General features: G+C 59.9%; 99 protein-coding genes and 1 tRNA gene (1 of these 100 only partly in view). 34 read left to right on the top strand and 66 right to left on the bottom strand.

All coding sequences use genetic code 11. The features are described from left to right. Positions 1-1,095 carry the 5' end (the start) of a TonB-dependent receptor gene (locus ACM6IN_RS06625; RefSeq protein WP_414894984.1) on the bottom strand. Its footprint begins 1,131 nt before the window's first position, so only the first 1,095 of its 2,226 coding nucleotides appear in the window; the start codon lies at positions 1,093-1,095; its stop codon lies beyond the left edge, outside the window. Between the two features lie 205 nt (positions 1,096-1,300). Here ACM6IN_RS06625 and ACM6IN_RS06620 point away from each other — a divergent pair, with 205 nt between their 5' ends. Both ACM6IN_RS06620 and ACM6IN_RS06615 read left to right on the top strand, forming a co-directional pair. After that, a complete protein-coding gene (locus ACM6IN_RS06620; RefSeq protein ID WP_123375637.1) occupies positions 1,301-2,338 on the top strand; it encodes a LacI family DNA-binding transcriptional regulator in 1,038 nt (345 codons plus the stop codon). Between the two features lie 190 nt (positions 2,339-2,528). Next, on the top strand, positions 2,529-2,789 hold the full coding sequence (locus ACM6IN_RS06615; protein ID WP_007949845.1) for a hypothetical protein: 261 nt from the start codon (positions 2,529-2,531) through the stop codon (positions 2,787-2,789). Positions 2,790-2,813: 24 nt separating this feature from the next. Here ACM6IN_RS06615 and betT read toward each other — a convergent pair whose 3' ends face one another. Together betT and epsC are read right to left on the bottom strand one after the other, a co-directional pair. Next, entirely contained in the window at positions 2,814-4,775 is a 1,962-nt protein-coding gene (betT, locus tag ACM6IN_RS06610; RefSeq protein WP_191630877.1) for a choline transporter BetT, read from the bottom strand. A 465-nt stretch (positions 4,776-5,240) separates the two neighbouring features. After that, positions 5,241-6,167, bottom strand: a complete 927-nt coding sequence (epsC, locus tag ACM6IN_RS06605) for a serine O-acetyltransferase EpsC (RefSeq protein WP_007918747.1) — start codon at positions 6,165-6,167, stop codon at positions 5,241-5,243. Between the two features lie 190 nt (positions 6,168-6,357). On the opposite strand from epsC, the gene ACM6IN_RS06600 reads away from it, so the two are divergent. From ACM6IN_RS06600 to ACM6IN_RS06545, 12 genes are all read left to right on the top strand, one after another. Next, the gene (locus tag ACM6IN_RS06600) at positions 6,358-7,350 is read left to right on the top strand and encodes a D-cysteine desulfhydrase (protein ID WP_007918745.1); all 993 of its coding nucleotides are present in this window, start codon (positions 6,358-6,360) and stop codon (positions 7,348-7,350) included. A gap of 316 nt (positions 7,351-7,666) precedes the next feature. Further along, positions 7,667-8,467 (top strand): cystine ABC transporter substrate-binding protein, encoded by an 801-nt coding sequence (gene tcyJ, locus ACM6IN_RS06595; RefSeq protein WP_095113927.1) that lies wholly within the window; start codon positions 7,667-7,669, stop codon positions 8,465-8,467. Then, positions 8,467-9,132, top strand: a complete 666-nt coding sequence (gene tcyL, locus ACM6IN_RS06590) for a cystine ABC transporter permease (RefSeq protein ID WP_007918741.1) — start codon at positions 8,467-8,469, stop codon at positions 9,130-9,132. The genes tcyJ and tcyL overlap by 1 nt, the downstream gene beginning before the upstream one ends. Positions 9,133-9,134: 2 nt before the next feature. Beyond that, a complete protein-coding gene (gene tcyN / locus ACM6IN_RS06585; protein WP_007918739.1) occupies positions 9,135-9,884 on the top strand; it encodes an L-cystine ABC transporter ATP-binding protein TcyN in 750 nt (249 codons plus the stop codon). Positions 9,885-10,349: 465 nt separating this feature from the next. Next, positions 10,350-11,114, top strand: coding sequence for a hypothetical protein (locus ACM6IN_RS06580; RefSeq protein ID WP_007918737.1), 765 nt, complete (start codon positions 10,350-10,352; stop codon positions 11,112-11,114). A 268-nt stretch (positions 11,115-11,382) separates the two neighbouring features. Further along, positions 11,383-12,624 carry an SfnB family sulfur acquisition oxidoreductase gene (locus ACM6IN_RS06575; RefSeq protein ID WP_414915629.1) on the top strand — a complete coding sequence of 414 codons (1,242 nt, stop codon included), beginning with the start codon at positions 11,383-11,385 and terminating at the stop codon, positions 12,622-12,624. A 25-nt stretch (positions 12,625-12,649) separates the two neighbouring features. Continuing rightward, the gene (locus ACM6IN_RS06570; RefSeq protein ID WP_095113925.1) at positions 12,650-13,843 is read left to right on the top strand and encodes an SfnB family sulfur acquisition oxidoreductase; all 1,194 of its coding nucleotides are present in this window, start codon (positions 12,650-12,652) and stop codon (positions 13,841-13,843) included. Then, a complete protein-coding gene (locus ACM6IN_RS06565) occupies positions 13,843-15,201 on the top strand; it encodes an LLM class flavin-dependent oxidoreductase (protein WP_414915628.1) in 1,359 nt (452 codons plus the stop codon). Before ACM6IN_RS06570 ends, ACM6IN_RS06565 begins: the two co-directional genes overlap by 1 nt. A gap of 119 nt (positions 15,202-15,320) precedes the next feature. Further along, on the top strand, positions 15,321-16,130 hold the full coding sequence (locus tag ACM6IN_RS06560) for a MetQ/NlpA family ABC transporter substrate-binding protein (RefSeq protein WP_110720697.1): 810 nt from the start codon (positions 15,321-15,323) through the stop codon (positions 16,128-16,130). A gap of 2 nt (positions 16,131-16,132) precedes the next feature. Next, positions 16,133-17,254, top strand: coding sequence for a methionine ABC transporter ATP-binding protein (locus ACM6IN_RS06555; RefSeq protein WP_414915627.1), 1,122 nt, complete (start codon positions 16,133-16,135; stop codon positions 17,252-17,254). Beyond that, complete coding sequence (locus ACM6IN_RS06550) at positions 17,244-17,888, top strand: methionine ABC transporter permease (RefSeq protein ID WP_034151854.1); 645 nt, start codon at positions 17,244-17,246, stop codon at positions 17,886-17,888. The genes ACM6IN_RS06555 and ACM6IN_RS06550 overlap by 11 nt, the downstream gene beginning before the upstream one ends. Positions 17,889-18,058: 170 nt before the next feature. After that, positions 18,059-18,685 carry a class I SAM-dependent methyltransferase gene (locus ACM6IN_RS06545; RefSeq protein ID WP_095113921.1) on the top strand — a complete coding sequence of 209 codons (627 nt, stop codon included), beginning with the start codon at positions 18,059-18,061 and terminating at the stop codon, positions 18,683-18,685. A gap of 1 nt (position 18,686) precedes the next feature. Here ACM6IN_RS06545 and ACM6IN_RS06540 read toward each other — a convergent pair whose 3' ends face one another. From ACM6IN_RS06540 to ACM6IN_RS06525, 4 genes are all read right to left on the bottom strand, one after another. After that, positions 18,687-20,939: a glycoside hydrolase gene (locus ACM6IN_RS06540; RefSeq protein ID WP_414915626.1), complete on the bottom strand. Its 2,253-nt coding sequence runs from the start codon at positions 20,937-20,939 to the stop codon at positions 18,687-18,689. A gap of 90 nt (positions 20,940-21,029) precedes the next feature. After that, on the bottom strand, positions 21,030-24,095 hold the full coding sequence (locus tag ACM6IN_RS06535; protein WP_007918721.1) for an efflux RND transporter permease subunit: 3,066 nt from the start codon (positions 24,093-24,095) through the stop codon (positions 21,030-21,032). Further along, entirely contained in the window at positions 24,092-25,156 is a 1,065-nt protein-coding gene (locus ACM6IN_RS06530) for an efflux RND transporter periplasmic adaptor subunit (protein WP_095113919.1), read from the bottom strand. Before ACM6IN_RS06530 ends, ACM6IN_RS06535 begins: the two co-directional genes overlap by 4 nt. Beyond that, positions 25,153-26,256 carry an efflux RND transporter periplasmic adaptor subunit gene (locus tag ACM6IN_RS06525; protein WP_007918719.1) on the bottom strand — a complete coding sequence of 368 codons (1,104 nt, stop codon included), beginning with the start codon at positions 26,254-26,256 and terminating at the stop codon, positions 25,153-25,155. Before ACM6IN_RS06525 ends, ACM6IN_RS06530 begins: the two co-directional genes overlap by 4 nt. Before the next feature lie 200 nt (positions 26,257-26,456). On the opposite strand from ACM6IN_RS06525, the gene ACM6IN_RS06520 reads away from it, so the two are divergent. Then, entirely contained in the window at positions 26,457-27,653 is a 1,197-nt protein-coding gene (locus ACM6IN_RS06520; RefSeq protein WP_007918718.1) for an AAA family ATPase, read from the top strand. Positions 27,654-27,978: 325 nt separating this feature from the next. Here ACM6IN_RS06520 and ACM6IN_RS06515 read toward each other — a convergent pair whose 3' ends face one another. The 13 genes from ACM6IN_RS06515 to ACM6IN_RS06455 all read right to left on the bottom strand — a co-directional run bounded on the left by ACM6IN_RS06515 (position 27,979) and on the right by ACM6IN_RS06455 (position 41,108). Next, complete coding sequence (locus ACM6IN_RS06515) at positions 27,979-28,851, bottom strand: transporter substrate-binding domain-containing protein (protein ID WP_007918717.1); 873 nt, start codon at positions 28,849-28,851, stop codon at positions 27,979-27,981. Next, positions 28,848-29,630, bottom strand: coding sequence for an amino acid ABC transporter ATP-binding protein (locus ACM6IN_RS06510; protein ID WP_095113916.1), 783 nt, complete (start codon positions 29,628-29,630; stop codon positions 28,848-28,850). Before ACM6IN_RS06510 ends, ACM6IN_RS06515 begins: the two co-directional genes overlap by 4 nt. Next, on the bottom strand, positions 29,627-30,286 hold the full coding sequence (locus ACM6IN_RS06505) for an amino acid ABC transporter permease (protein ID WP_007918714.1): 660 nt from the start codon (positions 30,284-30,286) through the stop codon (positions 29,627-29,629). Before ACM6IN_RS06505 ends, ACM6IN_RS06510 begins: the two co-directional genes overlap by 4 nt. Beyond that, complete coding sequence (locus ACM6IN_RS06500) at positions 30,267-30,932, bottom strand: amino acid ABC transporter permease (protein WP_095113915.1); 666 nt, start codon at positions 30,930-30,932, stop codon at positions 30,267-30,269. The genes ACM6IN_RS06505 and ACM6IN_RS06500 overlap by 20 nt, the downstream gene beginning before the upstream one ends. A 666-nt stretch (positions 30,933-31,598) precedes the next feature. After that, a complete protein-coding gene (locus ACM6IN_RS06495) occupies positions 31,599-32,396 on the bottom strand; it encodes a MetQ/NlpA family ABC transporter substrate-binding protein (RefSeq protein ID WP_007918708.1) in 798 nt (265 codons plus the stop codon). A gap of 166 nt (positions 32,397-32,562) precedes the next feature. After that, positions 32,563-33,495 carry a sigma 54-interacting transcriptional regulator gene (locus ACM6IN_RS06490; RefSeq protein ID WP_007950263.1) on the bottom strand — a complete coding sequence of 311 codons (933 nt, stop codon included), beginning with the start codon at positions 33,493-33,495 and terminating at the stop codon, positions 32,563-32,565. A 53-nt stretch (positions 33,496-33,548) separates the two neighbouring features. After that, a complete protein-coding gene (locus tag ACM6IN_RS06485) occupies positions 33,549-34,130 on the bottom strand; it encodes an alpha/beta hydrolase (RefSeq protein WP_414915625.1) in 582 nt (193 codons plus the stop codon). Between the two features lie 367 nt (positions 34,131-34,497). After that, entirely contained in the window at positions 34,498-34,899 is a 402-nt protein-coding gene (locus ACM6IN_RS06480) for an ExbD/TolR family protein (RefSeq protein WP_003220570.1), read from the bottom strand. A 1-nt stretch (position 34,900) separates the two neighbouring features. Beyond that, positions 34,901-35,626, bottom strand: a complete 726-nt coding sequence (locus tag ACM6IN_RS06475; protein ID WP_414915624.1) for a MotA/TolQ/ExbB proton channel family protein — start codon at positions 35,624-35,626, stop codon at positions 34,901-34,903. 44 nt (positions 35,627-35,670) lie between these two features. Then, positions 35,671-36,480: an energy transducer TonB gene (locus ACM6IN_RS06470; protein WP_414915623.1), complete on the bottom strand. Its 810-nt coding sequence runs from the start codon at positions 36,478-36,480 to the stop codon at positions 35,671-35,673. A gap of 383 nt (positions 36,481-36,863) precedes the next feature. Beyond that, positions 36,864-37,190 (bottom strand): hypothetical protein, encoded by a 327-nt coding sequence (locus ACM6IN_RS06465; RefSeq protein ID WP_007919145.1) that lies wholly within the window; start codon positions 37,188-37,190, stop codon positions 36,864-36,866. Positions 37,191-37,380: 190 nt separating this feature from the next. Continuing rightward, entirely contained in the window at positions 37,381-38,724 is a 1,344-nt protein-coding gene (locus ACM6IN_RS06460; RefSeq protein ID WP_414915622.1) for an aryl-sulfate sulfotransferase, read from the bottom strand. Positions 38,725-38,747: 23 nt separating this feature from the next. After that, complete coding sequence (locus ACM6IN_RS06455; RefSeq protein ID WP_414915621.1) at positions 38,748-41,108, bottom strand: TonB-dependent receptor; 2,361 nt, start codon at positions 41,106-41,108, stop codon at positions 38,748-38,750. A 165-nt stretch (positions 41,109-41,273) separates the two neighbouring features. Here ACM6IN_RS06455 and ACM6IN_RS06450 point away from each other — a divergent pair, with 165 nt between their 5' ends. Next, positions 41,274-42,218 (top strand): LysR family transcriptional regulator, encoded by a 945-nt coding sequence (locus ACM6IN_RS06450; RefSeq protein ID WP_007919139.1) that lies wholly within the window; start codon positions 41,274-41,276, stop codon positions 42,216-42,218. A gap of 190 nt (positions 42,219-42,408) precedes the next feature. Beyond that, entirely contained in the window at positions 42,409-44,025 is a 1,617-nt protein-coding gene (locus ACM6IN_RS06445; RefSeq protein ID WP_414915620.1) for an alkaline phosphatase family protein, read from the top strand. A gap of 174 nt (positions 44,026-44,199) precedes the next feature. Here ACM6IN_RS06445 and ACM6IN_RS06440 read toward each other — a convergent pair whose 3' ends face one another. After that, a complete protein-coding gene (locus ACM6IN_RS06440) occupies positions 44,200-45,108 on the bottom strand; it encodes a TauD/TfdA dioxygenase family protein (RefSeq protein ID WP_095113908.1) in 909 nt (302 codons plus the stop codon). 181 nt (positions 45,109-45,289) lie between these two features. Here ACM6IN_RS06440 and ACM6IN_RS06435 point away from each other — a divergent pair, with 181 nt between their 5' ends. After that, positions 45,290-46,210, top strand: coding sequence for a LysR family transcriptional regulator (locus ACM6IN_RS06435; protein WP_007917649.1), 921 nt, complete (start codon positions 45,290-45,292; stop codon positions 46,208-46,210). Positions 46,211-46,252: 42 nt separating this feature from the next. Here ACM6IN_RS06435 and ACM6IN_RS06430 read toward each other — a convergent pair whose 3' ends face one another. Next, positions 46,253-47,266 (bottom strand): ABC transporter substrate-binding protein, encoded by a 1,014-nt coding sequence (locus ACM6IN_RS06430; protein WP_095113907.1) that lies wholly within the window; start codon positions 47,264-47,266, stop codon positions 46,253-46,255. Between the two features lie 390 nt (positions 47,267-47,656). On the opposite strand from ACM6IN_RS06430, the gene ACM6IN_RS06425 reads away from it, so the two are divergent. The 3 genes from ACM6IN_RS06425 to ACM6IN_RS06415 are packed head-to-tail and all read left to right on the top strand — an operon-like array spanning position 47,657 to position 51,692. Then, a complete protein-coding gene (locus ACM6IN_RS06425) occupies positions 47,657-49,255 on the top strand; it encodes an ABC transporter permease (RefSeq protein WP_414915619.1) in 1,599 nt (532 codons plus the stop codon). After that, positions 49,252-50,067, top strand: coding sequence for an ABC transporter ATP-binding protein (locus ACM6IN_RS06420; protein ID WP_007917657.1), 816 nt, complete (start codon positions 49,252-49,254; stop codon positions 50,065-50,067). Before ACM6IN_RS06425 ends, ACM6IN_RS06420 begins: the two co-directional genes overlap by 4 nt. A gap of 14 nt (positions 50,068-50,081) precedes the next feature. Next, positions 50,082-51,692 (top strand): arylsulfatase, encoded by a 1,611-nt coding sequence (locus ACM6IN_RS06415; RefSeq protein ID WP_414915618.1) that lies wholly within the window; start codon positions 50,082-50,084, stop codon positions 51,690-51,692. A gap of 214 nt (positions 51,693-51,906) precedes the next feature. Here the strand turns inward: ACM6IN_RS06415 and ACM6IN_RS06410 are convergent, their stop codons facing one another. Further along, positions 51,907-52,977: a fatty acid desaturase gene (locus tag ACM6IN_RS06410; protein WP_414915617.1), complete on the bottom strand. Its 1,071-nt coding sequence runs from the start codon at positions 52,975-52,977 to the stop codon at positions 51,907-51,909. Between the two features lie 100 nt (positions 52,978-53,077). On the opposite strand from ACM6IN_RS06410, the gene ACM6IN_RS06405 reads away from it, so the two are divergent. After that, on the top strand, positions 53,078-54,082 hold the full coding sequence (locus ACM6IN_RS06405; RefSeq protein ID WP_414915616.1) for an AraC family transcriptional regulator: 1,005 nt from the start codon (positions 53,078-53,080) through the stop codon (positions 54,080-54,082). A 3-nt stretch (positions 54,083-54,085) separates the two neighbouring features. Here the strand turns inward: ACM6IN_RS06405 and ACM6IN_RS06400 are convergent, their stop codons facing one another. The 4 genes from ACM6IN_RS06400 to ACM6IN_RS06385 form a co-directional block, all read right to left on the bottom strand. Further along, positions 54,086-55,309, bottom strand: a complete 1,224-nt coding sequence (locus tag ACM6IN_RS06400; protein ID WP_414915615.1) for a type II toxin-antitoxin system HipA family toxin — start codon at positions 55,307-55,309, stop codon at positions 54,086-54,088. Continuing rightward, positions 55,302-55,550 (bottom strand): helix-turn-helix domain-containing protein, encoded by a 249-nt coding sequence (locus tag ACM6IN_RS06395; RefSeq protein WP_007917667.1) that lies wholly within the window; start codon positions 55,548-55,550, stop codon positions 55,302-55,304. Before ACM6IN_RS06395 ends, ACM6IN_RS06400 begins: the two co-directional genes overlap by 8 nt. Before the next feature lie 110 nt (positions 55,551-55,660). Further along, on the bottom strand, positions 55,661-57,049 hold the full coding sequence (locus ACM6IN_RS06390) for a heavy metal sensor histidine kinase (RefSeq protein WP_414915614.1): 1,389 nt from the start codon (positions 57,047-57,049) through the stop codon (positions 55,661-55,663). Beyond that, positions 57,039-57,719 (bottom strand): heavy metal response regulator transcription factor, encoded by a 681-nt coding sequence (locus tag ACM6IN_RS06385; protein WP_007917671.1) that lies wholly within the window; start codon positions 57,717-57,719, stop codon positions 57,039-57,041. Before ACM6IN_RS06385 ends, ACM6IN_RS06390 begins: the two co-directional genes overlap by 11 nt. 136 nt (positions 57,720-57,855) lie before the next feature. On the opposite strand from ACM6IN_RS06385, the gene ACM6IN_RS06380 reads away from it, so the two are divergent. After that, positions 57,856-58,341, top strand: a complete 486-nt coding sequence (locus ACM6IN_RS06380; RefSeq protein WP_414915613.1) for a GlcG/HbpS family heme-binding protein — start codon at positions 57,856-57,858, stop codon at positions 58,339-58,341. Positions 58,342-58,353: 12 nt separating this feature from the next. Further along, positions 58,354-58,764, top strand: a complete 411-nt coding sequence (gene uraH, locus ACM6IN_RS06375) for a hydroxyisourate hydrolase (RefSeq protein ID WP_414915612.1) — start codon at positions 58,354-58,356, stop codon at positions 58,762-58,764. Between the two features lie 256 nt (positions 58,765-59,020). Here the strand turns inward: uraH and ACM6IN_RS06370 are convergent, their stop codons facing one another. Next, entirely contained in the window at positions 59,021-59,698 is a 678-nt protein-coding gene (locus tag ACM6IN_RS06370; RefSeq protein ID WP_095113899.1) for a Crp/Fnr family transcriptional regulator, read from the bottom strand. Between the two features lie 84 nt (positions 59,699-59,782). On the opposite strand from ACM6IN_RS06370, the gene ACM6IN_RS06365 reads away from it, so the two are divergent. After that, the gene (locus ACM6IN_RS06365) at positions 59,783-60,310 is read left to right on the top strand and encodes a DUF962 domain-containing protein (RefSeq protein WP_414915611.1); all 528 of its coding nucleotides are present in this window, start codon (positions 59,783-59,785) and stop codon (positions 60,308-60,310) included. Between the two features lie 114 nt (positions 60,311-60,424). Here the strand turns inward: ACM6IN_RS06365 and ACM6IN_RS06360 are convergent, their stop codons facing one another. From ACM6IN_RS06360 to dibA, 6 genes are all read right to left on the bottom strand, one after another. After that, entirely contained in the window at positions 60,425-61,414 is a 990-nt protein-coding gene (locus tag ACM6IN_RS06360; protein ID WP_007917678.1) for a sulfate/molybdate ABC transporter ATP-binding protein, read from the bottom strand. A 3-nt stretch (positions 61,415-61,417) separates the two neighbouring features. Then, positions 61,418-62,290 (bottom strand): sulfate ABC transporter permease subunit CysW, encoded by an 873-nt coding sequence (gene cysW / locus ACM6IN_RS06355; protein ID WP_007917679.1) that lies wholly within the window; start codon positions 62,288-62,290, stop codon positions 61,418-61,420. A 12-nt stretch (positions 62,291-62,302) separates the two neighbouring features. Continuing rightward, entirely contained in the window at positions 62,303-63,121 is an 819-nt protein-coding gene (cysT, locus tag ACM6IN_RS06350) for a sulfate ABC transporter permease subunit CysT (RefSeq protein WP_007917680.1), read from the bottom strand. A 70-nt stretch (positions 63,122-63,191) separates the two neighbouring features. Further along, positions 63,192-64,205 (bottom strand): sulfate ABC transporter substrate-binding protein, encoded by a 1,014-nt coding sequence (locus ACM6IN_RS06345; protein ID WP_123375661.1) that lies wholly within the window; start codon positions 64,203-64,205, stop codon positions 63,192-63,194. Positions 64,206-64,352: 147 nt separating this feature from the next. Next, positions 64,353-64,535 carry a sulfur starvation response protein OscA gene (gene oscA / locus ACM6IN_RS06340; RefSeq protein WP_007917682.1) on the bottom strand — a complete coding sequence of 61 codons (183 nt, stop codon included), beginning with the start codon at positions 64,533-64,535 and terminating at the stop codon, positions 64,353-64,355. A gap of 252 nt (positions 64,536-64,787) precedes the next feature. Then, on the bottom strand, positions 64,788-66,707 hold the full coding sequence (gene dibA, locus ACM6IN_RS06335; RefSeq protein WP_007917683.1) for a phosphodiesterase DibA: 1,920 nt from the start codon (positions 66,705-66,707) through the stop codon (positions 64,788-64,790). Between the two features lie 146 nt (positions 66,708-66,853). Here dibA and desA point away from each other — a divergent pair, with 146 nt between their 5' ends. Together desA and ACM6IN_RS06325 are read left to right on the top strand one after the other, a co-directional pair. Beyond that, complete coding sequence (gene desA, locus ACM6IN_RS06330; RefSeq protein WP_007917684.1) at positions 66,854-68,038, top strand: delta-9 fatty acid desaturase DesA; 1,185 nt, start codon at positions 66,854-66,856, stop codon at positions 68,036-68,038. Between the two features lie 142 nt (positions 68,039-68,180). After that, the gene (locus ACM6IN_RS06325; RefSeq protein ID WP_007917685.1) at positions 68,181-69,170 is read left to right on the top strand and encodes a GGDEF domain-containing protein; all 990 of its coding nucleotides are present in this window, start codon (positions 68,181-68,183) and stop codon (positions 69,168-69,170) included. Positions 69,171-69,220: 50 nt separating this feature from the next. Here the strand turns inward: ACM6IN_RS06325 and ACM6IN_RS06320 are convergent, their stop codons facing one another. From ACM6IN_RS06320 to gabD, 3 genes are all read right to left on the bottom strand, one after another. After that, positions 69,221-70,432, bottom strand: a complete 1,212-nt coding sequence (locus tag ACM6IN_RS06320) for a response regulator (protein WP_007917686.1) — start codon at positions 70,430-70,432, stop codon at positions 69,221-69,223. A 140-nt stretch (positions 70,433-70,572) separates the two neighbouring features. Next, positions 70,573-71,850 (bottom strand): 4-aminobutyrate--2-oxoglutarate transaminase, encoded by a 1,278-nt coding sequence (gene gabT / locus ACM6IN_RS06315; protein WP_007917687.1) that lies wholly within the window; start codon positions 71,848-71,850, stop codon positions 70,573-70,575. Between the two features lie 185 nt (positions 71,851-72,035). Then, positions 72,036-73,478, bottom strand: a complete 1,443-nt coding sequence (gene gabD / locus ACM6IN_RS06310; RefSeq protein ID WP_007917688.1) for an NADP-dependent succinate-semialdehyde dehydrogenase — start codon at positions 73,476-73,478, stop codon at positions 72,036-72,038. A gap of 442 nt (positions 73,479-73,920) precedes the next feature. Here gabD and ACM6IN_RS06305 point away from each other — a divergent pair. Further along, positions 73,921-73,997: transfer RNA gene (locus ACM6IN_RS06305), tRNA-Arg, on the top strand. Between the two features lie 77 nt (positions 73,998-74,074). On the opposite strand, the gene ACM6IN_RS06300 is transcribed toward ACM6IN_RS06305, so the two are convergent. The 5 genes from ACM6IN_RS06300 to ACM6IN_RS06280 all read right to left on the bottom strand — a co-directional run bounded on the left by ACM6IN_RS06300 (position 74,075) and on the right by ACM6IN_RS06280 (position 77,897). Next, a complete protein-coding gene (locus ACM6IN_RS06300; protein WP_414894967.1) occupies positions 74,075-74,344 on the bottom strand; it encodes a hypothetical protein in 270 nt (89 codons plus the stop codon). Positions 74,345-74,364: 20 nt separating this feature from the next. Continuing rightward, positions 74,365-74,961, bottom strand: coding sequence for a hypothetical protein (locus tag ACM6IN_RS06295; protein WP_414915610.1), 597 nt, complete (start codon positions 74,959-74,961; stop codon positions 74,365-74,367). Beyond that, positions 74,958-75,539, bottom strand: coding sequence for an RNA polymerase sigma factor (locus ACM6IN_RS06290; protein WP_176472362.1), 582 nt, complete (start codon positions 75,537-75,539; stop codon positions 74,958-74,960). The genes ACM6IN_RS06295 and ACM6IN_RS06290 overlap by 4 nt, the downstream gene beginning before the upstream one ends. Before the next feature lie 30 nt (positions 75,540-75,569). After that, a complete protein-coding gene (locus ACM6IN_RS06285) occupies positions 75,570-77,249 on the bottom strand; it encodes a vWA domain-containing protein (protein ID WP_414894965.1) in 1,680 nt (559 codons plus the stop codon). An 87-nt stretch (positions 77,250-77,336) separates the two neighbouring features. Next, positions 77,337-77,897 (bottom strand): YbhB/YbcL family Raf kinase inhibitor-like protein, encoded by a 561-nt coding sequence (locus tag ACM6IN_RS06280; protein WP_007917693.1) that lies wholly within the window; start codon positions 77,895-77,897, stop codon positions 77,337-77,339. A 139-nt stretch (positions 77,898-78,036) separates the two neighbouring features. Between ACM6IN_RS06280 and ACM6IN_RS06275 the strand changes: the two genes are divergently transcribed. Next, positions 78,037-79,560, top strand: coding sequence for an FAD-dependent oxidoreductase (locus ACM6IN_RS06275; RefSeq protein ID WP_414915609.1), 1,524 nt, complete (start codon positions 78,037-78,039; stop codon positions 79,558-79,560). Positions 79,561-79,670: 110 nt separating this feature from the next. On the opposite strand, the gene pgaD is transcribed toward ACM6IN_RS06275, so the two are convergent. The 11 genes from pgaD to ACM6IN_RS06220 all read right to left on the bottom strand — a co-directional run bounded on the left by pgaD (position 79,671) and on the right by ACM6IN_RS06220 (position 93,810). Further along, positions 79,671-80,201, bottom strand: a complete 531-nt coding sequence (gene pgaD / locus ACM6IN_RS06270; protein WP_007917695.1) for a poly-beta-1,6-N-acetyl-D-glucosamine biosynthesis protein PgaD — start codon at positions 80,199-80,201, stop codon at positions 79,671-79,673. Continuing rightward, positions 80,198-81,553, bottom strand: a complete 1,356-nt coding sequence (gene pgaC / locus ACM6IN_RS06265; protein ID WP_007917696.1) for a poly-beta-1,6-N-acetyl-D-glucosamine synthase — start codon at positions 81,551-81,553, stop codon at positions 80,198-80,200. Before pgaC ends, pgaD begins: the two co-directional genes overlap by 4 nt. 1 nt (position 81,554) lies before the next feature. Then, entirely contained in the window at positions 81,555-83,552 is a 1,998-nt protein-coding gene (gene pgaB / locus ACM6IN_RS06260; RefSeq protein WP_414915608.1) for a poly-beta-1,6-N-acetyl-D-glucosamine N-deacetylase PgaB, read from the bottom strand. Between the two features lie 12 nt (positions 83,553-83,564). After that, positions 83,565-86,045 carry a poly-beta-1,6 N-acetyl-D-glucosamine export porin PgaA gene (gene pgaA / locus ACM6IN_RS06255; protein WP_414915607.1) on the bottom strand — a complete coding sequence of 827 codons (2,481 nt, stop codon included), beginning with the start codon at positions 86,043-86,045 and terminating at the stop codon, positions 83,565-83,567. Between the two features lie 249 nt (positions 86,046-86,294). Further along, entirely contained in the window at positions 86,295-87,800 is a 1,506-nt protein-coding gene (locus ACM6IN_RS06250) for a YdgA family protein (protein WP_007917699.1), read from the bottom strand. 248 nt (positions 87,801-88,048) lie between these two features. After that, complete coding sequence (locus ACM6IN_RS06245; protein WP_095113887.1) at positions 88,049-88,684, bottom strand: NADH:ubiquinone oxidoreductase subunit N; 636 nt, start codon at positions 88,682-88,684, stop codon at positions 88,049-88,051. Between the two features lie 93 nt (positions 88,685-88,777). Then, the gene (locus tag ACM6IN_RS06240; RefSeq protein WP_414894961.1) at positions 88,778-90,220 is read right to left on the bottom strand and encodes an efflux transporter outer membrane subunit; all 1,443 of its coding nucleotides are present in this window, start codon (positions 90,218-90,220) and stop codon (positions 88,778-88,780) included. Beyond that, positions 90,217-91,119: an efflux RND transporter periplasmic adaptor subunit gene (locus tag ACM6IN_RS06235; RefSeq protein ID WP_414915606.1), complete on the bottom strand. Its 903-nt coding sequence runs from the start codon at positions 91,117-91,119 to the stop codon at positions 90,217-90,219. Before ACM6IN_RS06235 ends, ACM6IN_RS06240 begins: the two co-directional genes overlap by 4 nt. Beyond that, the gene (locus ACM6IN_RS06230) at positions 91,116-91,325 is read right to left on the bottom strand and encodes a DUF1656 domain-containing protein (protein WP_414915605.1); all 210 of its coding nucleotides are present in this window, start codon (positions 91,323-91,325) and stop codon (positions 91,116-91,118) included. The genes ACM6IN_RS06235 and ACM6IN_RS06230 overlap by 4 nt, the downstream gene beginning before the upstream one ends. After that, positions 91,322-93,385, bottom strand: a complete 2,064-nt coding sequence (locus ACM6IN_RS06225; RefSeq protein ID WP_007917704.1) for an FUSC family protein — start codon at positions 93,383-93,385, stop codon at positions 91,322-91,324. The genes ACM6IN_RS06230 and ACM6IN_RS06225 overlap by 4 nt, the downstream gene beginning before the upstream one ends. Continuing rightward, the gene (locus ACM6IN_RS06220) at positions 93,382-93,810 is read right to left on the bottom strand and encodes a MarR family winged helix-turn-helix transcriptional regulator (protein ID WP_042704904.1); all 429 of its coding nucleotides are present in this window, start codon (positions 93,808-93,810) and stop codon (positions 93,382-93,384) included. Before ACM6IN_RS06220 ends, ACM6IN_RS06225 begins: the two co-directional genes overlap by 4 nt. Positions 93,811-94,011: 201 nt before the next feature. Between ACM6IN_RS06220 and ACM6IN_RS06215 the strand changes: the two genes are divergently transcribed. Together ACM6IN_RS06215 and ACM6IN_RS06210 are read left to right on the top strand one after the other, a co-directional pair. Then, positions 94,012-94,290, top strand: coding sequence for a CopG family ribbon-helix-helix protein (locus tag ACM6IN_RS06215; RefSeq protein ID WP_007917706.1), 279 nt, complete (start codon positions 94,012-94,014; stop codon positions 94,288-94,290). Continuing rightward, positions 94,287-94,568 carry a type II toxin-antitoxin system RelE/ParE family toxin gene (locus tag ACM6IN_RS06210; protein WP_007917707.1) on the top strand — a complete coding sequence of 94 codons (282 nt, stop codon included), beginning with the start codon at positions 94,287-94,289 and terminating at the stop codon, positions 94,566-94,568. Before ACM6IN_RS06215 ends, ACM6IN_RS06210 begins: the two co-directional genes overlap by 4 nt. Before the next feature lie 3 nt (positions 94,569-94,571). On the opposite strand, the gene ACM6IN_RS06205 is transcribed toward ACM6IN_RS06210, so the two are convergent. Together ACM6IN_RS06205 and ACM6IN_RS06200 are read right to left on the bottom strand one after the other, a co-directional pair. Continuing rightward, positions 94,572-94,817 carry a DUF2789 domain-containing protein gene (locus ACM6IN_RS06205; protein WP_007917708.1) on the bottom strand — a complete coding sequence of 82 codons (246 nt, stop codon included), beginning with the start codon at positions 94,815-94,817 and terminating at the stop codon, positions 94,572-94,574. A 128-nt stretch (positions 94,818-94,945) separates the two neighbouring features. After that, on the bottom strand, positions 94,946-95,407 hold the full coding sequence (locus ACM6IN_RS06200) for an aminoacyl-tRNA deacylase (RefSeq protein WP_007917709.1): 462 nt from the start codon (positions 95,405-95,407) through the stop codon (positions 94,946-94,948). Between the two features lie 174 nt (positions 95,408-95,581). On the opposite strand from ACM6IN_RS06200, the gene ACM6IN_RS06195 reads away from it, so the two are divergent. Beyond that, a complete protein-coding gene (locus tag ACM6IN_RS06195) occupies positions 95,582-96,112 on the top strand; it encodes an NfeD family protein (RefSeq protein ID WP_185051950.1) in 531 nt (176 codons plus the stop codon). Positions 96,113-96,114: 2 nt separating this feature from the next. Further along, positions 96,115-96,873, top strand: a complete 759-nt coding sequence (locus ACM6IN_RS06190; RefSeq protein ID WP_007917711.1) for a slipin family protein — start codon at positions 96,115-96,117, stop codon at positions 96,871-96,873. A 5-nt stretch (positions 96,874-96,878) separates the two neighbouring features. Here ACM6IN_RS06190 and ACM6IN_RS06185 read toward each other — a convergent pair whose 3' ends face one another. From ACM6IN_RS06185 to ACM6IN_RS06135, 11 genes are all read right to left on the bottom strand, one after another. After that, the gene (locus ACM6IN_RS06185; protein ID WP_123375673.1) at positions 96,879-98,459 is read right to left on the bottom strand and encodes a glycosyltransferase family 39 protein; all 1,581 of its coding nucleotides are present in this window, start codon (positions 98,457-98,459) and stop codon (positions 96,879-96,881) included. Positions 98,460-98,514: 55 nt separating this feature from the next. Continuing rightward, on the bottom strand, positions 98,515-100,149 hold the full coding sequence (locus ACM6IN_RS06180; protein WP_259740583.1) for an efflux transporter outer membrane subunit: 1,635 nt from the start codon (positions 100,147-100,149) through the stop codon (positions 98,515-98,517). Next, positions 100,146-101,216 carry an HlyD family secretion protein gene (locus ACM6IN_RS06175; RefSeq protein ID WP_414915604.1) on the bottom strand — a complete coding sequence of 357 codons (1,071 nt, stop codon included), beginning with the start codon at positions 101,214-101,216 and terminating at the stop codon, positions 100,146-100,148. The genes ACM6IN_RS06180 and ACM6IN_RS06175 overlap by 4 nt, the downstream gene beginning before the upstream one ends. Before the next feature lie 26 nt (positions 101,217-101,242). Further along, a complete protein-coding gene (locus tag ACM6IN_RS06170) occupies positions 101,243-102,781 on the bottom strand; it encodes an MFS transporter (RefSeq protein ID WP_414915603.1) in 1,539 nt (512 codons plus the stop codon). 191 nt (positions 102,782-102,972) lie between these two features. Further along, a complete protein-coding gene (locus tag ACM6IN_RS06165) occupies positions 102,973-103,890 on the bottom strand; it encodes a LysR family transcriptional regulator (RefSeq protein ID WP_414915602.1) in 918 nt (305 codons plus the stop codon). Positions 103,891-104,092: 202 nt separating this feature from the next. Beyond that, complete coding sequence (locus ACM6IN_RS06160; RefSeq protein ID WP_123375676.1) at positions 104,093-104,959, bottom strand: ABC transporter permease; 867 nt, start codon at positions 104,957-104,959, stop codon at positions 104,093-104,095. A gap of 20 nt (positions 104,960-104,979) precedes the next feature. After that, positions 104,980-105,840: an ABC transporter ATP-binding protein gene (locus ACM6IN_RS06155; RefSeq protein ID WP_414915601.1), complete on the bottom strand. Its 861-nt coding sequence runs from the start codon at positions 105,838-105,840 to the stop codon at positions 104,980-104,982. A gap of 22 nt (positions 105,841-105,862) precedes the next feature. After that, a complete protein-coding gene (locus tag ACM6IN_RS06150; RefSeq protein WP_007918313.1) occupies positions 105,863-106,759 on the bottom strand; it encodes a TauD/TfdA dioxygenase family protein in 897 nt (298 codons plus the stop codon). 360 nt (positions 106,760-107,119) lie between these two features. Next, complete coding sequence (locus ACM6IN_RS06145; protein WP_007918311.1) at positions 107,120-108,487, bottom strand: HlyD family type I secretion periplasmic adaptor subunit; 1,368 nt, start codon at positions 108,485-108,487, stop codon at positions 107,120-107,122. Beyond that, positions 108,477-110,633 (bottom strand): type I secretion system permease/ATPase, encoded by a 2,157-nt coding sequence (locus ACM6IN_RS06140; protein WP_095113879.1) that lies wholly within the window; start codon positions 110,631-110,633, stop codon positions 108,477-108,479. Before ACM6IN_RS06140 ends, ACM6IN_RS06145 begins: the two co-directional genes overlap by 11 nt. 34 nt (positions 110,634-110,667) lie before the next feature. Further along, positions 110,668-112,017, bottom strand: coding sequence for a TolC family outer membrane protein (locus ACM6IN_RS06135; protein WP_007918308.1), 1,350 nt, complete (start codon positions 112,015-112,017; stop codon positions 110,668-110,670). Positions 112,018-112,374: 357 nt separating this feature from the next. On the opposite strand from ACM6IN_RS06135, the gene ACM6IN_RS06130 reads away from it, so the two are divergent. Next, positions 112,375-115,002, top strand: a 2,628-nt coding sequence (locus tag ACM6IN_RS06130; RefSeq protein ID WP_414915600.1) for a retention module-containing protein, incomplete at its 3' end; no start/stop codon positions are given.

Raw genomic sequence — 115,002 nt, 5'->3', positions numbered from 1 at the left:
GTATTGATCGAAGGCCAGATCGCCCTTGTCCGCGGTGCCGGGGAACGCGGCTGTCACGGTACCGAGACGGTCACCATCCTGATACTGGGTGTTGTCCCAGCCGCGCCATGCGGTGATCGACGTCAGTGTGTAATCGCCCAGTTGCCAGTCGAGTTGGCCGGACAGGCCTTTGTTGATGTCCTCAACGTGTGAGCGGGTGTCGGTGTTGATGTCACGGTTGTGGCTGCTCGCATTGACCGGGCTCAGCGCATTGGCGAAGGCCGGGGTCAGCGACTTGCTGACAACGCCATTGGGACCGTCGTCGTGGGACTGCATGTAATCGGCGATCAAGGTGAAGGTGACGTCGTCATTCGGGGTGAATTCGAGTTTTCCGCGCACGCCACGATGGTTGTAGCCGTTGACCTCTTGACCGTTGTGTTGGTTGTCGACGTTGCCGTCGTAGGTGCCGAACAGCGTGCTGATCGAGCCTTTCAGCGTGTCCGGTATCAGGCTGCCGCCAATGCCGAAACGGGTGCGGCTTTCGTTGCCGCTGTAATACGACTGATCGATGTAACCGTGGGTCTCGGCGGTGGGTGCCTTGCTGGTGATGTTGAGTACACCGGCCGAAGCGTTTTTGCCAAACAGCGTGCCTTGCGGACCACGCAATACTTCGACGCGTTCCAGATCCAGCAGATCGAGCGTGGACTGCCCCGGCCGCGCATACACCACGCCATCGATCACCGTCGCCACGGTCGGCTCGACGCCCGGCGAGGTGGAAATCGTGCCGACGCCGCGCACGAACAACGAGGTGTCCTTGTTCGACGCGCCGGTACGGAAATTCAGCGACGGCACTTGCTGGACGATACTGGCCACGCCGTTGCGGTTGTCGCGCTCAAGCTGTTCGCCATCGATGACGGACACTGCGACCGGCACTTTTTGCAGCGACTCTTCGCGGCGCGTGGCGGTGACGGTCACAGATTTGAGAGTCGGCTCCTGATCACTGCTCTCGGCAGCGAATGCGTTAGGCAACGGCAGCGCCGCCAACCCCGTGAATAACCAGCCGGCAGCGCGAATCGACTGCGCCAGTGTGTGTGTCGCCCCAGGAATGTTGTGCATGTTTGCCCGCTCGAAATTGGCCCTTAACCGCTGCCGTTCTGCGACGACAGCGCCTGAATCGGTGTCTTGGGCATTCGCTCGAGCGAGTAGCAGACAGCGCGCTTTGTTAGCGCTACCATCAACAGTATTGGCAAGCAGCACATAGAGCGTCCAATACTGAAAAATTACTTTTATATGCGATTTGGTTTTTAAGAAGGATCGAGCCTTGAGCGAAGAAAAACCCCGCAAACGCCGTGGCGCCGGACGCGTGACCTTGAATGCTGTGGCACGTGAGGCTGGGGTTTCGGCGATTACCGTGTCGCGCTATTTCAATCAGCCCGAACAGGTTTCGCCCGAGCGCCGCGAGCGGATTGCGACGGTGGTGGCGGAGTTGGGTTACGTGCCGAATCTGGTGGCCGGTGGGCTGGCCTCGGCGCGGGGGAAAATTGTCGGGATGGTGATCCCGAACATCTCCGGGCCGATCTTCGCCAATACCATTCAAGGCTTCAGCGACACGCTCAGCCGTCACGGTTATCAACTGTTGCTGGCGTCGAGTTACTTCAGCACTGAGCAGGAAGAAAATGCGGTGCGCGCGTTTCTCGGCTGGTCGCCGGCGGCGCTGGTGCTGACCAGTCACTTTCACAGTGCCGGCACAGAAAAGATGATCGCCGAAGCGGATATTCCGGTGATTGAAACCTGGGATTACCAGCCGGATCGTGAGCCGATGCAGATCGGCTTTTCGCATTTTGAAGTGGGCGTGACGGCCGCCAGATATCTACTCGGAAAAGGCTACCAACGTATCGCCTTCGTGCAGAACAGCGCTGCGGGCGACTTCAGCGCACTGGAGCGCCGCGACGGTTACGCGGCGACCTTGCGCGAATCCGGCCTGGATCCTTGGGTCTTCGCCCCTGACGCTGATCGCGCACCATTCGAGGCCGGCAAACAGGCGATGGACGCCCTGATGAGCGCCTCACCGCGCCCCGACGCGATCATCTTCGCCAACGACAACCTCGCCGCCGGCGGCCTGCTCGCCGGGCAACGCGCGGGTTTGAAAATCCCAGAAGACTGTGCCGTTCTCGGCTTCGGCGACTACCCGTTCGCCGAGATGCTGCTGCCCAGCCTGAGCACCATCAAACCACCGGCGCTGGAAATCGGCGTACTGGCCGCAACACGCGTGCTGGAAAGCCTTGGCGTGTTGCCGAGCGACGAGGTGCAGCGGCTGAATCTGTTGCAGTGCCAAGTGATCGAACGGGAAAGCATCTGAGGAATATGGCAGAGGCTGGATTGGCTATGCTCTTAAAGAACACCGAGGTGGCCCTTTCGCGAGCAGGCTCGCTCCCACAGGGATTTCCTGTGTACATGAAATTTATGTCCAGCCGAGTTTCATTGTGGGAGCGAGCCTGCTCGCGAAGGGGCTCTTCCCGGCACTGCACCTCCATCAGGCAGAACGCCCCATGCACACCGCCATCATCATTTTCTTCGGCCTGGTCCTGCTCGCCCTGATGCTCTACATCGGCGAGCGCATCGGCTTCAGCCGCCAGACCATGGCCTACGGCTTCGCCGCCCTGTGGCTGGCATTGACGGTGATTAATGGCGCGGTGGGAGTGGTGCATGCCGGCCAGTCCGTGGGTTCGGAAATAGCGATTGGCAGTGCGGTATTCGGCGTGCCGATGGCGGCAATGGTGTTGTTCATGGTGCTGAGCGCCGAGTCCTGAACGGACCCGACGCTCAGGCGTCGATCAACGTACCAAGTGCAGGAACTGCATGTGGCGTTCGTACTGGTCGAGGATGTCGTTGATGATCTGCTCTTTGGTGTAACCGACCAGATCGTAGTCCTGACTGCCCTCGCTCAAATGCACTTCGGCGCGGTAGTAGCGACGATTGTTGAGCTGCTTCGAGCCCATCCCGCCACGCGCGAACGACGGCGTGAAGTAGCCGCGCATCTGCACCTGATAGATGAACGGATGCGCATCACCATGGCCGATTTCCAGGCTGACGCTGTCATTCGCCGGATCCGGCTGGGTGACCACGTTGAGGCCTTTCTCGACGAACACCGCCGTCACTTCTTCAATCGCCGGACGCACCGTGGTGTCCATGAAGCGGTACACCTCGTCCCGCGACGGGAAGTGCACAGCCTGACTCAAGCGCTGGCGCCAGCCGCCCGTGCCGCGCCGCGAACCGGAGACCGGTGCCAGCGAATGCAACTGCGCGATCTGCTTCTGCGACTCCAGATAGAACGCCTTGTGCAGGCCCCACATCATCAGCAACAGAATCAGCGAGAACGGCAACGACGTCAGCACCACCGCCGATTTCAACGCATCGATGCTGCCGGAGAACAGCAGCGCACTGGTGATCAGCGCGGTCATCGCGCCCCAGAACACCCGCAGCCATTTCGGCCCGTCTTCGTCCGGGGTGCCGCCCTTGGCCGACAGCGTCGAGAGCACCACGGTGCCGGAGTCGGCAGAGGTGACGAAGAATACGAAGCTGATAAACACCGTCACGGCGATGACGGTTTTGCTCCATGGATACGTTTCCAGCAGCAAGTAAATACTCATCGACGGGTTGTCGAGGGCCGACATGCCCAGCGCGCTCATGCCGTGATTGAGCACCTGATCGATTGCGCTGTTGCCGAAAATCGACATCCACGCGAGGGTGAAACCGAGCGGAATCAACAACACACCGAAAACGAATTCGCGGATGGTGCGGCCACGGGAAATCCGTGCGATGAACAGGCCCACAAATGGCGACCATGCAATCCACCAGGCCCAGTAGAACACTGTCCAGCCACCGAGCCAGTCGCTCGGTTTGTCGTAGGCGTAGAGGTCGAAACTCTTCATCGGCAAGGCGCCGAGGTAGTCGCCCAAGTTCTGGATCAGGGTGTTGAGCAGGTGCTGGGTGGGACCGGCGAACAACACGAACAGCAGCAGCGCACAGGCCAGCAGCATGTTGATGTCGGACATCACCCGCACGCCTTTATCGACGCCGGAGACGGCCACGATGATCGCCGCGCCCATCATCAGCGTGATCAGGCCGACCTGAATCCACTGGGTGTGCGCGATACCGAACAGGTAGTCGAGACCGGAGTTGAGGTGCAGTACCCCAAAACCCATGTCGGCACCCAGACCGAACACCGTGGCGATGATGCCGAAGCCATCCACCGCGTAACCGATCGGGCCGTTGATGCGTTTGCCGATCAGCGGATACAGCGCCGACCGCAGGGCCAGCGGCAGGTTGTGGCGGTAAGCGAAATAGGCCAGCGCCATGCCGACGAAGGCAAACACGCCCCAGCCATGCAGGCCCCAGTGCAGAAACAGAATCTGCATGGCCTGACGCGCCGCATCCGCGGTGCCCGCCTCGCCTTGCGGCGGCTGCAGCATGTGGGTCAGCGGTTCAGAGACGCAGAAGAAGAACAGCGTGATGCTGATCCCGGCGGCGAACAGCATGCCGGCCCAGGACAGGTAACTGAATTCGGGCTCGTCGTGGTCGGCACCGAGTTTTATCTTGCCGTAGCCGGATAAGGCGGTGACCACCACGAAGACCAGATACAGGGTCATCGCGAGCATGTAATACCAGCCGACCGTATTGGCCGCCCAGTTTTGCGCTTCCAGCAGCCAGGCGCCGGCCTGCTCAGGCATGGCGATAACAACGAGACCAAACAGCAGAATGACCGTCGCGGCGAAGTAGAACACCGGCGGATTCATGCGCACCAGACCGCTGGCGGGGGTAGACGATGCACTCATGAAACGTGCACCTCGAGGGGTTGAAACGTGGCTGAAATGATCGGACTCAGCAAAGGCAAGCCTCCTGTTGTGAGCGGGCAGCGAACCACCGGTTTAACTTGAATGAACGTTCAAGTTAAACATGGATGGGGTGGTAAGGACTAATCGTACGGCTAGGCGGTAGTTTTCCTACGCTAGCTCAAGGATGGGTATGACGTGGGTTTGAGGGTATTCGTTCAATAGCCCCTCACCCTAGCCCTCTCCCGGAGGGAGAGGGGACTGATTGGGGGATATTGGGGAGATACGCCGACATGATCCTGCTGTACCGAATCTATCATCGACTCGGTGTTTCAGGTCGATGTATGACGCAAGACACCTCGGTCGGCGCCCTCTCCCTCCGGGAGAGGGCTGGGCGGGCGGCGTTCCGATGAGGGTTTGCTTTGCCCCCTACTTCTGCGTCCCGTCATCATGCTGCAAATTCGCCTGGGTCAAATTGCACCCCGCCGGCACACTGCGCGTCAGCCAGACATTGCCGCCAATGGTCGACCCCTTGCCAATGGTGATCCGCCCGAGAATCGTCGCCCCGGCATAAATCACCACATCATCTTCAACGATCGGATGACGCGGATGACCTTTCTGCAACTGCCCGTCTTCATCCGCCGGGAAGCGTTTGGCGCCCAACGTCACGGCCTGATAAATCCGCACGCGCTCACCAATGATCGCGGTCTCGCCGATCACCACACCCGTGCCGTGATCGATAAAGAAACTACGGCCGATCTGCGCGCCCGGATGGATATCGATACCGGTCGCCGAATGGGCGATTTCCGCGCTGATCCGCGCCAGCAGCGGCAGCCCGGCACGATACAAATGATGAGCGAGGCGATGGTGAATCACCGCCAGAATCCCCGGATAGCACAGCAGCACTTCATCAACACTGCGCGCTGCCGGATCACCGTGATAGGCCGCCAACACATCGCTGTCGAGCAGCGCGCGCAGGCCCGGTAAAGCCAAGGCAAAATCCTGCACGATCTGAATGGCGCGGGCCTCGACTTCAGTATCGGCCTGCGCGCTGTGGCGGGCAACGTAACGCAGCTCCAGACGGGTCTGCGCCAGCAGCGCATTCAACGCCACATCAAGGGTGTGGCCGACGTAAAAGTCTTCGCTTTCTTCACGCAGATCCACTGGCCCCAGACGCATCGGGAACAACGCCCCACACAGTGCTTCGAGAATCTCCGCCATCGCCGCCCGCGACGGCAACTCGCGACCACCCTGCTCGCCGGACGCCCGGCCGTTCTGTGCCCGCCACTGATCCCGCGCGCTGCGCAGTTGACTGACGATGGTCTGCAATTGCCAATGGCTGGAACGCTCGCTCACGGTAAAGACTCCTCACGGGCGGCCGGACTGTCTGGCCGCGTCAACGGCGACTACTTTACGGCATGGTCGCGAGAGCGAATTAAGAACCGATAGTGCTGGCCTCAGTTCATTTGGCTATAAGCGATTCACGGTTGCCCCTGCAAAAGCCCGTGCCTATAGTCCTTTCATCTTTCTCCTCCAGTACGGACTCATGATCAAACAACAGCTGGACCGCTTTAACCGTCTCGACCTGCTCGGCCACCCGACGCCGCTGGAAAAACTCGAACGCCTGTCCGCCTGGCTCGGCCGCGAGGTGTACATCAAGCGTGATGACCTGACGCCGCTGGCCATGGGCGGCAACAAGCTGCGCAAGCTCGAATACCTCGCTGCCGACGCTCTCGCGCAAGGCGCCGATACGCTGATCACCGCCGGCGCGCTGCAATCGAACCACGTTCGCCAGACCGCCGCACTCGCCGCCAAATTGGGCCTAGGTTGCGTGGCGCTGCTGGAAAATCCGCTGGGCACTGACGACAGCAACTACACCGGCAACGGCAATCGCCTGCTGCTGGATCTGTTCGACACCAAGGTCGAACTGGTCGACAACCTCGACAACGCCGACGACCAACTGGCCGCCCTCGCCGCACGTCTGCGCAGCAACGGCAAGAAGCCATATCTGGTGCCAATCGGCGGCTCCAATGCCCTCGGCGCGCTCGGTTACGTGCGTGCCGGTCTGGAACTGGCCGAGCAGATCAAGGACACCGGTCTGGATTTCGCTGCGGTGGTACTCGCCTCGGGCAGTGCCGGAACGCACAGCGGTCTGGCCTTGGCGTTGAGCGAAGTATTGCCCCGATTGCCGGTGATTGGTGTGACCGTTTCGCGCACTGAAGAAGACCAGCGGCCGAAGGTTCAGGGCCTTGCCGAACGTACGGCGGACCTGCTCGGCGTCGAGCTGCCGGCCAGTTTCAAGGTTGAGCTGTGGGACGAATATTTCGGCCCGCGTTATGGCGAGCCGAATGCCGGGACGTTGGCGGCGGTGAAGTTGCTGGCGAGTCAGGAAGCGCTGTTGCTCGATCCGGTGTACACCGGCAAGGCAATGGCGGGCTTGCTCGATGGCATCGGACGTCAGCGTTTTGATGAAGGCCCGATCATTTTCTTGCACACCGGCGGCGCGCCGGCGTTGTTCGCCTACAAGGATTTCCTCTGAGAGATCGCTGATTGTTCCCACGCTCTGCGTGGGAATGCAGCCCGGGACGCTCCGCGTCCCTTTGAGCGCTGGAACGCGGAGCGTCCCTAGAGGCATTACCACGCAGAGCGTGGGAAAGATCTTAATATTCAAATTAGATCTAACAGATTAAATATTAAGTATTTTCAAGTCTAAAGCAGACATCTTATAGTCTCGCCGCAGGCGAATTTCGCGCAAGACGCATAAGCTGCTTTAGGGCACGATAACGCAGGCGCACGAATCACAAATTCGCCAACTTTCCTTAAGCGTCTTCCATAAGAAAACACAGGGGCTTGTCATGAATTTTTCCGCACTACGTCGCAATCTGCTGGTGGGTTCGCTAGGCCTGGCGCTGAGCGCCGGTCTGATCGGCCAGGCAGTGGCCGGTGAGCAGCTGCAACAGATCAAGGACAAAGGCGTTATCAACGTCGGCCTGGAAGGCACTTACCCTCCGTTCAGTTTCGTCGATGCCGACGGCAAGCTGTCCGGTTTCGAAGTCGAGTTGTCCGAAGCGCTGGCGCAAAAACTCGGCGTCAAAGCCAAGATTCAGCCGACCAAGTGGGACGGCATCCTCGCGGCGCTGGAATCCAAGCGTCTGGACGTCGTGGTCAACCAGGTGACCATCTCCGACGAGCGCAAAAAGAAGTATGACTTCTCCGAGCCGTACACCGTTTCCGGTATTCAGGCGCTGGTGCTGAAGAGCAAAGAGTCCGCTCTGAACATCAAGACCGCCGCTGACCTGTCCGGCAAAAAAGTCGGTGTGGGCCTGGGCACCAACTACGAACAGTGGGTCCGCGCCAACGTGCCGGGCGCTGACGTACGCACCTACGACGATGATCCGACCAAGTTCGCCGACCTGAACAATGGCCGCACCGACGCCATCCTGATCGACCGTCTGGCCGCACTGGAATACGCCAAGAAAGCGCCGAAAACCGTCGCTGCCGGCGAAGCCTTCTCCCGCCAGGAAGCCGGTGTTGCCCTGCGTAAAGGCGAGCCTGAACTACTGGCCGCCGTGAACAAGGCCCTCGACGAACTGCGTGCCGACGGCACCCTTGCGAAGCTGTCCACGAAGTACTTCAACGCTGACGTCACTAAATAATGGAAGAAGCTTTCCAACTCGCACTGGACTCCGCGCCCTTTCTGCTCAAGGGCGCGTATTACACGGTAGTCCTCAGCCTCGGCGGGATGTTCTTCGGCTTGCTGCTGGGCTTCGGCCTGGCATTGATGCGCCTGTCGCGCTTCAAATCGGTCAGTTGGCTGGCGCGCATCTACGTGTCGTTCTTTCGCGGCACGCCGTTGCTGGTGCAGCTGTTCGTGATCTATTACGGCTTGCCGCAATTGGGTCTCGAACTGGATCCGCTGCCAGCGGCGCTGATCGGCTTCTCGCTGAACATGGCCGCTTACGCCTGTGAAATTCTGCGCGCCGCGATCGGCTCGATCGAACGTGGCCAGTGGGAAGCCGCCGCGAGCATCGGCATGACCCGCGCGCAAACCCTGCGCCGGGCCATCCTCCCGCAGGCGATGCGCACGGCGTTGCCGCCGCTGGGCAACAGCTTCATTTCGCTGGTCAAGGACACGGCACTGGCCGCCACCATTCAGGTGCCGGAGCTGTTCCGTCAGGCGCAATTGATTACCGCCCGGACTTTTGAAGTCTTCACCATGTATCTTGCCGCCGCGCTGATCTACTGGATTCTGGCCACAGTGCTTTCGCACTTTCAGAACAAGTTGGAAGAGCGGGTCAATCGGCACGACCAGGAGTCCTGACGATGATTGTCGTGGAAAAACTGACCAAGCAATTCAAGGGTCAGGTCGTGCTCAACGGCATCGACCTCGAGGTCAAGGAAGGCGAAGTCGTCGCGATCATCGGCCCCAGCGGTTCGGGGAAAACGACGTTTCTGCGTTGCCTGAATTTTCTTGAACAACCCACCAGCGGCCGGATCAAGGTCGGCGATATCGAGATCGATACCAGCCGCCCGCTGAACCAGCAGCAAAGCCTAGTGCGCAACCTGCGCCAGCACGTGGGCTTCGTGTTCCAGAACTTCAACCTGTTCCCCCATCGCACCGCTTTGGAAAACGTCATCGAAGGCCCGATCGTGGTCAAGAAGATGCCACGCGATGCCGCCATTGTCCTGGGCAAAAAGCTCATGGCCAAGGTGGGTCTCGCCGGCAAGGAAGATGCTTATCCTCGTCGTCTCTCCGGCGGTCAGCAACAGCGCGTGGCGATTGCCCGGGCGCTGGCGATGGAGCCGGAAGTGATCCTGTTCGACGAACCGACTTCAGCGCTCGACCCGGAACTGGTCGGCGAAGTGCTGGCGACCATCCGCGGCCTTGCGGAAGAGAAACGCACCATGGTGATCGTCACCCACGAAATGGGTTTTGCTCGCGATGTGGCCAACCGTGTGGTGTTTTTCGACAAAGGCGTGATCGTTGAACAAGGCGAAGCCAAAGCATTGTTCGCCAACCCGAAAGAAGAACGCACTAAACAGTTTCTCAGCAAGTTTCTGAATCACGCCTGAGTACTTTTTATCGCTGCATCGGAAACTTCCACGGATGGAAGTTACCTTCAACAAACACCAGCTTTATCCCTTCAGACAAAACATATTCGATGCGCTACATATATATGTTCTGCAACAGATAATGCCCGCCTGCTACCCGCTCCACCCGGCATGACAGCGCTCGAATAAATCCAAGCAAAAAACGCAAAAAAACCGTTAGTTCCGTGGCTCATTTCGTCTTGGCGCTTAGGCATCAGGCCTCAACAGCGTAGGAAGATTCTGATTAATTCGTAATTCACGAATTAACTAACATCGTCTATTGACACCCCATCCCGCAGACTCTTATCTAGTCGCCAACCGGAACCACTTAGTTCAACCAACCCGTATTCAACTTGAATAAAAGTTCAAAGCTTTATTGCCAGTTTATTCACGCCTTTTGTTCTTCCAGAAACGGACTTCGCTGCAAGGCTTCAAGGAGAGAAATCGATGACCCGAACTTCGCATACCCCCGAACTGGCAGCGCCGACCGTAGCGCCAGCGCAAAAAACCGGCATCAATCTGGCCGCCGCCGCCCATCTGGTGGTCGAGGTGTCACCCTATCCCGACATGGATAGCGGAGACCTGATCGAGCTGTTCTGGAACAAATGCTATGTCGCCTCCAGGGTGCTGACAGCGGATGACGTCGGCACGGCAATCAGCCTTCGGGTGCCGGAAAGCTTCATCGCCAACGGCACGACGCGCATTCACTACCGGGTGATGCAGGTCGGTCAGGGGCCGGCGTTATCGGCGGCGACGCGCGTGCAGGTCAAACTGGACTGCCCCGGCGGGCAACCTTCAGCGCTGAGCGGAGACGAAAACCAGCAACTGGCCCCCGTGACCATCCCCGACACCATTCGCCGTCAGGGGGTGAATCCAAACCAGATCAAACGCGGCGTACCGCTGACCATCGAGCCCTACCTGAACATGGCCGAAGATGACGCCATTACCTTACGCTGGGGCGATGTACGCATGGACCTGGCACCGATCACCGCCGCGGATATCGGGCTGCCCATTCAAGTCTGGGTGCCTCCCTCGGTGATTGTCGAAGCGGGCGAAGATCTGCGGCTGGACGTGACGTACTGCATTCTCGATCGGGTCGGCAACAACTCGCGCTGGGCGCCGCCAAGAACGTTGAAGATCGGTTGTGCAAACCCTTATCTGAAAGTGCCCCTCAGGCCAAAACTCATGGCTGCCGAATCGCGTAAAGATTGATCCTCTTCAGCGGATAAGGGGCCCCGGCCCCCTTACCCGAAAATTCTTAACCAACCTGACCATCACCCCTTCTATACATATTCCTAAAAGTTAGTTTATTTAATTTTTATACACGCTTAGGGTATATGAACCGGACCACCGGACATTCTTTCGTTCGCCGCACTTTTGCGGCGTTTTTCATGAGATGTGAGGTAGGTAGTATGGTCCGGAACACAATCACCCCAGTGCAGATCGCCAGGGCATTGCGTGCAGCCAAGGAGCGGCACTGATGTCCAGTCTGGCAGATGCAAACGTCCAGTCGGATCTGGACATCGCCCCACTGTTGTTGTCCGCGCAGGTCTTGCGCAACGACGCCCAAGCCATCAAGGCTGCCCATGAACTGGCGCAAGTCGCCCGCGTGCAGGCCGCCAAACGCGACCGCCAGCGCAAGTTGCCGTGGTCGGAAATCGAACAGTTCACCCGCAGCGGATTAGGCAGCATCGCCATCCCGCGCGAATACGGTGGCCCGCAGGTTTCCTTCGTCACTTTGGCCGAAGTGTTCGCGATCATCTCCGCCGCCGACCCGGCGTTGGGGCAGATTCCGCAGAACCAGTTCGGCATTATCAATCTGGTACTCGGCAGCGCGACCGAGGAGCAGAAGAAACAGCTGTTCCAGAGCGTTCTGGAAGGCTGGCGCATCGGCAATGCCGGCCCGGAACGCGGCACCAAAAACACCCTGGAGCTGAAAGCGCGAATCACCGCCGACGGTGATGATTACGTGATCAACGGCCAGAAGTTTTATTCCACCGGTGCGCTGTTTGCGCATTGGGTGGCGGTCAAGGCGCTCAACGATGACGGCAAGCAAGTGCTGGCCTTTGTCCGTCGCGGCACGCCGGGTTTGCGCATCGTTGATGACTGGTCGGGTTTCGGTCAGCGCACCACCGCCAGCGGCACGATTCTGCTGAACAACGTGCGTGTCGAATCGAGCCTGGTGGTCGACAACTGGAAGATCAACGAAACCCCTAACACCCAAGGCGCGGTGTCGCAGTTGATTCAAGCCGCGATCGACGCCGGCATCGCCCGTGGCGCCATTGATGACGCTATCGAGTTCGTCAAAACCCGCGCACGGCCGTGGATCGACGCCAAGGTTGATCGCGCCAGCGATGACCTCTATGTGATCGCTGACATCGGCAAACTGAAAATCGAACTGCACGCCGCCGAAGCGCTGCTGCGCAAGGCCGGCAAAGTGCTTGATCAAGTGCACGCCGCGCCGCTCACTGCCGAGTCTGCCGCCCGCGCTTCGATCGCCGTGGCCGAAGCAAAAGTGCTGACCACCGAGATTTCCTTGCTCGCCAGCGAAAAGCTGTTCGAACTGGCCGGCAGCCGCGCGACCCTCGCCGAATTCAACCTCGACCGTCACTGGCGCAACGCCCGCGTGCACACGCTGCACGACCCGGTGCGCTGGAAATATCACGCGGTCGGCGCCTATCGCCTCAACGGCACTTTACCGGCTCGCCATTCCTGGATCTGAGACGACCAGACATCTGGAGAAAAACATGACGCTATCCCATCACGTCGCGGTCATCACCAGCGATGAGCAAGCGCTGATCGTCGCCAGCGATCTGGCCGAAGATTTCAAACGCGACAGCGCCCTGCGCGACCGTGAACGTCGCTTGCCACTGCCGGAACTCGATGTATTTTCCCGCTCCGGTCTATGGGGCATCAGCGTGCCCAGGGAATACGGCGGCGCTGGCGTGTCCAACGTAACTTTGGCCAAAGTCATTGCCCTGATCGCCCAGGCCGACGGCTCGCTCGGGCAGATTCCGCAGAACCATTTCTACGCACTGGAAGTGCTGCGCGTAAACGGCAGCCACGCACAAAAACAACGGCTGTACGCCGAGGTTCTCGCCGGCCAACGCTTCGGCAATGCCTTGGCAGAACTGGGCACCAAAACCGCCCACGACCGCGTCACCAGCCTCAAGCGCGCCGGTGACGGCTATCGCATCAACGGTCGCAAGTTCTATGCGACAGGCGCGATTTACGCACAGCGTATTCCTACTTCTGTGGTGGATGAAAACGGCGTGCAGCAACTGGCCTTCGTCCCGCGTGACAGCAAGGGCCTGACGGTGATCGACGACTGGAGCGGCTTTGGCCAGCGCACCACTGGCAGCGGTTCTGTGGTGTTCGAAGATGTATTCGTTGCCGCCGAAGACGTGCTGCCGTTTCAAAGTGCCTTCGAACGCCCGACCACTGTCGGCCCGTTAGCGCAGATCCTTCACGCCGCCATCGACACCGGCATCGCGCGCGCCGCTTATGAAGACGCGCTGCATTTTGTGCGCAGCAAAACCCGGCCATGGATCGATTCCGGCAACGACAAAGCCACCGAAGATCCACTGACACTGAAGAGCTTCGGCCATTTGAGCATTCGCTTGCACGCCACCGAAGCCTTGCTCGAACGTGCCGGCGAATTCCTTGACGCCGCGCAAGCCGAGACCAACGCAGAAACCGTCGCCGCCGCTTCGATTGCCGTCGCCGAAGCACGGGCGATCAGCACTGAAATCTCTTTGGCCGCCGGCAGCACGCTGTTCGAACTGGCCGGCAGCCAGGCGACCCTGATCGAACATGGCCTCGACCGTCACTGGCGCAACGCCCGCGTGCACACCTTGCACGACCCGGTGCGCTGGAAATATCACGCGGTGGGCAACTACTACCTGAATGACGAAAACCCTCCGTTGCGAGGGACGATCTGATGAGCGCGGCGAAAAAGAAGATCCTGCTGAATGCGTTCAACATGAACTGCATTGGCCACATCAACCATGGCCTGTGGACGCATCCGCGCGACACCTCGACGCGCTACAACACCCTCGAATACTGGACGGAACTGGCGCAATTGCTGGAGCGCGGGCTGTTCGACGGACTGTTCATCGCCGACATCGTCGGTGTGTACGACGTCTATCAGAACTCGGTCGACGTGACGCTGAAAGAGTCGATCCAGTTGCCGGTCAACGATCCGTTGTTACTGGTTTCAGCGATGGCTGCCGTGACCAGAAATCTTGGTTTCGGTCTGACCGCGAATCTCACTTATGAGCCGCCGTATCTGTTCGCCCGACGCATGTCGACGCTCGATCATTTGAGCCGTGGTCGTGTTGGCTGGAACATCGTCACCGGTTATCTCGACAGCGCCGCCAAAGCCATGGGCCTCAGCGAACAGGTGGAACACGACCGTCGCTACGATCAGGCCGACGAGTATCTGGAGGTGCTCTACAAACTCTGGGAAGGCAGCTGGGAAAACGGCGCAGTGCTCAACGACCGCGAGCAGCGGATCTACGCCAACCCGGAAAAAGTGCACAAGGTCGAGCACAAAGGCGAGTTCTATCAGGTCGAGGGTTATCACCTCTGCGAGCCTTCGCCACAGCGTACGCCAGTGCTGTTTCAAGCAGGCAGTTCCGAACGCGGTTTGCTCTTCGCCGGACGCCATGCCGAGTGCGTGTTCATCAGCGGTCAGAACAAACCGTCGACCAAAGTTCAGGTCGACAAGGTCCGCGCCAGCGCCGTTGAAGCGGGCCGCAATCCCGAGGACATCAAGGTGTTCATGGGCCTCAACGTGATCGTTGGCGCGACCGAAGAGGCGGCATGGGCCAAACACGCCGAATACCTGAGTTACGCCAGCGCCGAGGCCGGCGTGGCGCATTTTTCCGCGTCGACCGGCATCGATTTTTCTCAGTACGAGATTGACGAACCGATCCAGTACGTGAAGAGCAACGCGATTCAGTCGGCCACCAAAAACCTGCAGAACAACGACTGGACCCGGCGCAAATTGCTCGATCAGCACGCCCTCGGTGGCCGCTACATCACCGTCGTCGGCTCGCCTGAGCAAGTCGCGGATGAGCTGGAATCGTGGATCGCCGAGACTGGCCTCGATGGTTTCAACCTGACGCGGATTGTTACGCCGGAGAGCTATGTCGACTTTATTGAGCTGGTGATTCCGGAGTTGCAGCGGCGCGGGTCGTACAAGACCGCGTACGACAGTGGCAGCTTGCGCGAGAAGCTGTTTCACGGTGCGGCGCAGCTACCTGAGCAACATACGGGTTCCGCATTTCGCCGCTAAAAGCTTCGCGAGCAGGCTCGCTCCCACATTTGGAATGCATTTCCCCTGTGGGAGCGAGCCTGCTCGCGAAGAGGCACGACCAGACACCAAACATTTATGCACTGACTGGAAAAACCATCATGACCCAGAAAATCCTGTCCCACCCAGTCAAAGCACTGGCCCTGGCCCTCGGCCTGTTCAGCTCGGCCATCTTCGCCGCCGACGCCCCGTTGAAAATAGGCACCACCGCCGCCTTCGCCATCCCGCTGGAAGCCGCCGTCGAAGAAGCCTCCAAACAAGGCCTGAAAGTCGAACTGGTGGAGTTCACCGACTGGATCGCGCCGAACGTCAGCCTCGCCGCCGGCGACATCGACGTGAACTACTTCCAGCACATCCCGTTCCTCGAAAACGCCAAAGCCGCGTCGGGTTTTGATCTGGTGCCGTTCGCGCCAGGGATCATCAACAACGTCGGTCTCTATTCGAAAAAATACAAAAGCTTCGATGAGCTGCCAGAAGGCGCCAGCGTCGCCATCGCCAACGATCCGATCAATAGCGGCCGTGGTTTGCAGCTGCTGGCCAAGGCCGGTTTGATCACCCTGAAACCGGGCGTTGGCTACAAGGCCACCGAAGACGATATCGTCGCCAACCCGAAGAAAATCAAAATCCTCCAGGTTGAAGCCGTGCAATTGGTACGCGCCTACGACGACGCCGATCTGGTTCAGGGTTACCCCGCCTACATCCGTTTGGCGAAGACCTTCGATGCAGGTTCGGCACTGCTGTTCGACGGCCTCGACCACAAGGAGTACGTGATCCAGTTCGTCATCCAGCCGAAGAGCAAAACCGATCCGCGCCTGATCAAATTCGTCGACATTTACCAGCACTCGCCGGTTGTTCGCGCCGCACTGGATAAGGCTCACGGCAAGCTGTATCAAGCCGGTTGGGAAAGCTGAGCATGACGGCCGCGATCCAACGGCGACTGGAGTTTCCAGAGCCCCACAATGCTGAAAAAACCGAACTGCACCCCGAGTTGAATCGCGCCCACGTACGCTTCATCGGCCTGGGTAAAACCTACAACGGCCGGCAAGGCCCGGTCGCCGCGTTGCAGGGCATCGATCTGGCAATTCAGCGCGGTGAAGTGTTCGGCATCATCGGCCGCAGCGGCGCCGGCAAGTCGTCGCTGATTCGCACGATCAATCGTCTGGAACAACCGACCTCAGGACGGGTGTTGATCGATCAGGTCGATATTGGCGGGTTCGATGAAGACCGTCTGGTTGCTCTGCGCCGGCGCATCGGCATGATCTTTCAGCACTTCAATCTGATGTCAGCCAAGACCGTTTGGCAGAACGTTGAATTGCCGCTGAAAGTCGCGGGGGTGCCGAAAGAACAACGCGAGAAAAAGGTCCGCGAACTGCTCGAACTGGTTGGCCTGCAGGAAAAGCACAAAGCCTATCCGGCGCAACTTTCCGGTGGGCAGAAACAGCGTGTCGGCATCGCCCGCGCGCTGGTGCATGACCCGGATATTCTGCTCTGCGACGAAGCCACTTCGGCGCTCGATCCAGAGACCACCCAGTCGATCCTCGGCCTGCTTCGCGAAATCAATAAACGCCTGGGCCTGACCATCGTTCTGATCACTCACGAGATGGCAGTGATCCGCGAAATCTGCGACCGCGTTGTCGTGCTTGAGCACGGGCGGGTTGTCGAGCAAGGCCCGGTCTGGGAAGTGTTCGGTAATCCGCAGCACGAAGTCAGCCAAACCTTGCTGGCGCCGCTGCAACACGCGTTACCGGAAGAATTGCAAAGTTGCTTGCACACGCTGCCGCCCTCCTCCAACGCCGCTGTGGTGCTGCGCCTGCAATTCACCGGCAGTGCCAGCGACGAGCCGGATCTGGGCGCACTGTTCGCCGCGCTCGGCGGGCGGGTGAAATTGCTTCAGGGCGGCGTCGAACGGATTCAGGGTCACGCGCTGGGGCAACTGTTGTTGGCTGTCAGCGACTCAGCGTTCAGCGCCGAACAATTGCGCGAGCGCGCCGCACCGTGGGCGCAACGCGTGGAGGTATTGGGTTATGTGGTTTGATCGCTTGCTGCAGGGCTTTATCGATACGTTTCTGATGGTCGGCGTATCTTCGCTGATCGCGCTGCTGGTGGGGATTCCCATGGCGGTGATTCTGGTCACCAGCGACAAGGGCGGGATCTACGAAGCGCCGGTGTTGAACCGTGCCTTGGGCGCGTTCGTGAATCTGTTCCGCTCGATCCCGTTTCTGATTCTGATGGTCGCGCTGATTCCATTTACCCGGTTGATTGTCGGTACCACCTACGGTGTCTGGGCTGCCGTCGTGCCGCTGACGATTGCCGCCACGCCGTTCTTTGCACGGATTGCTGAAGTGAGTTTGCGCGAGGTTGATCATGGTTTGATCGAGGCTGCGCAGGCGATGGGCTGCCGGCGTTGGCATATCGTCTGGCATGTGCTGTTGCCGGAGGCGCTGCCAGGGATTGTCGGCGGTTTCACCATTACGCTGGTGACGATGATCAACTCGTCGGCCATGGCCGGGGCGATTGGCGCGGGTGGGTTGGGGGATATCGCCTATCGCTATGGGTATCAGCGCTTTGACAGCCAGATCATGCTGACGGTGATTGTGTTGCTGGTGGCGTTGGTGGCGGTGATCCAGTTGGGTGGGGACCGGTTGGCGCGGGGGTTGAACAAGCGCTGAGCTCATCCGGAATCATGCCGCGCCTCTGAAACCGCTTTCGCGAGCAGGCTCGCTCCCACATTTGGAATGCGTTCCCCTGTGGGAGCGAGCCTGCTCGCGAATGGCTGCGCAGCAGCCCCGAACTCGATGGCGTATATTCGGCAAATCCCAATTGCCCGCGTATCCCCACCATGAAGCAGACCCCCAACGATCTCGAACAGATCACCACCACCACCCTCGGCCACTACAACTCGGTGGCTGAAGACTTCCGTGAAGGCACCCGCGACCACGATGTCAGCCAGAACATCGATGCGCTGCTGCGGCATATTCAAGGTGTGGCGCCGTTCACGGTTCTGGATTTCGGCTGCGGGCCGGGGCGGGATTTGCAGACGTTTACGCGTATGGGGCACATCGCCGTGGGTCTCGACGGTTCCCAAGAGTTTGCGCGAATGGCCCGTGAGGACAGTGGTTGCGAGGTGCTGCAACAGGACTTTCTGAAACTCGATCTGCCGGCTGAACGCTTCGACGGAATCTTCGCCAATGCGGTGCTGTTTCATGTGCCATTGCAGGAATTGCCACGGGTTTTGCAACAGCTGCGCGATACCTTGAAACCGGGCGGTGTGCTGTTCAGCTCTAACCCGCGCGGGGATAACCGCGAGGGCTGGAACGGGCCGCGCTATGGCTCGTATCACGATCTGGAGGCATGGCGCGGGCTGCTTGCCCGCGCCGGATTCGTCGAACTTGAACACTACTTCCGTCCCGCAGGCCTGCCGCGCGAACAGCAGCCGTGGTTGGCCAGCGTCTGGCGCAAAGTCTGAGTCAGGGAGTTGCCTGCACCCGGTAGTGGCTGACGGTACCTTCCGGCAGCAGCAGCGTGATGCTCTCGCCGGGCAGGGTCCGGCCGTCCACTTCACGCGGGGCTGGATCGAAGTTGGCCAGCAGCCGAGTGCCGTCTTCAAATGAAGTCTGCTGCACCTGCCGATCCCCGCTCAGCCATTGAAAACCGGTCAACGCCTGCGTCGCTAGGCGCTCATGCAGCGGACGGAAAAATGCATCCTGACGAGCCATCAGCGGCAGTCGCTGCGCCAGCGTTGCCGCACTCAGGTGGTACAGCGGCGGCACGTTGTACAGCAATTGCGTCAGTTCGTTTTCCACCCTTGCGTTGCCTGGTTTAAGGCTGTCGAACAACCAGTGATGGGTGGTGATGAGCGAACCGTGGAACACCGCTTGATAAAGCGGCAAACGGCTGGCCGGGTCAAAGTGTATGCGCCGCAACCGTTCCTTTATTGGCACGGATTTGAAGAACAGGGCCGGTTGCTCCGGCGGAAACCACTTGCCGACAAAATATTCGGAATCCGGGTTTTTACTCATGTCGGCATCGCCCCAACCGATCACCGGTGTCTGCATGCCATGAGCGAACAGTACGCCTTGGGCCGTCGTTGCATTGCCGTCTTCTGAGCCGCTGGGCAATTGCAGCACTTCATTGATCCAGCGCGACGCCGCGACATTGCCTTCGGCGTTCTGTGCCTGTGTCATTGGGGCGTCCGCACGGTAGCTGTCGAACACCATGCCTGTGGCGTAGGCGTCGAGAAACCAGCTGTTGAAACCAGCGGCGACGCTGACCGCTTTGACCCGTTGCTCCAACAAAGGGCGCACGCAACGCGGGTCGGTGTAATGACCCGACTGCTGAAAGCCGCTTTTCATCGTGCGATCTTCCAGCAAGATGGCGCACTCACGGTAAGCCGTGTCACCCAGATGTGCGGTGGTCCAGTCTGGATTCTCATCCCGCCTCAGCGCGGTCTCGTAAGAGTCATACGGTGCAAGCAGATACCCCGCCTGCACGCCCGCGCGAACCGCCTCGGGATGCCAGAGGCCGCCCTCCCAGCCCTCGCCAAGCCCCAACCACAGGCGCGGCAGCCCAGCGTTCTGCAATCGCTCAATCGTATCCAGCGACAAAGTGCTGCCCCATTGCTCGGAATTGGCTGTCACGGCACCCGCGAACTCGCGGGCCAGTTGCCCGCGCAAGGCAACATAACCGTTGGCCAGTGCTTGCATGTCCGGCACCGCGCGGGCTTGCCAGGTTTTGCGCGCCTGAGTGTTCAGCGCGTGATTGAGGCTGCGCAGCAGCACGTCTTGCTGATAACGATCGAGCACCGTTTCGGTGGCCAGCAACTGCAAGCCTTCGCGATCCATGCCTTCGCGCAATGCGCCGGCAAGGCGGCTCGGGCCGCGCAACTTGCCAAGCAACGCCGGCCAGTTACGCACATCCTTTTGCCCCAGCAGATCGTTACCCCACACGTAGACATGACTGGCGCCCAACAGCTTTCGCGACGCCGGTGTTTTCTCAAGCTTGCTGCTCAGGCTTTCGTAACGGCCGGTGTCGATCAGCCATTGCCGGTAGCGTTTGGCGCCGGCCAGCGGGTCGGCGTCACCCAAAAACAGGCTGAACGTCAGCGGTGTCGACGGCTTGAGTGAGGTGAATTGGTGGCGCACCGACAAAGCCAGCGAATCGCCTTCAGCGTTGAACTGCAGTTGTTTGTTAAAGGGATTGGTCAGCAACCAGCTGAGGCTGAATCCCTCATGCTCGACACCCCAGATCGGCAGACTCATGTCCTGAGTGGCATTGAGCACCCCTTGACGCACCAGAAACGCCTGCCACACCGGATCGCCGCGCGGCACATAATGCCCCTCGGCCAACGGCCAGATCAGGGCCTTGCCCATGGCATTGCCGGGCTGGCGCAAGAACTCAAGTTCAGCCGGGGCGCGTGCGGTGATCGAGAACGTCAGGTCGCGTTGATCGAGATCAACGCTGAGTGACCAGGCGCCATCGTTCCATTGCCAGTCGACGCGATTGTCGCGTTGCACCAGGTTGCTGACCCTGTGCGCGGCGACACCCGTCGATGCCTGTACAGTCGCGCCGTTGGCCGGGGTGACTCGCACGGCGAGGGTTGCGGGGTCGAGTTGTACGCGCCACAGCGGGTTCACCAAAAGGATGTCGGCCAGCGATGAGGGCGACAGGCACAGGCCGGCCAATAACAGCAGTTGGCGCAGCCAGCAAGTGACAGTCGACATCAGGCGTCCCTCCTCCAAATGGAGGAAGGACGGTAACGCAAGGCATCACAGTTGTAAGTCAGACCTTTCCCAAAGGTGTAACAAACGCACTCAGCGGGTCGATGACGAAGCGTCCTTCTTCGGCTCGCGAATCTTGTACCAGGCCACATACAGCGCCGGCAGGAACAGCAGCGTCAGCAACGTCGCCACCACAATCCCGCCGATCATCGCGTACGCCATCGGTCCCCAGAACACTTCCCGGGCAATCGGGATCATGCCCATGCTCGCCGCTGCCGCGGTCAACAGGATCGGCCGACGCCGATGCTCAGTCGCCTCCACCACCGCATCCCACGGTGCATAGCCCTTCTTCTCGAACTCATCGATCTGCGTCACCAGAATCACCGAGTTACGGATGATGATGCCGATCAGCGCGAGAATCCCCAGAATCGCCACAAAGCCCATCGGCGTACCGGTCGGCACCAGCGCCAGCACCACGCCGATCAGCCCCAGCGGCGCGACACTCGCCACCAGGAACATCTTCTGCACGCTGTGCAACTGGATCATCAGAAAGGTCGCCATCAAAAACAGCATCAACGGCAAGACCTTGGCAATCGGCCCCTGCGCCTTGCCGCTTTCCTCGACCGTACCGCCGGTGGCGACCTTGTAGCCGACCGGCAATTTGTCAGCGAAGGCATCAATCGACGGCTTGAGGATTTTCACCAGATCGGTCGGCTGGATCTCGTCGCGCACCGAAGCCTTGATGGTGATGGTCGGCAAACGGTCGCGACGCCACACCAGCGGCTGTTCCAGCTCATAGCGCACAGTGGCGAACGCCAGTAACGGAATCGATGTGCCGTTGGGTGTAACGATCTGCAGATTCTGCAGGGTTTCCGGCGTACCGCGCTCCGAATTCACCGCCCGGCCGACCACATTGATCAGATAGATGTCGTCGTTGACCTGGGTCAAAGGCGCGCCGCTGACGATGCTGTTCATCAGGTTCGCCACGTCTTCGGAGGACAACCCCAGCTGCCGCGCCTTGTCCTGCGCGATGTCGATGCGCAGGACTTTGCCCGGCTCGTTCCAGTCGTAAATGATCTCGCCGATGTGCGGGTTCTTGTCCAGCTCGGTGGCGAGGTCGATGGCGTGTTTGCGCACTTGATCGATGTCCTTGCCGCTGACCCGGTACTGGATCGGACGCCCCACCGGCGGGCCCATTTCCAGCGCCTGGACGTAACTGCCGATGCCGACGAAGTCTTTGTGCAAGCGCTCGCGCAGACGCTGACTGAGTGCCTCACGGGCCTCGAAGTCTTTGCTGACGATCACCAGTTGCGCGTAGTACGGGTTTTGCAATTGCTGGTCGAGCGGCAGATAGAAACGGATCGCGCCCTGACCGATGTAAGTACTCCAGCGCACGATGTCCGGATCCCCCTTGAGCGTCGCTTCGAGCTTGTCGACAGCCTTGCGGGTTTCGTCGATCGAGGCGTTTTGCGGCAGGTTGAGGTCGACGAGAATTTCCGGGCGGTCCGACGCCGGGAAAAACTGGTTCTGCACAAAGCGCATGCAAAAAATCGACAGAACAAACAGCAGTACGGTGATCCCGATCGCCCACCAGCGATTGCGCATCGCCCACAACAGGCCGCCATTGAACGCACGCCCGACGCGGCCAGGCTCGGCTTCATGGGGTTTCACGTTGGCGCTGAGAATGTGCACGCCGATCACCGGAGCGAAGAACACCGCGACAATCCACGACACAATCATGGCCACGGCAATCACCGCAAACAGCGTGTAGGTGTACTCACCGGCGGAACTGGCGTTGAGGCCGATGGGCACGAAACCGGCGACGGTCACCAGTGTACCGGTGAGCATCGGGAACGCCGTCGAGGTGTAGGCGAACGTCGCGGCCTGCTCCTTGGTCTCGCCCATTTCCAAGCGCGTGACCATCATCTCCACGGTGATCATCGCGTCGTCGACGAGCAGGCCGAGAGCGATGATCAGTGCGCCGAGAGAAATCCGCTGCATGGTGATGCCACTGTATTCCATGAACACAAACACCATCGCCAGCACCAGCGGGATCGAGCATGCCACCACCAGGCCGGCGCGCACGCCGAGGCTGATGAAGCTGACCACCAGCACGATGATCACCGCCTCGAACAGGGCACTGGTAAAGCCACCGACCGCTTCTTCCACCACCACCGCCTGATCGGACACGGTGTGCACACCCACGCCAACCGGCAAGTCTGCGGTCAGTTCATCGATGCGCTGGTGCAACGCCTTGCCAAACTCCTGAACGTTGCCGCCCTTCTGCATGGCAATCGCCAGACCGATGGCCGGTTTGCCGTCGAAGCGGAATTCCGGGGTAGCCGGATCGGTGTAACCGCGAGTGATGTCGGCGATGTCAGCCAGGCGATAGAAACGGTCGTTGAGTTTGAGATTGACCTCGGCCAGATCCTTTTCCGAGGCGAACTGCCCCGAAGTGCGCACGGAAATCCGCTCAGGGCCGGCCTCGATCACACCGGCCGGGGTCACGGCGTTCTGCGATTGCAGGCTCTGCACGACCTGACGCTGATCGATACCCAACGCCGCGAGTTTGCGGGTAGAGAAGTTCAGATAAATCACTTCGTCCTGCTGGCCGATCATTTCGATCTTGCCCAGCCCCGGTACATTGCGGATCTCGGCCCGCGCCTGTTCCACGTAATCGCGTAACTGGCGCATGGTCAGGCCATCGGCGGTGAAGGCGTAGACCGAGCCGAACACATCACCGAACTCGTCGTTGAACCCGGGCCCTTGAATACCTTTGGGGAACTGCCCGCGAATGTCGTCGATCTTCTTGCGCACCTGGTACCAGATTTCCGGGATGTCCTTGGCGCTGGTGGTGTCGCGCAGGTACACGTACACCGTCGATTCGCCGGGGCGCGTGTAACTTTTCACGTAGTCGAGGGAGTCGAGTTCTTCGAGTTTTTTCTCGATGCGATCGGTGACCTGCGCAAGGGTTTCCTCTTGGGTCGCGCCCGGCCATTTGGTCTGGATCACCATGGTCTTGATGGTGAACGACGGGTCTTCTTCGCGGCCCAGATTGAAGTACGAGAACACGCCCATCAGCAATGCGACGAACATCAGGTACCAGACGAATGACTGATGCTTGAGGGCCCATTCGGAGAGGTTGAAAGAGCCTTTCATTGACTGTCCTCGTCAAGTTTTACCGATTGTCCGGGTTTGAGGCTGTTGACGCCCGCGCTGACCACGCGCTCGCCATTCTTCACGCCGCCCGCGAGCACTACGCTGCTGTCGGTGCGACTGATCACGCTGACGTCGCGAGGGCTGACGGTTTTGCTCTGGGTGTCGATGACCCAGATCCGTGGTTTGCCGTCGACCTCCTGCAAAGCAGTAGCCGGCAATTCGATGCGCGGTTTGATCGCCGAACTGAGGGTCACGCTGATCGCCGTGCCGAGGCGGAAACCGTCCGGTGTCTCAGCCAGCGTCAGGCGTGCGCGACGAGTACGCGTGGCGCTTTGCGCCTGCGGTTCGATCTCGCGAAGGGTTGCCGTGGTGTTGATGCTCGGGTCGAGTTGCCCGGCCACCAGAAACACCACGTCGGAGGGAATCTGATCGACCAGGGTGTCCGGCAGATCGATCACCGCTTCCTTGATGTCCGGTTGCGCCAGGGTTACGACCTGCTGGCCCGCCGTCACCACTTGCCCGGCTTCAGCGTTCCACGCGGTGACCACGGCTTTATGGTCGGAACGCAGTTCGGTGTAGCCGAGCTGGTCCTTGCTTTGATTGACCGCCGCCCGTGCCTGGTCCAGCGAGGCCTGGGTGGTTTTCAAGTCCGTGGTGGCAATGTCCAGTTGTGCCTGCGCCCCGACGCCACGATCGAACAGCGCCTGCTGACGGCGGGCATTGGCCTGGGCATTGATCAGTTGCGCCTGAACCTTGGCCAGGTCGCCCTGGGCCGAACGCAATTGGTTCTGCTGATCAGACGGATCGAGGGTGGCGAGCAGCGTGCCCTTTTGCACTTCGGTTCCGACATCGACGTTGCGGCTGGCGATGCGGCCACCGACGCGGAAACCGGTGTTGCTTTCATAACGCGCCTGGATGCTGCCGGCGAAACGCCCGAGGCTTTCCTCGCTCAGCGCTTGAACCTTGACCGATAACACCGGACGTACCGGCTCCGGAGGTGGCTCGCTTTTCGAGCAGGCCGCCAGCAACACCCCCACGGATAACAGCCCCAGACGCTTCATGGCTGTGCTCCCGGTTGCAGATCCTTGTAGGTGTTTTCAGCGATTTCGACTTTCATGCCGGGATGCAACAACTGCCCACCGGCGACGATGACTTTTTCCCCGCCCTTGAGGCCTTCGCTGATGATGACCTTGCCGATCAGGTAGCGGCCGACGGTCACGTTGTGCAACTGCGCTTCACCTTTATCGTCGACCATCCACACCGCCGGATCACTGATGTTTTTGGTCAGCGCCGACCATGGCAATTCGACTGCCGACTTGCCGCTGCCCTTGGCCGTGGCGCTGACCACCGAGCCCAGCTGCATCCCTTGTGGCAAGCTGTCGAGGCTGACTTTGACTTGCACCGTGCCGGACTGCGCCGACACCGCCGGGGTGATTTCACGCACCGTACCGGTGGTTTTGATGGCAGGGTTATCGAGCAGGCTGACGACGATCGAGGGATCCGCAGGACGCTCGGCCAGCAGCGATTCGTAGACGTTGAACACCGCGTCACGGTCGCCGTCGCGGGCCAGCGAAAAAATCGGCGCAGTGGCCTGCACGACCTGGCCGACTTCGGCCTGACGCTCGGTGATCACCCCCGGTGCATCAGCGATCAGTGCGGTGTAGCTCAACTGGTCCTTCGCATTAGCCAATTGCGCCTGCGCCGCACTCAAGGCGCTCTGGCTGCTGCGCAGCGCCGCTTGGGCGGAATCGTATTCGCTCTGGCTGGTGTAGCCCTTGGGCAGGAGTTTTTGCTGGCGTACGAACGCCGCGGCACTCTGTTTCACCCGGGCTTGTTCGGCGACTACCTGAGCCTGGGCGGAGTCGACGTTGGTCTGCAAATCCTTGGGATCGAGTTTGGCCAGCACCTGTTTGGCGGTGACCCGGTCGCCGACGTCGACCATGCGCTGGATGATCTTGCCGCCGACGCGGAACGACAATTCAGTCTGCACGCGCGCCTGCACGTCACCGGTCAATGTCACCGAAGCCGCGTAATCCGTGGGTTTGACCTCTTGTACAAAGACCCGTGGCAGGTATTCCTCAGGGGCTTTTTTCTCGCCGCATGCGGTCACCAAGGTGAACAGACTCAGCATGACCGCTGTTTTCAAACCGGGACTCGCCATGCAGACTCCTTCCTGTGTACGAACGTGCAAGTGACGATACGACTGTGAGCTTAGAACAGGGTTCAACGTTCGCCCGTTCGTCCCCCATATTTCCTCTAGGAGCTGCCGGAGGCTGCGATCTTTTGATCTTTTAAAAACAACATCAAAAGATCGCAGCCTCCGGCAGCTCCTACAATAGGCGCCTGAAGAGAAGGAATTCCATGCTCAATACTCTCGCGGTGGCCAATTACCGTTCGATCAACAAACTGGTGATCCCGCTCGGCCGCCTGAACCTGATCACCGGCCCCAACGGCAGCGGCAAGTCCAACCTCTATCGGGCCTTGCGCTTGCTGGCGGAAACCGCTCAGGGCGGGGTGGTCAATGCGCTGGCCCGTGAGGGTGGACTGGAGTCGACCTTCTGGGCCGGGCCGGAAACCATCAGCCGGCGTATGCGCAACGGCGAAGTGCCCATTCAGTCGACGGTGCGTCAGGCTGTGAAGCGACTGCGCTTGGGGTTCGCCGGGGAAGATTTCAGTTATTCGATCAGCCTCGGCCTGCCCGACTCCAACGGGCACTTCATGTTGCCCGAACATTCACGGCCGATACCCTCGCGCTTCAGCCTTGACCCGCAGATCAAGCGCGAGTGCATCTGGGCCGGCGCGCTTTACCGTCCCGCCAGCCTGCTGGTGGATCGTGACGGGCCGATGATCCGCGCACGCGCCGAGCGCCAATGGGATGTACTGGCGCAACACACGCCGAACTTCGACAGCCTCTTCGATCAGGTCGGCAGCCTGCGCAGCTCGCCGGAAGTGTTTCAGATGCGTGAGTTCATTCGTCGCTGGCGCTTTTACGATCACTTTCGCAGCGATGCCGATGCACCGGTGCGCCAGCCGCAATTGGGCACACGCACGCCGGTGCTGCATCACGATGGGCGGGATCTGGCGGCGGCGTTGCAGACCATCATCGAGATTGGTGATGGCGACGCCATGCGTGCGGCGATTACCGATGCGTTTCCTGGCGCACGGCTGCATATCGAAGCGCAGGCCGGCGGACGGTTTGCCATCGAGTTTTATCAGGAAGGCTTGTTGCGGCCGTTATCGGCGGCGGAACTGTCGGACGGGACGTTGCGCTATCTGCTGCTGGTCGCCGCGCTGCTGACGCCGAGACCGCCGACGCTGATGGTATTGAACGAACCGGAAACCAGTTTGCACCCGGATCTGTTGCCAGCGCTGGCGCGGCTGATCATTCGCGCGTCGGAGCAGTGTCAGGTGTGGGTGGTGTCGCATGCGCGGCGGTTGATTTCGGCGTTGCAGGAAGACCCGGAGTGCAATTGCATCGTGCTGGAGAAAACCCTGGGGCAGACCGGGATTGTCGGGCAGCGAGTGCTGGATGAGCCGGCGTGGCATTGGCCGGATTGAGTGATTCAGGCAAAAGCCCCTCACCCTAACCCTCTCCCAGAGGGAGAGGGGACTGACCGGAGTTGTTCTTTCTAGTTACGCCGACATGTAAGTCTCGAGTTGAACGCAGGTTTTTGAAAAGCCCAGAGATCGGCTCCCTCTCTACAGGGAGAGGGGCCTGACCGCGGATGTTCGGGAATTACGCCGACCTGAAAATGCTGTTGTGAATCCATAATCGACTCGGCTTTTCAGGTCGATGTCTAATGCAGGACACCTCGGTCGGCTCCCTCTCCCTCGGGAGAGGGCTGGGGTAAGGGGCAGGCCTCACCACAGACTCAGCGGGCAATCACCCCTGCCACTTGCCACCCTCGACAATCACGCTCTCAGGCTTGGTGTCATCGCTCAGCTCTTTACGCACATATTGGTCGTACAGCTTGAGCAGATACTTCTCCTCACCCAGCTTGCTCAGCTCAGTATTCACCCAGTCACGCAACTCGATATTGCCCTTCTTCACCGCCGGCGCAATCGGCGCTTCTGCACCCAATTTGTCATCCAGCACACGATAACCCGGGTTCTGCTTGGCCCAGCTGAACAACACCAGATTGTCCTGTGCATAAGCATCGCCTCGACCATTGGCCAGGGCCTGCAGCGACTCGGAGTTTTTCTCGAACTTCAGCAGTTTCCAGTCCGGGTGATTCTTGGTCAGCCAGATATCGGCAGTGGTGCCGGTGGTGACGATGGTGGTGCGGGACGCCAGGTCATCAAGGTTTTTCACCGAGCTGCTCTGCGGCACCAGCGCCTGCACCGCAACCTTGAGGTTCGGGTTGGTGAATTCCACCGCTTCCTTGCGCTCCGGGGTTACGGTCATGTTGGCGAGAATCAGGTCGACCTTGTCGCTTTGCAGGAACGGGATACGGCTTGCCGGTTCGACGGCAACGAACTCGACCTTGTTTTCATCACCGAGCAGATCCTTGGCGAAACGGCGGCCAATGTCGGTATCGAAGCCGACGTAGCGCCCGGCCTCATCGACAAAACCGAATGGCGGCTTGTCGGTAAAGACGCCAACGATCAGTTTGTCGCGAGCCTTGATCTTGTCCAGGTAACCGGCCGGCGCGGAGCTTTCGCTGGCAACCTTCGGCTTTGGCGGTTCTTCGGTTTTGCTGCAACCGGCAAGTAAGGCGAGGCTCAGTAGGGGCAGTAAAAAAGCGGCAGTTTTCATAACAGTTCCAGTTCCTTTGTCGGATTCGTTTTTGGCAGTGTTGCCACGAAGGAGAACTTCTCCAGAAACTGCTGCGCGCGTGCGGTTTGCGGGTTCGTAAAGAAAATCTCGGGCGGGTTCTGTTCAAGGATGCGCCCGGCATCCATGAACACGATGCGGTCGGCCACCGCGCGGGCGAAGGCCATTTCATGGGTGACGATCAACAGGGTCATGCCTTCGCGGGCCAGGCCCTGAATGACCTGCAAAACTTCCTTGACCATTTCCGGGTCGAGGGCAGCGGTGACTTCGTCGAAGAGCATTACGCGCGGGTTCATGCACAGCGAACGGACAATGGCGATGCGTTGCTGCTGGCCGCCGGAGAGCTGACGCGGGAAAGCATCGCGCTTGTCCGCCAGGCCCACGCGTTCGAGCAGCGCTTCGGCTTGCTGCTGCGCCTCGCGGCGCTGGCGCTTCTGCACCTTGAGCGGGCCGAGCAGCAGATTGTCGAGCACGCTCATGTGCGGGAACAGGTGATAACTCTGGAACACCATGCCGATCTGCTGACGGATCTCGCGCCAGTCAGTGGACTTGCCCAGCAACTCGCGGCCGACAAATTTCAGGCTGCCGCTGTGAGCCTCTTCCAGACCGTTGAGGCAACGCAGCAAGGTGCTTTTGCCGCAGCCGCTGGGGCCGAGAATGACGATCACTTCGCCGCTCTGCACCTGCAGATCAATGCCGTTAAGCACCTGCTGCTCGCCATAGAATTTGTTGAAGCCGTGAAACTCGATCAATGCGCTCATGCTTGCGTCCAGCGCCGCTCCAGCACGCGCGAGGCGGCTGACAGCGGGTAGCAGATGAAAAAGAAAAACAGGAACAACGCGCCGTAGATCAGCACCGATTCGTAAGTGCGCTCGATGATCTGCTGGCCGACCTTGATCACGTCAACCACACCGATCAACACCGCCAGCGAGCTGGTCTTGATGATCCGCGTGTAGACGTTGATGGTCGGCGGCGTCATGCGCTTCAGTGCTTGCGGCAGCAGCACATAGCCATAAAGTTGCGCGGCGTTCAGACCTATCGACAGCCCCGCTTCACGCTGCCCGCGTGGCAACGAATGCAGCGCTCCGCGCGCCACTTCACCCACCTCGCTGGCGCCCCACAGCGACAGCACCAGCACCGCGCACCAAAAGCTGGGAATGCTCAGGCCGAAGAAAATCGGCAGACCGAAGAACAACAGATACAACCAGACCAGCACCGGAATCGCCCGGAACAGCTCCAGATAGACCCGCAAAATCGCGTTCAGCCATGTCACGTTGAGCGTGCGCAACACGCCGTAGAGCACGCCACCGACGGTGCTGATGGCGATGCTCAGAAACGAGATCGACAAGGTTTGTCCGGCGCCCTTGGCCAATTGCGGCAACGACACCCAGAGCAACTCAAGACCCGAACTGGCCATGCTGGAGCCTCCTTTCCAGACGGCTGAGCAACAGCGACAGCGGCAAGAACAGCAGCACGCAGATCAGCGTCAGCACGGCGAGCATTTCGTAGGTTTTGTAATAGAGCGCGATGTAGCTCTTGGTGGTGTAGAGGATTTCCGGCACCGCCACCGCCGAGACCACGGTGGTTTCCTTGAGCAGGAAAATGAAATTGGCGAACAGCGACGGCAGGCTGAGAATCCCCGCTTGCGGCAGGATCACGTAGCGCAGCAATTGGCCGTGGGACAGGCCGATCGAGCGCCCTGATTCCAGTTGCGCCTGCGGCACCGCATCGACGCCGGCACGCAATACTTCGGTGAGATAGGCGCCACCGAGGAAGGTCATGGTGATGATCGCGGCGGTGAAACCGGAAACCTGGACCCCCACTGCCGGCAAGGCGAAGTAGACGAAAAACAACTGGATCAACAGCGGCGTGTTGCGCGCCAGCTCCACATACAGGCCGACCAGTTTTTGTAGGTATGGCGTGCGGAACACCAGAATCGTCGCGTTGAGCAGCGCCACCAACAGCGAGGTGCCGATGGCGATGAATCCGACCTGCAGCGTCACGCCCACGGCTTTGAGAAACGCCGGCAGGGTGCTGAGGATAAATGCGTAATCAAAAGTCATGAAACGTCCTGGACGCCGCTCGGTAAGCGACGGTGGTGCACTCCATGGACAGCGGGTGGCTGTCCGGCAGACACCGACTTTATAGATATAAAAACAAGAATTTAAATACCGTTAAAGCATATTGATATCACCCAAAAAACTATCTTGTGGGTTTGCCGGGAAGGAATAAGAAGGCTATTTTTCTTTGCGCTGTAGGACGGATCTTTTTTTCACGAAAGCCCTCCAAGGACGAACAGCTTTTGGCCAGACTCACCCGGCCAAACTCATAACAAGGAAGAGAACATGGACGTAAAAGTGCCGCAGCGACTGGATCCGCAGGAGATTGTGAAATTGTTGGTGGCGTTGAGGCGGGCGTTGAAGGCTCAGGTTGCCTGAGAATCAAGAGCACCCTCACCCCAGCCCTCTCCCCGAGGGAGAGGGGGCTGACCGAGGTGTCTGGCGTCATACATCGACCTGAAAGACCGAGTCGATTATGGATTCGGCAGAGATCTTTCACGTCGGCGTATTGCGTCAATATCCCCCATTCAGTCCCCTCTACCTCTGGGCGGTCCGACGTTTCGGGAGGGTTAGGGTGAGGGCCGCTTTCCGCACGCACACAAAAACGCCGATGACCATCGCTGGCCATCGGCGTTTTCACACCTTGAAGGGGGTGGTTCCAGCGTCAGATCAGAACGCCGGCAGTACCGCGCCGTTGTACTTCTTCTCGATGAACGCTTTGACTTCCGGGCTGGTCAGGGCTTTGGCCAGTTTCTGGATCGCGTCGCTGTTCTTGTTGTCCTCACGGGCCACCAGGAAGTTCACGTATGGCGAGTCAGCGCCTTCAATCACCAGCGCATCTTTCTGCGGGTTCAGCTTGGCTTCGAGGGCGTAGTTGGTGTTGATCATGTCCAGATCAACTTCCTTCAGAACGCGTGGCAGCAGGGCCGATTCCAGTTCCTTGAACTTGAAATTGTGCGGGTTCTTGGCGATGTCTTTCGGCGTTGCCAGCGCGTTTTTCGGGTCTTTCAATTCGATCAGGCCAGCCTTCTGCAGCAGGATCAGTGCGCGGCCGCTGTTGCTGCCTTCGTTCGGGATGGCGATGGTCGCGCCATCCGGCAGTTCAGCCAGGGTCTTGTACTTGCTCGAGTAACCACCGAACGGTTCAACGTGCACGCCCTGCACAGTCACCAGGTACTTGGACTTGTCGTCCTTGTATTTACCCTGGTTGAAGCTGTTCAGATACGGCAGGGTCTGGAAGTAGTTGGCGTCCAGACGCTTCTCGCCAACCTGTACGTTCGGCTGAACGTAGTCGGTGAACACTTTGATTTCCAGATCCACGCCTTCTTTGGCCAGGGTCGGTTTGATCAGTTCAAGGATTTCAGCGTGCGGCACCGGGGTCGCCGCAACCACCAGTTTCTCGCCGGCATTGGCCAGGGAAGCAGTCAGAGCAGCCGCCAATGCGGTAAACAACAGAACCTTTTTCATGCAGTGTCCTTATCGAAAATCACGGTCGTCATCGACGACGGCATTAATACGTGTGCCAGTGAAGTGATATCGCTGGCGTGGGTCGGACAATACCGGGATTTTTTATTCCCGGACAATAACGTTTATTCAGCTTCATATTCCATTTTGTTCATGTTGAACGAAACGGTTACAAACCCTCACTCAAACGAATCAGCAAATCTTTCAAGGCCTTACGCTCATCGACGCTACCGCCGATGTTGATTTGTGCAACCAGCCGTTCGATCTGAAGCTGCGGCCCAGACACCTCGGGCAGATTCAGGTGCTCCGGCAGAATTTCGTCGCCGGTGCTCACCAGCAAGGCAAAGTGAATGACGTTTTCCAGCTCGCGGGTGTTGCCCGGCCAACTGTGTTGTTCGAGCACATGCTGCGCCGCTTCGCTGATCAATGGCACCGGCAAGTCCAGACGCTGGCTATAGATGCCAAGGAAATACTCGGCCAGCGAAAGAATGTCGCCGATGCGCGCGCGCAAGGCGGGCAACTCCAGTTGCCCTTCGCTCAAATAGTGATAAAGGCGCTCATGAAATTTTCCGGCGTCCACCGCTTGCGCCAGATCGATGCTGGTCGCCGCGACCAGGCGCACATCCACCGGGCTCGGCTGATGCGCTCCGACACGGGTGACTTCGTGGTTTTCCAGCGCTGCCAGTAGTTTGATCTGGATCGGCAGCGGCAAGTCGCCGATTTCATCCAGGTACAAGGTGCCGCCATTGGCCGAACCGAACCAGCCCGCGCGACTGCTCGCCGAACCGCTGTAGGTGCCGGCGGCATAGCCAAACAGTTCTGCATCGGCGTAGGTCGGGCTGATGGCGCCGCAATTGACAGAGACGAACAGACCACTACGATCGCTGGCGCGATGGATGTGCCGGGCGAGCAGTTCCTTGCCGGTACCGGTCTCGCCACGTATCAACACCGAGACCGATCGTGGCGCCAATTGCTCAAGCTCTTCACGCAACTGACGCGAGCGCGGATCGACAAACACCAGCGCTTTGGCGCGAATGCTCAGGGGGCTTTTTTCTGCATCGGGAAAGGTCAGCAACGGCTGACCGAACGTTTCGAAACTCATGGCGGACTCCCGCCCAAAACCGCCGGGAGACGGGGGCGTTGAAAGAAATAAAATCAGGCGCGGCGGCGGGCCTGGTGTTCCAAGCGGTTTTGCAGGCGATAGAGATAGGCAAAACCCTGCTCCCAACGCTGATGCCCGGACTTGACGTTGATGTGTCCGGCGCCAGCAAGAATCCCCGCTTCGGCGCCCCAGTTGCGCGCCAGTTCAAGCGCTCGCGGTGCACTGACGGCAGCATCGTTATCGGAGCTGACCACCTGGCTCGGGAACGGCAGCAGATCCGTCGGAATCGGTGCGAAGTTGCGCAGCGCCGGCGCGCAGGCCGGACGCTCGACGTCCGCTGGCGCGACCAGCAAGGCACCGCGTACCTGACGCAGGTATTGCAGCGGCGCCGTGGCTGCCCAATGGGCAACGGTGATGCAGCCGAGGCTGTGGGCGATAAGAATGACCGGCGTGCTGTCGGCTGCAATCGCCTCGGCCAGTGCCGCCACCCAGTCTTCACGACGCGGCGTCAGCCAATCGGCCTGCTCGACCCGCGCGCTGTTCGGCAGGCTGTTTTGCCAGTGGCTTTGCCAATGATCTTCTGGCGATCCTTGCCAGCCCGGCACAATCAGGTAGCGGATTGATTCGTTGCGCATGGGGAGCTCTCCTGCGTCGTGTCTGTTCCTGGACGAGTATAGGGAGGGGATTTATATTCGTTAAGGAATAAGAAGCTATTTATTAAGATCTGAATTGAATATGCGATTTGTGCATGGCTTGAAATCTTTTCCCCCTCACCCCAGCCCTCTCCCTCATGGGGGCGAGGGGGAAAGGGAGCCGATCTATGCGGTTTTCAGATTTGGAGTTCGACTGGATATTTCAGGTCGGTGTAACTCGTAAGAACAACGCGATCAGTCCCCTCTCCCTCTGGGAGAGGGCTAGGGTGAGGGCTTTGCTTCTAATGCCAGAAATAAAAAAAGGGCCGCACCCTGCCAAGGAGACGGCCCCGGAAAAACGTAAAATCTGTCACCGCGCAGTAATCACCGACAACTTGGTAATCCCCGCCCGTTCAATCGAAGCCATCGCCCGCGCCACTTCGCCGTAGTTCACCCCGTCATCGGCCTGCAATTGCACGCGCACTTCCGGGTCCTTGGCCTTGGCCGACTTGAGGTTGAATTCCAGCAAGTCCGGCTGAATCTCGTCCTTGTTGATAAACAGCTTGCCGGCGCCATCGATGCTCACCACCAGCGGGTCCTTCTGCTCGACCGGCGCCACCGCTTCGGTCTTCGGCAGGTTGATCGGGATCGCGTTGGTCAGCAGCGGCGCGGTGACGATAAACACCACCAGCAGCACCAGCATCACGTCCACCAGCGGCGTCACGTTGATCTCGCTGAGCACCTCATCACTGTCTTGCGTGGAGAAGGCCATATCAGGACGCCTCCTTCACTTTTGCTGCGTTGCCGCTTGCTGCGACCTTGTGCGCAGTCGGGTGGATCAATACGCGGAACGCACTCTTCTGCGCCAGGCTGTAGAAGTCGTGGGCGAAGTCATCCAGATCCGCCGCCGTCAGTTTCAACCGACGCAAAAAGTAGTTGTAAACCAGCACCGCTGGCACCGCGACGGCGATCCCCACACCCGTGGCGACCAGTGCCGCACCGATCGGCCCGGCCACCGTTTCCAGGCTCGCCGAACCGGCCGCGCTGATGCCTTTCAACGCTTCCATGATTCCCCACACCGTGCCGAACAAACCAACGAACGGCGAGGTGCTGCCAATACTTGCGACCACCGCCAGACCGGTTTCCAGAGAACGGCGTTCGCGGACGATCTGCTGGCGCAAGGCGCGCTCAAGGCGATCCTGATGGTTGATCGCCTGGCTCAAATCATTGGCCTGTGGCGCCTCGCCCACCTGAATCGCCGCGTAACCGGCCTGCGCCACCCGCGCCGCAGCGCCGGGTTGGGTTTCGCTCAATTCAGCGGCGGAATCGAGACTGGACGCCGCCCAGAAGCGTTTATGAAAACGCCGGTCCTGCGCCTTCAGACGCCCGAATTGCCAAGCCTTGAGCAATGCCAGGCCCCAAGTGGCGACGGAAAAAACCACCAGCAGCCAGATCACCGCGCTTTCGATGGATTCCAGTGGAGATGCCAGTAACGTCATGATGTATTCCTCGTGTAAACGTTTCGCGCGAATTTGGTTTCGGTTTAATGAATCTTGAAATCGATGGGCACGCTGACCCAGCCGTCCTGGGCGACATCACCCTGCTTGGCCGGGACGAAACTCCAACGCTTCACGGCGTTCAGCGCCGCGTCGTCGAGCTGCTGCCGGCCGCTGCTTTTGGCTATCTGGATCTCACCCGGCTTGCCGCTGGCCAGCACATGCACACGCAGCAACACCGTGCCTTCCCAGCCGCGACGCTGAGCCAGCGACGGGTATTCCGGCGCCGGGTTTTTCAGGTACGCGGCATTCGCTGAGGCCGGGGTTACCGGTGCCGGCGCGGGGGGAGCAGGTGGCGCTGGCGCGGCAACCGGGGCAGCCGGTTGTGGCGGCGTCGGTGGTTGCTCCACGGCTTTCGGTGCTGGTTTGGGTGCCTGTTTAACCACCGGTTTGGGTTTCGGAACCGGTTTGGGCGGCGGCGGTTTTACCGCCAGTTCGTCTTCCACTGGCGGTGGTGGCTCAACCACAGGCGCGGGCGGCGGTGGCTCGACAACCGGTGGCGCTGGCGGCGCCGGGCGCGAGAATTCGATGGTCATCGGCGGAATTTCCGGCGGCACAATCGGCAGCACCGGCGTCGGCTTCTGGCTGATCCAGTAGATCACCGCGCCATGCACCACCAACGCGAGCACGCCAAGCAGAAAAGTTTCGCGCCGACTCAGAATGCCCTTGGGCGCACGTTGCAAACGCAACTGCCCCAGCGGCACACGATGCGGCCGGCCGAGATCGACCAACTCGCCACCCGGCGTCTGACGCCACAGCAATTCCTCTGCGCTGGCGGCGGTCTGGACATTGCCCATTGATTCACTCCCTGCGGTCTTTTTGCGTTCTCTACAAAAACTGCCGATCGACCGTTTGTTGAATCCCCCACGGTGGATCGATGGGTGAATCATTGGGCTTGTCGCTTATCTCCGAAAGTAATCTTTAACGTTATGCATAGGTCCTTATGGAATATAAGAATTGATCAATTCCGCCAAAGCCACGTGCCACGCGGGCTGCAGCGATGGGTGAAAAAACGCATGCTTTTCAGGCATTGAAAGTATTCATTCAACGCATCAAATTCGCCTGAGCCGGTTTTGCAGGACAACTAATACCAAGTAGATAGTTGATTATTATTTTTTCCCGGAACAACAAAAAAGGCCGGCACACTTTCGTGCGGCGGCCTTTATCGATTGCGCGTGGGTTATTGTTTGACGAATTCCCCTGCAAGGGTCACTACTTCACCGTCAAAGTTAGTACGGGAACCGGCCGCGCGCACTTTTGCGTAATTGTGATCAGGAGAAAACAATGACCATGCTTGAAATCCGCTATTACCATTCAGACCGACAAACGTGATGGTGGTAGGTTGTCCGGTGCTGTTCTGGAAATGGTAATGCCCGTAGCTGACGTCATAGTTAACGCCGCCCTGGCTGAACGTGCCGCTGAATGTACCGTTGGCGTCGTTGCCATCGGTAATCGTCAGTTTGGCGCCAGCGTTGGCGTTTACATAAGTGCCATTAATGCTCGACATGATTCGAATTCCTTTATCGTTGGGATAAGTGTCTTCCGATGAGAGCAAGTTTCCTCCTGGAAACTCACGACAGTCAGGATGGTTGGACATTCAACTATTGTCCACGCGAGTGACTAACGAAATTGCAATAAGCAGCCTTCAACTCGCTCATAACTTATCGCCGTTCGTTCGAGCACTAATTCCAATTCAACTAACGACTGGTATTGGCTTGCTGCACGTTGACAACCGGTAAATTAACCGCCGTCTCCGAGCGTGGCGTACCCGCTGGCACCCAGTCATAACTCACAGGTAACGCCCGATAGACCCAGTTGCTGATCGCATCGCTGCCCGGCGCTTTGCCCAGATACGGGCTGACGTATTCCCAGACGTTCTCACCGTTGGCCGTCACCTGGAAAAACCGCCCGTTCATGCCCTCGTCGATCAACGTGTTGCCATTGGGCAAGCGCCGAGCACTGCTGATAAACGAACTGTAGAACGCCCACCCCGGTTGCTTCGAATTGGCTGCGCTGTATTGCCAGACGATCTGGTTTTTCACCGGGTCGATTTCCAACACCCGCGAACCGGAAATCAGCCCAAGAGTGACATTGGGATAACCCGCCGAACCCTGGTTGTCGAACACCAGCAAGTTACCGGCACCAGGCAATCCCGCCGGGATTATGTGTGCATCATGCTGACCGACAAACTGATCCACAGGACGCGGCAGTTTCTGCGCGGTTTTCGGGTTGATCAGCGGCAAATTCGGTCCGAGACGCCAGACCACTTTGCCGCTGCTTTTATCAATGATCGCGATGAAGTTGGCATTGCGTGAGTCGATCAACAGGTTATCCGGATTGAAGCGCTTGTCACCGGCATCGAACCACTTGTTCGGCCCCACCAGACTGAGGTTGTTGATGTGCAGGTAATCCGGATTTTCACTGGCACGCACCAGCTTCAACTGCTCGGCGGTGAAGCCGAATTCATTGAGATGCTCCGAGGCCAGCCACTGCCATTTCACCGCGCCTTCGGGGCTGACTTCATAGATCGCATCGTCGATCACCTCGGGCACTTTGAAGCCTTTGACCTTGTGCACCTTGTTCGCCAGCACCACGGTGTTGCCGTTGCTCAAACGACGCTGATCATGGTGCTGCTGAGCCGCGCCACCGGGCGCCTTGTCGCCCCACTGCCAAACGACATTGCCATTCCAGTCCAGCTCGCCGACGCTCTGATTGCCCAGCCCGTTGCCGGCCGAACCGAGCTTGCCGGGATCCTTTTCACTCAGTTGCAGCAACACATGCCCACGCTCGCCGCCGACCAGTTTCGGGTCGATGATCGCTGACGGGAAACCTGCCTGTGGCCAGGTTTTCACCTCGTTGCCGTTCATATCGATCAGGTGCGTCTGTTTGTCGGCGCCGCTGAAAATCACGTACTGATTGAAGGCCTTGTTCGGGTCATAACGGGTCACGCCGGTCGGGTAAACACTCGGTGCGGCGAAGGCGCCAGCACTGAGCACTGCGCCGGACAGCAACACCGGCAAAGCGGTTTTGATACGCAACATGATGCAGCTCCTTGAGTGACGAATCAGAAGTCGTAGCGACCGGTGACGCCCAGCGTGCGCGGTGTGCCGAGCAGGCCTTCATAGCCGCCGTTGCCGCCCGTCCACAGGGTTGTGTAATAGGTTTTGTCGAAAGCGTTTTTCAGCCACAGCGACACGTCCCACTGGCCTTGGTTGAAGTCGCCGCGCAGGCCGGTGGAAAAGTTGACCACGGCGTAACTCGGGATCTGCCCGTAGTCGGAATCCTCGACCGTACCGACGGCTTTCGAGCGGAATGCATAGCTCGCGGTGACGTAAGGTTCGAAGCCGTTATCCAGATTCCATTTGTATTCGCCGTTGGCGTTGCCGATCCATTTCGAAGCGCCGACCACTTGATGGCCGCTGAGGTCGCAAGACGCTGGAGCCCCCGGCGCCTGGCTGACTTCGGGCGGGCACGGGGCATCTTTGTACGAGAGGTAGCTGACGTCGTTGTAAGAGCCGTTGATGTTCAAGGTCAGGCCGCGCAGCGGGATCACCGTGCTTTCGAACTCGACACCGCGCGAACGCACGGAACCAGCGTTGGTCAGGTATTGCACGCGGTTTTCGGCGTCGTAGGCGTTGGTCTGGTAAGCGTTGACCTGCGTCCAGAAAACGTTGGCGTTGAGTTGCAGACGGTGATCCCACAGCGTGCTTTTGAAACCGAGTTCGGCGTTGTTCGCGCGTTCGGTGCCGATCAGCAGTGAATCGGCGCCGGCCACCGGAGCGGAACCCACCGCGAGGTTAACCCCGCCGGATTTCTCGCCGTGGGACACCGTGGCATAACCCAATACATCATCGGTGATGCGATAGCTTAGGTTGAGCAGCCCGGACGGACTGGAGCTGTACTGATTCAAATCGCCAGAATCGTAAGCGCCGGTACGACCACGTCGTGCGGTGGCCGCCGCGCCTGTTACAGCAGCGCCACCAATCGGCGCATCGCGCGTGACCCAGGCAGATTTCTCTTCATACGTGCCACGCACCCCGGCGGTGAAGTCCAGCCGCTCGGTAAGGTGCCAGGTGCCTTGGGCGAACAACGCAAAACTGTCGGTCTTGATATGGCCGTTGCCGACACTGGTGACGTTGGCCAGCGCACCGGGCGCCGTACCATTCCAGATATCCGCTTGCGGTCCGTAATAGGCGAAGGATTTATTGTCCAGATCCGAGCCGAAGTAGTAAGCGCCGACGACGTAATCAAAGAACTCGCCCTTGGGCGAGGCCAGGCGAAATTCCTGCGAATACTGTTTGTCCTCCACCGACACCCCGGCGTTGTAACTCGCCGGCACGTTGAGGCCGTCGTCGTTGCGCGGGGTGAAATTCCAGAAGCGATAGGAGCTGATTGAGGTCAGCGTGAAGTCGCTCGGCAGCGTCCAGTTGGCTTCCACCGACGTGCCACCCTGATGCACGGTAACGTGCTGGTCGTTGTCCAGATTGACCTTGCGGTGCGAACCGTTGACCAATGTTGCGCCGGCCGCGTTGGCGCGCGACTGGTACAGGTTGACGCCGTTGATGGTCGGCCCGGTGTTGTAGAGCACGCGGGTGCCGGCGCTGGAATCCTCCTCGTTGTAGTCACCGATCCAGCGCAGGTTGAAATCTTCATTGGGCTTGAATAGCAGTTGCGCGCGGAAGCCATCGCGCGAGCCGCCATTCAAATCATGGCCGTCGTATTCGTTTTTGATGTCACCGTCGCTGCGTGTGCGGTAGGCCGAAAAACGCCCGGCCAGTTGATCGTTGAGCGGGCCGGAAATGGTGCCCTTGGTCTGGAAATACCCGTCCTCGCCGACCGAGGTTTCGATGCTGCGTTCGGGCGTGAAGGTTGGCGCGCGGGTGCTGATATTGATCACCCCGGCGGTGGTGTTTTTGCCGAACAGCGTGCCCTGCGGCCCACGCAAGACTTCGAGCTGTTCGATGTCCATCAAGTCAAACACCGCCATCCCCGGGCGGCCCAGATAGACGTTGTCGATGTACAGGCCGACGCTGCCTTCCAGGCCATCGCTGGCCGGGTTATTACCCAAGCCACGGATCGACACGCTGGACTGGCGTGCGTGCATGTAGGCGACGTTGACGCTGGGCACCAATTGCTGCAGATCCTGAATCCGGTAGACCCGCTGCGTCTCCAGATTCTGCCCGCTGACCACGCTCATGGGCGTCGGTACGTCCTGCGAACTTTCCTCGCGGCGGCGGGTGGTGACGGTCACGGTTTCCAGTTGCGAATTGTTTGCGGCAGGCTTGCCGGCCGGCACTGGTGCCGGGGTTTCAGCATCGGCGGCGTAGCCGTGAGTCCAGCTCGCGCTCCCTGCCAGCAACAGGGCCAGAGGCAGGCGTTTGAGCCGTCGTGGCGTTAAGGGTGACGCAAGGTTCAACGGACTCATGGCGCGGCTCCTGGTCAAAAAACACACAGACATCTTCAACGCTGTATATTCTTTTAGGTTATTTATTTATGTTTTTACAAAGATTTACTGCATAAGAGATTGCCTTTATAAGGAGTCGACGTAATGCATATCCAATGCATTTCCCGGATATTTTTTATGTGAAAAATGCATATCGACTTGCGCCAACTTCGTCACTTCATCGCCTTGGCTGAACAACGCAGCTTCGTCGCCGGCGCGCAGGCGGTGAACCTGTCGCAGTCGGCGTTCAGCCGCAGCATTCAGGCGCTTGAGCACAGCGTCGGCTGTCAGTTGGTTGATCGCGGGCGCAAGGAATTGCCACCGACCAAACAAGGTCAGGTCTTGCTCGAACATGCGCGGCGGCTGGTCAGCGGCGCGCAGCAGATGGCCAACGAGATCAGCCAGTTCAATGGGCTGGAGGCCGGGGAATTGCGCTTCGGATGTGGGCCTGCGCCGGCGGCAGGTTTGATTCCTCGGGCGATTGGCAGCTTCATCGGGCGCTATCCGAAAGCGCGGGTGCAGTTTCAGGTCGATGACTGGCAGAGCCTGAGCAAGCGATTACTCAGCGAAGAGTTTGAATTCTTTGTCGCTGACACTCGGCACTTCGAGGCGGATCCGGATTACCTGACCTACCGGCTGCGACCGCGCAAGTGGCATTTCTGTTGCCGCGCGGGGCATCCATTGGCCGGGTTTGATCGGGTCACCGCCGAGCAATTGATGAGCTATCCGCTGGCGGTAAGTATTCGTCCGCCGAACCTGCGCAAGGTCATTGTCGACCTCAGTGGGCGGCCGGATTTCACGCCGAATGTCGAATGTGAAAACAGCTCCAGTTTGCTCAGTGTGGTGCTGCGTTCGGATGCGATCGGGATTGTCGGGGCATATTCCGATGCGCTGCATCAAGCCAAGGGAGAGTTGATGTGTTTGCGCATCGAAGGGTTGGCCGATGATCTTGAGGAGTTGTACACCCGTTACGGGATCGTCAGCCGGGCGGGGTATCGGTTGTCGCCGTTGGCCGAGGCGATGATTGAGCAGATCAAGGCGATTGATGCGGTAGATGAGGAGGTCTGTTCACTGGACGGACTCGCTGTCTGATCTACCGCTATCGCGAGCAGGCTCACTCCTGCATTTGAAATGCGCTCACCTGTAGGAGTGAGCCTGCTCGCGATGGCGTCAGTTCAGGCACCGATGCACTGCCTGCATAAAACCCATTCCCCAAATGCACTTGCCGAACACCCCCGGCGAAAGCGAAAACCCTCGCCTGTCCCATTGACCGGTGAACCCCATGCCCACCCCGCCAAACCCCGTGCGCAACGTGCTGTACATCATGTGCGACCAACTGCGCCGCGATTACCTGTCCTGCTACGGCCATCCGCATTTGCACACGCCGAACATCGATCGCCTCGCCGCTGCCGGCGTGCGTTTCAGCCGCGCCTACACCCAAGGCACGATCTGCGGCCCGTCGCGGATGTCGGCTTATACCGGGCGCTACGTCAGCAGCCATCAGGTGGCGTGGAACGCCGTGCCGTTACCGCTGGAAGAACTGACCCTCGGCGATTATCTGCGTCCTCACGGCATCCGCACCGCCCTGGTCGGCAAGACCCACGCGACGGCGAATATCGATGCCTTGCAACGCCTGGCGATCAATCCCGAAAGCGAACAGGCCGAAATCCTCAACGAAGTCGGCTTCGAACCCTACATGCGCCATGACGGCATCTATCCCGACGACCCACTGTTCGACGACAAACGCGAATCCGCGCCCTACACCCATTACCTGCGCGAACACGGTTTCGACGGCAAAAACCCCTGGCACGACTGGGCCAATGCCGCCGAAGGCGAAAACGGCGAAATCCTCAGCGGCTGGAAAATGCGTCATGCGAATTTGCCAGCACGAATACCCGAGCAACACTCAGAGACTGTCTACACTACAAATCGAGCCATCGACTTCATCACCGAGCAAGGCGAGAAATCGTGGTGTTTACACCTTTCCTATATCAAACCGCACTGGCCCTACATCGTACCAGCGCCGTACCACGCCTTGTACAGTACGAAATCGATTCTCGAAGCGACACGCGCGACGCCCTCCGAAGCCAGCAAACACCCCGTATACACTGCCTTTCGCCAGCATGAGGAAAGCCTCAACTTCTCCCGTGAATCAGTACGATTGACTGTAATCCCTACGTACATGGGCCTGATCAAGCAGGTGGACGATCAACTCGGCCGCTTATTCGACTTTTTGCAAAGCAACGGTCGTTGGGATGACACGCTGATCGTGTTTACCAGCGATCACGGCGACTTCCTCGGTGATCACTGGCTCGGCGAGAAGGAGTTTTTGCTGGAGCAGGCGGTGGGGGTGCCGTTGATCGTGCGCGATCCTCGGGCGGCGGCAGATGTCACGCGCGGAACGGTGGATGATCGACTGGCGGAAACCATTGATGCGTTGCCGACATTCCTCGAGGCACTAGGATTGCCGGGGGCGGAGCATCGGCTTGAAGGGCGTTCGTTGATCCCGCTTCTACACGGCGAAAACCCGGACTGGCGCCACTATGCGATCAGTGAATACGACTACGCCTTCCAGGCGCCGGCGCGGGAGCGTTTGGGTCAGCCGATCGATCGTTGCCGGATGACCATGGTGCGTAGCGAGCGCTGGAAATACCTGGCGTACGACGGCTTTCGACCGCAGTTGTTTGATCTACTCAATGATCCGCAGGAGTTGCGTGACCTGGGGGCTGACCCGGCGTATGCGGCGGTGCGCGAGGAGCATGCGGGGTATTTGTTTGAGTGGGTGCGGGGTTTGAAGCGGCGCACGACCATCAGCCATCAGGAGATTGATTGGCGGGGGCAGCGGTTTCGTTATGGTGAGCCGGAGAGCGAGAAGGTTGTTCAGATTGGTGTTTGGTAGTGGGAAGAGCCCCTCACCCTAACCCTCTCCCGGAGGGAGAGGGGACTGACCGAGTTGTTTTTTAGCTATACGCCAACCTGAAATATCAAGGTTGAACTCAGGCTCGAAAAGCCCCCAATCGGCTCCCTCTCCCTCTCCCTCAGGGAGAGGGCTGGGGTGAGGGGCTGTTGATCTTCAGTCACGACCTTTGATGGTTTGACTGCGTTGCCCATTCGCGCCCACCGGCACTTCACCCTTGAGCGTCACCCGCCGCACCACCCGATCCTGAGTGCCGTAATCATCAATCGCGTAATGCTGCGTCGAACGGTTATCCCAGATCGCCACATCACCGGCCTTCCAGCGCCAGCGCACGGTGTTTTCCTGACGAATCACATGGCTCTGCAACAGCCCGAACAGATGCGCCGAATCCGCCTGCGAATAACCCTTGATACGTTTGACGAAATGCCCCAGCAACAAGCTCTTCTCGCCGCTGATCGGGTGCACGCGCACCACCGGGTGTTCGGTCTCGTAAACGGTGGAAGTGAAGACCTTGCGATAACGCTCAAGCTTCTCCGCCGAGACGTCCGGCTTGGCGCTCGCGTAGTCGTATTCGTTGCTGTGCACGGCGACCAGTTTGTCGGCCAGTTCACGCAGCTCGGTCGGCAAGCCGTTGTACGCCGTCGCGGTGTTGGCCCACAGGGTGTCGCCACCGAATGCCGGTGCCACCACGGAGCGCAGGATCGAGGCTTTCGGGTAAGCGTCGACGAAGGTCACGTCGGTGTGCCAGGAGTTGGCGCGCTGACCTTCAGCGCCGTCCAGTTCGAGCAGATAACGCGTGCCTTCACGCGACGGCACAGTCGGGTGCGCTACGGGTTCGCCGAGCAGATGGGCGAAAGCTTCCTGACGCTGATCGTCGAGCTGGGTCTGTTCGCGGAAGAACACGACTTTGTACTGAACCAGCGCCTGCTGAATGGCTTCGACGGTGGCGGCGTCCAGTTCACCGGACAAATGCACGCCACGGATCTCGGCGCCGATACGACCGGCTACCGGGTGGATTTCCAGCGCGTGGACAGCGGGTTTTACTGCGAGTGCGGCATTGCTCATGGGTAGACCCTCATCGACTGCTTACGGTTAGGCGGCAGCGAAACAACGCTCTATCTATATTCCATTTACATCTAATAGATATTCACATGCTTCGTTGACGGAATAAGAGCTTGCATTTAAAACCTCTAGTAACCCTCGTCGCAAATGCCTTCGAGCTATTTTTAGGATGCCGGAAAAGCATATGGATCTTCGCCAGTTGCGTTACTTCATCGCCCTCAACGAACACCGCAGTTTTGTCCGTGCGGCGGACGCAATGGGCATCACTCAACCGGCGTTCAGTCGCAGTATTCAGGGGTTGGAGCAGGAGTTCGGCTGCGTGCTGGTGGATCGCGGCAACAAGGATTTGCGCCCCACGCCTGAAGGTCAGGTGGTGCTGCAGCACGCCCTGAGCCTGGTGCAGGGCGCGGCGCTGCTCAGTGCCGAAGTGACGCAGATGACCAAGCTCGATGCCGGCGAGGTGCACTTCGGTTGCGGTCCGGCGCCGGCGGTGAAATTGGTGCCGGACGCGGTAGCGCAATTCATCAACGCGCACCCGAAAGTGCGCACCTGTTTTCAGGTGGATAACTGGGAAAAACTCAGTCGCGCGTTGAGCCGTGAAGAGATCGAGTTCTTTATCGCCGACATCCGCCACTTCGAGTCCGACCCGAACTTCCAGACCCAGGCACTGACACCCAAGCGTGGGGTGTTTTTCTGCCGGCCGGGGCATCCGTTATTGGCCAAGGAAAGCCTGTCGACCAACGACATGTTCGACTACCCGCTGGCGACCACGCTGATCCCGCCGGGAATTCGCAAATTGCTGGCGAACCTCAGCGGCCGCATCGATTTTTCCCCGACCATCGAGACCGAGCACTTTCCGGCGCTGGTGAAAGTGGTGCTGCAATCGAATGCGATTGGCGTGGGCACGGAGGAGGCGTTTGTCGAGGACATTGCCAAGGGTTCGCTGGTGTTGCTGCACTGGCGCAATCTGCCGCAGAACCTGGAGAGCATGAATGCGCGCTGCGGGATTGTCAGTCGTACCGGGTTTCGGCTGTCGCCGGCGGCACGGGCGATGATCGAGACGTTGGTGGCGGTGGATCGGCAGGAAGTCAGCGTCGCCGTTTAAAGGGTTCGTTCCCACGCAGAGCGTGGGAACGATCGGTGTACGTTAGAGCTTGGCTGCTGCCAACTCAGGCGCCACCCAATCGGTGACCTTGAACGACTTGCGAATCAGCTTCTGCTGCGCCGCCAGATCCACCTTGTCCTGCAAGCTGCCGAGGAACACCGGATCCAGTGTCGACGGGAACACTTCGCTCAATTTCTGATCCTGCAGATCCTGCGTCAGGATCACCGGTGGATAACTGGCCAAACCCGAGACCAGTTGCACGTAAGCCGCCTTGTTGCTGTCCTCGGTCAGCCACTCAACCGCCTGCTGCTGCGCCTTGAGCAATTTCGCCACCGCTTCCGGGTGCGCGTCGACAAACTTGCCCGTGCCGACCAGTACCGACTGCACGCTGCCTGCGCCACCGAGATCCTTGGTGTTCAGCGGCAACTCGGCCAGCCCCTTGGCCTGCAATGCGGTCAACCCGGAGCTGCCCCATGACGCATCGATCTGCTTGGCTGCCAACGCCGCGACCGCAGCATTGAAATCCAGATTGATCACTTTCAGATCCTTCTCGCTCAGACCCTGACTGGCCAGCGCCGCATCAAACGACAACTGGGTTGCCGTGCCTCGGAAGATCGCCACGCGTTTGCCTTTCAGATCCTGCAGAGTCTTGATCCCTGACCCCGGCACCACGCCCAGATACTGTTTTACCCCACGCGCACTGGCGCTGAGCAAACGCGTATCCAGGCCATTGGACTTGCCGATGATTGCCGCCAGATCACCCAGATACGCCAGATCGACCTGACCATTGGCAAACGCCTCGTTGATCACCGGCCCGGCACCTTTGAAGAAACTCCACTGAATCTTGATGCCCTGATCGGCGAAGGCTTTTTCAAAAATCTGTTGATCGCGCAGCACATCGACCACCCCGCCGCCGCTGTGCTGGGTGCCGGCGCTCAGGTCGGGCACGGCGATTCTGATTTCCTTGAGTTCGTCGGCATGCGCGGTGAACGCCAGCAGGCCCGCCAGAGCAGGCACGGCAAACAGACTGAAAACACGTTTGAAGGGGAGGTTCATGGGTGCAGCTCCTTGATCACGACGGGCGTTGAGGAGCCGAAAGTAGGCCGAATGCACACCTTCGCTTAAATACTATAAACGCACATTTTTATAGCTTTTAACGCTAAGCGAGCAGTAGCGCGGCTTGCAGCGGCGTATGCATTAACAGCATCGAAAATATTCTTCGAATGCATTGGATGCGTGTGGGTTGGAAGCCTTAAATGGCGCTGCTTATCTCTAAAACTAACTTATTAACGATTATTTATAACTATTAGCTCTTAGTTAATACCGCGAGAGTTCGCAGCCTTCGGCAGCTCCTACAGGGGTCAATTCAAGGACGCATTCCCCCGTAGGAGCTGCCGAAGGCTGCGATCTTTTGATCTTGAGCCAACCCGACAACGGAGGTCACCCATGGCCCGCCAATCCTTGCTCAGTCTCCCCCTGCCCGCGCCGCCGCTGAAAAGCCGCCGTAGCTGGCCAAGCGTGAACCAGCGCCTGTTGCCATGGCTGCTGCCGCTTGGCTTGTTCGCCCTATGGTGGCTGGCCGCGCGCAACGAATGGATGAGCGAGCAGATACTGCCCGCGCCTTCGCTGGTGTGGAACAGCGCTGTCGAGTTGTCGCAAGGCGAGTTATGGAGCCACTTGTGGATCAGTTTGCAGCGTTTGTTCTGGGGTCTGCTCGCGGGGGTTTCTGCGGGTGCATTGCTCGGTGCAGCGCTGGGATTCAGTCGTCGTCTTGAACGTTTGATCTTCCCCACCTTCGCTGGACTTTCGCAAATACCGACGCTTGCGTGGATCCCGCTGTTCATGGTGTTTTTCGGCATCGGCGAAGTGCTGAAACTGGTGGTGCTGATCAAAGCGATCGTGGTGCCGGTGACCTTGCACACACTGGTCGGCGTAAGAGATGCACAACCAAAACTGCGCGAAGCCGCCGCTGTTTTACGTTTGCCGCCACACCTGATGATCCGTCGCCTGGTGTTGCCCGCCGCCCTCCCCGCGTTCATGGCTGGCGTGCGTCTGGCGCTCGCCGCCGGATGGACCTCATTACTGGCCGTCGAACTGCTGGCCTCCAGTGAAGGCATTGGCTACCTGATGGTCTGGGCGCGACAACTGTTCATGCTCGACATCGTGTTCGTCTGCATCGTCGTCATCGGTTTGATCGGCGTGGCGATGGATCGCGGTATCGGTCTGCTGGACAAAAAACTGGTGCACTGGCCGCACCCGGCCACTGCCGAAATTCGTCGCGGCCCGCGTTATGAAGGCTGGCAGCGGCTGCAACCATGGCTGCTACCGCTGGGCTTGTTGGCACTGTGGCAATTGGCGAGTGACCAGCAGTGGGTCGACGCCAATATTCTGGTCAGTCCGTTGGCCGTTTTGAGCACGGCATGGGCTGGCGTGCTCGATGGCACGTTGATCAGCGGCATGGCGCTCAGCCTCGGTCGCACCCTCGGCGGTTTGCTGTTGGGTGGTGGACTCGGTTTCGCCTTCGGCTTGCTGCTGGGCTTGTCGCGCACCAGCGAACGCCTGCTCGGCCCGACCCTCGCGGCCATCCGCCAGATCGCCATTTTCGCCTGGGTGCCACTGCTTACCGCGTGGTTCGGTCTCGGCGAACTGGCCAAGTGGGTATTCGTCGCCCTCGCCGCGTTCTTTCCGCTGTTTATCGCCACGCAACGCAGCGTCGCCAACCTCTCACCACAACTCAACGAAGCCGCACAAGTGTTGCGCCTGAGCCTCGGCCAACGCCTGCGCCGACTCGTGCTGCCGGGCGCCGCGCCGGGGATTTTTGCAGGCCTCAGACTGAGCCTGATCTACGCCTGGCTCGGCACCATCGGCGCTGAATATTTCATGCCGTCCAACGGCGGCATCGGCAGCCAGATGATCGGCGCACAACAACTGCTGCGTATGGACCTGATCATGGCCGGCATGCTTTTCGTCGGTCTCACCGGCGCCCTGCTCAACCTCATTGGCCAACGCCTGGAAATTCGCGCGACCCGCTGGAGACACGCATGAACGCACCGATTGTCAGCTTCAACCACGTAGGCAAATCCTTTGACGTCGACGGTTTCGAACTGGAGGCGATTCGCGAATTCAACCTCGACATTGCCGAGGGCGAATTCGTCGCCATTGTCGGCTCCAGCGGCTGTGGCAAATCGACGTTGCTGCGTTTGTTGGTGGGTCTTGATACGCAATTTCGCGGGCAGATCACCGTCGATGGCAAAGCCGTCAGCGGCATCGGCGGCGAGCGCGGCATTGTCTTCCAGGAACACCGTTTATTCCCGTGGCTGACCGTCGCCGACAACATCGGCCTCGGCCTGGTCAACGAGCCGCTGAGCGCTGCACAAAAGCAAAAACGCATCGACGATTTCATCGATCTGGTCGGCCTGCGCGACTTCACCCGCGCCTATCCGCACCAACTCTCCGGCGGCATGGCGCAGCGCGTGGCGATTGCTCGTGGCCTCGTCGCCAGCCCACGAATTCTGCTGCTCGACGAACCGTTCGGCGCGCTTGATGCGCTGACCCGCCAGCAAATGCAGGACGAGCTGTTGGCGATCCGCGCCCGCGCAAAAATCACCACGATTCTCGTTACCCACGACGTCGAGGAAGCGATCTTCCTCGCCGACCGCGTGGTGGTCATGGAGCCGCGTCCGGGGCGGATCAAACAAGTGGTCGACATCGCCCTGCCCCATCCGCGACAGCGCAGCAGTTTCGACTTCCATCAGTTGCGTGAAGAGCTGCTGCACGAACTGACCAGTGACGACCATTACCAACCGAGCGTGCCGGTGCAGATCCGCGATCTGCCGCTGACGTTCATTGCCTGCTGAACAGGAGTTTTGCGATGCCGCAACGTCCCAACTTTCTGGTGATTCTGGCCGACGATCTAGGCTTCTCCGACATCGGTGCGTTCGGCGGCGAAATCGCCACGCCGCATCTCGACGCTTTGGCCAACAACGGCCTGCGCCTGACCGATTTTCATACTGCACCGACCTGCTCGCCGACCCGCTCGATGCTGCTGACCGGCACCGACCACCACATCGCAGGGATCGGCACCATGGCCGAAACGCTGACGCCGGAACTGATCGGTAAACCGGGTTATGAGGGCTATCTCAACGATCGCGTGGTGGCGCTGCCGGAGTTGCTGCGCGAGGCCGGTTATCAAACCTTGATGAGTGGCAAATGGCACTTGGGTTTGAAGGCTGAATTGGCGCCCCATGCGCGAGGTTTCGAGCGTTCGTTTTCGCTGCTGCCGGGCGCGGCCAACCATTACGGTTTCGAGCCAACCTACGATGAGCAAACACCCGGCCTGCTGAAATCCACTCCGGCGCTGTACATCGAGGACGATACGTTTCTCGACGAATTGCCGAAGGATTTCTATTCCTCCGATGCCTTCGGCGACAAGTTGCTGCAGTACCTCAAGGAACGTGACCAGACCCGGCCGTTCTTCGCCTATTTGCCATTCTCCGCACCGCACTGGCCGTTGCAGGCGCCTGCCGACATCGTCGAGAAATACCGCGGCCGCTATGACGCCGGCCCTGAAGTGCTGCGCCTGGAACGCCTGGAAAAACTCAAAGCCCTCGGCCTGATCGAACCGGACGTCGAGCCGCATCCGCTAATTCAGTTGACCCAACAGTGGGACGCATTGAGCGAGGAGCAAAAACAGATTTCCGCACGGGCCATGGAGGTCTACGCGGCGATGGTCGAACGCATGGACTGGAACATCGGTCGGGTCGTCGATTACCTGCGCCAGCAAGGGCAGCTCGATAACACGTTCATCCTGTTCATGTCTGACAACGGTGCCGAAGGTGCGCTGCTGGAAGCGTTTCCGAAGTTCGGTCCGGAATTGGTGACATACCTCAGCCAGCATTACGACAACAGCCTCGACAACATTGGTCGGGCCAATTCATATGTCTGGTACGGGCCGAACTGGGCGCAGGTGGCGACCGCGCCATCGCGGTTGTTCAAGGCGTTTACCACGGAAGGCGGGATTCGCGTGCCGGCGCTGTTGCACTATCCGCAATTGGCGATCAAAGGGCAGATCAGCCATGGTTTCGGCACGGTGATGGACATCACGCCGACGATTCTCGATCTGGCCGGCGTGCGTCATCCGGGCAAGCTGTGGCACGGCAAATCGGTGGCGCCGTTGCGTGGTAAATCGTGGTTGGGATTCTTGTCGGGCGAGACCGCGCAGGTGCACGACGAGCACACGGTGACGGGTTGGGAATTGTTTGGGCGAAGGGCGATTCGGCAGGGATCGTGGAAAGCGGTGTGGATCCCCGGGCCAGTGGGGCCGGCGACCTGGCAGCTTTATGACTTGAGCAGTGATCCGGGGGAAATTCATGATCTGGCGTTGAGTCAGCCGGAGAAGCTCAGCACGTTGATCGGGCATTGGCAGCAGTATGTCGAGGAGACTGGGGTGATCTTGAGTGAGTCGCCGTTTCAGCCGGATTGAGGGCAAGGTCAAAAGCCCCTCACCCTAACCCTCTCCCGGAGGGAGAGGGGACTGACCGAGGTGTCTTTCGTCAAACATCGACCTGAAAAATCGGGTCGATTATGGATTCGACAAAGCTCTTTCACTTCGGTGTAACTCCTCAATATCCCCGGGTCGGTCCCCTCTCCCTATGGGCGGTCCGACGTTTCGGGAGGGCTAGGGTGAGGGCAACTCGTCAGGCCTCCACCGCCTCCCCTGCCACCACAACCTCATCCCGACGAACAAACCGGTTCGCCCGCCCAAACGTCCCAAAATCATTAAACCGCACGCCCATCTCACGCATCACCTTATGCGCCACCGGCACAGTCATCTGACGGATGTAAAACGGCTCCTTCACGACAAAATGATGAATCCCGTGGCTGCTGCCAAAATTGAAGCAGAACGCCTGCAACGGCCACAACCACCAAGGGTTCAGCACCTGACACTGCTGCAGCACATTACCCAACTCGACATCGCCGTAGTAATGCATGTTCGAGCTGATGAAGTGCAGACAAAAGGTGCGCAACACATTCGGACCGATAATCACCACAGCAGCGATATCGATCACCTGCATCACCGACAACGTCGTCGCAGACCATTCAATCGGCGCCCCCAGCAGGTACGCAATGCCATTGGCCGCATGAAAACCGAGAAACACATACCACGCGCCCCAATGCACCAGCGCCAGCGGCGCATACACCTTCAACGTGCGCTTGATGATGCTGAACTTATGCGCCCAGGTCTTGGCCCGCAGCATGCGGATAAACGCCGACATCACGTTGTCGCCGACCATCAGCAAGCGCGCAAAACCCCACGGCTCGCCGTTGGTGATCGCGCGTTCTTCCATGTCGGTTTCAGTGCCGGAGACCTTGTGATGATTGAGGTGCAGATGCCGACGAATCCACGGATTGATCGTACTCGGCCGCGCCAGCCAAACCAGGCCCATCATCAGGTTGTGCGGCACGCGCTGTTTGCGGAAATACATGCTGTGGATCAGGTCGTGCTCCAGCTCATGGGTCAGCGACGCGAAAAACGCATTGAGCAGCAGGCAAACCCACCACGCCATGTGGCCGCTGATGTACAGCGCCGCCGACCCCATCATCCCGATCAGGGCAAACGCCAGAATCCCCGCACCCAGCGCATCCTGATGCTTGAGAATCGGGTAGCGCTCGCGCAGTTCGACGCCTTTGGCCAGCACCACTTGGCGAATATGCGCTGATCGCTGGGCCGCATTGTGTCGCTGGGGACTTGCAGAAGTACCGTCCATGCTTCCATCCTCGGGTCTATGATGTTCGCATCGTGCCTCGCCAAGGCTTCATTTGCGGTAGCCAAGAACGCCAACCTGTTGACCGGAAGCGCCAATCAGCATGAAGGAACCGACCTCCCTCGCCAGCTGGACCCGTGCCTTGCGCAAGCAACTCGATGCGCTGGGACTGGACAGCATTGCCCTGTGCCAGCAGGCCGGGCTCGATCCGAATTTGATGGACGACCCCAACGCACGCTATCCGCTGTCCGGCACTACGCGCCTGTGGGAAATTGCCGTGCAGGTCAGCGGCGACCCGGCGATTGGTTTGCGCGTGTCGCGGTTCGTCAGCCCGACCACGTTCCATGCCCTCGGTTATGCGCTGGTGGCCAGCGGCAGTTTGCGCGAGGTGTTCGAGCGCATCGTGCGTTATCACCCGGTGGTCAGCGATGCGCTGGAACTGGAACTGAGCCGCAGCGACGACCGCTATCAATTCCGTCTGAAGATTCCGTCAGGCAATCCGGCGCCAGCCTTCGAAGCCATCGACGCCTTCACCGCGATCTACGTGCGCACCTGCCGTAATCGTCTTGGTCGCGATTACGCGCCGCTGGCCGTTTACCTGCGCCGCCCGGAGCCGAGCGATGCGCACCAATGGCACAAAGTCTTCCGCGCTCCGGTGCATTTTGGTTGTGCGGAGGATCGCCTGGAGTTCGCCCTTGCCGACTTTGACAGCCACCTCGACGACGCCAACCCGGAACTCGCTGAACACAATGAAGCCGTGCTCAAACGCACCATGGCTCAGCTCCAGCCGTTGACCTGGGAGCGCAAGGTGCGCGATGCCATTGAAGAACAACTGCCGGAAGGTGAACCCAGTGCAGAACGGATTGCCCAGGCGTTGCACCTGAGTTTGCGCAGCCTGCAAAGGCATCTGGCGGATGAGGGTTGTCGCTTCGACACATTGCTCAATGAGAGCCGCGAAAATCTGGCGCTGCTGCACCTGCGCGATCCGCAGTGTTCGTTGAGTGAGGTGAGTTATCTGCTCGGGTTTGCCGACACCAGTAGTTTCAGCCGTGCTTTCAAGCGCTGGACGGGGATGACGCCGGGGCAGTTTCGCGATGGCTTGCGCTGATCGTCAGCCTTTAGCCAGACTGCGTTCCATACCAGATGACCATTGTTCGATCATCGCAGCACCCATCGCGGCGAACGCCGGATGACTGGCGCCGTACTCCGCCATTTCGCCCATTGCCACCTGCATACCGTTAGCGACTTGCTGCAGTAATTCATTGCAACGCGCCTCCGTCAGATTGCAGGCCGTACGACCGAACCGCATCAGCATTTTGTGCTTGGGCCAAGCCTTCGAGCCACCCAAGAGCAACGCCATACTGTCGTTCTTTATGTAGACCGATGTGGTGATGATGTCGTATGCGGGCGCGAGTCTGATTGTCGATTCCTCGCCGCAGCTTTCGTAAAGCACGCCGAAGTTTTTGAGATGAGCGTCGCCGTTTTTCACGCCTGCGGACAAAGCCACAATCTTGAAAAATGCTTCCAGCGCCAGATTGAGCAATGCAGGCGAAACAAACGCTTTGATCTGCCGGGCCGCGCCTTCGTAAGAGCCGTCGTATTTGGCTTTCGACGGCCAACCGTTGAGTACGCAGAAGTCCTCAAAACCCAGGTAGCCCGTAGCGCTCAAATCAAAGCGCTCGATAACCAGAAACCTGCCATGTTCGCTGAGCTCGAAGTTCGGCACGTCTAGCCCGCAGTGTTGCGCGGCACGCATGCAGAAGTATTCGTTGGTCGCCAAATGCGGATATTCATCAGCCCGAAAAGCTTTGACCAAATGGGTCGATCCCCGATGCGTCAGACGATCAATCTCAGTCGCACTGTCACGTACCAGCACTTTAGGCTGCACCCCAGACACTCCGGAATACTGGCCATAGGTTTGCAACAGATCCTCGAACAAGCCTTGCGCACCATCGTGTACCAGCAGATCGGCCAGCGACGTTTCAGGCGGGCGATCCGTCATCGATGGGCTGGCAATGGATAACCGACCGAGCTGATAGGGGCCGACAATGGCCAGCAATGCAAAGTCATCGAAGCCGCGAACCGCTTTGCTGAAACGCCGAACCAACTCATCACGAAGGGCGCCTTCGGGCAGATTCATCTCGAAAACCGGATGAATGCCATGCTCCCAAAGATAACTCTCCAGCCGGGACGGCATTGTCAGTGACACGGCATTTCCAGCACTGGTTTCTTCGCGGTAACTGAAGACGCTGTCGACTCGATCTTGCCCGCGCGCCAACGTTCCCACCGCTTGCCCGCCGACACAGACATTTAATCGATCTGACGACTCAGTCATGGAAGTTGACCTTTTGCAGCGTATCGAGTGTCGGTCGACGGGACTGACGCGGAACCGCAGTCAGCTCATAGCCAAACCCGTTGAGGATCGCTTCGACTTTGCGCAGGCCGATTTCCGAAATAGTGTTGTTTTCGATCCCCGAAATCGTCGCGCGGCTCATTCCGTATTGCTGAGCCAGTGCCTGCTGGGTCATTTTGTTCGCCTTGCGCAGGGCTTTGATCAACTCGCCAAGCTGTTCCATCGGGCTTCCTGCATCAAATATGGTGCAAATTTAGATATATGTTTAATTTGCATCGCATTTGATGCACTCACTGAACAAGATTAGCCTAGTTCCCAGTGATCAAGAAGCAATCACTTGCTCACCACAAACCCCAGCTCAAAAACAGTGCCGTCAGCATCACTACTCACCCGCACCTGTCCCCCATGCAACTGCATGATCGACTGCACGATCGCCAGCCCCAAGCCACCCGAATCCCCCGGCTCTGCCCGTGAAGGATCGACGCGGTAGAAGCGGTCGAACAGTCTGCTCAGATGTTCATGCGCAATCGCCGGGCCATGGTTGTGCACTTGCAACCAGCACTCACCCGACTCGTCGCGGCGACGCAGACTGATCACCGATCCTTGATCGGCATGACGCACGGCATTGGCCAACAGATTGCCGAGCGCCCGTTGCAACAGTTGCTGATCGGCAAGCAGTTCACCGTGCAGTTGATTGTCCAGCCACACGTCACGGTCATCCGCCAAGGCTTCAAAGTAATCACACAGCTCACCGCCAACGCTGTGCAAATCCAGGATTTGCAAATTCAGCGCCCGCTCGGCCTGCTCGGCACGAGCAAGGAACATCAGGTTTTCCGCCATGCGCTTGAGCCGTTCGAACTCTTCCATGTTCGAGGCCAGGACTTCCTGATATTCCTCGGTGCTGCGCGGATGATTCAGCGCCTGGCCGTTACTGGCGAGCAAGGTGTGCAACGGCGTGCGGATTTCGTGGGCGAGGTCGGCGGAGAACTGCGACAGGCGCTGCACGCTATCGTCCAGCCGCGCGAGCATGCCGTTGAGCGCCTGCACCGGTTCAAGCAATTCTGCCGGCGTGCCATTGGCAGGCAGGCGTTGATCAAGGCTACGCAGATCGATGCCGCGCACCGCTTCGCTCAACTGCCGCAACGGTTGCAGGCCCCGGCGCAGCAAGAGCAAGCCCAAGGCAAAAGCGAGCAACGCGCCCAGTCCAACCGACAGGTACAAGCGCATGCGATAGCTGCCGAGCATCTGCTCGCGCTCGCTCAACACTTTGCCGGCGATGACCGTCAACGGCTCGCCGTTCGGCCCTTGCGCTTCGCCGGATAACAGCGCCAGTTCAGCACCGTCCGGCGCTTGCCACGTGAGTACATCGGGACGCTTTGGCGTTTGCTCGCGGGGGATGGCGTTCAGCGCGGGCAAATCGCGTTGACGGGGATTGATCGCGATCACGCTCGATCCGTCGGCACGGCGCACCAGCAACAGACTGTCGAGATTGCCGAGCATGTTTTGATACAGCCGTGGCCGTGCCTGCAAGGCATCGAGGCTGTCGCTGTCGGCGAGCAAGGCGCGCACTTGCTCCAGTCGACCGAGCAACGCGAGGTCGTCGCGGTAGGCGATTTCCGAGGCCAGCGAGCGGTAGAGAAACACGCCAATCGTGCTCAGTACCAAGGCGCAAACAATGGCGAACGCCAGCGCCAGTCGCCAGGCGATCGACTTAGAGCGCATCGTCCGGCGCTTCCAGTTGATAACCGACACCGCGCACGGTGTGGATAAGTTTCGGCATGTACGGATCATCGACTTTCGAACGCAAACGCCGCACGGCGACTTCGACCATGTTGGTGTCGCTGTCAAAATTCAGGTTCCACACCTGCGAGGCGATCAGCGTGCGCGACAGCACTTCGCCCTGACGGCTGGCGAGCAATTGCAACAAGGCGAACTCCTTGTTGGTCAGGGCAATGCGCTGGCCGCCGCGACTGACACGGCGGCGCAACACATCGATTTCCAGATCGGCGATGCTGTACGACTCGGCTTCGCGCATCGGCCCGCGCCGTAGCAACGTGCGTACCCGTGCGAGCAGTTCGGCGAAGGCGAAGGGCTTGAGCAGGTAATCATCGGCGCCCAGCTCGAGGCCGCGCACGCGGTCTTCAATGGCGTCCTTGGCGGTCAGGAACAATACCGGCGTGGCGCCGCGCTGGCGGATCAGCTGCAGCAATTGCCAGCCGTTGAGCCCGGGGAGCATCACGTCGAGGATGATCAGGTCATATTCCTGTTGCTCGATAAAGTAACGGCCATCGAGGCCATTGAGCGCCACGTCCACGGCAAAACCCGACTCGCCCAAGCCTTTGGCGAGGAAATTCGCGGTTTTGGCTTCATCTTCTACGACCAGCAAACGCATGGCACACCTCGATTGATCAGGCGTACAGGCTAGGCGCCTTCGCCGGCGTTGCCCATTACAAACTTGTAATCAGACTGACGAGGTTCTGACGAAGGACGGCGATTAAGGTGACGGCCTTCGCTTTTGGAGCCTGTCCATGACCGTCAAATACCTTGTAGCCAGCCTGGCCCTCGGCCTCAGTGCCAGCGTGTTCGCAAGCCCGGAACTGCCGCGTCACGCCGATCTCGACCTGAAAACCGCACGGCTGCTCGCCGACACGGCAATGGCCAACTGCACCGGCACGGTGTCGGTGCTCGATCGGGGCGGCAATCTGTTGGTGACCCTGCGCGGCGACGGTGTCGGCCCGCACAACACCGCCGCCAGCCAACGCAAGGCCTACACCGCGCTGTCGACCAAAACCGCCACGCGGCTATTCGCCGAACGCGCTCGCAGCAATCCGCAATCCGCCAACCTCAACACTCTCGACGAACTGCTGCTGCTTGGCGGCGGGATTCCGCTGTTCGCCGCTGATGAACTGGTCGGTGCGATAGGCGTGGCCGGTTCCGGCGGCGGCGAGCAAGACGAAAACTGTGCGATCAAGGCGGCCGAAAAAACCGGTCTGGCCGCTACCCGTTCCCAATAAGGAGTTCCATCCATGACGACTTTGCGCATGACCCTTGCCGCGCTCGGCCTGAGCGCTTTTTCCAGCCTGGCCCTGGCTGCCGGCAACCCGCTGAGCGTGCACGTGCTCAACCTGGAAAACGGCCTGCCGTCGCCGGGCATCAACGTGACCCTGGAGAAACATGTCGGTCAGGACTGGCAGCCGCTGGCTCAGGGCACCACCAATGAACAAGGGCGGATTGCCGAACTGTTCCCGGCCAAACAGCCTTTTGAAGCGGGTGAATACCGCGTGGTGTTCAAGACTGGCGAGTACTTCAAGAAGGTCAAGCACGACACCTTCTTCCCGGAAATTCCGGTGATTTTTGAAGTGAAGCAAACCGATCAGCATTACCACATCCCGCTGCTGCTGAGCCCGTATGGTTTCTCGACCTATCGCGGTTCGTAAAATCAACACAGATCCCCTGTAGGAGTGAGCCTGCTCGCGATAGCGGTATGTCAGTCACCCATTGGCTAACTGATAGATGGCTATCGCGAGCAGGCTCACTCCTACAGGTCTGTGCTTTGCTCCAGATATCACGAACAGCAAAAAAACCTGTGGGAGCCTGGCTTGCCAGCGATGGCGTCCGTACAGCAGACATCGATGTCGGCTGATGCACCGCTATCGCTGGCAAGCCAGCTCCCACAGGGGCTGGGGTGCATTGTCAGATCGTGGCCAGGGCGCGCAATCGCGCGGGGTCGAGGATTTCGATCTCGCCATACCCAAGCCCGATAATCCCCTGCCCCTGCAAATCCTTGAGGATCTGGTTGGTGGTCTGCCGCGACAGCGACAGCATCGATGCCAACTGCTCCTGCGGCAGTTGCAGTACACGACGCGGCGCGTCGAGTTCGCCGTAGCCCTCGGCGATCATCAGCAAGCGATGGGCCAGACGCGCCGGCGCTGGCAGCAGGCTCAGTTGTTCGAGATTGATGAAGGCCAGGCGCAGTTTGTGGCTCATCAGCAGCGCCAGATGCCGCCAATACACCGGATGTTCGTCGAGCAGTTTCAGCAACGTCGCCTGCGGAATATTCAGCAGCGTGCACGGCCCGACTGCGTAGGCGTCATGGGTACGCGGCTGACCATCGAACAGGCAGATCTCGCCGAACCAGTGCGGCGCTTCCACCAGACTCAACAACGCCTCCTTGCCCTGCTCGCTCACCGCACCGATGCGCACGGCGCCATCGAGCACTGCGTACAAACCGCACGGCGCATCGCCGCGCTGGAACAAGCGCTGCCCCGCCGTCAGCCGCCGCTCTCGCGCTGCCGCCAGCAAGCTATCCTGAAAAGACACCGGCAGATGACTGAACCACTGGCCACTCATCAGCCGCGAACGTATTTGCATAAACACTCCTGGATTGTCGCCTGCCTGACAGAGCGAACCCTGATCCCGAGGGATGATGCGATCAACCCTACCGGAGGAACAACAATGAAAAGCCTCGTCGACCACCTCAGTCAATACGCCGCCTACCACCGTGATCCGCGCAACATCGCCAGCCACTTTATCGGCATTCCGCTGATTGTGGTGGCGGTGGCGGTTTTGTTGTCGCGTCCGCAATGGTCGCTGGGTGGCTTGTGGATATCTCCAGCCGTTGTCGTGGCGCTGGCCTCGGCGTGGTTTTACCTGCGCCTGGAAGTGAAGCTCGGGGTGTTGATGACCGTGCTGATGGGTTTATCCGTCTGGGCCGGGCATGTGTTGGCGCAGCAGAGCACCATGGTCTGGCTGAGCAGCGGCCTGGCGATGTTTGTAATCGGCTGGGTGATCCAGTTTGTCGGGCATCACTATGAAGGGCGCAAACCGGCGTTTGTCGATGACGTGTCGGGGCTGATTGTCGGGCCGTTGTTTGTCGTGGCCGAGTTGGCGTTCATGCTCGGGATGCGGCATGAATTGAAAGAGCAGATCGAAGCGCGGGCGGGGGTGGTGCAGGTCAATCCGAACAAAAAAGCGGCGGCTTAGGCCGCTTGAAAGATCGCAGCCTACGGCAGCTCCTACAGTGGGTTTGGTCGATCACAAAATGTGTGACCAACCGAAACCCCTGTAGGAGCTGCCGCAGGCTGCGATCTTTTGGTCTTAGAGGCTTGCGACTTTCTGCCAGACCTTCGGCTTGAAGAACAGGGTCTCACCCTTGGCCAAGCCGATCAGGCTGTCGTGGTCTTTCACCACTTCGGCCTCGATCAAATCCGTCTGGCCCTCAACCTTGAGCGTCACCCGCGTGGTCGCGCCCAACGGGCGGATGTCACGGACTTCAGCCGCATGGTGATCCTCCAGCTCATGCCTGGACAACGAAACTTCATGCGGGCGGAACAGCACGTGATTGTCGTCGCTCAACAGCAAGCGGTTCGAATCGCCGAGGAAGTGATAAACGAAATCGCTGGCCGGGTTTTCGTAAACGTCGCCCGGTGAGCCGATCTGCTCGATCACGCCCTTGTTCATCACCACGATACGGTCGGCGACTTCCATCGCTTCTTCCTGGTCGTGGGTCACGAACACCGAGGTCAGGTTGATGTCTTCGTGCAACCGCGCCAGCCAGCGGCGCAGCTCTTTACGCACCTTGGCATCGAGGGCGCCGAACGGCTCATCGAGCAGAAGCACTTTTGGCTCGACCGCCAAGGCACGGGCCAAAGCGATACGTTGACGCTGACCACCGGACAACTGCTCCGGATAACGATCCGACAGCCAATCCAGCTGCACCATGTTCAGCAGTTCATGCACCTTGACCGCGATCTGGCTTTCGTTCGGACGCTGGTTTTTCGGCTTCATGCGCAGACCGAACGCGACGTTATCGAACACGGTCATGTGGCGGAACAACGCGTAATGCTGGAACACGAAACCGACGTTGCGATCACGCACGTCGTGGCCGGAGACGTCTTCTCCGTGGAACACAATATTGCCGTTATCCGGGGTTTCCAGGCCGGCAATAATGCGCAGCAAGGTGGTCTTGCCGCAGCCCGACGGGCCGAGCAACGCCACCAGCTCACCGCTGTGGATATCCAGACTGATGTTGTCCAGCGCCTTGAAGGCATTGAAATTCTTGCTGACGTTACGCACTTCGATCGACATGAATTATTCCTCCGCGGCGCTGGCGCGCAGGCGGTTGATACGGTTTTCGCTCCACTGCTTGAGCAGCAGGATGAAGAGCGCCAGGATCAGCAACAGGCTCGCCACGGCGAACGCGGCCACGTGGTTGTATTCGTTGTAGAGGATCTCGACGTGCAGCGGCAAGGTGTTGGTCACCCCGCGAATGTGCCCGGAGACCACCGACACCGCACCGAACTCACCCATGGCCCGCGCCGTACACAGCACCACGCCATAGATCAGGCCCCATTTGATATTGGGGACGGTGACGTGCCAGAACATCTGCCAGCCGTTAGCGCCGAGCAGACGCGCGGCTTCCTCTTCCTGCGTGCCTTGTTCCTGCATCAACGGAATCAGTTCACGAGCGACGAACGGCACGGTGACGAAAATCGTTGCCAGCACGATGCCCGGCAGGGCGAAGACGATCTGGATGTCGTGATCCTGCAGCCACGGACCGAACAAGCCTTGTGCGCCGAACATCAGCACGTAGACCAGACCGGCGATCACCGGCGATACCGAGAACGGCAGGTCGATCAGCGTCACCAGCATGCTCTTGCCACGGAACGAGTATTTGCTCACGCACCACGCCGCACTGACGCCGAATACCAGGTTCAGCGGCACCGAAATCAGCACGGCGAACACGGTGAGTTTCAGCGCCGAAAGCGCGTCCGGCTCAAAGATCGCGGTGAAGAAAGCGCCGAGGCCATTCTTCAAACCCTGCGATACGACGATGAACAACGGCAGCAGCAGAAACAGGAAAAAGATCAGCCAGCCCAGGCCGATCAGGATTCTGCGCGAGGTGGCGCTGCCACGGCGTGCAGCGTTGGCCGAAGAGGCGGCCGCAATAGACGATTGGGACATGTTCGCGCCTCCTTATGGGGTTTCGATGCGCCGCTGCAGCAAGTTGATCAGCAGCAACAGGACGAAGGAAACCACCAGCATCAACACGCCGATGGCGGTGGCGCCGGTGTAATCGTATTGGTCGAGTTTGACCATGATCAGCAGCGGCAGGATCTCGGTTTTCATCGGCATGTTGCCGGCGATGAAAATCACCGAGCCGTACTCGCCGACGCCACGCGCGAACGCCAGGGCAAAACCGGTCAGCCAGGCGGGCAGGAGTGCCGGAACCAGAATGTGGCGAAACACCTGCCATGGCTTCGCACCGAGGCACGCCGCCGCTTCTTCGACTTCTCGAGGAATATCGGCCAGCACCGGCTGCACCGTGCGCACCACGAACGGCAGGGTGACGAAGGTCAGCGCCAGAGTGATACCGAGCGGGGTGTAGGCGATTTTGAAACCGAGGTCAGCGGCGAATTGGCCGACCAGACCGGCCGGCGCATACAGCGCGGTCAGCGCGATACCGGCCACCGCTGTCGGCAGGGCGAACGGCAGATCGATCATCGCGTCGATCACCTTGCGCCCCGGGAAGGTGTAGCGCACCAGCACCCAGGCCAGCAGCGTGCCGATGATGCCGTTGATGATCGCCGCACACAGCGCGGTGCCGAAGCTCAACTTCAACGCGGCCAGCACCCGTGGTGCGGAAATGATCGTCCAGAACTGATCCCAGGTAAGTTGCGCGGCGTGGACGAACATCGCCGCCAGCGGGATAAGCACAATCAGGCTGAGGTACACCAAGGTGTAGCCCAGCGTCAGCCCGAAGCCGGGTATGACGGGGGAGATACGACGCGACATAAAAGTCCTTGGTTAAAAAACGCGCGAAGCCCCGAAGGTAAATCCGGGGCTTGTTTATGGCTATGAAAACTTACTGCGCCTGATAAATCTGGTCGAACACGCCACCGTCGTTGAAGAATTTCGGTTGCGCGGCTTTCCAGCCGCCGAAGTCCTTGTCGATGGTCACCAGTTCCAGTTTCGGGAACTGCTGGGCGTACTTGGCAGCCACGTCCTTGTCACGTGGACGGTAGAAGTTTTTCGCGGCAATTTCCTGACCAGCCGGGCTGTACAGGTGCTTCAGATAAGCTTCGGCGATCTGCTCGTTACCCTTCTTCTCGGCGTTCTTGTCAACCACGGCCACCGGTGGCTCGGCGAGGATCGACAGCGAAGGTACGACGATGTCGAATTTGTCGGCGCCGCCATCTTCTTTCAGCGCCAGGAACGCTTCGTTTTCCCAGGCCAGCAACACGTCACCCTGACCGTTGTTGACGAAGGTGATGGTCGAACCGCGTGCACCGGTGTCGAGGACCGGCACGTGCTTGAACAGGGTCTGCACATATTCTTTGGCTTTGGCTTCGTCACCGCCGTTGGCTTTCAGGCCGTAGGCCCATGCGGCGAGGAAGTTCCAGCGTGCACCGCCAGAGGTTTTTGGATTAGGGGTGATTACCGATACGTCGTTCTTGACCAGATCGCCCCAGTCCTTGATGCCTTTCGGGTTGCCCTTGCGCACCAGGAAGACGATGGTCGAGGTGTACGGCGTGCTCGCTTCCGGCAGACGCTTCTGCCAGTCGGCAGGCAGGGTCTTGCCGAGTTTGGCGATTTCGTCGATGTCACCGGCCAGGGCCAGGGTCACGACGTCAGCGCGCAGACCGTCGATCACCGCACGGCCCTGTTTGCCCGAACCGCCGTGAGATTGCTGGATTTTCACCGTGTCGCCAGCGTGGTCTTTCTGCCAGAACTTGATGAATTCAGCGTTGTAGTCCTGATACAGCTCGCGTGTCGGGTCATATGACACATTGAGCAGTTCGTAATCCTTGGCAACCGCGGAACCGGCAAACACAGCGCTGGCCAGGGCGGCCAAAGCGTAACGGCGAATCGACGACATGGTGAAAGCTCCTGGAATTCTGGGTGGTGGCTTTTTCTTATGAATATCTGGAATCGGGTGTGCCGGCTAAAGATCGCAGCCTTCGGCAGCTCCTACACACAGCCCCCTGTAGGAGCTGCCGCAGGCTGCGATCTTTTGATCTTCAACTCAGCCCGGTTGTTTACCCGGTTGCTGCAAACGGAATTTCTCTTTGCGTTCGATCTGTACGACTTGCGCGTTGTGCACAGTGATCTCCACCGCGCCGAAACGCAGATCGCGCAGGGCGCTCTGGATTTCACGCAAAATGGTGCTTTCGTCCTGACCGTCAACGCTGCGAAGGGATGCGCTCATGGTGCTGCTCCTTTGAATGGGATTTGCCTGGCAGTGGGCGGCACTGCGTTCGGCGTGGAAGCAATATAAGAGAGGCACGGATATTCTTAAAAAGACTATTTAAGAATGTTTATATAACCAGAAAACATTATGTGGCACGGCAAGGGTTTGCGCGTTGGTGGAGCAAAAGATCGCAGCCTTCGGCAGCTCCTACAGGGATCGGTGCAGGAGCTGCCGAAGGCTCGGGCCGCGATCGGACGATCTTTTGATCTTTTAACCAATCACCGGTGTTCTTGCCCAATCAATCTCCTGCGCTTGAACCGGCCGCCCAAACCAATACCCCTGCCCCAGATCACATTCCTGCTCCAGCAAAAACGCCGCCTGCTCAACCTGCTCGATACCCTCGGCATGCACCTGCATGCCCATGCTCCGGGCCAGCGCGATGATCACCCGCACGATCGCTGCGTCATCCTCGTCCCAAGGCAAGCCGGCAACAAAACCCTGATCGATTTTCAGCTTCTGCACCGGCAAGCGCTTGAGCCGCAAAAGCGATGAATACCCGGTACCAAAATCATCGATGGCCAGACGAATACCCAATTCACGCAAACGATGCATCTGCTCTAACGCCACTTCCGGATCGTCCATTACCGCGCTTTCCGTCACCTCCAGCTCCAGATACGCCGGATCCAGCCCGGTGTCATGCAGGACCTGCGCGACCTGTTGATAAAGCTCACGCCGGGCGAACAAACGCGACGACACATTCACCGCGACAAATGACAGTACGATTCCAGCCTGTTGCCACTGGCACATCTGCCGACACGCCTGCTGCATCACCCACGCGTCGATTTCGGCAATCAGCCCGGTGCGCTCGGCAATCGGGATGAATTCCGCCGGCGACACCAGACCGCGCTGCGGATGCTGCCAACGCACCAAGGCTTCAACACCGATCAAGCGACTGGTCTTCAAGTCATGTACAGGCTGGTAGAACACCCGCAATTCCCGTTGCTCCAGCGCCCGGCGCAGTTCGAAAGCGATTTCCACCCGTTGCTGGGCGTGGGCGGTGAGTTCTTCGGTGTACAAGGCGTACCCGTTGCGGCCGCTGCTCTTGGCCTTGAACAACGCCGCGTCGGCATTGCGCAACAGTTGTTCGGCGCTCAACGCGTCACTGGGGAACAGGCTGATGCCGAGGCTGCCGTTGATGAACAACTGATTGCCATCAATGCTGAACGGCTCCTTCAGTGCATCGAGAATCCGTTGCGCCAGCGCTGCTGCCTGCACCGGCTGTGGACAACTTTCCGCCAGTACGGCGAACTCATCACCACCGAGACGCGCCAGCGTAATGCCGGGGCCGAACAGCGCCTGCAAGCGCGCTGCCACGGCCTTGAGCAAGCGATCGCCGATGTTATGGCCGAGGCTGTCGTTGATCATTTTGAAGTGATCGAGATCAAGCATCAGCAGTGCACAACCGCGCTTGTGGTTTTGCGCCGAGGCCAGTGCCTGTTCAGCGCGATCGCTGAACAGCAGCCGATTGGGCAGATCGGTCAGCGGATCGTGGTGCGCGAGGTGTTTGAGCTCATGCTCGGAATCCTTGATCGCACTAATGTCTGAAAACACCGCGACGTAATGGCTGCGCCGGCCCTGATCATCGTGAATGACCCGAATGGTCTGCCACTGTGGATAAATCTCGCCGCTTTTTCGGCGGTTCCAGATTTCGCCGCTCCATTCGCCCTGCGATTCCAGAGTGGCAAACATCGCCTGATAAAATCCCGGCGGATGATGGCCCGACTTGAACAGGCTCGGCTGCTGCCCGAGGACTTCTTCACGCTGATAACCGGTGATCTCGATGAACGCACGATTGACGTGCACGATCAGCCCCTGATGGTTGGTCACCAGCACCCCTTCGCGGGTGCAATCGAAGACCGCCGCCGCTTGACGCAGGCGTTCGCGGTCGGCGTGGCGTTCGCGCAAACGCGCACCTATTCCGAGAAACTCGCACAATCGCGCCCGCGCCAGGAAAATCAGCCCGGCGCTGAACGCCGCGAAGACGTAACCGTTGATCAGTTGCCATCGGGCAAGATCGACGGAGTTATCGAAGAAATTGTTTAATAAATGATCAGTGCCCTGCAGCCAGACAGCAGCAAGCACGAGATAAAGCAGCGCTGCACGCAAAGCATCGCGGTAAGTGGCAGGCATTCGACTGTCCATGTCCCTACAAAAAGGTTGGAATTATAGGTCAAGAAACATCCAGCGACTGTTATCTGAAAGGGCGACTGGTTTTATCTGTGTGCTTGGTGATAATGCAACGGCTGTTTTTATCTTTATCGAGGGCCCTATAGCCTATGTGGTACGAAGGTTTTCTTGGCTTGTCGGCCTGGTCTCTGGTCGCAGTCACCCTGCTGATGACCCACGTGACAATTGTCGCCGTCACGGTCTATCTGCACCGCTACTCGGCCCATCGCTCGCTGGAGCTGAATGCTGGCCTGAAGCACTTTTTCCGTTTCTGGTTGTGGCTGACCACGGCGCAGAACACCCGCGAGTGGACCGCCATCCACCGTAAACATCACGCCAAGTGCGAAACCGAAGACGACCCGCACAGCCCGGTCATCAAAGGCCTTTCCACCGTGCTGCGCACCGGCGCCGAGCTGTATCGCGCCGAAGCGCAAAACCCGGAAACCCTGCGCATCTACGGCAAGAACTGCCCCGAAGACTGGATCGAGCGCAACGTCTACAGCCGCTACCCGCTGTTGGGCGTGGCGATCATGGGCGTCATCGACCTGCTGCTGTTCGGCACCATCGGCATCACCATCTGGGCGATCCAGATGATGTGGATCCCGGTGTGGGCCGCCGGCGTGATCAACGGTCTGGGCCATGCGGTCGGCTATCGCAACTTCGAATGCCGCGACGCAGCCACCAATCTGGTGCCATGGGGCATCCTGATCGGCGGCGAAGAACTGCATAACAACCATCACACCTACCCTAACTCGGCCAAGCTGTCGGTGAAGAAGTGGGAGTTCGACCTCGGTTGGGCGTGGATCAAAGTCTTCAGCTTCCTGCGTCTGGCCAAGGTTCAGCGCGTGGCGCCGATCGCCCACCGCGTCGAAGGCAAGGGCAATCTGGACATGGACACCGCCATGGCCATCCTCAACAACCGCTTCCAGATCATGGCCCAGTACCGCAAATTGGTGATCGGCCCGCTGGTCAAGCAAGAGCTGGCCAAGGTCGATCATTCGGTGCGCCACCAGTTCCACCGCGCCAAGCGTCTGCTGTCGCGGGAAACCAGCCTGCTGGAAGATCGTCATCACTTGCGCATCCAGACCATGCTCGAGCACAGCCAGGCGCTGAAGGTAATTTACGAGAAACGCTTGGCCCTGCAGCAGATCTGGGTCAAGACCAGCGCAAATGGCCACGACATGCTCGCCGCCATCAAAGAGTGGATTCACGAGGCCGAAGCCAGCGGTATCCAGTCCCTGCGTGAATTCGCCGACCAGTTGAAAACCTACTCGCTGCGCCCTGCAGCCGCCTGAGACCGTTGATCGGTGCACCCGGCTCCCGGGTGCACCCTTCGGAACTTCGCTAAAAATCGCCTATCTCAAAGACACTTCGCCATCCCGGCGGGCTGTACTGTGGCCGTTGTCGAATTGCGGCACGCCTTTGAGATCTGTGCCGATGGTCAATAACAATCAAAAAGACTCATCCTTACCGAAGTGGCCCGAGGCCGCACAAACGCTAATGGCGTTGATGCATGCCCAAGGCGAAGTCGCCCGTTTGAGCGAACGCGAACAGCTGTTCAGCTCCTTATTGGTCAGCGTCAACGCTGTGCTCTGGGCCTTCAACTGGGAAACCCGGCAGGTGCTGTATGTCAGCCCCGCCTATGAACGGATTTTCGGCCGCTCCGCCGGCCTCCTCCTCGCCGACTACAACCAATGGCGCGACAGCATCTACCCCGACGATCTGGAATACGCCGAACGCAGCCTCGCCGAAGTCCTGCACAGAGGCGCGGTGGAAGATCGCGAATACCGGATCATCGCCGCCGACGGCCAGGTGCGCTGGCTCAGCGATAAGTGCTTCATCAACCGTCAGGACGAGCCGGGGCAACCGGTGATCATCGTCGGCATCGCCGAAGACATCACCGACAAGAAGCAGATGGAAACCGAGTTGCACCGTCTGGCGACCACCGACGTGCTGACCCAAAGCAGCAATCGCCGGCACTTCTTCGAGTGCGCCAATCGCGAGTTCGAAGTAGCGAAGGTGCAGGGCGCACAAATGGCCTTTCTGCTGCTGGATATCGATGATTTCAAAATGATCAATGACACCTACGGCCACCCGGAGGGCGATAATGTTCTGCAGCGGATTGCCGAGTGCGGACGCGGCTCGTTGCGCCGGGGCGATCTGTTCGGGCGGATTGGCGGCGAAGAGTTTGCCGCAGTGTTTCCCGGTTGTGCGCCGGACATGGCCATGCAGGTGGCCGAGCGGCTGCAGCAGGAGATTCAGCGTTTGAGCTTCAGCCATGACGGCCAGACGTTCGGCATCACCGTGAGCCAGGGGCTGACCAGCCTTACCGGGGAAGACGAAAACCTCGACAGCCTGTTCGCCCGCGCGGACGCGGCGATGTATGAGGCCAAGCGACAGGGCAAGAACCGCATCATTTCTGCCTGACCCGTATCTCAGCTACACAGAGATCCATTGCGGGGTTTGCGTAAGTCAGGTTATTTGCGCATCCGCATCAACTCCGGTAGCCCGATCTTGAGCAACCGCGCCGTGCGGCTCTTCGCCAACTCCTCAACGCCCTCATGCTCGGTCAAGCGGGCCATCTGCGCCGCCATGTTCATCACCAGCGCCTCACGGGAATACACCCCGCCGCCGAGCTGGTACACCGACGCAATCAGCTCACGTAGCTCCAGCGGCAATCGCCAGCGGGTGCGCAACGCCGAACCATAAGCCGCGCCAAACTCCGCCAGCGCCTCGCCGACCTCCTCCCACTCATCCAGCGCACCGCCGGCCTGCTGCCACTCCTGCAGACAACGCAGCAACGCCAGATCACCCAGGCGATGGAGCATACCCGCGCAGTAACAGCGCTCCTGATCGAGATCGAGTAAGCGTGCCAGGGTGCGCGCGTATTCAGCGGTGTGCAGCGACAAGCCCCAGTAACGCTCGGCGTAGTCCGCCAGACAAGGATCGCTGAGCTTGGCGCTGCGCTTGAGTGCCAGCCCCAGAATCAGGTTCATGCTCTGCCCGGTGCCCAGGCGATGCAGGGCTTGAGCGAGCGTTTGAACCGGGGCACCGTGGTGCTGCGCCGCGCTGTTGGCCGCAGCGATCAGCACTGCAGTGATTTGTGGGTCGGTTTTGATCTCATCTTCCAACAGTTTCAGATCGAGGCCATTGGGATTGAGGCTGCGCTTTACCGCCACCTGCACATCGGTCATCAACGGCGCGCCGTCGGCCTGCTCGCGGCGGCGTTCAAGGAATATCGACAAGGTCATGCCCGGTGCCAATGCCGGCACCTCACAGAACACTTCTTCACCGGCATTCAGCAGTAAACCCTGCAAACGCTCGGTCAGGCTTTCCATGTTCAGTGGTTTGGTCAGGTAGGCCGTGGGCGCCAACGGAATCGCTTCACGCACACTGGCGCTGTCGTTGCGGCTGCTCATCAGGATGAACGGCAACGGTGGGTTGCGTTTGCGCTGACGCACGCTGCGCAGCACGCTCAAACCGTCGATGCCGGGCAACTCCCAATCGACGATCGCCAGGTCATACGGCACTTCACTGAGCAATGACAGGGCTTGCTGCCCGTCGGCGCACAAGTCTATCCGCGCATCGCAACGCACGTTCAGAAGCACTTGTTTGAGCAGGTCCCGGGACCACGGATCGGCCTCGGCAATCAGCACTCGGGGTACGGCGGGTAAATCAACGGCAGTCATGCGCGCTCTCCCTTGCAATGCCTGAACCTTAGCCAATGCTGGCCTTTCGATACAGCGCAAAAGCAATTGATATGTTCACGGGGCGAAAAAAAACCCGCCGAAGCGGGTTTTTTTGTCTATCCGATCACACAGTGCGCGGCTTACAGCTCCGAGAAGCACTCTTCGATGATCGCCAGACCTTTGTCCAGTTGCTCGTCCGGCGAAGTCAGCGGTACGAGGACGCGCAGAACGTTGCCGTAGGTGCCGCAGGACAGCAGGATCAGGCCCTTGTCGCGCGCCTTGGCCACCACCGACGCTACAGCAGCAGCGTTCGGCTTGTGGCTGTCGCCGTTTTCGAACAACTCGACCGCGATCATCGCGCCCAGCGCACGAACTTCGCCGATGACCGGGTACTTGGCCTGGATAGCTTTCAGGCCAGTGACCAGACGCTCGCCGACAGCCTTGCAGCGGTCCAGCAGTTGCTCTTCTTCGAACACTTCCATTACGGCCAGTGCCGCGGCGCAAGCGATCGGGCTACCAGCGTAGGTGCCGCCCAGGCCGCCTGGCGCGATGGCGTCCATGTATTCGGCCTTGCCGCAAACACCGGCCAGCGGGAAGCCGCCAGCGATGGATTTGGCGAACGTGGTCAGGTCGGCAGCAACACCCATCTGTTCCATGGCGAAGAACGTACCGGTACGGCCAGCGCCGGTTTGTACTTCGTCAGCGATCAGCAGGATGCCGTGCTGGTCGCACAAGGCGCGCAGGCGCTTCATGAATTCTTTCGGCGCGACGTAGAAACCACCTTCACCCTGAACAGGTTCGATAATGATCGCGGCGATGTCTTTCGGCTCAGCGTCGTTCTTGAAGATGCGCTCGATGGAAGCGATCGAGTCGTCGATGCTCACGCCGTGCAGTTCGTTCGGGTACAGCGCGCGGAAGATACCGCCTGGCATCAGGCCCATGCCGGCCGAGTACGGCACGACTTTACCGGTCAGGCCCAGGGTCATCATGGTGCGACCGTGGTAGGCGCCGGTGAAAGCGATAACGCCAGCGCGGCCAGTGGCGGCACGGGCGATTTTTACGGCGTTTTCCACGGCTTCGGAACCGGTGGTGACCAGCAGGGTTTTCTTGGCGAAATCACCTGGCACCTTGGCGTTGATTTTTTCGCACAGCTCAACGTACGGCTCGTAAGCCAGTACCTGGAAGCAAGTGTGAGTCAGCTTGTTCAGCTGTTCGGTCACGGCGGCGATGATTTTCGGGTGCACGTGGCCCGTGTTCAGTACAGCAATGCCGCCAGCGAAGTCGATGAACTCACGACCTTCAACGTCAGTCACGGTAGCGTTCTTTGCCGACTCAGCGAAGATCGGGTGAATCTGGCCAACACCACGTGGAACAGCTGCGGTACGACGGGCCATCAGTTCAGCGTTAGTCTTGCTCATTACAGTCCTCATTCGCCGCTCATCGGGCGGCGTGGTTCAAGGATTAAGCGGGAGAAATCGACGGTGGCAGCATGCGATGATCGACTGCCACGGCGTTCCTGGCCGCAGAGAAAATTCCGGTTTGAAACCACGCAAAGGGACAGCGCTCTCGTGCCCTTTGCGTTTGCAGCGATCCTTGTCCGAGCTTAGATGCCCAGGCAGAGGTATTTGATTTCCAGGTAATCTTCGATGCCGTACTTGGAGCCTTCACGGCCCAGGCCCGAGGCCTTGATGCCGCCGAACGGCGCGACTTCGTTGGAGATCAGCCCGGTGTTGACGCCGACCATGCCGTATTCCAGCGCTTCAGCGACGCGGAACACACGGCCCAGATCGCGAGCATAGAAGTACGAGGCCAGACCGAACTCGGTGTCGTTGGACATCGCGATCACTTCGGCTTCATCTTTGAAGCGGAACAGCGGCGCCAGCGGACCGAAGGTTTCTTCCTTGGCTACGGCGGCGTTTTTCGGCACGTTGGTGAGGATGGTCGGCTCGAAGAAGTTGCCTTCCATCGCCTTGCCGCCAGCCAGCACGGTGGCGCCTTTGGCTACAGCGTCAGCGATGTGCTCTTGCACCTTGGCCACGGCTTTCTCGTCGATCAGCGGGCCAGTGGTGGTGCCGTCTTCCAGACCGTTGCCGATCTTCAGTTTGGCCACGGCCACTTTCAGCTTCTCGGCGAACGCGTCGTAGACCGAATCCTGAATGTACAGACGGTTGGCGCAGACGCAGGTCTGGCCGTTGTTGCGGTACTTGGAAATGATCGCGCCTTCGACGGCCTTATCCAGATCCGCGTCGTCGAACACGATGAACGGCGCGTTGCCGCCCAGTTCCAGCGAGACTTTCTTGATGTCCTTGGCGCATTCCGACATCAGTTGGCGACCGATTTCGGTCGAACCGGTGAAGGACAGCTTGCGCACGATCGGGTTGCTGGTCAGCTCGCTGCCGATATCGCCAGCGCTGCCGGACACTACGCTGAACACGCCCGCAGGAATGCCCGCGCGCTGAGCCAGTTCGGCCAGGGCGAATGCGGAGAATGGAGTTTGCGAAGCAGGTTTGAGCACCATGGTGCAACCGGCAGCCAGCGCTGGACCGGCCTTGCGGGTGATCATCGCCGCCGGGAAGTTCCACGGGGTGATCGCAGCGGTCACGCCGATTGGCTGTTTGATCACGATCAGGCGCTTGTCTGGCTGGTGGCCCGGAATCACGTCACCGTAGATGCGTTTGGCTTCCTCGGCGAACCACTCGATGAACGAAGCAGCGTAAACGATTTCGCCCTTGGCTTCGGCCAGCGGCTTGCCCTGTTCGAGGGTCATCAGGCGCGCGAGGTCGTCCTGGTTCTCGATCATCAGCTCGAACCAGCGACGCAGCTTGCCGGCACGCTCTTTGGCGGTCAGGGCACGCCAGGCCGGCAGCGCTTTGTCAGCGGCTTCGATGGCTCGGCGGGTTTCGGCGGCGCCCATTTTTGGCACGGTACCGAGGATTTCGCCGGTGGCCGGGTTGTTGACCTTGATCGTCTGACCGTTGTCCGCATCGACCCAAGCGCCATCAATGAAGGCTTGTTGGCGGAACAACAGGGTGTCTTTAAGCTGCATGTCGGCTTTCCTTAACAGCACCGCGGCCTGCGCGGAGCAAATTATGATTGTAGAAAGGCGCCTCGCAAGGCTGCCGTCAGGGAAATCAGTGACCGGGTGTGGCGCATCGACAGTGCACGATTCGAAACACCGGCGCTTCAACGCCCGGTCAACGAGCGTTTGAAATCTCAAACGGATCGTAGGATCAAAGGGGTTAAAGGACAATAGGTCGTTCGAAAAAAAGAACAAAAACGCCGCGTTTGTGGAAATTTTCAGATCAACGAGCCAAAAGCCCTCGCGGCAACAGAACCATAGATCAGTCCCGTGAAAGCGCCAAGCGAGGGTTTTGCAGGACGTTACCGCTTTATGGAATGCAGCGATTTGCGCCGACACGCGCACTGACAATCCGTGCCAAAACCCAGCATGGACGCCCCGAGCCGACCTAGGTATGATGTCGCCCGCTGCACCAGTAGCTCAGCTGGATAGAGTACTGCCCTCCGAAGGCAGGGGTCGTGGGTTCGAATCCCGCCTGGTGCGCCATTGATTTAAACGAGAAAGCCCCGGACTGTGATGGTCCGGGGCTTTTTTGTGAGCGATGCAAAAGGGCTGGAACGACGTCACTCCGTCGTCCAGTCAAACTCATCGTAATCCTCATCGTCGTCGTCTTCCTCCTCAACCTCCTCAAAAACGTCGTCTTCATCAACGACATCTTCTTGCGACTGGTTAAGCAGAAATTCCTTACGTGCCTCAGTAATCGCGCGCCGCATCTCTTCACCCTTGTCCGGGCAGTTGAGGAGTTGGGCGATGCGGTCAATTTTTGCTGCCACGTTGTCCTCCAGCGCATTGGCAATAGCCCGATAGTGCGCGTTTTTGCAGGGTAATGCCAAATGGCTGGGGGATCAGGCGGTCATTTTTTCTGCAAATGTTCGAGTCGGGCGTCGAGATCGGCGTTCGGGTAGCGTTTGTGCAGGTTGTTGAACAGGCTGTCGGCGGCTTGTGACTGGCCGGCTTCGCGCAGGCGCAGGACTTCGCGCAGTTGTGCGTCGAGGCCATTGGCCGGGGCGGTGGCGCGTTTGCTGAGTTTGGTTTCATCGGCGCTGATCGCTTGATCTTGCATCGGCGCGGCCATTTCCATCATCGGCACAGGTGTCGGCATGGCGCCGGCCGGGGCGGACAATCGGTGCAACTGCGCTGAGTCCGTTTCGGTCATGGGTACAGCAAGCCTAGGGGCGGGGGCGAAGTCGAATTGCGCTTGCGGCTCGGGGGCGCGCTGGACCAGTGACAACATCAGGGCGACGCCAACAAGACTGGCGAATGCGACTTGCCAACGTGGTTTGCGGCAGACATCCAGCCAGCGTTGCCACACGGTTGGTTTCGGCGCCGGGGTTTGACGCTGCGCAGCGTTGAGGATCAACGCATCAATGTGCGCTGGCGGTTCGGCATTGTGCTGTTCGCGTACATGCTTGATCAGCGGATCTTCGGGTGTCTGGCGGGCGTCAGTCATGTCAGTACCTCCTCGGCCAGCAGCCGACGCAGTTTTTGCTGGGCGTAGCGCAAACGGCTTTTAACGGTTTCCAGCGGTGCTTCGGTGAGGCTGGCGATTTGTGCCAGGTCGAGGTCGCCGTGGGCGCGCAGCAGGAACACTTCGCGCTGGTCGGCGGGCAGGGTTTGCAGGGCGCTGTCCAGGCGTTGGCTGTCGCGGCTGAGAGTGAACAGTTGTTCGGGATCATTCGCCTCATCGCTGACCGCGTGATTTTGCTCGTCATAGCTGTCGTGCAGCGGTTGTCGGGCGCCGTGTTTACGCCAGTGATCGATCAAGCGATTGCGGGCAATCTGGAACAGCCATGTACGAAATGTCGCCCGGCCTTGTGGCTGACTATTGCTGCGGATCAGGCTCAACCAGGTTTCCTGAAATACCTCGTCGGCCAGCTCCGGTTTGCTGCTCAATCCAAGCAGAAACCGGTACAAGCCTTGGCGATGGCGCGCGTACAAGATCTCGAACGCCGCGCCGTCGCCCTCGCGATAACGCGCCAGCAGCGATTCATCGCTGCTGGCGGTTGAGCTGTCTGCCGAGGCAAACAGCTGGCTGATGAAGCCTTTCAGACGACTCACTTATTCAATCCGTCGTTCAGTGGCCAGCGCGTTCGAAGCGCTCGAGGTGCGCAGACTTTGCGCCAATTCGACCAGTTGCACGAACTCGTTGCGCAGACCGAAGCGATCATCGCCGCGAGCGCCACGGGCCAATGCCTCGGTGTCCTTCAGGCTGAAGTCGCCGGTATAACGGCCGTCCTTGAGTTGCTGGGAGAACGCGGCCACGGCGGCGGCAAAACGCAGATCCTCGCTGGCAGTTGCAACCTGATTGGCGATGGGCCGTTCGATCAGCAGACTTTTCCCACCTTCGGCACGCTGATAACGCACACGCAGCATTGCTAATTCTCCGCTCTTTGCCGAAACAACAGCGTCGGATTTGCCGTAACGCAGCGGCTCCAGCCAGCCCTGCTCGCCCGCCGGAACAATTTCGTACAGCGCGGTCACCGTGTGTCCTGCGCCGATTTCGCCGGCATCGACTTTGTCATTGCTGAAATCCTCACGCTTCAACGCACGGTTTTCGTAGCCGAGCAGTCGATATTCACTGACCTGTGCCGGGTTGAATTCCACCTGCAGTTTGACGTTTTGCGCCACCACGGCGAGGGTCGAACTCAACTGATCCACCAGCACTTTGCGCGCCTCGCGCAGATTATCAATGTAGGCGTAGTTACCGTCGCCGGCGTCGGCCAGTTGTTCCATCAAGTGCTCATTGTAGTTATCCACACCAAAACCCAGGGTCGTCAGCGAAATTCCGCTTTGGCGTTTATCCACAGCCATTTGCTTGAGGCTGTCGAAGTCGCTGACGCCGACATTGAAGTCGCCATCGGTGGCCAAGAGGATGCGGTTGATGCCTTTGGGGATGAAAGCTTGCTGTGCCATTTGGTAGGCCAATTCGATACCGGAAGCACCAGCGGTCGAACCGCCGGCAGTCAATTGTTCAATGGCTGTACGAATTTTCGCTTTCTCCCGTCCGGAAGTAGGCTCCAGCACCACTCTCGATTCGCCGGCATACACCACCAAAGACACGCGATCTTGATCGCGCAACTGATCGACCAACAATTTCAGCGTGCTTTTGACCATCGGCAGGCCTTCGCGGCGATCCATCGAGCCGGACACGTCGACCAGAAATACCAGATTGGCCGGGGCCAGTTCCGCCACGGCTCGGTCGGAGGCCTTGATGCCGATGCGCAGCAAGCGGGTGTGCGGGTTCCACGGTGAAGCGGCCAGTTCGGTGGTCACGCCGAAGGGCGAGCCATCACTGGGCAGCGCGTAGTCGTAGGGGAAGTAATTGACCAGTTCCTCCAGCCTCACCGCGCCTTCCGGCGGCAGTCGGCCCTGATTGAGCAAGCGGCGGACGTTGGCATAAGCGCCCGTATCGACGTCGGCACTGAAAGTCGAAACCGGCGTCTCGGCGACGCTGTGGATCGGGTTATCAGCCAACGTCTGATACTGCTCGCGCTGCTCGTCGCGATAGCTCTGTGGATAACTTTCACTCAACGGCATCGGCGCGCTGCCCGCATTGGGCATCCTGTACAGCGCGCGTTTGGCCATTGAGCTGTCAGCCATCACGGCTTCCTGTTGAACCAGAACTTCAGGCTGCGCCGGCGCTGGCACAGCAGCGTTATCGGGCGTGGACGAAGCACCGCAACCGGCGAGTACCAGCAGCACAGCAACCGCAACAGGACGCAAAAAAGGAAGAGACATGGGGGCTGACCTCGGGATGAAATTGAGCATTCATCCACTGAGACGGGCAGCCCTTTCAGTTCGGGTTAAACGCCGCTAAAAATATTTTCAGCGGTGATAACGCCGCACCGCACTGCTGTTACGCAGCACATGGCCTTTGATTTTTTCCATCAGTTCGGCGCGAGTCAAACCGGCCGGCAAGGCGTCCGGGGCCAGATCCAGCGCGTATATCTGGATAATGTAATGGTGCGCGCTGTCGCCCACTGGCGGGCACGGCCCCATGTAATGGGTGTTGCCCTTGCTGTTGGTGCCGCCGACACCTTCGAACGCGGATTTGGCGCCGACACCCGCTGCAATCTGGTGCGTGGTGGCTTTGATGCCGTAATGAATCCAGTGATCCACGCCCAGGCCTTTCTGGCCGTCCGGATCGTGCATGACGATCGCGTAACTCTGGGTGCCGGCAGGTCCTGCGTTCCAGCTCAGCGCCGGCGACTGGTTCTTGCCGCCGCAACCGGGCGCATCGCTGGCCGCTGCCGAGGTGAACAGGCGGTTATCGGAAACACCCGGGATGTTCAGGGTGAAACGCTCCTGGGCCTGCGCCGGAAACTGCACGCAAAGGGTGACAGCAAGGGCCGCCAGCCAGGGGTTGAGAGAGGTCAATCGGGTCATTCCGGGAGCACCTTGTGCAGTGGGGCCGTCGTCGGCTTGCAAACTATAGCTGTACCGTTCGTGCCGTGGCAGTGGCAAATGGCTGAACCTCGCACTACGACGCAAACTCACAAGAGAAATGCCTGCGAGGAAGTCGAACATGTCCCTGCACCGCGTCGCCCGTTTCGCCGATGTCCCTGAAGACCGTGGCCTGCAAGTTGAAATCGGCGACTGCAAGATTGTGCTGTTGCGCGCGAACGGCCAGTTACGTGCGTTTCAGGGCGAATGCCCACATGCCAGCGCGCCGCTGGCTGACGGAGCGTTGTGTCACGGACGCCTGATCTGCCCGTGGCACAAGGCTGAGTTTCGGGCGGAGGATGGCGCGTTATGCGAGCCACCGGCCCTCGACAGCCTCAAGCGATATCCACTGGAGCTGCGTGGCGAAGAGGTTTGGGTCGACGATCAACCGTTGCCCGACCCGCATACGCCTCCGGCGGATGATTCGCGTACGTTTGTGATTGTCGGCGCCGGCGCAGCAGGTACGGCATGCGCGGCGGCGTTGCGGGAGAAGGGTTTCGGTGGCCGTATCGTGATGATCGATCGCGAGCCGGAGGCGGGTTACGACCGTACGGTGCTGAGCAAATTTGTCCTCGCCGGGGACATGCCCCCGCGAGAAATACCGCCGTTGCGTGAAGATGACTTCTATAAAGAGCAGCGCATTGAACGCCAACGAGGTGAAATCAGCTCAATCAATGCCTCGGCCAAATCCCTTCACCTCGAAGACGGCCAGTCGCTGCGTTACGACGCGGCGGTGCTCGCCACTGGCGGCGAGCCCAATCCGCTGGATTTACCCGGCGCAGATCTTCCACAGGTATTCGTGCTGCGCTCAAAAGCTCAGGCAGAACGGATCATGAACACTGCCAGACCGGAACAACGTGCAGTGATCATCGGCGACAGCTTCATCGCCCTCGAATGCGCCTCGGCCCTGCGCCAATACGGTCTCGACGTCACGGTGCTGGCTCGGCACGCAATTCCTTTCGCTGCCCAGTTCGGTGAGGCTGTGGGCAAGGCGATCCGCGCGCTGCACGAACAGAACGGCGTGAAATTCATTACCGAGCACGCAGCCACCGAAATCATCGGCGATGGCAAAGTCGAGACAGTATTGCTGGACAATGGCCTGCGTCTTTCGGCGGATCTGGTGCTGGCCGGGGTCGGCGTGCATCCGGCCACCGAAGCTTTTGCGTCACTGCCGAGGGAAAAAGATCAGTCATTGCGCGTCGATGACGGCATGCGTGTCACCGAAGGCCTGTGGGCGATCGGCGACATCGCCACCTTCCCGCTCCACGGCCAGCCGCAACGCATCGAGCACTGGCGCCTGGCTCAGCAACACGCACGAATCGCCGCTGCCAACATGCTCGGTGGCGACGAACATTACCTCGATGTGCCGTTCTTCTGGACCTGGCACTTCGGCAAGAACTACGACTACCTCGGCCACGCCGAACATTGGGATGAAGTGCAGTTTCATGGCGAGCCCGAACAACCGCCGTTCATTGGCCTGTTCGGTAGAAACGGTGTACTGGTCGCCGCTGTGGCTTGCGAGAAGGAACGGGCGATGGCGCTGCTGGCCGAGCGCATGAAGCAACCTCTGCCAATGGAAGAGGCTTGGGAACTGATCCGCGCTTAGCGGCCGATTGATCGTTCCCACGCTCCTGCGTGGGAATGCAGCCCGTGACGCTCCGCGTCACTGGACGCGGAGCGTCCCAAGAGGCATTCCCACGCAGAGCGTGGGAACGATCAAAGCCGGGTAAGGGGTTCGCGATTATCGTCATCCTCGGCATGCAGAAAGATCACCCGTGGATGCTCCAGCGGTGCCAGCGGCGGTGGCAATTCTTCCTGCTGCACCGGCCAGAAATGCGTCACCACATGGCTGATGTCGCCTTCCTGATCGTTGTGAATGGTCATCACCCCGGGCGTGCGCAGTTTCTGCAAGCGGTCATCGCAAAGCTTGAAACTCTTGCTCAAGCCTTCATCGTCGATCACCGGCGACGGCAAGCGGCGCTGGGCAAAACTGCGACTTTTGCGCTGCTGATAACGCGCCCAGGAAATCAGAATCACCGCGTTGACCAAGGCAATCCACAGATAAATCTGCAGGGTGCCCAGCGCGTCGAACGCCGAGTGATCGATGCGAGGCCCACCCGCATAGGTTTCAATCAATGGCCATAGCCCACGGATCAGCAAGAACAACAGCCCCACCCACGCCACTACGGTAAGCACCACATCGACCACGACCAGAAAAGGCCGTTGGCGGGTCCGGATGATTTTCATTTGATGACCTCCTCTTCGTCGTCGCCGATCGGTTTGATGCCCCGATCAGGACTGACCCAACGCGCGCGTTTCTGATGTTGGCCGAACAGCACTTTCGGGAAGCTGACCAGCGTCGTCAGCAAACTGACAAACCAGAACGCGATCGGGTACCAGACCACCCAGAACATGGTCTTGCCCAAACCTGGCTCGTAGCGACGGTCGATGATGATGCTGACGGCGAACTGCACCAGACAGACGAACGCCAGCAACAGCCCGGTGAACGCCGGTGGCATCAAGTGATCCACCGCGATGGCCTCCGGCATGACCACGAACTTGCCGACGCCCCAGAAAATTACCGACAGCAGGAAGGTGAATGCCCAACCGGTCGACAGGCAGTATTCAAACAGCAGCGGCCACAGATAACGATGGCGGTACTGCCAAATGCCACGGATGTTTTTGAACAGCACTTCGGCGCCGCCCTGCGCCCAGCGCAAACGCTGCTTCCACAAACCACCGAGCGTTTCCGGCATCAGGATCCAGCACAGCGCGCGCGGCTCGTAGAAGATGCTCCAGTGATCGAGTTGCAGCTTCCAGCTGATGTCGATGTCTTCAGTGATCATGTCCGGGCTCCAGTAACCGACGCGGTTCAGCGCGCTACGGCGGAACGCGACGATTACGCCGGAGACGGTAAAGATCCGCCCGAACACCCGTTGCGTGCGTTTAATGAGCCCGATGATCGAGGAGAACTCGCCGACCTGCACCCGCCCGACCAGCGTCGAACGCGTACGAATCCGTGGGTTGCCGGTCACTGCGCCGAGGCGTGCGTTATCCAGCATCGGTGCAACCAGATACGCCGCGGTGTTCGGCGCCAGCAGTGCGTCACCGTCGATGCACACCAGATATTCACTGCGCGCCGCGATGGCACCCATGCGCAATGCGACGGCTTTGCCCTGGTTTTCCGCCAGATGCAGCACGCGCAAACGTGGATCTTCCTTGGCCAGCGCATCGAGCACTTCGGCGGTGTTGTCCTTGGAGCCGTCGTTGATCGCGATGACTTCGATGTTCGGGTAATGCTGGGCCAGCGCCGCGTGGATGGTGTCGGCGGCGTTGTCGCCTTCGTTGTAGCAAGGGATCAGGATCGAGATCAGCGGCTCGCCTTCCAGTGGTGGCGGTAGCGTGTCGTCCTGCCACGGCCAGTGGCGCTCCCAGTGCAGCCAGAAATACAGGCCGCCGGCAATCCACAACCCGGACATGAACAGCGGGTAGAAGAACACGAAGTCCATCAGGAACTGCCCGGTCACCAGGAAGATCAGGCCCAGCGGCACGCCGAGGACGAGCGCCAGAACAAGCAGGGCTAACAGTCTATCCAGCATGTTATGGATTCCATTTGTTGGAGAGCGCAGGCCTTACGGTTTTCAGGTCCGGCAGGTTGTCGAGGAAGTTGTCCGGGTAGTAGCCGAAACTGGTCGCGCCTTGGCGCTTGAGGCGGCTCATCCAGTCCGCCAGATGCGCGCCGTCGATATCGGCCTGATCCTTTTTCGTCCAGTCGCGGGCCTGCAATTCGAACACCGTGCGGTTCAGGGCTCCGGGGCGCTTGCTGACGGTTTGCACCAAGGTTTCCAGCCACGGGCCGGACTCGGCCTGGGTCTGTTTTTCCATGAGCGGCATGGCCATCGGTGCGGTCCAGTCGTAGGTTTGCAGGAAGTCGTCGAGGTTCTGTGCGTACCAGGCTTCGCTCTCGGGATTGAGCATCGGCTCGGCGAAAATATTACGCGCGGTCATAACCTGCGGGCCACGGATGGCGCGGACTTTGGCGGTCAACTCGTTGGTGAAATCGATGAGGTATCTGCTCTTGAACCGCGTCCAGCGCTGCATCGCTGCCGGGTCATCGCGCAACGCGGCAATCGAGCCGGGCAAACCTTGGGCAGCGTATGCTTTCAAGGCTTCAGGGCTGGCGTCTTCGAAATCCGAAAGCAGCGCATCGTCGTGATAGAGGATGCCGTCGACCGAGGTCAGGCGCGCCACGTCCTCGTATATTTCACCGATAATCCGCCGCACCTCGGGATCGAACGGCGAAAGGCGTGTGTACTGATCCGGATCGACAGCGGTTGTACCGGTTTTCGGGTCCCAGCGGGTGACACGTGGCAGTTTCGAATCGAGGCCGAAACTCAGCACCGGCATCCACGCAAACACCTTCACATTGGCGCGAGTGCGCAGCTGCCAGGCAACGCGGTCGAAAATGTCGGCACGTACCGGCAAGTGACGGTTGGGGAAGTACAGCGAGTGCACCAGACCATCGCCCTGCGGATCGGCAAAGGCTTGCAGGAACACCGTGTTGGCGCCCATGTCGGCCATGCGCTGCACCAGTTTGCCGAGGTTGATGTCCTGTTGCGCCGGGTCGGGGTCGTAGACGTTGTCCAGATCAACGTGCACCACACGCATGACGAAATCCGACTGCACGTCGACGATGCTATTGGAGAAAACCTCGCCATCGGGATCGGAGGAAACCAGGAAGCGCGGGCTGCTCATCAGGTTGTCGAGGGCATCGAGACCGTCGTCGAGGGTCAGGGCCATTTCGTAGCCCTGCTCGCCCACCACGGTCAGCGAAGTACCGTCCGCCGCACCATACGGCCAGACCCAGACCCGCGGCTTCTTGCCGGTGACCTTGCGGATTTTTTCCGAGATGTTGTTTACGTCGACACGAATCCGAGCCTGAAAATCGGCCTCGGATTCATAGCGTTTGGTCACTGGATCGTAGCGCCGGGTCGCCGCGGCAGGCTGCATGTTGCCTTGCGGATTGGCCAGAATCCCTTTGTGGTTGGCGTCGGTGTGCGCGGCGATTTCCACCAGACCCGATTGCGAGATTTCACGCACCTGATCCCAGGTCAGGAAGTCGGAACGCGCACGCGGGGCGCCAGCAAAATCCACCGGTTGATTGCGCGGCGTGTCGATCCAGACGCCGACCGGGGCCAGCAAGGCGTGCCAGTTGTAGGCGCGCAGCACCGGCAGCACGCGGGTATAGAAGCTCGCATAACCGTCGTCGAAGCTGAGCAGAATCGCCTTCGCCGGCAGCTCCGGGCCGCCCTTGCGCGCAGCCATGATCTGGTCGACGGTGACCGGTTTGTAGCCGTTCTCACGCAGCCAGGCGAGCTGTTCGATCATGCGCTCGGTGCGCACCGCGACCACCGCCTGATCGGGATCACGGTCTTCAACATCGTGATAGGCGATGCCGAGCACGTGGTTTTTCGGCCACGGTTTTTCGCTGGCCGCCAGCGGACGCTCGGACGGCGGCGCGAAGGCCGGAGCTTGCTGGGCGCAGGCGCTGATCAGCAGCGCTCCCAGCAGAAGGATGAAACGCGAAATCAAAGGCATCTTCAAACTCTTCTAGAAGCGGAAAGTGAGGTCGACGAGCAGACGCAGATCGGTCTCCCGATCACCGTCGTAAGGCCGGTTGATCACACTGAACAAACCGCCCACCTCGAATACGTCGTTCCAGGCATAACGCTGGCCGTAACCGAGCAAGGCCATGCCGCCAGTGCCGTGATCACGTTGGCTGTACGTGCCCGCGCCGGCCTGGAACTGCTGGCTCCAAGAGGTTTCGTAGCGGTGGTAGAGCACGTGATTGACGTTGACCAGCGGCATCACGCTGAAATCGGATTTGGGGTTGAAGTACGGCACGTCATCGGACTTGGAGTTGTGGCTGGTGCCGACTTCCAGTCCTGCATCGACCTGCACGTTCGGCGCGCTGTAGACGCCCTCACGGCCGGTAAGCAAGGCTTCGACGCGGTTGTTGCCGTCACTGAAGTGCGATGGGCTGACCGACAGACGCCACTCGCGACTTTCATTGGCGCGCCAGCGGATGAAACCGCTGCCGCCATTGGCCTTGATGTCGCTGTTGAGCGCGCGCAATGGCGTCTCGGCCGACAGGTATTCGAGGCTGCCGCCGTACTGCCAGTGGTCATTGATGTCGCGGGCGATCGCCAGACGCGCGCCCTGTTTGTCGCCGAACCCGTAAGAGTGGTTGGAGACTTCCGCTTCAAGGGTCATGTCGCGGGTGCGCCGCTCCAGGCCAACGCGCTGGAAGCGGTGGTGCCCGGTGCCTTCGGCGAAGTCGCCGGTGGCATAACCGGCCCCGGCGAACACTCGCCAGTCTTCATTGATCGGCGGGCTGTACAGGGTAGTCTGGATGCCGAAATCGCGGCTACCGCTGACGGCTCCGGCATCGCCGCTGCCGCCACCATTGGCCTTGCCGCCGTAGGCTTCGACACGCAGTTCGGACATGTCATGCACTTCGCGCTCGCGCGCTGCTCGCTGGACCTGACGGTTATCAGGAAAACGCGCGACCACGTCATCGGTCAGCGCATCCATCTGCCGCCATTCCTGCAGCGTCATCGCCGTGCGCGCCTGCGCGACTTCCAGGCCCATGCCGCGCGGCACCATGCTCTCGGTTTCCTTGAGCTGGAGTTCCGCACGGCGCGGCCATTGCCGCGCCAGATACAGGTCGGCCTGGGCCAGACGCAAGCCGACATTGCCGGGGGCCTGATCGACCAGCGTCTGCAAGCGCTCTTCGCTGTGGGGCAAATCGGAACCATAGGTCCCGGCCTGCGCAGCCAACTGCTGGGCGTCCATCCATTCATGGTTGGGGTTGCCGATGGGCAAACCTTTGAGTTCGACACGCGGACGCTGAGACTTGGCGGCGTCCTCGGCGACTTTGCGCGCTTCATCGGCGCGGTCGCTTTCCAACAACGCGTAGTACAGCGCGGTGCTGTCTTCGAGGCGATCACCGACATCGGCGTCCGGCGCCGAAAGCACTTGGCGATACAAGCCCGTGGCGATTTCCGGTTCACGCTGATCCAGATACGACGCCGCCACCCAGCGCAGGGCGTAAGTCGGAATCTTCACGCCTTCGGCTTGCAGCTTCTGGTACTCAGTGATGACGTCTGCCGTGCGTACCCGGGCCTTGAGCGCACCCATGCGGTCGATGCGCCAGCGGGTCACGTCATCCTGAGCGCTGGCGTCCGGCGTCCAGGTAGCGATCAGCTTGTCGTAGTCGGCCAGCGCGCGATCGGCGATGACGTAGCGTTCTTTTTCGCTGCGCGTAGCAAGTTCGGCGAGGCGCACGCGCTCGGCGGCCAGATCGCCTTCGAGGCGACGCAACGTGAGCGGATCAATCAGACCCGGACGTTGATTGGCCAGACGCAGCGCTGGCTCCGGCAGACGCGCCTTTTGCAGGGCAACCACGTATTCACGAGCGACGTCCGGTTTGTTGCCGGCGCGTTTGAAGGCTTGATCGTATTCGAACAGGGCGTCGTACTGTTTGCCGGCGCGGGTCAACGCGTAGCCCAGCGCCAGACGGCGGGAAGGATCATCAGGTTTGGCCGCCACCAGCGCTTTGGCGCGGGTCACCGCTTCGTCGGGCTTACCGGCATCAGCCTGAGTCAGGGCCAGGCCCAGTTGCAGATCGGCGTTATCCGGCTCCAGCGCCAGAGCCTTGTTGTAGACCTGAGTGGCTTGATCCCAGCGCTTGAGGTTGCGGTAGGCGCGCGCAGTGGCGGTCAGCGCCTGAACCGGCAGCACGCGGTCGCGGCCCTGGGTTTCATAGACCTGCACCACTTCGGCGTCGAGTCCGGCCCAACTGGCGATTTGCAGGTGATCGCTGATCTGCCCGGTGGTCGACTGGCCGGGTGGCACCTGACGCAAAACCGTTAGCGCCGGCGTGGTTTGCCCGGCACGGGCGTCGCGCACCATCTGATCGTAGGGTGTGTCGGCAAACGCCAGCGCCGGCCAGAGCAACTGGCTGCACAGCGCGACTCGAAACAAAGGGCGTAAACCACGATGTAATACAGGAACATCAATACGCGGCATTCGTCAGCATCCTTACATGGCCAGCCGGGTCGCAATGCCCTCCTTGCCCTTTCGTAACGGTGGCCGCCCATGCACATGCAACGGCCAAGCTTAGTCAGGCAGTCTTGCACGCAAGCGTGGACCAGTATCCGGAACACAATAATTGTTCAGAATCGTGCTCCGGAAACGCCAAAAACCCGAACGCCAGACAGCAAAACGCCCGGCGTCTGTTCAACACAGAGGCCGGGCGTTGCTATTAAGAGCGCAGGATTACTGCACTTGCGTGACGCCTGCGAACTTGCTCATCAGGAAGCCGACGAACTGCTCAACGGTCATCTTCTGGCCGTTGAATTCGACCTGATTGGCGGCGTAATGCAGCTTGGTCACGACGTTGGTGCCGTCGACGACGGCCAACTGCGAACCGACGGCCATGCCGGCGAACATGTCGGCCGCTTCCTTGGATTGATCGACGATGGCTTTGGCATCGGTCTGACCGTCGAGTTGCGCCTGCACGCTGAGCAGATCGACCAGCATTGGCTTGGACACCTGGATATTCAGGTCGAGCAACGCGATCAGTTGTTTGCCCAACTGATCCGGCGGCAGATCCATCGATTGCGGCTTGGTCAGGTCGATCACCAGATTGGCCTTGCTCTCACCGTTGGCGGTATTGAACGAGAGGTTTTCCAGCGCAAACTGTGGGCCGGCAGCCAGCAGTTTTTGCAGATCGGCTTTGACTTGCGCGCTTTCAGCTTCGGTCAGGTTCAGCTCAGGTGCCGGCAGGCCAGCGGCGGCGGCTTCAGCGGCGGCTTTTTCGTAAGGCTGCAATTTGGTCTGGTAAATCTGCATCAGCGACATGGTCGACGGGATGTCGAGGTTTTTCAGGCTCATGGCCATATTGGCCGAGCCGATTTTCTTGTCATTGAGGCTGACTTCGCCAACCTTATAGTCCGCACGGCCGGACGCATTGCTGCCGTTTTCTTCGGTGAGGTTCTTCATTTCGAAGTTCTTCACGCCGAGCACCGATTGCTTGGTGCCGAAGGTGGTTTTGCTGTTGGTCAGCACCAGGGTGTTTTCCCCGGTGTAGTAGCCATAGCTGCTCTTGGCGAGGTTGCTGGCCAGGGTTAGACCGTTGAGTTCGACCTGCACCGGCGCCTGATCTTCAGCCACCGTAACCAGTTTCAGGTTGTCCATGTAGCCGTCCGCCTTGACCTTCTGCGCTTTGGCGTTGGCGGAGATGTTCATGGTCAGGCCGGAGAACTTCAGGCTCGACTGCTCATCCAGTGCGGTTTCGAACGGCAGCAGGTCGAGGGTGCTGGTGGTGGATTCGTCGTAGCCGAGGCTGGTCACGCCTTTGAGCGGCGCGGCGCCCTTGGTGGCGGCGAACCACTTCTCGGTGGCCGGACTTTTTTCCAGCTCGTAGTTGCTGGTGGCCATCACCGGCAGCCATTTCAGCGAAACCAGACGCGAGAATGGCAGCGGGCCATGTTCGATGTGGTCGACGAACAGCAGTTCGACCGGCGCATCACCGAACATCTCGCCTTCACCTTTGAGGCGGTAGTGCGCGGTGCTGGTGAAGGTGTGGCGCTCCAGCGACACCAGTTCCAGCGACGCGGTGCCGTTGGAGCCGGCCATCGCGGTTTGCAGCTCTTGGTTGGCGTTGGTGACGGCGTTGTTCAGCACGCCTTCGATCTTGGTCCCGGTGTACCAGGCCCCGCCTGCACTGATCGCGCCGATGGCAACAACAATTCCGAGAAGCACGCCTGCTGATTTATTCATGAATGACCTGATCGATTTCCGTGGCTGTGAGTGTGGTCGTCTTCCCTGAACCCGTGACCGGGTCGCGGCTCGACTGCGCTGAATTCAGCGGTGGAGATTAGCACCGGGCGCGTGAGCTGGCCCAATGTTTAAAGGTTAAAGAGTGTCTATGGACACTCGGGAAAGCAAAAAGATCGCAGCCTGCGGCAGCTCCTACAGAGAAACGCGTTCCAATGTAGGAGCTGCCGCAGGCTGCGATCTTTCGCTGTTCAGGAATACTGAACCTCAATCTCATCCAGTTGATGATCAAAGCTTTTCAGCCGGGCGGTCCAGGTGTACACCAGCACTTCAAAATCCCGATCGATCACCGCCCCGCCCGGCCCGTCCGCGCGCGGATCGCAGAAATCCAGTTGATAACGCTCGCGGGCCATGGCTGTAGCGACATCGGACAATTCCCGGGCATTGTTGAGCCAGTGCCAGCCCTCGCCATCAATCTGCTTGTCGAGTTCCAGACACTGCTTTTTCAGCGCTTCGAGACTTTTTTCCAATGGCGTGCCGGTGAGTTCGCCCATGACTTCGGCGAAGGTCCGCCCGGGTTGCCAGTAGCTACCCCAGAAATACCGGTCGAACACCGTTTCGACTCGGCGCAGGGCGACTTTGGTGTCCCAGATCAGCACCAGGGTTTTGCCCTGTTCGAGCTGGCGTTTCTTGACCCGCTGCACCTGAACCGAGGCCCAAGCCACGACCACAATTGCCATGACCGCAATCAGCGCGACGGCGCTGTCGAGGAAAACCATGGCCTTGTCGATCTGGTGGGCCAGCATGATGCCGTAGAAATAAGTGGCCGAGAGCAGCACCAACGCTACCAGGGCGCACCAGAAGCCGAGAGCGTAAGGGTTTTTCATTATTGGTTTCCCCTAGACCAGCGCTAGCAATGTGCGCTGAAGGGGCGCTTTGCACGGGGCGCCCCTTCAACACTTCAAAGCATAGCAACGGCCTCAGGGTTTGCTGGGGCTTGCAGCGTGCGTTCGTCCGCTTTCCCAGCCGCCGCCCAAGGCGAGGAACAAATCGATCTGGCTCATCGCAACCTGGGTGTTGGCGGCGGCCAGTTGTGCGGTGACATCGGTGTAGGTGCGCGTTGCTTGTAGATCAGCGAGGAACGACTCGCGACCGGCCTGGAAGAAGCGGTGGGTCTGGTCGGCCGCCAGCTTTGCCGACTGCTCGGCGTCGGCCAGTGCGTCGCGACGTTGCAGCAATGCGCTGTACTGGGCCAGACCGGTCTGGGTTTCGCGAATGGCGTTGAGCACCACGCCGTCGAAGTGCGCCAGTGCGCCTTGGGTCGCCGCTTCTGCCTCGCGGATTCGCGCACGAGCGCCGTTGGTCGGCACCTTCCAGCTCAGCGACGGGCCGAAGCCCCAACGGTTGGTCGACGGATCACCCAAGTCATCGATGAGACCAACAGTGCCGATGGTCGCGCCGATACTGATGTCCGGATACAACTCGCCAGTGGCGACGCCGATCCCGGCGGTCGAAGCGGCCAGACGACGTTCGGCCTGACGAATGTCCGGGCGACGCTTGAGCAGCGCAGCGCCATCGCCGACTGGCACCAATTGGGCGATTTTCGGCAACTCGGCGCAGGTCGCGGTACCGGCCGGCAATTGATCGACCGGTTTTGCCAGCAGCATAGACAGACGGAACAGCCCGGCCTGACGCGCGGCTTCATAACGCGGCAAGTCGGCGCGCAGGGATTTGAACTGGGTTTGCGAACGGGTGACCTGGGTTTCGTCACCACGACCGGCGTCACGCAGTCGCTGGATCAGCGTGGTGCTTTGCGATTGCAGGTCGAGAGAATGCTGAGCGATTTCGCGCTCTTCGTTGGCCGCGCAGACTTGGGTGTAAGCACGAACCACGTCCGCCACCAAGGTGATCCGCGCCGTGTCTGCCGCGGCCTGGGTCGCGTCGGCATTGGCCTTCGCGCCTTCGATGCCACGCTGCAAGGTGCCCCACAGATCGAACTGATAAGAAGCACTGATGCCGATGTCGCCGACGTTATCGACCGGGACTTTTTCCGGCAGCAAGAATGCCTGACCAGACTCTTGCAAACGCTGCGCGCCCATCTTCACACCTGCGCTCCAGCCGCCCGCTGCTTCGGCCTCATCGACCTGAGCTCGAGCCCGTTGCAGGTTCGCCGCCGCGACGCGCAAATCGGTGTTGGAGGCCATGGCCTGCTGCACCAGTTGATCCAGCCGCGCATCCTTATAAAGACGCCACCAATCCGCCGGCACCGGCGCCGAGACGACCGGTTTTCCGGCAACCGCCAGTTCGCCCTGAAAATCCTTGCGCTGAACCGCCGCATCCTCCGGCACCTGATAGTCCGGCCCGACCATCTGACAGGCCGAGAGCATCACGCCCAACCCGGCGATCATCAGCGCCCGGTTCATTGCACGGGCTCCTGCTTGCGGTCGTTGCGTGGCTGATCGTCGATGATCGAAACGGTGGCGGTACGCCCGGCGATCATGCGGAAATCTTCCGGTACATCGTCAAAGGCAATCCGCACCGGAATCCGCTGCGCCAGCCGCACCCAGCTGAATGCCGGGTTAACGTTCGGCAGCAAGTTGCTGCCGCTGCTGCGGTCGCGGTCTTCGATACCGGCGACGATGCTTTCAACATGCCCGCGCAGTTTGGCGCGGTCGCCGATTACGCGAATATCCACCGACTGGCCGACATGAATGCCGTCGAGTTTGGTCTCTTCGAAATAGCCGTCGATGTGGAACGAATTGCTATCGACCACCGACAACACCGGACGCCCGGCGGTGACGAATTCCTGCGGACGCGGCGCGCGGTCGTTGACGTAGCCGTCGACCGGGCTGCGGATTACCGAGCGGTCGAGGTTGAGCTGCGCACTGTCCACAGTGACCATGGCTTCGGCCAGTGCCGATTGCGCGCGGGCGACCTTCGACTGGCTTTCTTCCAGTTGCTCGGCCGGCACCAGGTTACCGAGGCCACGGTTACGCTTGGCTTCGCGCTGGGCTTGAGCGAGGGTTTCTTCGCGATCAGCGACGGCCGCCTTGGCCTGACGCAGGGCCAGTTTGAAACGGTCCTGATCGATGCTGAACAGCACCTGGCCGCGCTTGATCAACTGGTTGTCTTTCACTTCAACCTGTTGGATCAACCCGGAGACGTCCGGGGCGATCTGGATGATGTCGGCGCGAATATGGCCGTCACGGGTCCACGGCGCGAACATGTAATACATCACCATGCGCCAGACGAGGACAACGGCAAAAGTCACGATCAGCAGGGTCAGTACCACGCGACCGATGGTCAAAAACGGTTTTTTCATGTCATCAGGTATCGACTGAGTGAGTCCACGCCGTACAGAAGCACGGCATAGAGGGCCACGTTGAACAATGCCCGGTGCCAGACCAGACGGTAAAAGTGCACGCGCCTAAGCACGGCATGCACCAGCAAAAACAGCACATAAGTGATGCCCATCAACACCAGCAAGGTCGGCAGGAAAATGCCGCTGATGTCCAGATCACCGATCATAGGGGCGCTCCATCGGGCAGCGGTTCTTCGGAGTCGGCACTGGAGACGAATTCGACGCCGGGCAACAGCGCCAGACGCAAACCGCTCAAGGCGTGCAACAGGTTCAGACGGGTTTCATCGTCGCCGTGTCCATTGAGTGCGCGACGAGTGCGATCCAGGGTCATCAGCAACGGGGCCGGCGCCGGCAAGCGTTCGCCGGCCTTGAGGCAGGCGCGGAAATACTCGCCGACTTCACTGACCACTTGCTGCAACAGCGCGTTCGGCGCGCCGGTCACCCGTGGGGTGTAGGCGAGCAAATCGAGCAGGTTCAGGCCGACACGCACTTCGCGCATGGCGATGCCGGTGTCCTGGCCGGTGAGGGCCAGACGCGGCAGGTGCTGCATCAGTCGATCAAGCAACTGCACGCCCAATTTGCGGTGTTCGGCAAGGTTGGCCGGCTCGGTCATGCGGACGATGTCTTTCCAACTGAAGCGGGTCAGGCGTTTGGCCGCCAGTTCGGCGCCGAACGGACGCGCCACCAGCGTCCAGATAAACGCGAACAACAGCCCTAACGGACCCGCCAGGTTGGAGTTCACGAAGGCAAAAAAGTCCGCGTCGTAAGCGCCCTGAATACTGATGAACGAGGAGGTGTTGACCAGCGTCAGCAGCATGCCGAGGAAAAACCGCGGCTGTACAGTCAATGTGCCGACGCAGATGAACGGGATGGAAAACGCCAGCACCAGCATCGGGAAATCATGCAAGTTGGGCAGAATCAAAAACAGATAAAGGCTGGCGAACAACACCGACATGCCGGTCCAGAAAAAGAACCGGTAAATCTGCGGTGCCGGGTCGTCCATCGAGGCGAAGAAGCTACAGGCCACCGCGGCGAGAATCACCGCGCTGCCGCCGTCCGGCCAGCCGAGCAGAATCCACAGCACCGAGGCGGTGATGATCGCCAGAACGGTCGAGGCCGCCGAGTAGAGCATCAGCCCACGATCAATGAACGGCGTCAGACGACCGAGGCGCCAGTGACGGTAGACCGCGCGCCAGCTGTCCTGGCGCTCGCAGAGAATCGCGTCCTGCAGACTGCGGCAGTCCTGCCATAAATCGATGAATTCGCCGAGGCGATAAATCGAGTTGGAGAACAGCAGTTGTTTGCGGTCTTGCAGTGCTTCGACGCTCGGTTGCAGGGCTTCGAGCTGATCTTTCAGCGCTTGCCAGCGGTCGAGATCGGCGTCCTGATGAGCGAGCCATTCGCGGGTTGCGGCCAGCAGCGGTGCGAACTTTTCCACCAGTTCCGGCGTGCGCCGTTCAAGGGCGTAGAGCGAATCTTCCAGCGCATCTATCACCGGTAATAGATGAATCATTCGCCCGCGCAGTTCTTTGGTGTTGCGCACGGTTTGCGGTAGTGCGCCTTCGTGGGGCAACTGGCCGATCATCAATTCGAGACTGTTGAAGTTGGCAACCATGGCCATGCGCAGCGCAGTGACTTCTTCGGGCTGCACGTCGCGGCTGAGGAATTTCAGGCTATAGGTCGTTGCGTCGGCGAACCACTTGCTCACGGCATCGTTGAACACCGGCGCCAGACGACGCGGCCAGAACATCGCGCCGACCACGGCGGCAACGGCGATGCCGAGGAAAATCTCTTCGGTGCGCGCCTCTGCTACGTCCCACACCGCCAGCGGGTTATCCACCACCGGCAAGGCGATCAGCGGCAGGGTGTAACCGGCGAGCATCAATGCGTAGTTGTTGGCCGTGCGCAGTTGCAGGGACAGGAACAGCAAAATGCCCGTCCACAGCGCGATGACCACCACCAGTACATACGGGCTCTGCACGAACATCGGCACGAAAAAAACCGCCGCCGCGGCACCGAGAAAAGTCCCGATGGCGCGGTACAAGGCCTTGGAACTGGTCGGGCCGAGAAACGGGCTGGAGACGATATACACCGTGGCCATCGCCCAATACGGACGCGGCATTTGCATGAGCAAGGCGATGTACAGCGCGATCATCGACGCTGCGAAAGTCCGCACCCCGTAGAACCAGTCGCGGGCCGGCGGAATGCCAGAGAAAAAACCGTTCAAGAATTGATCACCACAGGCGGATGGGCCGCCTCAAAAGCTCTGAGTACCCGAAGCGTAGCTTCCAGATCGCTTTGCTCGATGCCTTCGAGCACCTCGTGACGCAAGCGCACCAGTTCGATCTCGACCGCTTGCACCAGTTCACGACCGGTGTCGGTCAGGCTCAGGCATTTGGCCCGGCGATCCTGGGCATCTTCGGTGCGGCAGACGTAGCCGGAATGACACAACTGATCGAGCAGACGCACCAGCGACGGACTCTCCATCCCGGCCGCCTGCGCCACTTGCACCTGGCGCACGCCCTCGCCCAAACGGCCGATCATCAACAGCGGCACGGCGCAGGCTTCGGAGATTCCGTAGTTGACCAGCGTGGTCTGGCAGATCTTCCGCCAATGCCTGGCGGCCACCACCATGGCACTGCTGATGTTCATCTGGAGAGCGTCGAGTTCGTTCGGCACGGGGAAATGCACACTGTTAGTTTGCTAACTATCAATATCGCATTGGAGGGGAATTTCAGTCAAGTTTTGAAACAAATTGCTCCACTGGTCGCTCGCACAAACTGAAGCTTTCTAATTCATGTGATGACGATGTATATACCTCGTCAGTACCGAGAACCTTGAAGGAATCTGCAGATGTCAAAACAAGCCGTTTTTACAATGAAGCTTGAACCAGAGCTGCGTGAGCAGTTCATGGCGGAGGCAGAGGCCTCCCATCGCCCTGCTTCGCAGATCATGCGAGAAATGATGCGTCAGTTTGTTCGCACACAACAGGAAGCCCGAGAGTACGAAGCCTTCCTGCAACGAAAAGTCGACCTTGCAAGAGAATCGATGGCAGCCGGTGAAGGTGTGTCCAACGAGGAAGTTGAAGCACAATTCGCCGCCAGGCGCAGGCAGGTAGAAAATCAAGGATGAAGATTATCTGGAGTAAAAATGCCGTACAGGATCGCGAAAAAATCTGGGACTACCTTCACGCAAAAAATCCAGGCGCAGCGCTCGACATGGATCGCCGCTTCACCGAAGCGGCTTCGCGCCTATCCCAGAACCCCAAGATTGGCCCGGTCGGCATCATTGCTGGCACTCGCGAATTAATTCCCCATCCCAGCTACCGTCTTGTCTACCAGTCAGATCAGGATGTGATCTGGATTATGGCGCTGGTTCATACAGCACGGGCCTGGCCTTTTCCAACGTAGCGATTACCCCGCTCTCCCCTTGCGCAACATCACATTCAACTGATCCACCACCTCCGCCCAATCGGCGTCATCCAGAATCTCGTCACGCAAAAACTCCGCTTGGCTCTTCGTCCAGAAAAACGCATCAGCCAAATGCAAGTCGGGTTTGAGCGGGGAATGGGTGGCGATGAATTTGTCGATGTCGACCGGTTCGTCGGGGAGGCCGAGTTGTTTGAATAGTGATGGGAGGTTGTGTGTTGGGCTTTCCATTGATCAACTCCTTCAAAAATGGGCTGTGTGGAAGATTATTCGCGAGCAGGCTCGCTCCCACAGGGGAATGCGATCAACCTGTGGGAGCGAGCCTGCTCGCGAAGGCCTCAGTGCCGGCACCACAAAACCTAATCACTCAACTCCCGCACCTCGGCATGCGGCACCATTTTCAGAAACTCCGGCATGCTCATGTGCAGCAGGTAATTGTGGTTGCCCGCCTCCAGATAAATATCCTTTTGCCGCGTCAGCAACGGGTCGATGACCATGTCCAGGCCATAAGAGCCACCCAGCGGCGGTACCGCGCCGCGTTCGCAGTCGTCGAAGATGTGCGCCAGATTGCTTTCGCGGGTCAGTTGCCATTCGCCGCTGGTGCGTACCTTGCTCAGGTCCAGATGACGACTGGCCGGCAGCACGGCCATCAGGTAGTGCCCGTGGTGGTCGTCGAGGATGATCGATTTGGCCACGCGCTCGGCGGGCACCCCGGCGACTCGTGCGGTTTCCAGGCTGCTGGACGAGTGTCGGTGGGCGACGATGTCGTATTCGCAGTGCGCCCGGTTCAGGCTGCTCTGTACTTTTCTTGCCATGCGCATGATGCACCTCGGTGTTGCGCTGAACGGTGGTTGCCGTGTCTTTGAGTCTAGTTCGGCGAGGGGTTGGCGCAGAGAATTCCGCCCACTGGACACATCCGCACATTGATCAAAATTCAACCAGCGCAACCCTCAACTAGACTGTAAGAACCAGCCATGACGCTCGCGGAGGGTCACGTGAACAGCCGATGTTGTGCGCTTGCCTTGCTCCTGCTGATCAGCGGCTCAGCCCTCGCCGCTGACACCCCGTTGCCGCCGATGAGTCCGGCCGGTTTGTGGCTGATTACCTTGGGCATCGTCTTTCTGATCGCCGAAGCGGCGCTGCCCAATTACGGAGTGATCGGGCTGGGCGGCATCATCATGTTCGTCATCGGTGCGCTGATTCTGAGCAACGCCGAGTTGCCAGTGCCAATGATGATCGGCCTCGGTCTGATCAGCGCCCTGCTGTTGCTCGCGCTGCTGATTCGCGCCCTGAAAACCCGCCCCCGGCACGCGGTCAGTGGCGATGCCGGCCTGCTCGGCAGTGTCACCGCGATCACCACGGTGCAACCGGGCGATGCCCATAATGGCTGGGTGCAACTGCAAGGTGAGCGCTGGCAAGTGCTCAGCGCCACTCCGCTGCACACCGGGCAATCGGTGCGCGTGGTGGCGCGCAAGGGATTGTTGCTGCAAGTGGCCGCGACTGACGCGGCGCCACTCGGAGAGTGATCATGGGTCTGCAAATCGGTTTTGTTGCGCTGCTGTTACTGGTCATTGCCCTCGCCGGCTCGACGTTTCGCATCCTGCGCGAATACGAACGCGGCGTGGTGTTCCAACTCGGCCGCTTTTGGCAGGTCAAAGGCCCAGGCCTGATCCTGCTGATCCCGGTGGTCCAGCAAATGGTCCGGGTCGACCTGCGCACCGTGGTGCTCGATGTGCCGCCGCAGGACGTGATCACCCGCGACAACGTCTCGGTCAAGGTCAACGCCGTGCTGTATTTCCGCGTGCTCGATCCGCAGAAGGCGATTATTCAGGTTGAGGATTATCTTTCTGCCACCAGCCAACTGGCGCAAACCACCTTGCGCGCGGTGCTTGGCAAGCATGAACTGGATGAGCTGCTGGCCGAGCGCGAGCAGTTGAACATCGACATCCAGCAGGTACTCGACGCGCAGACCGACGCCTGGGGGATCAAGGTCGCCAACGTCGAAATCAAGCATGTCGATCTCAACGAATCGATGGTCCGCGCCATCGCCAAACAGGCGGAAGCCGAGCGCGAACGGCGGGCCAAGGTGATTCACGCCGAAGGCGAACTGCAAGCCTCGGAAAAACTCATGCAGGCAGCGGAAATGCTCGGTCGCCAGCCTGGCGCGATGCAGTTGCGCTATATGCAGACCTTGAGTTCGATTGCCGGGGACAAGAGTTCGACGATTGTCTTTCCGCTGCCGATTGAATTGCTCAAGGGCATGGCGGATTTGTCGGGGAAATCCTGACCCGCCTATTCACCCGAAGGTTTGGGCACGAACAAGCGTGCTTGCATCCCGCCCGCGTGGACTTCAGCGCTGGTCTGCCAGGTCGCAGGTAGCGGTGAGAACTCTTGTGGCTCATCGACGGTTCCGACCAGCCAGACCCGGCCTCCGGCTGGCAGCTCGGTCAGGCTGTTCAGATAGACATCACTCGTTACCAGCGTGCCGAACCCGTACTCATTTGGCCGCGTCGATTGGCCATCGGCGTTCGGTGGAGTGAAGAGGCGCACCTGCGCCCCGGTGCGATCGTAGTAGACGTAGCTCAGATACCAGAGCATGTCGCTGGTGACGATGCGGTCACCGGGAAGGAAATGCTGGTTGACGTACTTCACGACCGTGTCGAGTTGATCATGCGTGTCGACCGTGGCGTTGTTGTTTACGCCGACCAGTTCCACGGCGATCAGCGACACCAGCACTGCCAATGCCAACATCCGCACGCGGCTGTACAAACGGTCGATGGCCAACGCCGTCAGCATCGGCAAGCCAAGGGCATACGCCGTCAGATAACGCTCAATGAATACCGGCGTAATGAACGACACCAGATACACCAGCAATAGCGGCAGCCCGGTGTACAGCGCCAGCAGAACACTGCCGCGCGACACACTGCGATCGCGCATCACCGCGATGACTGCCAGCCCCAGCATCGCCAGCGGCAACGCCGCGAAAATCAGCCACGGCAAACTTTCACCGTCATCCTGAATCAACCATGACCAGATCATCGACGGCAGCGAACTCAACGTAACGGCAGGCTCCCAACCGACATCGCCACCGGCCTCAAGCTGCTGCATGTGCTGCGTCAAATCAAGCAGGTTGGGCAGCCAAGGCAGATACAAAATAACGATGGTCAGGTTCGCCAGCCACCAGTTCCAGCGCTGGATGTGCCGGAACCGGTAACCACGCTGTACGCGGATCGCAATCAGATAAAGCCAGTGACACAGCGCCGCGAGCACGGCGAAATAGTGGGTGTAGAGCGCCGCGCTCATCAGCAGCAGGTAATACACCAGATAGCGCTGGCGTTGCGGGCGGCGGATCCAGTAGACCAGCGCCAGGCTCGCGGCGAGCAGCAGCGCCCCGAGCAGCGCGTACATGCGCACTTCCTGGCTGTAGCGCACCGCGGTCGGCAACAGCGCCAGCAACACACCGGCGATGAACGCTGCGCGACGGGTGGCCAGGCGATCCACCAGCCACACGCCCAGCCCCACCGCCGCAATGCCGGCCAGCGCACTGAGAGAGCGGACCGCCAGAATGCCGTCCCCGAACAATTCGACCCAGCCATGCAGCAGCATGAAGTACAGCGGCGGATGCACATCGAATGCCGCGTGCTGCCAAATTTCACTCAGCGAATAGCGCCCCAGCAGCAGACTGGAACCTTCATCGCCCCAGATCGCAGCCGCGGTCAGATCATAAAAACGCACGAATGCGGCCAGTGCCAGGATCGGCCATAGCCAGTGATTTTTTATCCAGCGCACCCAGCGCAGGCTGCCGAACCAGGAGCCGGGCGCGGCAAACGGATCTTGCGTGTCGCCCATTGGCGTGACTCTGTTCGCCGCCATTGCTGCCTCTTGCCGCGCCGCAGCGCCACGAGAGTATGACGCGCCAACCTGCCCATCACTTTAGGTCAGCCACGGCAGAACCGTCGATGTCGGTTTGTGCTTTCACGACGCCCGGCGTCATTGCCGCCATTTGCCCTTCCGGGTAAACCGACTGCCATCCCCCGCCCAACGCCTTGTACAACCCGACCATCGCCAGCGAAACGCCGGTGGAACTCTCCACCCACTGTTCCTGCGTTGCCAGCAGCGCGCTTTGCACGGTGAGGACGTTGACGAAATCGACCACACCTTCGACGTATTGCTGTTGCGCGGTGCGCAGGGCGATCTGGTTCTGGCGGACGGCTTCGGCGAGGCTGTCGCGGCGGCGCTGGCTGGCGTTGTAGACGGTCAGTTGATCGTCGATTTCATGCCAGGCACGCAGCACGGTTTGCTGGTAGCCGATCGCCGCTTCCTGTTGTTGCGCTTCGCGCAGTTGCAGCATGCCGCGCAGGCGTCCGCCATCGAACAGCGGCAGACTGAATTGCGGGCCGATGCCGAAGGCGCGTGAACCCCACGAGCCAAAGTCGCTGAGTTGCATGGCTTGCGAGCCGAGGTTGCCCGACAGGGTGATGCGCGGATAGAAGTCGCCTTTGGCTACACCGATATTGGCGGTAGCAGCATGCAGGCGCGCTTCGGCCTGACGGATGTCCGGGCGGCGTTCGGCAAGTTGTGACGGCAGACCGATGGCGACTTGCAGCGGCGACTGCGGCACGGCGGCGTCTGTGGATAACTCCTTAGCCAATGCCTGTGGCGGTTCGCCCATCAGCAGGCTGATCGCGTTGATCAACTGCGATTGACGTTGCTCCAGCGCCGGCAATCGCGATTCGATCGCGGCGACTTGCGCGGCGGCTTCGGCGACGTCGAGGTCAGTCGCCACACCGTCGGCCAGACGCAGTTGCGAGAGCTTCAGGCTATGGCGGGCGACGTCGAGGTTCTGCTCGGTGACGGCGCGGGTGTTTTGTACACCGCGCAGCTGAATGTAGTTTTGCGCCGTGTCAGCGAGTACGGCCAATAACACCCCGCGACGGTCGTTTTCGGCGACTTCGAGGTTTGCATCGGCGGCTTCGGTTTCGCGACGTACGCGGCCCCAGAAATCCAGTTCCCATGAGGCGGAGAAACCGGCGTCCCACAGGTTGAAGGCGGAATCGCCGTTGTGTCCGGACGGGTCGTTCAGGCCCTCGCTGCTGTTGCGTTTGCGCGCGTAACTGCCCGTGGCGGCGGTGCTCGGATAACGGTCAGCGGTGATCACCTGGCGGGCGGCGCGGCTTTGCTGCAGACGGCTGCTGGCCAGTTGCAGGTCGAGGTTGCTCTGCACCGCACGCTGAGTGAGTGCGGAGAGTTGCGCGTCGTGGAAGACCTCCCACCATCGTTCGTTGAGGGGTTCGCTGACAGCTTGGCTGGGGGCTGACTTGGCCGGCTTAGTCCAGTCGGCGATTTGTGTGGCTTCGGGTTTCTGGAAGTCTGGGCCGACGGTGCAGGCGGTGAGGCTTGCTGTCACCAAGGCGCTGAAAATGAGTGGCTGCCACTGACCCCATCGCTGGCAAGCCAGCTCCCACAGGGATTGTGCAGGTTGTCCAAATTGTTCAGCCCCACCGACGGAACCTGTGGGAGCTGGCTTGCCAGCGATGAGGCCAGTTGAATTACCACCCATCATCGCTGGGTCACCTCACGCACGGATTTCTCGGAACTGCGCGTATCAATACTCGCCTCCACCGACATCCCCACGCGCAACCGCTCGGCGAGCGGCTGACCCGGTTCCAGCATGATCTTCACCGGAATCCGCTGCACCACCTTGGTGAAATTACCCGTGGCGTTATCCGGTTTCACCGCCGCAAAGGTCACGCCTGTGGCTGGCGCAATACTTTCCACGCGACCGCTCAAGGCTTCACCACCAAGGCTGTCGACGCGCACCTGCACCTCTTGCCCCGGCTGCACATCCGTCAGTTGCGTCTCCTGAAAATTCGCCACGACATAAGCCCGCTGCAACGGCACAACCGCGAGCAGCTTGCTGCCCGGCGTCACATAGGCGCCGACGCGCACGGCGCGCTCGCCGATCATGCCATCCTGCGGCGCGGTGATGCGCGTGTAGGAGAGTTCGAAACTGGCGATTTCCAGTGCCGCTTGCGCGTGTTTCAGACTGCCTTCGGCGGCGTCACGTTGAGCGGTGAGGATGTCGACTTGCTTGCGCTCTGCCGCCAGCTTCGCCGTGGCGGTGTCGAGATGAGCCGTGGCCTGATCGATGCGCGTGCGCGCCTGTTGCGCGTTTTGCACGGTGCCGGCTCCAACGCCCGCCAAGTGGTTATAGCGATTCAATTCCTGCTGGGCGAACGCCATTTCCGCCTTGGCCGAGACTACCGAGGCTTGCGCCTGAGCGATCACCGAAGTCTGGCGCTCCAGCGTCGCCTTGGCGTTCTGCAACTGCGCCCGCGCCACCAGAGTTTGCGCATCCGCCGCTTCAGCCGACGCACGCAAATCGCGATCATCGATCAGCGCCAGCAACTGCCCGGCTTTGACCTGCTGGTTGTCCTCCACCAAGACTTCCTTGATGAACCCGGCCACGCGCGGCACGATGAGCGTGTAGTCGGCGGAGACAAAGGCGTCGTTGGTGTTTTGCTGAGTACGTTTGCCAAACACGCCGGGCAGCGCCAGGTAAACCAGCACGCCGACCGCCAGTGCGGCGGCGATGGCCACCGCGAGTTTTTGCTTTGCTTGAGTCGTCATAAAAACCTTCTGTTTCAGTACAGCGATCAGGTCGGCGCGCGCGGCGGAAAGATCCGCGTCGGCAGCCAGAAAATCAGCAGGATCAACGCCACCGCGACGCCGGCCATGCACACATAGAGATCGGAAGAAGTCAGCACCACGGCCTGTTCGTGCAGGCGATGGGCGAGGCCCGGATCGCTGCGGTCGGCCAGCGGCGAATTGCCGAGGCTGTCGACCAGCATGGTCGAATGGAAATGCAGGCGCGCGGTGGTCAGCGCTTCGATCACCCCGGTAGCGACCACGGCCGCCAAGCCTTTCACCGTGTTGAACCACGCGGAGGCGAACGGCCCGTCTTGCGGCTGAATGCTGCCGGTGGACAACATCAACAGCGGCAACACCGACATCGGCTGACCGAAGATCTGCAGCCATTGCAGGACGTAGAAATTGTCGCGAATCCATTCTGAAGTCAGCAGCGATCCGCCCAGGCAGGACAGCGTCAACATGCTCAAACCCATGCCAAGCACCCAGCGGCAATCGACCCAGCGCAGGTTGCACAACGCTGCCACCAACGGCAGCGCAATCAGTTGCGGCAAAGCGGCGATCAGCATGATCGGTGCGGTCTGCGCCGGGCGATAACCCTGCACCTGCGCCAGATAACTCGACGGAATCAACACCACCGCCTGCAGAACTATCAGCACACCGGCCAGGGTCATCAAGGCGAACGACAGGTTGCGGATACCGAGCATCTGCAATTTGAAAAAGGGAATCGGCTGCGACCACTCGTTGATCAGAAACGCCACCAGCAGCAGCGAACCGGCGCCGAGCAATCCGCAGATCAGGCTCGACTCGAACCAGTCCAGCCGATTGCCCTGCAACAAACCGATCACCAACATGCAGATTGCCGGAAAGCCCAGCAGCAGGCCTTTCCAGTTGAACGATTTGAGGCGTTCCAAACGCAGCGGGTCCTGCGGAATACCCCACGCGACCATCGCCATGGCGATCAGAGAAGGCACGATGATTTGCCAGAACGTCCACTGCCAGCCGACGTATTCGGTCCACAAACCGGCCAGCGGCGTGCCGAGGCCGGGGCCGAATGTCGCCGTCAGTGCGTAGCCGGCCAGACCGTAGAGTTTGATATTCGCCGGCAAAAAGCGCAGGGCGACGGTCATCAGCATCGGTGGCAGCGCACCGCCGGCCAGCCCCTGCAAAGTGCGCATCAGCAGCAGACTTTCGTAGTCCGGTGCAAACGGGCACAGCACGCCAAGCAAGGTGAACAGGCTGATCGCGCAAAGGGTGAAGCGGCGCAGCGAGAAGGTCACCGAACACCACGGCGCGAAGGCCATGGCCGCGACCGAGGTGGCGGTGTAGCTGGCGACCAGCCAGGTGCCTTCGTCGTAACCGATGTGCAACCCGCCACGGATGTCGGCCAGGGCCACCTTGGTGACCATCTCGTTGAGGCCCGACACCAGCACCGCCAGCAGCACGCCGACCAGGCCAATGATGATCCGCGCCCCGAACACCGGTGGCGCGGCCGCCGTCGCCGGGCTGGCCGCAGCGATGGGCACCGCAGCCGACAGGGATGTCATGAATACACACTCCGGAGGGAAAAATACCGGAGCATCTTAGTCGGGCTTGGCAATGACGAAAATTGACTTATTGGCAGGTTATAAGTGCGCCAGACACAATCATTAAAAGCAAAAGATCGCAGCCTTCGGCAGCTCCTACAGGGATATGCATTCCAATGTAGGAGCTGCCGAAGGCTGCGATCTTTTGATCTTTAGGGTTGTGCAGCCAGCCAGGTTTCGTCGCAACAGGCCTTGAGGGTTTCGCGCAGCCAGCGGTGCGCGGGGTCCTTGTCGAATCGAGGGTGCCAGGCTTGAGTCAGCATCAACGTCGGCAACGGGATTGGCAGGTCGAATGAGCGCAGTTTCAAACCGAGCCGGCGCACACTCAGCAGAGCTTCTTTGGGAACCGGCAGGATCAGGTCGGAATCAGGCAACGCAAACATCGCCGCATGGAAACTCGGCGCGATCACCGCGACGCGCCGCTCCAGACCCAGCGCATTCAGCGCGGTATCAATCGGGCCGCGAGCGATGCCCCGGCGCGACATGCTGATATGCGAATACCCGGCATAGCGCTCGGCAGTGATTTCACCGTCGAGCAATGGATGATCTTCTCGCACCAGTCCCACGAAGTGCGTCGAAAACAGATTCTGCACTTTGACTTCAGGAGTGACAGGGCGGGTATTACTGACGCTCAAATCGATGCGCCCTTCACGCAGGGCTTCATCGTCGCCATCGCCTTCCGGGACGAAGCGCAACTCACAGTGCGGCGCCAGTTGATCGAGGGTGTCGAACAGCTTGCCGCCGTAGACGCCGATGAAGAAGTCATTGGCGCGGATGCTGAAGCGCCGGCGCAGCGTGCCCAGTTCCACCGAGTCGGCCGAGCGGAACAGCAGCGCGGCCTGCTCGACCACATCGCGCACCTGCTCGCGCAACTCCAGCGCTTTGGGGGTTGGCACCAAGCCACGTCCAGCACGCACGAGGATCGGATCACCGATCGCTTCGCGGATCCGCGTCAGGGTTCGGCTCATGGCGGCCGGGCTGAGGTTCATCCGCCGCGCGGCGCCGACCACACTGCCCTCATCGAGCAAGGCGTCGAGGGCGACCAGAAGGTTCATGTCCGGGAGTTGCATGCTGAGCACTCTTGGCTGATCTGGATTGATCTGGGCGCAATGCTAGCAAACATCCTTCAAGTATCGCGCTGGCATGACTGACGCTATCGCGAGCAGGCTCACTCCTACATTGGATCTTCAGTGTCTACAGATTTTGTGTACTACGCAGATCCCTTGTAGGAGTGAGCCTGCTCGCGATGAGGCCAGACGCAACGCCACAGAGTTACCGCTGCATCCCCCACCGCTTAACGGTCACCCGCTCCAGCGTATCGAACACCAGATTCTCCACCAGCAAGCCGATCAGAATCACCACCGCCAACCCGGCAAACACCTTGTCGGTATACAGCTCATTACGATTCTGAAAGATGTACCAACCCAGCCCGCCCTTGCCACTGGTCGCACCAAAAACCAATTCAGCGGCAATCAACGTGCGCCAGGCAAACGCCCAGCCGATCTTCAACCCGGCGAGAATCGACGGCAGCGCTGCCGGAATCAGGATGAACAGCACCAGTCGCAAACCCTTCAGACCATAGTTGCGACCCGCCATGCGCAGGGTTTCGGAAACCCCGAGGAACCCGGCATAGGTGTTCAGCGCCAACGCCCACAACACCGAATGCACCAGCACGAAAATCAGGCTGTTCTGCCCCAGGCCAAACCACAGCAGCGCCAATGGCAGCAGGGCAATCGCCGGCAACGGGTTGAACATCGAAGTCATCGTGCTCAGCAGATCACGGCCCAACTGCGTCGATACGGCCAACGTGGTCAGGGCGAACGCCAAAACGATGCCGATCAGATAACCCTTGATCAGCACCACCAGCGATATCCACACCTTGGCCAATAACTCACCACTGAGCAGCCCGTCGAACAACGCATGACTGGTCTGCAGGAAACTCGGCAGCATCAGGTCATTGTTCTGGATTCGCGCGACCACTTCCCACAGCACCGCCAGCACAATCAGGATCAGGCCTTTACGCAACCAGCCCTGTTGCCACAGCCGCGTACCCAGCGACAACTCACGCTCGACCGGCACTTCAGTCAGCGGCTCCAGAACAATTTCAAACTCTTCACGCACAGATGATGAATGGCTCATCGGGTAATCCTCCTGGCCGCTCAATAGGCAATGCGAATGTCATTGAAGTCGTGGTCACGCTCGGTTTCCGGCGACTGGCCTTCATCGAACAACAAACGATGAATGCGCCGCGCCGATTCCTGAAACGCCACGCCACCGAGGCTGTGCAGATCGTATTGATGGCTGTGCACTTCGGCGCGCACTCGGCCGGGATGCGGCGACAGCAGCAGGATGCGATTACCGACCACCAGCGCCTCTTCAATCGAGTGGGTGACGAACAGCAGAGTGAAGCGCACCTCTTCCCAGAGCAGCAGCAACTCTTCCTGCATCTTGCGGCGGGTCAGCGCATCGAGTGCGGCGAACGGTTCGTCCATCAAGAGGATTTTCGGCTGCATCGCCAACGCCCGGGCAATCGCCACGCGCGCTTTCATGCCGCCGGACAAGGTGTGCGGATAGGCATCGGCGAATGCCGCCAGTCCGACCTTTTCCAGATAGTGCAGCGCACGCTCTTCCGCTTCTTTTTTCTTCAGGGTGCGCGAGGCAAGCAGTGGAAACATCACGTTCTGTTTGACGGTTTTCCACGGCGGCAGTTGATCGAACTCCTGAAACACCACAATCCGGTCTGGCCCCGGTGCGTCGACGCGTTCGCCTTGCAGGCGGATTTCGCCTTCGCACGGTTGAATGAACCCGGCCACCGCTTTAAGCAGGGTCGATTTGCCGCAACCGGACGGGCCGAGCAGCACGTATCGATCGGCCGGGTCGATTTCAAAACTGACCTCGTGGGTGGCGCGCACCACGCGTTGCGGCGTGCGGTATTCGAGGCTGACATGATCGACGGCGAGCAGCGCTTCGCTGCGGGCGATCAGGTTGCTGGCCGCGTGGCCTTGCAAGGGGGCGTTCATGATTTGATCAGTCTCCGGCGAATCAGAAAGGCGCGTCGCCCTGAATGGTCGTGCGGTACAGCTTGCGGCGCAGGTGCGCCGGGCAGCCGGCGGCGAGATGGATCAGCGAACGGTTGTCCCAGAACACCAGATCGTGGGGCTGCCACTGATGGCGGTAGATGTTCTGCGGCAGCACGCTGTGGGCGTACAGCTCGCTCAGCAACTGCTGGCTCTCGTCCTCCGGCAGGCCGACGATGCGTGTGGTGAAACCTTCGCTGACGAACAACGCCTTGCGGCCGTTTTCCGGGTGCGTACGCACCACCGGGTGCACCACTTCCGCGACCTGGGCCAGTTGCTCCGGGGTCAGGGTCGGGCGCCAGTTGCCTTCGAATTTGGTTTCGCTGTAGCGGGCGGTGTAGGAATGCGCGGCCGAACGACCTTCAACAGCTTTGCGCAAGGCCTCGGGCAAGCTGTCCCAGGCTTTGTGCATATCGGCGAACAGGGTGTCGCCACCCTCGGACGGCAACTCCTGCGCGTGGAGCATCGAACCGAGGCTCGGCAGCTCTTTATAAGAGAGGTCGGAGTGCCAGAACTTGCCGGCATCACCGAGGCCGATGTTCTGGCCGTTTTCGATGATGTTGGAAACGATGAGGATTTCCGGGTGGTTGGCCAGCAGGAACTGCTTGAGCACATGGATCTGCAACACGCCGAAGCGGCGGCTGAAGTCGATTTGCTGTTGCGGGGTGATTTGCTGGTCGCGGAACACCACGACGTGGTGATCCAGGTGCGCGCGATGAATGCGCGCAAAGTCCTGATCATTGATCGGCCGGCTGAGGTCAAGGCCAATGATCTCGGCGCCGACGGCACCGCTGAACGGGCGGATTTCAAAGGATTGCGGCGCGGCGGTCGCGGCGCTTGGGGAAGCAGTAGCTGCGGACATCTTTCCATCTCCCACGCACGGCGCGCTCACGGGCGCGCTCGTCGATCAGACACTCACGCTGGATTGCGTGTTGGTTCAGGTCGTGCGGCGCGCCGATTGGTCGGCAGGTACGCAGGGGGATGACTTTATAGCTATAAGAATCGGAAATTAAATACCGTTAATGAATAACGATATGGCGATTGGTGCGGAATGGACTGAGTGGTGAGTGACGGTTTTTGTCACTTCCTGACAGAGATGTGGTGTTTGGGCTGCCGCTATCGCGAGCAGGCTCACTCCTACAGGGATCGCATTCCTCTGGAGAAATGCGGTTACTGTAGGAGTGAGCCTGCTCGCGAAGAGGCCGTCAGCAGCGCTGAAGATCTAGCGCTCGTGCAACGCCTCTGCCCGCGCACGGATGATCGGTTTGAGCAGATAACTCAACACCGACTTCTTGCCGGTAATGATGTCCACCGACGCGACCATCCCCGGGATGATCAGCAACGGCTTTTCATCGGTACCCAAGTGGCTGCGCTCAGTACGCACCTTGATGATGTAGTACGTGGTTTTCTTGTCTTCGTCGGTAATGGTGTCGGCACCAATCTGCTCAAGCTTGGCTTTGAGCCCGCCGTAAATGGTGTAGTCGTAGGCGGTGAACTTGACGATCGCTTCCTGCCCCGGATGCAGGAAGGCAATGTCTTGCGGGCGGATCTTGGCTTCGACCAGTAGTGTGTCGTCTAGCGGTACGATTTCGACCATGTCGCTGCCCGGCTGGATCACGCCGCCGATGGTGTTGACCAGCAACTTGTTGACGATGCCGCGCACCGGCGATGTCACCAGCGTGCGGCTGACGCGGTCTTCCAGCGCCTTGCCCGTCGCGCTGGCCTTGTTCAGGTCGGTGCGGGCTTCGTTGAGCTGGGTCAGCGCTTCGCTGCGGAATTTGCCGCGCGTTTCGTCGATCTTGCGCTGCACTTCCTTGATCGCCGATTCGGCACGCGGGATGGCCAACGTCGTTGCATCCAACTGACCACGGGTTTCCACCTCGGCACGCTTCAGACGCAAGACTTCCACCGGAGACACCGCGCCCTGCGCCACCAGCGGCTCGGACATGTTGATTTCCTGACGCTGCAAACCGAGTTGCTGGCGATACTGCGCTTGCTTGGAGGCGAATTCGCGCAGCTCTTGCTGACGCTGGATCAACTGCTCCTGCAAACCACCAATCTCGTCGTGCAACTGCTGACGGCGGCTGATGTACAGCGACTCTTCGCTTTTCGCCTGACCGGGCACGGCTTTGAGCACGTCCTCGGGGAAATTCAGCGGACGGTCATCGACCTCGGCGCTGAGGCGTTCTACGCGCAGCAGCATCGACAGGCGATCGGCTTCGGTTTCACCGACGTTCGACGCAAATCGCGTGTCGTCGAGACGAATCAGCGGTGCACCGGCTTCGACAATCTGGCCTTCCTTGACGAACAGTTCGGAGATGATCCCGCCCTCAAGGTTCTGGATTTTCTGGATCTTCGACGACGGAATCGCTTTGCCGTCGCCCTTGGTCACTTCGTCGATCACGGCGAAGTTGGCCCACAGCAGCAGAAAGATAAAGAAGCCGATGATCGCCCAGATGGTCAGGCGCACGACGCGCGGGGCGTCCTCGATCAGCGCTTTGTTGACCTCCGGCAGTGGCTGGCCCTGCAGTGATGCCGAGCCTTTGAAGTAGCGACGGATCGAATCCTTGAAACCCGACTTAAGCAACACTGATTTGCCCCTTCTTCAACGCTTCCATCACGGCGGCTTTCGGGCCATCGGCGAGAATTTGCCCACGGTCGATCACCAGCAGACGATCGACCAGCGACAACAGTGAAGCCCGGTGCGTCACCAGCACCACGGTCTTGTTTTCAATCACCGCGGCGAGGCGTTGCTTGAGGCGTTCTTCACCGGTGTTGTCCATCGCACTGGTCGGCTCGTCCATCAGCAGGATCGGCGGATTGAGCAACAGCGCCCTGGCCAGTGCGACGTTCTGCCGTTGACCACCGGAGAGGTTCTGCCCGCGCTCGCCGACTTGCAGCTCGTAACCTTGTGGATGCAGACGGGCGAATTCGTGGACGCCGGCCAGTTCGGCGGCTTGCAGGACGAGCTCGTCTTCTACATAACGGGCGCCGGAGACGAGGTTGTCACGCAGGGTGCCGGCCAGCAGTTGGATGTCTTGCGGCACGTAGCCAATGTTGTAGCGCAGTTCGCTGACGTCGATCTGACGGATATCCACACCGTCGACCAGCAGCGCGCCGTCGTCCGGCTGATACAGGCCGACCAGCAATTTCGCCAGCGAACTCTTGCCCGAGCCGCTGCGGCCGATGATGCCGATCTTCTCGCCGGGACGAATCACCAGATTGATGTTCTTCAGCGCCGGGTTCTGTTGTTCCGGGTAAGTGAAGCTGAGCTGGCGGCACTCGATCGCGCCTTGCAAAACCTTGCGGCTCAGCGGGCGCTCTTCAAAATTGCGCTCTTGCGGCAACTCCATCATCTGGTCGACCGAGGTCATGGTCACGCGGGCTTGCTGATAACGGGTCAACAGACCCGACAGCGAGGCCAACGGGCTCAGTGCGCGACCGCTGAGCATGTAGCAGGCAATCAGACCGCCCATGCTCAGGTTGCCGGCGATGATCTGGTACACGCCGAAGACGATCATGATCACCCCGGCCAGTTGCTGGATCAGCAGGGTGATGTTCATCGCCAGGCCGGAGAGCATTTTCACCCGCAGCTCGAGGCGGCTGAGGGTGCCGATGGTCTGTTCCCACTGGTACTGGCGTTCGCTCTCCGCGTTATTGACCTTCACCGCGTCGAGACCGGCGAGGGTTTCGATCAGGCTCGACTGGCGCTCGGCGCCAAGGGCCATGGTGCGCTCCATGGTCGCCACCAGCGGCTTCTGCAAGGCGTAGCCGATCAGCAGGGCAATCGGGAACGCCAGCACCGGAATCCACACCAGATGCCCGCCGAGAATGGCGATGACGATGAAGATCAGGATGGTGAACGGCAGGTCGATCAGGCTGGTCAGGGTCAGCGAGGCGAGGAAGTCGCGCAGGCTCTGAAATTCGTGGATGTTCTGCGCGAAGCTGCCGACTCGCGCCGGACGGTATTTCATCGCCATGCCGACGATGCGCTCGAACAGCGTCGCGGAGATGATCAGGTCGGTTTTCTTCCCGGCCAGATCCAGGCACAGGGCGCGCAGACTCTTGAGGATCAGGTCAAAGATGTAGGCGCCGGTGATGCCCAACGCCAGAACCCACAGGGTCGCTTCGGCCTGGTTCGGCACCACGCGATCGTAGACGTTCATCACGAACAGCGGCGCGGCCATGGCGATGATGTTGATCAGGAAACTCGCGGCAATCGCATCGGCGTACAGCCAGCGCGAACGCTTGAGGGTGTCGCGGAACCACGAGCGCGCACGCGGAATCAGCGTGCCGTGGTTGACGTCGAATTTGTGTTGCGGCTGGGCGAAGAAGACTTTGCCGGTGTAATCGTCGGTCAGCAATTCACGGCTGACAATCGACTCGCCGCCGTCGGTTTCGCTGAGCAGCACCCGGGCTTCATTGTCACCCTGCCAGCCGAGCAGGACAGCGCTGCGGCCATCCTTGAGCAGCAGCAAGGCCGGCATGGCGATCGCCGGAATTTCTTCCAGTTTGCGCTGCAATACCCGACCTTGCAGGCCGGCGCGAGCTGCCGCGCGGGGCAGCAACTCGACACTCAGGCGTTGTTTGGGCAGCGGCAGTCCGGTGGTCAGCATCGCCGCGCTGGCGGGCTTCTGGTGCAGCATGCAAAGGGCGAGCAGACCGTCCAGTAACGGATCGTCGTGCAGCGCGCGTGGATCATGACTGAGTTGAACTCGACTGACTTCTGATTCCACGCTCGACACTCTTTGACAGTTGAAAAGGGATAACTCAATTCATCCCAGGCAGCTGGACCTTGGGCTTGACGTCGTTTTGCACAACGGATGCCAACGGTGCGACCACTCCCTGGCTTCTGAGCAACTCGCCCATGGTCGCCTTGATTCGGTACTGAGTAAATAACTGAATGTTTTTGATTTCAGCCAGACGCCGCGAAGCGGTGAACAACTCGTTTTCGCTGTCGAGCAAATCAAGCAGAGTTCGTTCACCGAGGCTGAACTGACGCTGGTAGGCGGTGCGCACCGAGGTGCTGTGATCGACGTATTGCTGCGCGATCGGCACCTGCGCGTTAGCGTTGTTCAAGGCGTTCCAGGCCAGGCCCAGCTCTTCGTTCAACTGACGCAGGGCGTTGTTGCGAATATCCAAAGCCTGGTTCGACAGGTACGACTTGGATTCCAGATCGGCCTTGTTGCTGCCACCGGAATAGAGGTTGAAGCGCATGCGCAGCATGGCTTGCCATTCGTTGTTGTGACCGTTCTGGCCGTCGAGATCGTTGTCGGCGGTGCGACCCAGTTCGGCGTCGAAACGTGGGTAGAAGGTCGACTTGGCGGTTTCGTATTGCTTCTCGGCGGCGGCGATGTCGGACTCGGCCGAACGCAGGATCGGGCTGTTTTCCAGCATCTGCTGGCGGGCTTCATTGAGGTTGGCCGGCATCATCGCCATGAACGGCGCCGGACGCTCGAGCTGATCAGGCATCTGGCCGACGGCGCTGAGGAAGTTGGTTTCCGAGTCGGCGAGGTTGGTCTGCTCGGTGATCAGGTTGTTGCGGGCCTGGGCCATCCGCGCTTCAGCCTGGTCGAGGTCGGCACCGCTGCCGACGCCGCGTTGGGTACGCAGCTGGATCTGGTCGTAGATGCGCTGGTGGCTCTTGAGGTTTTCTTCGGCCAGACGCACGAATTCGCGGCGGGTCAGCACGTCCAGATAGACCTGGGCGACAGTCAGCGCGGTGCGCTCGGAAGTGCCCAGCAAAGAGTAAGCGCGGGAGTTAACGGTGGCTTGTTGACGCCCGACTTCGCTGGACGTCGCAAAACCGTCAAAAACCATTTGCGAGAGACGTAAACTTGACTCGCTACGATTCAGGGTTTCGTAGTGGTTACCGGAATTGGCGCGGGTGGTGACGCTGTCGGTACCCTCACGGCCATAACCGCCGAGCAGATCGACCTTCGGCAGGTATCCACCTTTTGCCGCTCTTAACTGATAATCCGCAGCCAAACGACTGTTGACCCCTGCCTGGATTTCCGGATGGACATCCAGTGCCTGCTGCATGGCTTCTGGTAAGGATTGTGCTTGTACAAAAGAGGCGGCGAGGGCGAAGGGTACGGCGAAAAGCAGGGGCGAACGCATGATAGGAATTTCCCAGAACTTCTTGTCTTGAATCACAGCAAAACGTGGCGCTGCGTCGGATGATGGCAACCAGATTGACCGTATGTCGGAAAGTTCAAAACAGGAACTGGATCACACGTTGAAGGACAGGTCGCCGCGGAAATATCAATGTGACATTAGTGGGGCGATTGTTTAGGATGGCACCCAGAAGGTCAATAGTTTGGCATAAAGTTAATAGCGAAAGAATCTAGCCAAATTATTGACGAAAAGACGCGTCAAACTTGTTTCGCAAATTTTTAAAGTACGTCCAGACTGAATCGGCGCCCATGCCGTCAGGTCCATGGAAGTCAACTGAACGTGACACCCGGAGAGTCTTCAATGAGCAGTGTTGTTGCCATCGTCAAAAGCATTGTCGGTCAGGTATTCGTGGTGTCCCCAGAGGGCGTGCGTCGCGTACTCGTTGAAGGCGATCGTCTGTTTGTCGGCGACCAGATCGACACCGGCCTCTCCGGCGCCGTGTCGCTTGAATTGGCCGATGGCCGCCCCCTTGATCTGGGCCGTGAAACTCAGTGGAGCGCCAACGCGCCCGACTCCAGCACTGATTTGGCCGAAGCCACCGCGCAGGCAGCGCCGTCGGTAGCCGAACTGCAGCAAGCCATCGCCGCCGGTGTCGACCCGACCACCGCGCTGGACGCTACTGCTGCCGGCCCAAGCGCCGCAGGCACGGGCGGTGCTGCCGGTGGCGGTCACAGCTTCGTGATGCTCGATGCCACCGCTGGCCGCGTTGACCCGACCATTGGCTTCCCGACCGCAGGCATCAACGCTGCCGGTCAAGCTGCGCAAAACATTACCGGCGGCCAGACCACCGATACCACCACCAACGCCCTGCGTGATTCGACCCTGAGCCTCAGCGCCACGCCGTCCATCACCGAAGCCGGCGGTGTGCTGGTGTACACCGCGACCCTGACCCAGGCGCCGCTGACCGACTTGACCATCACCCTGTCCAACGGCGCGGTGATCGTGATTCCGGCCGGTGCAACCACCGGCACCGTCAACGTGCCACTGGCGCCGAACGACACCGTTTATAACGACCCGACCCAGATCGACGTGACCGTCACCGGCACCACCGGCGGCAATGGCATCACCGTGACCCCGCCGACCACTCCGGCCACGACCCAGGTCACCGACACCATCGACACCACCACCGTCACCCTGACGGCCGGGCCGAGTGTCACCGAAGGCGGGCAGATCACGTACACCGCGACCCTGACCAACCCGGCGCAAACCCCGGTGACCGTCACCCTGTCGAACGGCTCGACCATCACCATCGGCGCCGGCCAGACCACCGGCACCGTCAACGTGCCGACCCCGGCCAACGACGTCTATAACAACGGCAGCACCGTCACCACCACCATCACCGGTGCGACTGGCGGCAACTTCGAAAACCTGGTGCCGAACCCGACGCCAGCGGTGACCACCATCACCGACTCGATCGACACCACCAACCTGACCCTGACTGCCACCGGCACAGTGGTCGAAGGCGGCCAGATCACCTACACCGCGACCCTGACCAACCCGGCGCAAACCCCGGTGACCGTCACCCTGTCGAACGGTTCGACCATCACCATTGAGGCTGGCCAGACCACCGGCACCGTCAACGTGCCGACGGCGGCCAATGACGTCTACAACAATGGCGGCACTGTCAGCACCACCATTACTGGCGCCAGCGGCGGCAACTTTGAAAACCTGGTGCCAAACACCACGCCAGCCACCACCACGGTTACCGACTCGGTCGACACCACCAGCGTGAGCCTCACCGCTACCGGCACCGTCGTCGAAGGCGGCCAGATCACCTACACCGCGACGCTGACCAACGCAGCGCAAACTCCGGTGACGATCACCCTGTCGAACGGTTCGACCATCACCATTGACGCCGGCAAAACCACCGGCAGCGTCAACGTGCCGACCGCGGCCAACGACGTTTACAACAATGGCAGCACCGTCAGCACCACTATCACCGGCGCTACCGGCGGCAATTTCGAAAACCTGGTGCCGAACACGACGCCAGCGACCACCACCATTACCGACTCGATCGACAACACCAACCTGTCGCTGACGGCCACCGGCACCGTGGCGGAAGGGGGTTCGATCGTTTACACCGCGACCCTGACCAATCCGGCCGGCACGCCGGTAACCGTGACCCTGAGCAACGGCTCGGTGATCACCATCGACGCGGGCAAAACCACTGGCACCGTGACCGTTCCGGCGCCGGCCGATGATGTCTATAAAGACGCAGGCAAAGTCGAAGTCACCATCAAGGATGCGACTGGCGGCAACTTCGAGAATCTGCTGCCGAGCACTGTCCCGGCCGTGACCGAAGTGACCGACACTATCGATACCTCGACCGTGAAACTGACGGCTGATACCTCGGTTGCTGAAGGTGGCACCGTCACCTACACCGCCACCGTTGGCGCCCCGGTGACCGGTTCGCCTGTCGTGGTAACCCTGGCCAACGGTCAGAGCATCACCATTGAAGTCGGTAAAACCACCGGCAGCGTGACCACCACCGCGCCAAATGACGCGTTGACCGGCAACGCACCGCTGACGAATTCGATCACTGGCGTTTCGGGTGGTAATTACGAAGATCTGGTCGCCGACAAGACCCCGGTATCGACCAGCGTTACCGATGTTGCCGACACCACCAACCTGTCGCTGAGCGCAACCGGTTCCGTGGCTGAGGGTGGTTCGATTGTTTACACCGCCACGCTGACCAATCCGGCCGGCACGCCAGTCACCGTGACCCTGAGCAACGGCTCGGTGATCACCATTGAGGCCGGCAAAACAACCGGCACCGTGACTGTTCCGGCACCAGCCGATGACGTTTACAAAGACGCCGGCAAAGTCGAAGTCACCATCAAGGACGCCACCGGCGGCAACTTCGAAAACCTCGTTCCGAGCACCACGCCAGCCGTAACCGACGTCACTGACACCATCGACACTTCGACG

The sequence above is a fragment of the Pseudomonas sp. IT-P395 genome, from assembly GCF_949767675.1.
Classification (GTDB): Bacteria; Pseudomonadota; Gammaproteobacteria; order Pseudomonadales; family Pseudomonadaceae; genus Aquipseudomonas.
Note: the sequence above shows the minus strand (reverse complement) of the source record. Positions and strands in the feature narration are given on the sequence as shown.

What these genes read in the sequence shown, in the direction of transcription:
- ACM6IN_RS06615 (WP_007949845.1), top strand. Translation starts at nt 2,529, where the DNA reads ATGCACACCGCCATCATCATTTTCTTCGGCCTGGTCCTGCTCGCCCTG.
- betT (WP_191630877.1), bottom strand. Translation starts at nt 4,775, where the DNA reads ATGAATCCGCCGGTGTTCTACTTCGCCGCGACGGTCATTCTGCTGTTT.
- ACM6IN_RS06600 (WP_007918745.1), top strand. Translation starts at nt 6,358, where the DNA reads ATGATCAAACAACAGCTGGACCGCTTTAACCGTCTCGACCTGCTCGGC.
- tcyJ (WP_095113927.1), top strand. Translation starts at nt 7,667, where the DNA reads ATGAATTTTTCCGCACTACGTCGCAATCTGCTGGTGGGTTCGCTAGGC.
- tcyL (WP_007918741.1), top strand. Translation starts at nt 8,467, where the DNA reads ATGGAAGAAGCTTTCCAACTCGCACTGGACTCCGCGCCCTTTCTGCTC.
- tcyN (WP_007918739.1), top strand. Translation starts at nt 9,135, where the DNA reads ATGATTGTCGTGGAAAAACTGACCAAGCAATTCAAGGGTCAGGTCGTG.
- ACM6IN_RS06580 (WP_007918737.1), top strand. Translation starts at nt 10,350, where the DNA reads ATGACCCGAACTTCGCATACCCCCGAACTGGCAGCGCCGACCGTAGCG.
- ACM6IN_RS06575 (WP_414915629.1), top strand. Translation starts at nt 11,383, where the DNA reads ATGTCCAGTCTGGCAGATGCAAACGTCCAGTCGGATCTGGACATCGCC.
- ACM6IN_RS06570 (WP_095113925.1), top strand. Translation starts at nt 12,650, where the DNA reads ATGACGCTATCCCATCACGTCGCGGTCATCACCAGCGATGAGCAAGCG.
- ACM6IN_RS06565 (WP_414915628.1), top strand. Translation starts at nt 13,843, where the DNA reads ATGAGCGCGGCGAAAAAGAAGATCCTGCTGAATGCGTTCAACATGAAC.
- ACM6IN_RS06560 (WP_110720697.1), top strand. Translation starts at nt 15,321, where the DNA reads ATGACCCAGAAAATCCTGTCCCACCCAGTCAAAGCACTGGCCCTGGCC.
- ACM6IN_RS06555 (WP_414915627.1), top strand. Translation starts at nt 16,133, where the DNA reads ATGACGGCCGCGATCCAACGGCGACTGGAGTTTCCAGAGCCCCACAAT.
- ACM6IN_RS06550 (WP_034151854.1), top strand. Translation starts at nt 17,244, where the DNA reads ATGTGGTTTGATCGCTTGCTGCAGGGCTTTATCGATACGTTTCTGATG.
- ACM6IN_RS06545 (WP_095113921.1), top strand. Translation starts at nt 18,059, where the DNA reads ATGAAGCAGACCCCCAACGATCTCGAACAGATCACCACCACCACCCTC.
- ACM6IN_RS06540 (WP_414915626.1), bottom strand. Translation starts at nt 20,939, where the DNA reads ATGTCGACTGTCACTTGCTGGCTGCGCCAACTGCTGTTATTGGCCGGC.
- ACM6IN_RS06535 (WP_007918721.1), bottom strand. Translation starts at nt 24,095, where the DNA reads ATGAAAGGCTCTTTCAACCTCTCCGAATGGGCCCTCAAGCATCAGTCA.
- ACM6IN_RS06530 (WP_095113919.1), bottom strand. Translation starts at nt 25,156, where the DNA reads ATGAAGCGTCTGGGGCTGTTATCCGTGGGGGTGTTGCTGGCGGCCTGC.
- ACM6IN_RS06525 (WP_007918719.1), bottom strand. Translation starts at nt 26,256, where the DNA reads ATGGCGAGTCCCGGTTTGAAAACAGCGGTCATGCTGAGTCTGTTCACC.
- ACM6IN_RS06520 (WP_007918718.1), top strand. Translation starts at nt 26,457, where the DNA reads ATGCTCAATACTCTCGCGGTGGCCAATTACCGTTCGATCAACAAACTG.
- ACM6IN_RS06515 (WP_007918717.1), bottom strand. Translation starts at nt 28,851, where the DNA reads ATGAAAACTGCCGCTTTTTTACTGCCCCTACTGAGCCTCGCCTTACTT.
- ACM6IN_RS06510 (WP_095113916.1), bottom strand. Translation starts at nt 29,630, where the DNA reads ATGAGCGCATTGATCGAGTTTCACGGCTTCAACAAATTCTATGGCGAG.
- ACM6IN_RS06505 (WP_007918714.1), bottom strand. Translation starts at nt 30,286, where the DNA reads ATGGCCAGTTCGGGTCTTGAGTTGCTCTGGGTGTCGTTGCCGCAATTG.
- ACM6IN_RS06500 (WP_095113915.1), bottom strand. Translation starts at nt 30,932, where the DNA reads ATGACTTTTGATTACGCATTTATCCTCAGCACCCTGCCGGCGTTTCTC.
- ACM6IN_RS06495 (WP_007918708.1), bottom strand. Translation starts at nt 32,396, where the DNA reads ATGAAAAAGGTTCTGTTGTTTACCGCATTGGCGGCTGCTCTGACTGCT.
- ACM6IN_RS06490 (WP_007950263.1), bottom strand. Translation starts at nt 33,495, where the DNA reads ATGAGTTTCGAAACGTTCGGTCAGCCGTTGCTGACCTTTCCCGATGCA.
- ACM6IN_RS06485 (WP_414915625.1), bottom strand. Translation starts at nt 34,130, where the DNA reads ATGCGCAACGAATCAATCCGCTACCTGATTGTGCCGGGCTGGCAAGGA.
- ACM6IN_RS06480 (WP_003220570.1), bottom strand. Translation starts at nt 34,899, where the DNA reads ATGGCCTTCTCCACGCAAGACAGTGATGAGGTGCTCAGCGAGATCAAC.
- ACM6IN_RS06475 (WP_414915624.1), bottom strand. Translation starts at nt 35,626, where the DNA reads ATGACGTTACTGGCATCTCCACTGGAATCCATCGAAAGCGCGGTGATC.
- ACM6IN_RS06470 (WP_414915623.1), bottom strand. Translation starts at nt 36,480, where the DNA reads ATGGGCAATGTCCAGACCGCCGCCAGCGCAGAGGAATTGCTGTGGCGT.
- ACM6IN_RS06465 (WP_007919145.1), bottom strand. Translation starts at nt 37,190, where the DNA reads ATGTCGAGCATTAATGGCACTTATGTAAACGCCAACGCTGGCGCCAAA.
- ACM6IN_RS06460 (WP_414915622.1), bottom strand. Translation starts at nt 38,724, where the DNA reads ATGTTGCGTATCAAAACCGCTTTGCCGGTGTTGCTGTCCGGCGCAGTG.
- ACM6IN_RS06455 (WP_414915621.1), bottom strand. Translation starts at nt 41,108, where the DNA reads ATGAGTCCGTTGAACCTTGCGTCACCCTTAACGCCACGACGGCTCAAA.
- ACM6IN_RS06450 (WP_007919139.1), top strand. Translation starts at nt 41,274, where the DNA reads ATGCATATCGACTTGCGCCAACTTCGTCACTTCATCGCCTTGGCTGAA.
- ACM6IN_RS06445 (WP_414915620.1), top strand. Translation starts at nt 42,409, where the DNA reads ATGCCCACCCCGCCAAACCCCGTGCGCAACGTGCTGTACATCATGTGC.
- ACM6IN_RS06440 (WP_095113908.1), bottom strand. Translation starts at nt 45,108, where the DNA reads ATGAGCAATGCCGCACTCGCAGTAAAACCCGCTGTCCACGCGCTGGAA.
- ACM6IN_RS06435 (WP_007917649.1), top strand. Translation starts at nt 45,290, where the DNA reads ATGGATCTTCGCCAGTTGCGTTACTTCATCGCCCTCAACGAACACCGC.
- ACM6IN_RS06430 (WP_095113907.1), bottom strand. Translation starts at nt 47,266, where the DNA reads ATGAACCTCCCCTTCAAACGTGTTTTCAGTCTGTTTGCCGTGCCTGCT.
- ACM6IN_RS06425 (WP_414915619.1), top strand. Translation starts at nt 47,657, where the DNA reads ATGGCCCGCCAATCCTTGCTCAGTCTCCCCCTGCCCGCGCCGCCGCTG.
- ACM6IN_RS06420 (WP_007917657.1), top strand. Translation starts at nt 49,252, where the DNA reads ATGAACGCACCGATTGTCAGCTTCAACCACGTAGGCAAATCCTTTGAC.
- ACM6IN_RS06415 (WP_414915618.1), top strand. Translation starts at nt 50,082, where the DNA reads ATGCCGCAACGTCCCAACTTTCTGGTGATTCTGGCCGACGATCTAGGC.
- ACM6IN_RS06410 (WP_414915617.1), bottom strand. Translation starts at nt 52,977, where the DNA reads ATGGACGGTACTTCTGCAAGTCCCCAGCGACACAATGCGGCCCAGCGA.
- ACM6IN_RS06405 (WP_414915616.1), top strand. Translation starts at nt 53,078, where the DNA reads ATGAAGGAACCGACCTCCCTCGCCAGCTGGACCCGTGCCTTGCGCAAG.
- ACM6IN_RS06400 (WP_414915615.1), bottom strand. Translation starts at nt 55,309, where the DNA reads ATGACTGAGTCGTCAGATCGATTAAATGTCTGTGTCGGCGGGCAAGCG.
- ACM6IN_RS06395 (WP_007917667.1), bottom strand. Translation starts at nt 55,550, where the DNA reads ATGGAACAGCTTGGCGAGTTGATCAAAGCCCTGCGCAAGGCGAACAAA.
- ACM6IN_RS06390 (WP_414915614.1), bottom strand. Translation starts at nt 57,049, where the DNA reads ATGCGCTCTAAGTCGATCGCCTGGCGACTGGCGCTGGCGTTCGCCATT.
- ACM6IN_RS06385 (WP_007917671.1), bottom strand. Translation starts at nt 57,719, where the DNA reads ATGCGTTTGCTGGTCGTAGAAGATGAAGCCAAAACCGCGAATTTCCTC.
- ACM6IN_RS06380 (WP_414915613.1), top strand. Translation starts at nt 57,856, where the DNA reads ATGACCGTCAAATACCTTGTAGCCAGCCTGGCCCTCGGCCTCAGTGCC.
- uraH (WP_414915612.1), top strand. Translation starts at nt 58,354, where the DNA reads ATGACGACTTTGCGCATGACCCTTGCCGCGCTCGGCCTGAGCGCTTTT.
- ACM6IN_RS06370 (WP_095113899.1), bottom strand. Translation starts at nt 59,698, where the DNA reads ATGCAAATACGTTCGCGGCTGATGAGTGGCCAGTGGTTCAGTCATCTG.
- ACM6IN_RS06365 (WP_414915611.1), top strand. Translation starts at nt 59,783, where the DNA reads ATGAAAAGCCTCGTCGACCACCTCAGTCAATACGCCGCCTACCACCGT.
- ACM6IN_RS06360 (WP_007917678.1), bottom strand. Translation starts at nt 61,414, where the DNA reads ATGTCGATCGAAGTGCGTAACGTCAGCAAGAATTTCAATGCCTTCAAG.
- cysW (WP_007917679.1), bottom strand. Translation starts at nt 62,290, where the DNA reads ATGTCCCAATCGTCTATTGCGGCCGCCTCTTCGGCCAACGCTGCACGC.
- cysT (WP_007917680.1), bottom strand. Translation starts at nt 63,121, where the DNA reads ATGTCGCGTCGTATCTCCCCCGTCATACCCGGCTTCGGGCTGACGCTG.
- ACM6IN_RS06345 (WP_123375661.1), bottom strand. Translation starts at nt 64,205, where the DNA reads ATGTCGTCGATTCGCCGTTACGCTTTGGCCGCCCTGGCCAGCGCTGTG.
- oscA (WP_007917682.1), bottom strand. Translation starts at nt 64,535, where the DNA reads ATGAGCGCATCCCTTCGCAGCGTTGACGGTCAGGACGAAAGCACCATT.
- dibA (WP_007917683.1), bottom strand. Translation starts at nt 66,707, where the DNA reads ATGCCTGCCACTTACCGCGATGCTTTGCGTGCAGCGCTGCTTTATCTC.
- desA (WP_007917684.1), top strand. Translation starts at nt 66,854, where the DNA reads ATGTGGTACGAAGGTTTTCTTGGCTTGTCGGCCTGGTCTCTGGTCGCA.
- ACM6IN_RS06325 (WP_007917685.1), top strand. Translation starts at nt 68,181, where the DNA reads ATGGTCAATAACAATCAAAAAGACTCATCCTTACCGAAGTGGCCCGAG.
- ACM6IN_RS06320 (WP_007917686.1), bottom strand. Translation starts at nt 70,432, where the DNA reads ATGACTGCCGTTGATTTACCCGCCGTACCCCGAGTGCTGATTGCCGAG.
- gabT (WP_007917687.1), bottom strand. Translation starts at nt 71,850, where the DNA reads ATGAGCAAGACTAACGCTGAACTGATGGCCCGTCGTACCGCAGCTGTT.
- gabD (WP_007917688.1), bottom strand. Translation starts at nt 73,478, where the DNA reads ATGCAGCTTAAAGACACCCTGTTGTTCCGCCAACAAGCCTTCATTGAT.
- ACM6IN_RS06295 (WP_414915610.1), bottom strand. Translation starts at nt 74,961, where the DNA reads ATGACTGACGCCCGCCAGACACCCGAAGATCCGCTGATCAAGCATGTA.
- ACM6IN_RS06285 (WP_414894965.1), bottom strand. Translation starts at nt 77,249, where the DNA reads ATGTCTCTTCCTTTTTTGCGTCCTGTTGCGGTTGCTGTGCTGCTGGTA.
- ACM6IN_RS06280 (WP_007917693.1), bottom strand. Translation starts at nt 77,897, where the DNA reads ATGACCCGATTGACCTCTCTCAACCCCTGGCTGGCGGCCCTTGCTGTC.
- ACM6IN_RS06275 (WP_414915609.1), top strand. Translation starts at nt 78,037, where the DNA reads ATGTCCCTGCACCGCGTCGCCCGTTTCGCCGATGTCCCTGAAGACCGT.
- pgaD (WP_007917695.1), bottom strand. Translation starts at nt 80,201, where the DNA reads ATGAAAATCATCCGGACCCGCCAACGGCCTTTTCTGGTCGTGGTCGAT.
- pgaC (WP_007917696.1), bottom strand. Translation starts at nt 81,553, where the DNA reads ATGCTGGATAGACTGTTAGCCCTGCTTGTTCTGGCGCTCGTCCTCGGC.
- pgaB (WP_414915608.1), bottom strand. Translation starts at nt 83,552, where the DNA reads ATGCCTTTGATTTCGCGTTTCATCCTTCTGCTGGGAGCGCTGCTGATC.
- pgaA (WP_414915607.1), bottom strand. Translation starts at nt 86,045, where the DNA reads ATGCCGCGTATTGATGTTCCTGTATTACATCGTGGTTTACGCCCTTTG.
- ACM6IN_RS06250 (WP_007917699.1), bottom strand. Translation starts at nt 87,800, where the DNA reads ATGAATAAATCAGCAGGCGTGCTTCTCGGAATTGTTGTTGCCATCGGC.
- ACM6IN_RS06245 (WP_095113887.1), bottom strand. Translation starts at nt 88,684, where the DNA reads ATGAAAAACCCTTACGCTCTCGGCTTCTGGTGCGCCCTGGTAGCGTTG.
- ACM6IN_RS06240 (WP_414894961.1), bottom strand. Translation starts at nt 90,220, where the DNA reads ATGAACCGGGCGCTGATGATCGCCGGGTTGGGCGTGATGCTCTCGGCC.
- ACM6IN_RS06235 (WP_414915606.1), bottom strand. Translation starts at nt 91,119, where the DNA reads ATGAAAAAACCGTTTTTGACCATCGGTCGCGTGGTACTGACCCTGCTG.
- ACM6IN_RS06230 (WP_414915605.1), bottom strand. Translation starts at nt 91,325, where the DNA reads ATGATCGGTGATCTGGACATCAGCGGCATTTTCCTGCCGACCTTGCTG.
- ACM6IN_RS06220 (WP_042704904.1), bottom strand. Translation starts at nt 93,810, where the DNA reads ATGAACATCAGCAGTGCCATGGTGGTGGCCGCCAGGCATTGGCGGAAG.
- ACM6IN_RS06215 (WP_007917706.1), top strand. Translation starts at nt 94,012, where the DNA reads ATGTCAAAACAAGCCGTTTTTACAATGAAGCTTGAACCAGAGCTGCGT.
- ACM6IN_RS06210 (WP_007917707.1), top strand. Translation starts at nt 94,287, where the DNA reads ATGAAGATTATCTGGAGTAAAAATGCCGTACAGGATCGCGAAAAAATC.
- ACM6IN_RS06205 (WP_007917708.1), bottom strand. Translation starts at nt 94,817, where the DNA reads ATGGAAAGCCCAACACACAACCTCCCATCACTATTCAAACAACTCGGC.
- ACM6IN_RS06200 (WP_007917709.1), bottom strand. Translation starts at nt 95,407, where the DNA reads ATGCGCATGGCAAGAAAAGTACAGAGCAGCCTGAACCGGGCGCACTGC.
- ACM6IN_RS06190 (WP_007917711.1), top strand. Translation starts at nt 96,115, where the DNA reads ATGGGTCTGCAAATCGGTTTTGTTGCGCTGCTGTTACTGGTCATTGCC.
- ACM6IN_RS06185 (WP_123375673.1), bottom strand. Translation starts at nt 98,459, where the DNA reads ATGGCGGCGAACAGAGTCACGCCAATGGGCGACACGCAAGATCCGTTT.
- ACM6IN_RS06180 (WP_259740583.1), bottom strand. Translation starts at nt 100,149, where the DNA reads ATGATGGGTGGTAATTCAACTGGCCTCATCGCTGGCAAGCCAGCTCCC.
- ACM6IN_RS06175 (WP_414915604.1), bottom strand. Translation starts at nt 101,216, where the DNA reads ATGACGACTCAAGCAAAGCAAAAACTCGCGGTGGCCATCGCCGCCGCA.
- ACM6IN_RS06170 (WP_414915603.1), bottom strand. Translation starts at nt 102,781, where the DNA reads ATGACATCCCTGTCGGCTGCGGTGCCCATCGCTGCGGCCAGCCCGGCG.
- ACM6IN_RS06165 (WP_414915602.1), bottom strand. Translation starts at nt 103,890, where the DNA reads ATGCAACTCCCGGACATGAACCTTCTGGTCGCCCTCGACGCCTTGCTC.
- ACM6IN_RS06160 (WP_123375676.1), bottom strand. Translation starts at nt 104,959, where the DNA reads ATGAGCCATTCATCATCTGTGCGTGAAGAGTTTGAAATTGTTCTGGAG.
- ACM6IN_RS06155 (WP_414915601.1), bottom strand. Translation starts at nt 105,840, where the DNA reads ATGAACGCCCCCTTGCAAGGCCACGCGGCCAGCAACCTGATCGCCCGC.
- ACM6IN_RS06150 (WP_007918313.1), bottom strand. Translation starts at nt 106,759, where the DNA reads ATGTCCGCAGCTACTGCTTCCCCAAGCGCCGCGACCGCCGCGCCGCAA.
- ACM6IN_RS06135 (WP_007918308.1), bottom strand. Translation starts at nt 112,017, where the DNA reads ATGCGTTCGCCCCTGCTTTTCGCCGTACCCTTCGCCCTCGCCGCCTCT.